This is a genomic window from Neorhizobium sp. PAMB6630, assembly GCF_058242775.1.
In genome coordinates this window covers 725,178-838,574 of the sequence record NZ_CM177836.1, presented here as the reverse complement: position 1 = coordinate 838,574, position 113,397 = coordinate 725,178, and the positions used below count along the sequence as shown (strand labels likewise).

General features: G+C 60.8%; 109 protein-coding genes (2 of these 109 running past the window's edge). 39 read left to right on the top strand and 70 right to left on the bottom strand.

Translation table 11 applies throughout. The annotated features are described in order from the left end of the window. Positions 1-422, bottom strand: the 5' end (the start) of a protein-coding gene (odc2, locus tag AC4CWF_RS03925) for an ornithine/lysine decarboxylase (RefSeq protein WP_491283837.1). The gene continues 712 nt to the left of window position 1, outside the view; the window shows 422 of its 1,134 coding nt (coding positions 1-422); its start codon is at positions 420-422; its stop codon lies beyond the left edge, outside the window. A gap of 528 nt (positions 423-950) precedes the next feature. On the opposite strand from odc2, the gene AC4CWF_RS03920 reads away from it, so the two are divergent. From AC4CWF_RS03920 to AC4CWF_RS03910, 3 genes are all read left to right on the top strand, one after another. After that, positions 951-1,844: a LysR family transcriptional regulator gene (locus AC4CWF_RS03920; RefSeq protein ID WP_491283836.1), complete on the top strand. Its 894-nt coding sequence runs from the start codon at positions 951-953 to the stop codon at positions 1,842-1,844. Between the two features lie 93 nt (positions 1,845-1,937). Beyond that, the gene (locus tag AC4CWF_RS03915; RefSeq protein WP_491283835.1) at positions 1,938-2,579 is read left to right on the top strand and encodes a DUF1007 family protein; all 642 of its coding nucleotides are present in this window, start codon (positions 1,938-1,940) and stop codon (positions 2,577-2,579) included. After that, positions 2,573-3,598, top strand: a complete 1,026-nt coding sequence (locus tag AC4CWF_RS03910; RefSeq protein WP_491283834.1) for a nickel/cobalt transporter — start codon at positions 2,573-2,575, stop codon at positions 3,596-3,598. The genes AC4CWF_RS03915 and AC4CWF_RS03910 overlap by 7 nt, the downstream gene beginning before the upstream one ends. Positions 3,599-3,607: 9 nt before the next feature. Here AC4CWF_RS03910 and AC4CWF_RS03905 read toward each other — a convergent pair whose 3' ends face one another. The 4 genes from AC4CWF_RS03905 to AC4CWF_RS03890 all read right to left on the bottom strand — a co-directional run bounded on the left by AC4CWF_RS03905 (position 3,608) and on the right by AC4CWF_RS03890 (position 6,016). Continuing rightward, the gene (locus AC4CWF_RS03905) at positions 3,608-3,817 is read right to left on the bottom strand and encodes a hypothetical protein (protein WP_491283833.1); all 210 of its coding nucleotides are present in this window, start codon (positions 3,815-3,817) and stop codon (positions 3,608-3,610) included. After that, positions 3,814-4,509, bottom strand: coding sequence for a GNAT family N-acetyltransferase (locus tag AC4CWF_RS03900; protein WP_491283832.1), 696 nt, complete (start codon positions 4,507-4,509; stop codon positions 3,814-3,816). Before AC4CWF_RS03900 ends, AC4CWF_RS03905 begins: the two co-directional genes overlap by 4 nt. 95 nt (positions 4,510-4,604) lie before the next feature. Beyond that, positions 4,605-5,303 (bottom strand): tellurite resistance TerB family protein, encoded by a 699-nt coding sequence (locus tag AC4CWF_RS03895; protein ID WP_491283831.1) that lies wholly within the window; start codon positions 5,301-5,303, stop codon positions 4,605-4,607. A gap of 47 nt (positions 5,304-5,350) precedes the next feature. Next, positions 5,351-6,016: a 2-dehydro-3-deoxy-phosphogluconate aldolase gene (locus AC4CWF_RS03890; protein ID WP_491283830.1), complete on the bottom strand. Its 666-nt coding sequence runs from the start codon at positions 6,014-6,016 to the stop codon at positions 5,351-5,353. A 170-nt stretch (positions 6,017-6,186) separates the two neighbouring features. Between AC4CWF_RS03890 and AC4CWF_RS03885 the strand changes: the two genes are divergently transcribed. From AC4CWF_RS03885 to trhO, 5 genes are all read left to right on the top strand, one after another. Continuing rightward, the gene (locus AC4CWF_RS03885; protein ID WP_491285194.1) at positions 6,187-6,684 is read left to right on the top strand and encodes a CYTH domain-containing protein; all 498 of its coding nucleotides are present in this window, start codon (positions 6,187-6,189) and stop codon (positions 6,682-6,684) included. Then, positions 6,659-7,576, top strand: a complete 918-nt coding sequence (locus AC4CWF_RS03880; RefSeq protein ID WP_491283829.1) for a CHAD domain-containing protein — start codon at positions 6,659-6,661, stop codon at positions 7,574-7,576. Before AC4CWF_RS03885 ends, AC4CWF_RS03880 begins: the two co-directional genes overlap by 26 nt. Positions 7,577-7,717: 141 nt before the next feature. Continuing rightward, the gene (locus AC4CWF_RS03875; RefSeq protein WP_491283828.1) at positions 7,718-8,587 is read left to right on the top strand and encodes a hypothetical protein; all 870 of its coding nucleotides are present in this window, start codon (positions 7,718-7,720) and stop codon (positions 8,585-8,587) included. An 82-nt stretch (positions 8,588-8,669) separates the two neighbouring features. Continuing rightward, positions 8,670-10,406, top strand: coding sequence for a methyl-accepting chemotaxis protein (locus AC4CWF_RS03870; protein ID WP_491283827.1), 1,737 nt, complete (start codon positions 8,670-8,672; stop codon positions 10,404-10,406). Between the two features lie 156 nt (positions 10,407-10,562). Continuing rightward, a complete protein-coding gene (gene trhO / locus AC4CWF_RS03865; RefSeq protein WP_491283826.1) occupies positions 10,563-11,507 on the top strand; it encodes an oxygen-dependent tRNA uridine(34) hydroxylase TrhO in 945 nt (314 codons plus the stop codon). Positions 11,508-11,531: 24 nt separating this feature from the next. Here the strand turns inward: trhO and AC4CWF_RS03860 are convergent, their stop codons facing one another. The 8 genes from AC4CWF_RS03860 to AC4CWF_RS03825 form a co-directional block, all read right to left on the bottom strand. Further along, complete coding sequence (locus AC4CWF_RS03860; RefSeq protein ID WP_491283825.1) at positions 11,532-13,736, bottom strand: putative bifunctional diguanylate cyclase/phosphodiesterase; 2,205 nt, start codon at positions 13,734-13,736, stop codon at positions 11,532-11,534. Positions 13,737-13,880: 144 nt separating this feature from the next. Then, positions 13,881-14,660 (bottom strand): MetQ/NlpA family ABC transporter substrate-binding protein, encoded by a 780-nt coding sequence (locus AC4CWF_RS03855; protein WP_491283824.1) that lies wholly within the window; start codon positions 14,658-14,660, stop codon positions 13,881-13,883. Between the two features lie 48 nt (positions 14,661-14,708). Continuing rightward, the gene (locus tag AC4CWF_RS03850; protein ID WP_491283823.1) at positions 14,709-15,377 is read right to left on the bottom strand and encodes a methionine ABC transporter permease; all 669 of its coding nucleotides are present in this window, start codon (positions 15,375-15,377) and stop codon (positions 14,709-14,711) included. Next, the gene (locus AC4CWF_RS03845; RefSeq protein WP_491285192.1) at positions 15,367-16,407 is read right to left on the bottom strand and encodes a methionine ABC transporter ATP-binding protein; all 1,041 of its coding nucleotides are present in this window, start codon (positions 16,405-16,407) and stop codon (positions 15,367-15,369) included. Before AC4CWF_RS03845 ends, AC4CWF_RS03850 begins: the two co-directional genes overlap by 11 nt. Positions 16,408-16,804: 397 nt before the next feature. Next, on the bottom strand, positions 16,805-17,437 hold the full coding sequence (locus tag AC4CWF_RS03840; RefSeq protein WP_491283822.1) for an NAD(P)H-dependent oxidoreductase: 633 nt from the start codon (positions 17,435-17,437) through the stop codon (positions 16,805-16,807). Between the two features lie 152 nt (positions 17,438-17,589). Continuing rightward, positions 17,590-18,342, bottom strand: coding sequence for an EAL domain-containing protein (locus AC4CWF_RS03835; RefSeq protein ID WP_491283821.1), 753 nt, complete (start codon positions 18,340-18,342; stop codon positions 17,590-17,592). Between the two features lie 67 nt (positions 18,343-18,409). Then, complete coding sequence (locus AC4CWF_RS03830) at positions 18,410-19,783, bottom strand: GH1 family beta-glucosidase (RefSeq protein ID WP_491283819.1); 1,374 nt, start codon at positions 19,781-19,783, stop codon at positions 18,410-18,412. A gap of 377 nt (positions 19,784-20,160) precedes the next feature. After that, entirely contained in the window at positions 20,161-21,348 is a 1,188-nt protein-coding gene (locus AC4CWF_RS03825; RefSeq protein ID WP_491283818.1) for a Gfo/Idh/MocA family protein, read from the bottom strand. A 194-nt stretch (positions 21,349-21,542) separates the two neighbouring features. On the opposite strand from AC4CWF_RS03825, the gene AC4CWF_RS03820 reads away from it, so the two are divergent. Then, entirely contained in the window at positions 21,543-22,178 is a 636-nt protein-coding gene (locus tag AC4CWF_RS03820; protein ID WP_491283817.1) for a CatB-related O-acetyltransferase, read from the top strand. Between the two features lie 251 nt (positions 22,179-22,429). On the opposite strand, the gene AC4CWF_RS03815 is transcribed toward AC4CWF_RS03820, so the two are convergent. The 4 genes from AC4CWF_RS03815 to AC4CWF_RS03800 form a co-directional block, all read right to left on the bottom strand. Further along, a complete protein-coding gene (locus AC4CWF_RS03815; protein WP_491283814.1) occupies positions 22,430-23,482 on the bottom strand; it encodes a sugar phosphate isomerase/epimerase family protein in 1,053 nt (350 codons plus the stop codon). 142 nt (positions 23,483-23,624) lie between these two features. Further along, the gene (locus tag AC4CWF_RS03810) at positions 23,625-24,569 is read right to left on the bottom strand and encodes a substrate-binding domain-containing protein (protein ID WP_491283813.1); all 945 of its coding nucleotides are present in this window, start codon (positions 24,567-24,569) and stop codon (positions 23,625-23,627) included. A 74-nt stretch (positions 24,570-24,643) separates the two neighbouring features. Continuing rightward, the gene (locus AC4CWF_RS03805; protein ID WP_491283811.1) at positions 24,644-25,654 is read right to left on the bottom strand and encodes an ABC transporter permease; all 1,011 of its coding nucleotides are present in this window, start codon (positions 25,652-25,654) and stop codon (positions 24,644-24,646) included. Between the two features lie 89 nt (positions 25,655-25,743). Further along, positions 25,744-27,270: a sugar ABC transporter ATP-binding protein gene (locus AC4CWF_RS03800; protein WP_491283809.1), complete on the bottom strand. Its 1,527-nt coding sequence runs from the start codon at positions 27,268-27,270 to the stop codon at positions 25,744-25,746. Positions 27,271-27,465: 195 nt separating this feature from the next. Here AC4CWF_RS03800 and AC4CWF_RS03795 point away from each other — a divergent pair, with 195 nt between their 5' ends. After that, a complete protein-coding gene (locus AC4CWF_RS03795) occupies positions 27,466-28,485 on the top strand; it encodes a LacI family DNA-binding transcriptional regulator (RefSeq protein WP_491285190.1) in 1,020 nt (339 codons plus the stop codon). 12 nt (positions 28,486-28,497) lie between these two features. Here AC4CWF_RS03795 and AC4CWF_RS03790 read toward each other — a convergent pair whose 3' ends face one another. Further along, positions 28,498-29,091 (bottom strand): TetR/AcrR family transcriptional regulator, encoded by a 594-nt coding sequence (locus tag AC4CWF_RS03790; RefSeq protein WP_491283808.1) that lies wholly within the window; start codon positions 29,089-29,091, stop codon positions 28,498-28,500. A gap of 141 nt (positions 29,092-29,232) precedes the next feature. On the opposite strand from AC4CWF_RS03790, the gene AC4CWF_RS03785 reads away from it, so the two are divergent. Then, on the top strand, positions 29,233-29,634 hold the full coding sequence (locus AC4CWF_RS03785; RefSeq protein ID WP_491283807.1) for a RidA family protein: 402 nt from the start codon (positions 29,233-29,235) through the stop codon (positions 29,632-29,634). A gap of 66 nt (positions 29,635-29,700) precedes the next feature. On the opposite strand, the gene xylA is transcribed toward AC4CWF_RS03785, so the two are convergent. The 5 genes from xylA to AC4CWF_RS03760 all read right to left on the bottom strand — a co-directional run bounded on the left by xylA (position 29,701) and on the right by AC4CWF_RS03760 (position 36,733). Beyond that, complete coding sequence (gene xylA, locus AC4CWF_RS03780) at positions 29,701-31,011, bottom strand: xylose isomerase (protein ID WP_491283806.1); 1,311 nt, start codon at positions 31,009-31,011, stop codon at positions 29,701-29,703. Positions 31,012-31,261: 250 nt separating this feature from the next. After that, positions 31,262-32,716: a xylulokinase gene (gene xylB / locus AC4CWF_RS03775; protein WP_491285188.1), complete on the bottom strand. Its 1,455-nt coding sequence runs from the start codon at positions 32,714-32,716 to the stop codon at positions 31,262-31,264. Between the two features lie 27 nt (positions 32,717-32,743). Further along, on the bottom strand, positions 32,744-33,769 hold the full coding sequence (locus AC4CWF_RS03770) for a LacI family DNA-binding transcriptional regulator (RefSeq protein WP_491283805.1): 1,026 nt from the start codon (positions 33,767-33,769) through the stop codon (positions 32,744-32,746). A 141-nt stretch (positions 33,770-33,910) separates the two neighbouring features. Continuing rightward, positions 33,911-35,488: a DHA2 family efflux MFS transporter permease subunit gene (locus AC4CWF_RS03765; protein WP_491283804.1), complete on the bottom strand. Its 1,578-nt coding sequence runs from the start codon at positions 35,486-35,488 to the stop codon at positions 33,911-33,913. Positions 35,489-35,518: 30 nt separating this feature from the next. Continuing rightward, a complete protein-coding gene (locus AC4CWF_RS03760; RefSeq protein ID WP_491283803.1) occupies positions 35,519-36,733 on the bottom strand; it encodes an HlyD family secretion protein in 1,215 nt (404 codons plus the stop codon). 136 nt (positions 36,734-36,869) lie between these two features. Here AC4CWF_RS03760 and AC4CWF_RS03755 point away from each other — a divergent pair, with 136 nt between their 5' ends. The 5 genes from AC4CWF_RS03755 (at position 36,870) to lysS (ending at position 43,592) form a co-directional block, all read left to right on the top strand. Further along, positions 36,870-37,553, top strand: a complete 684-nt coding sequence (locus AC4CWF_RS03755; protein WP_491283802.1) for a TetR/AcrR family transcriptional regulator — start codon at positions 36,870-36,872, stop codon at positions 37,551-37,553. Positions 37,554-37,769: 216 nt separating this feature from the next. Continuing rightward, complete coding sequence (locus AC4CWF_RS03750) at positions 37,770-38,534, top strand: TerC family protein (RefSeq protein ID WP_491283801.1); 765 nt, start codon at positions 37,770-37,772, stop codon at positions 38,532-38,534. 124 nt (positions 38,535-38,658) lie between these two features. Further along, the gene (locus tag AC4CWF_RS03745; RefSeq protein WP_491283800.1) at positions 38,659-40,431 is read left to right on the top strand and encodes an SLC13 family permease; all 1,773 of its coding nucleotides are present in this window, start codon (positions 38,659-38,661) and stop codon (positions 40,429-40,431) included. Between the two features lie 112 nt (positions 40,432-40,543). Further along, entirely contained in the window at positions 40,544-42,001 is a 1,458-nt protein-coding gene (gene gltX, locus AC4CWF_RS03740) for a glutamate--tRNA ligase (RefSeq protein WP_491283799.1), read from the top strand. A 94-nt stretch (positions 42,002-42,095) separates the two neighbouring features. Continuing rightward, on the top strand, positions 42,096-43,592 hold the full coding sequence (gene lysS / locus AC4CWF_RS03735; RefSeq protein WP_491283798.1) for a lysine--tRNA ligase: 1,497 nt from the start codon (positions 42,096-42,098) through the stop codon (positions 43,590-43,592). A gap of 77 nt (positions 43,593-43,669) precedes the next feature. Here the strand turns inward: lysS and AC4CWF_RS03730 are convergent, their stop codons facing one another. Then, complete coding sequence (locus AC4CWF_RS03730) at positions 43,670-44,860, bottom strand: hypothetical protein (RefSeq protein WP_491283797.1); 1,191 nt, start codon at positions 44,858-44,860, stop codon at positions 43,670-43,672. A gap of 271 nt (positions 44,861-45,131) precedes the next feature. Between AC4CWF_RS03730 and AC4CWF_RS03725 the strand changes: the two genes are divergently transcribed. Genes AC4CWF_RS03725 through AC4CWF_RS03710 form a run of 4 tightly spaced genes read left to right on the top strand, consistent with a single transcriptional unit; the run spans position 45,132 to position 48,595 of the window. Further along, on the top strand, positions 45,132-46,010 hold the full coding sequence (locus AC4CWF_RS03725) for a metal ABC transporter substrate-binding protein (protein WP_491285186.1): 879 nt from the start codon (positions 45,132-45,134) through the stop codon (positions 46,008-46,010). Continuing rightward, positions 46,007-46,915 carry a manganese/iron ABC transporter ATP-binding protein gene (locus tag AC4CWF_RS03720; RefSeq protein WP_491283796.1) on the top strand — a complete coding sequence of 303 codons (909 nt, stop codon included), beginning with the start codon at positions 46,007-46,009 and terminating at the stop codon, positions 46,913-46,915. Before AC4CWF_RS03725 ends, AC4CWF_RS03720 begins: the two co-directional genes overlap by 4 nt. Next, on the top strand, positions 46,896-47,756 hold the full coding sequence (locus AC4CWF_RS03715) for a metal ABC transporter permease (protein WP_491283795.1): 861 nt from the start codon (positions 46,896-46,898) through the stop codon (positions 47,754-47,756). The genes AC4CWF_RS03720 and AC4CWF_RS03715 overlap by 20 nt, the downstream gene beginning before the upstream one ends. After that, the gene (locus AC4CWF_RS03710; RefSeq protein ID WP_491283794.1) at positions 47,753-48,595 is read left to right on the top strand and encodes a metal ABC transporter permease; all 843 of its coding nucleotides are present in this window, start codon (positions 47,753-47,755) and stop codon (positions 48,593-48,595) included. Before AC4CWF_RS03715 ends, AC4CWF_RS03710 begins: the two co-directional genes overlap by 4 nt. A gap of 60 nt (positions 48,596-48,655) precedes the next feature. Here the strand turns inward: AC4CWF_RS03710 and tal are convergent, their stop codons facing one another. Continuing rightward, positions 48,656-49,615 (bottom strand): transaldolase, encoded by a 960-nt coding sequence (gene tal, locus AC4CWF_RS03705; protein WP_491283793.1) that lies wholly within the window; start codon positions 49,613-49,615, stop codon positions 48,656-48,658. Positions 49,616-49,793: 178 nt separating this feature from the next. On the opposite strand from tal, the gene AC4CWF_RS03700 reads away from it, so the two are divergent. After that, positions 49,794-50,774: a sugar-binding transcriptional regulator gene (locus AC4CWF_RS03700; RefSeq protein WP_491283792.1), complete on the top strand. Its 981-nt coding sequence runs from the start codon at positions 49,794-49,796 to the stop codon at positions 50,772-50,774. Between the two features lies 1 nt (position 50,775). Here AC4CWF_RS03700 and AC4CWF_RS03695 read toward each other — a convergent pair whose 3' ends face one another. From AC4CWF_RS03695 to AC4CWF_RS03680, 4 genes are all read right to left on the bottom strand, one after another. Further along, the gene (locus AC4CWF_RS03695; RefSeq protein ID WP_491283791.1) at positions 50,776-51,144 is read right to left on the bottom strand and encodes a type II toxin-antitoxin system RelE/ParE family toxin; all 369 of its coding nucleotides are present in this window, start codon (positions 51,142-51,144) and stop codon (positions 50,776-50,778) included. Beyond that, positions 51,137-51,442: a type II toxin-antitoxin system ParD family antitoxin gene (locus AC4CWF_RS03690; RefSeq protein WP_491283790.1), complete on the bottom strand. Its 306-nt coding sequence runs from the start codon at positions 51,440-51,442 to the stop codon at positions 51,137-51,139. The genes AC4CWF_RS03695 and AC4CWF_RS03690 overlap by 8 nt, the downstream gene beginning before the upstream one ends. A gap of 64 nt (positions 51,443-51,506) precedes the next feature. Continuing rightward, positions 51,507-52,385 carry a methylated-DNA--[protein]-cysteine S-methyltransferase gene (locus AC4CWF_RS03685; protein ID WP_491283789.1) on the bottom strand — a complete coding sequence of 293 codons (879 nt, stop codon included), beginning with the start codon at positions 52,383-52,385 and terminating at the stop codon, positions 51,507-51,509. A gap of 91 nt (positions 52,386-52,476) precedes the next feature. Further along, positions 52,477-52,986 carry a DUF2244 domain-containing protein gene (locus AC4CWF_RS03680; protein ID WP_491283788.1) on the bottom strand — a complete coding sequence of 170 codons (510 nt, stop codon included), beginning with the start codon at positions 52,984-52,986 and terminating at the stop codon, positions 52,477-52,479. Positions 52,987-53,032: 46 nt separating this feature from the next. Between AC4CWF_RS03680 and nth the strand changes: the two genes are divergently transcribed. Further along, positions 53,033-53,785: an endonuclease III gene (nth, locus tag AC4CWF_RS03675; protein WP_491283787.1), complete on the top strand. Its 753-nt coding sequence runs from the start codon at positions 53,033-53,035 to the stop codon at positions 53,783-53,785. Here the strand turns inward: nth and AC4CWF_RS03670 are convergent. From AC4CWF_RS03670 to AC4CWF_RS03615, 12 genes are all read right to left on the bottom strand, one after another. Next, positions 53,738-54,484, bottom strand: a complete 747-nt coding sequence (locus AC4CWF_RS03670) for a sulfate transporter family protein (protein WP_491283786.1) — start codon at positions 54,482-54,484, stop codon at positions 53,738-53,740. The two genes, nth and AC4CWF_RS03670, sit on opposite strands and share 48 nt — an antisense overlap. Positions 54,485-54,548: 64 nt before the next feature. Continuing rightward, the gene (locus AC4CWF_RS03665) at positions 54,549-56,129 is read right to left on the bottom strand and encodes an FGGY-family carbohydrate kinase (protein ID WP_491283785.1); all 1,581 of its coding nucleotides are present in this window, start codon (positions 56,127-56,129) and stop codon (positions 54,549-54,551) included. Between the two features lie 74 nt (positions 56,130-56,203). Beyond that, positions 56,204-56,890, bottom strand: a complete 687-nt coding sequence (locus tag AC4CWF_RS03660) for an HAD family hydrolase (RefSeq protein WP_491283784.1) — start codon at positions 56,888-56,890, stop codon at positions 56,204-56,206. Between the two features lie 9 nt (positions 56,891-56,899). Then, a complete protein-coding gene (locus AC4CWF_RS03655) occupies positions 56,900-58,381 on the bottom strand; it encodes a mannitol dehydrogenase family protein (RefSeq protein WP_491283783.1) in 1,482 nt (493 codons plus the stop codon). 62 nt (positions 58,382-58,443) lie between these two features. Continuing rightward, complete coding sequence (locus AC4CWF_RS03650) at positions 58,444-59,220, bottom strand: L-iditol 2-dehydrogenase (protein WP_491283782.1); 777 nt, start codon at positions 59,218-59,220, stop codon at positions 58,444-58,446. Beyond that, entirely contained in the window at positions 59,217-60,215 is a 999-nt protein-coding gene (locus AC4CWF_RS03645; protein ID WP_491283781.1) for an ABC transporter ATP-binding protein, read from the bottom strand. The genes AC4CWF_RS03650 and AC4CWF_RS03645 overlap by 4 nt, the downstream gene beginning before the upstream one ends. A gap of 28 nt (positions 60,216-60,243) precedes the next feature. Beyond that, on the bottom strand, positions 60,244-61,074 hold the full coding sequence (locus AC4CWF_RS03640; protein ID WP_491283780.1) for a carbohydrate ABC transporter permease: 831 nt from the start codon (positions 61,072-61,074) through the stop codon (positions 60,244-60,246). A gap of 3 nt (positions 61,075-61,077) precedes the next feature. Beyond that, positions 61,078-61,950 (bottom strand): carbohydrate ABC transporter permease, encoded by an 873-nt coding sequence (locus AC4CWF_RS03635; RefSeq protein WP_491283779.1) that lies wholly within the window; start codon positions 61,948-61,950, stop codon positions 61,078-61,080. A 254-nt stretch (positions 61,951-62,204) separates the two neighbouring features. After that, positions 62,205-63,521, bottom strand: coding sequence for an ABC transporter substrate-binding protein (locus AC4CWF_RS03630; RefSeq protein ID WP_491283778.1), 1,317 nt, complete (start codon positions 63,519-63,521; stop codon positions 62,205-62,207). A 145-nt stretch (positions 63,522-63,666) separates the two neighbouring features. Beyond that, the gene (locus tag AC4CWF_RS03625) at positions 63,667-64,620 is read right to left on the bottom strand and encodes a sugar-binding transcriptional regulator (protein ID WP_491283777.1); all 954 of its coding nucleotides are present in this window, start codon (positions 64,618-64,620) and stop codon (positions 63,667-63,669) included. A gap of 152 nt (positions 64,621-64,772) precedes the next feature. Then, entirely contained in the window at positions 64,773-66,620 is a 1,848-nt protein-coding gene (locus AC4CWF_RS03620) for an ABC transporter ATP-binding protein (RefSeq protein WP_491283776.1), read from the bottom strand. A 27-nt stretch (positions 66,621-66,647) separates the two neighbouring features. Continuing rightward, positions 66,648-67,811 carry a M20 aminoacylase family protein gene (locus AC4CWF_RS03615; RefSeq protein ID WP_491283775.1) on the bottom strand — a complete coding sequence of 388 codons (1,164 nt, stop codon included), beginning with the start codon at positions 67,809-67,811 and terminating at the stop codon, positions 66,648-66,650. Between the two features lie 312 nt (positions 67,812-68,123). On the opposite strand from AC4CWF_RS03615, the gene AC4CWF_RS03610 reads away from it, so the two are divergent. The 3 genes from AC4CWF_RS03610 to AC4CWF_RS03600 all read left to right on the top strand — a co-directional run bounded on the left by AC4CWF_RS03610 (position 68,124) and on the right by AC4CWF_RS03600 (position 71,819). Continuing rightward, positions 68,124-69,824 carry a peptide ABC transporter substrate-binding protein gene (locus tag AC4CWF_RS03610; RefSeq protein ID WP_491283774.1) on the top strand — a complete coding sequence of 567 codons (1,701 nt, stop codon included), beginning with the start codon at positions 68,124-68,126 and terminating at the stop codon, positions 69,822-69,824. Positions 69,825-69,895: 71 nt separating this feature from the next. After that, on the top strand, positions 69,896-70,906 hold the full coding sequence (locus AC4CWF_RS03605) for an ABC transporter permease (RefSeq protein ID WP_491283773.1): 1,011 nt from the start codon (positions 69,896-69,898) through the stop codon (positions 70,904-70,906). Positions 70,907-70,955: 49 nt separating this feature from the next. After that, positions 70,956-71,819 (top strand): ABC transporter permease, encoded by an 864-nt coding sequence (locus AC4CWF_RS03600; protein ID WP_491285184.1) that lies wholly within the window; start codon positions 70,956-70,958, stop codon positions 71,817-71,819. A 330-nt stretch (positions 71,820-72,149) separates the two neighbouring features. On the opposite strand, the gene AC4CWF_RS03595 is transcribed toward AC4CWF_RS03600, so the two are convergent. Together AC4CWF_RS03595 and AC4CWF_RS03590 are read right to left on the bottom strand one after the other, a co-directional pair. Beyond that, positions 72,150-73,160 carry a sensor histidine kinase gene (locus AC4CWF_RS03595; protein ID WP_491283772.1) on the bottom strand — a complete coding sequence of 337 codons (1,011 nt, stop codon included), beginning with the start codon at positions 73,158-73,160 and terminating at the stop codon, positions 72,150-72,152. A 351-nt stretch (positions 73,161-73,511) separates the two neighbouring features. After that, positions 73,512-74,306, bottom strand: a complete 795-nt coding sequence (locus tag AC4CWF_RS03590) for a response regulator (RefSeq protein WP_491283771.1) — start codon at positions 74,304-74,306, stop codon at positions 73,512-73,514. Positions 74,307-74,471: 165 nt separating this feature from the next. Between AC4CWF_RS03590 and AC4CWF_RS03585 the strand changes: the two genes are divergently transcribed. Then, complete coding sequence (locus AC4CWF_RS03585; RefSeq protein ID WP_491285182.1) at positions 74,472-74,654, top strand: NepR family anti-sigma factor; 183 nt, start codon at positions 74,472-74,474, stop codon at positions 74,652-74,654. Next, positions 74,651-75,217: an RNA polymerase sigma factor gene (locus AC4CWF_RS03580; RefSeq protein WP_491283770.1), complete on the top strand. Its 567-nt coding sequence runs from the start codon at positions 74,651-74,653 to the stop codon at positions 75,215-75,217. Before AC4CWF_RS03585 ends, AC4CWF_RS03580 begins: the two co-directional genes overlap by 4 nt. Here the strand turns inward: AC4CWF_RS03580 and AC4CWF_RS03575 are convergent. Then, complete coding sequence (locus AC4CWF_RS03575; RefSeq protein WP_491283769.1) at positions 75,197-75,577, bottom strand: hypothetical protein; 381 nt, start codon at positions 75,575-75,577, stop codon at positions 75,197-75,199. The genes AC4CWF_RS03580 and AC4CWF_RS03575 overlap by 21 nt on opposite strands. 131 nt (positions 75,578-75,708) lie before the next feature. On the opposite strand from AC4CWF_RS03575, the gene AC4CWF_RS03570 reads away from it, so the two are divergent. After that, a complete protein-coding gene (locus AC4CWF_RS03570) occupies positions 75,709-76,467 on the top strand; it encodes a Crp/Fnr family transcriptional regulator (protein WP_491283768.1) in 759 nt (252 codons plus the stop codon). A gap of 50 nt (positions 76,468-76,517) precedes the next feature. Here AC4CWF_RS03570 and AC4CWF_RS03565 read toward each other — a convergent pair whose 3' ends face one another. The 16 genes from AC4CWF_RS03565 to AC4CWF_RS03490 form a co-directional block, all read right to left on the bottom strand. Further along, positions 76,518-77,030 (bottom strand): Dps family protein, encoded by a 513-nt coding sequence (locus tag AC4CWF_RS03565; protein WP_491283767.1) that lies wholly within the window; start codon positions 77,028-77,030, stop codon positions 76,518-76,520. A 51-nt stretch (positions 77,031-77,081) separates the two neighbouring features. Then, positions 77,082-77,528, bottom strand: coding sequence for a hypothetical protein (locus AC4CWF_RS03560; protein ID WP_491283766.1), 447 nt, complete (start codon positions 77,526-77,528; stop codon positions 77,082-77,084). Positions 77,529-77,530: 2 nt separating this feature from the next. Further along, positions 77,531-77,857, bottom strand: a complete 327-nt coding sequence (locus tag AC4CWF_RS03555) for an ElaB/YgaM/YqjD family protein (protein WP_491283765.1) — start codon at positions 77,855-77,857, stop codon at positions 77,531-77,533. 273 nt (positions 77,858-78,130) lie between these two features. Beyond that, positions 78,131-79,525 (bottom strand): amidase, encoded by a 1,395-nt coding sequence (locus AC4CWF_RS03550; RefSeq protein WP_491283763.1) that lies wholly within the window; start codon positions 79,523-79,525, stop codon positions 78,131-78,133. A gap of 21 nt (positions 79,526-79,546) precedes the next feature. Continuing rightward, positions 79,547-80,365: an ABC transporter permease gene (locus tag AC4CWF_RS03545; protein WP_491283762.1), complete on the bottom strand. Its 819-nt coding sequence runs from the start codon at positions 80,363-80,365 to the stop codon at positions 79,547-79,549. Then, positions 80,365-81,318, bottom strand: a complete 954-nt coding sequence (locus AC4CWF_RS03540; RefSeq protein WP_491283761.1) for an ABC transporter permease — start codon at positions 81,316-81,318, stop codon at positions 80,365-80,367. The genes AC4CWF_RS03545 and AC4CWF_RS03540 overlap by 1 nt, the downstream gene beginning before the upstream one ends. A 168-nt stretch (positions 81,319-81,486) precedes the next feature. Beyond that, complete coding sequence (locus tag AC4CWF_RS03535) at positions 81,487-83,019, bottom strand: ABC transporter substrate-binding protein (RefSeq protein WP_491283760.1); 1,533 nt, start codon at positions 83,017-83,019, stop codon at positions 81,487-81,489. Between the two features lie 137 nt (positions 83,020-83,156). Beyond that, the gene (locus AC4CWF_RS03530; protein WP_491283759.1) at positions 83,157-84,089 is read right to left on the bottom strand and encodes a LysR family transcriptional regulator; all 933 of its coding nucleotides are present in this window, start codon (positions 84,087-84,089) and stop codon (positions 83,157-83,159) included. 34 nt (positions 84,090-84,123) lie between these two features. Next, positions 84,124-84,876 (bottom strand): ABC transporter ATP-binding protein, encoded by a 753-nt coding sequence (locus tag AC4CWF_RS03525; RefSeq protein ID WP_491283758.1) that lies wholly within the window; start codon positions 84,874-84,876, stop codon positions 84,124-84,126. Then, complete coding sequence (locus tag AC4CWF_RS03520; protein WP_491283757.1) at positions 84,873-85,706, bottom strand: ABC transporter ATP-binding protein; 834 nt, start codon at positions 85,704-85,706, stop codon at positions 84,873-84,875. Before AC4CWF_RS03520 ends, AC4CWF_RS03525 begins: the two co-directional genes overlap by 4 nt. Next, positions 85,703-86,635, bottom strand: coding sequence for an ABC transporter permease (locus tag AC4CWF_RS03515; RefSeq protein WP_491283756.1), 933 nt, complete (start codon positions 86,633-86,635; stop codon positions 85,703-85,705). The genes AC4CWF_RS03520 and AC4CWF_RS03515 overlap by 4 nt, the downstream gene beginning before the upstream one ends. Next, the gene (locus AC4CWF_RS03510) at positions 86,632-87,696 is read right to left on the bottom strand and encodes an ABC transporter permease (protein WP_491283755.1); all 1,065 of its coding nucleotides are present in this window, start codon (positions 87,694-87,696) and stop codon (positions 86,632-86,634) included. The genes AC4CWF_RS03515 and AC4CWF_RS03510 overlap by 4 nt, the downstream gene beginning before the upstream one ends. Positions 87,697-87,717: 21 nt before the next feature. Further along, the gene (locus AC4CWF_RS03505; protein WP_491285180.1) at positions 87,718-89,343 is read right to left on the bottom strand and encodes an ABC transporter substrate-binding protein; all 1,626 of its coding nucleotides are present in this window, start codon (positions 89,341-89,343) and stop codon (positions 87,718-87,720) included. A gap of 54 nt (positions 89,344-89,397) precedes the next feature. Then, on the bottom strand, positions 89,398-90,453 hold the full coding sequence (locus tag AC4CWF_RS03500; protein ID WP_491283754.1) for a dipeptidase: 1,056 nt from the start codon (positions 90,451-90,453) through the stop codon (positions 89,398-89,400). A 112-nt stretch (positions 90,454-90,565) separates the two neighbouring features. Further along, the gene (locus AC4CWF_RS03495) at positions 90,566-91,240 is read right to left on the bottom strand and encodes a phosphoribosyltransferase (protein ID WP_491283753.1); all 675 of its coding nucleotides are present in this window, start codon (positions 91,238-91,240) and stop codon (positions 90,566-90,568) included. Positions 91,241-91,253: 13 nt separating this feature from the next. Next, complete coding sequence (locus tag AC4CWF_RS03490; RefSeq protein ID WP_491283752.1) at positions 91,254-92,171, bottom strand: LysR family transcriptional regulator; 918 nt, start codon at positions 92,169-92,171, stop codon at positions 91,254-91,256. A gap of 99 nt (positions 92,172-92,270) precedes the next feature. On the opposite strand from AC4CWF_RS03490, the gene AC4CWF_RS03485 reads away from it, so the two are divergent. The 3 genes from AC4CWF_RS03485 to AC4CWF_RS03475 all read left to right on the top strand — a co-directional run bounded on the left by AC4CWF_RS03485 (position 92,271) and on the right by AC4CWF_RS03475 (position 96,333). Beyond that, positions 92,271-93,458, top strand: a complete 1,188-nt coding sequence (locus AC4CWF_RS03485; RefSeq protein WP_491283751.1) for an acyl-CoA dehydrogenase — start codon at positions 92,271-92,273, stop codon at positions 93,456-93,458. A gap of 208 nt (positions 93,459-93,666) precedes the next feature. Next, on the top strand, positions 93,667-95,103 hold the full coding sequence (locus tag AC4CWF_RS03480) for an NAD-dependent succinate-semialdehyde dehydrogenase (RefSeq protein WP_491283750.1): 1,437 nt from the start codon (positions 93,667-93,669) through the stop codon (positions 95,101-95,103). 123 nt (positions 95,104-95,226) lie between these two features. Further along, the gene (locus tag AC4CWF_RS03475; protein ID WP_491283749.1) at positions 95,227-96,333 is read left to right on the top strand and encodes a DNA alkylation repair protein; all 1,107 of its coding nucleotides are present in this window, start codon (positions 95,227-95,229) and stop codon (positions 96,331-96,333) included. A gap of 3 nt (positions 96,334-96,336) precedes the next feature. On the opposite strand, the gene AC4CWF_RS03470 is transcribed toward AC4CWF_RS03475, so the two are convergent. From AC4CWF_RS03470 to AC4CWF_RS03440, 7 genes are all read right to left on the bottom strand, one after another. Continuing rightward, complete coding sequence (locus tag AC4CWF_RS03470) at positions 96,337-97,359, bottom strand: sulfate/molybdate ABC transporter ATP-binding protein (RefSeq protein ID WP_491283748.1); 1,023 nt, start codon at positions 97,357-97,359, stop codon at positions 96,337-96,339. After that, positions 97,356-98,237, bottom strand: a complete 882-nt coding sequence (cysW, locus tag AC4CWF_RS03465; protein ID WP_491283747.1) for a sulfate ABC transporter permease subunit CysW — start codon at positions 98,235-98,237, stop codon at positions 97,356-97,358. Before cysW ends, AC4CWF_RS03470 begins: the two co-directional genes overlap by 4 nt. A 4-nt stretch (positions 98,238-98,241) precedes the next feature. Next, positions 98,242-99,063 carry a sulfate ABC transporter permease subunit CysT gene (cysT, locus tag AC4CWF_RS03460; RefSeq protein ID WP_491283746.1) on the bottom strand — a complete coding sequence of 274 codons (822 nt, stop codon included), beginning with the start codon at positions 99,061-99,063 and terminating at the stop codon, positions 98,242-98,244. 99 nt (positions 99,064-99,162) lie between these two features. Next, positions 99,163-100,149 carry a thiosulfate ABC transporter substrate-binding protein CysP gene (gene cysP, locus AC4CWF_RS03455; RefSeq protein WP_491283745.1) on the bottom strand — a complete coding sequence of 329 codons (987 nt, stop codon included), beginning with the start codon at positions 100,147-100,149 and terminating at the stop codon, positions 99,163-99,165. Positions 100,150-100,361: 212 nt separating this feature from the next. Then, on the bottom strand, positions 100,362-103,511 hold the full coding sequence (locus tag AC4CWF_RS03450; protein ID WP_491283744.1) for an efflux RND transporter permease subunit: 3,150 nt from the start codon (positions 103,509-103,511) through the stop codon (positions 100,362-100,364). A 28-nt stretch (positions 103,512-103,539) separates the two neighbouring features. Next, the gene (locus AC4CWF_RS03445; RefSeq protein ID WP_491283743.1) at positions 103,540-104,673 is read right to left on the bottom strand and encodes an efflux RND transporter periplasmic adaptor subunit; all 1,134 of its coding nucleotides are present in this window, start codon (positions 104,671-104,673) and stop codon (positions 103,540-103,542) included. 59 nt (positions 104,674-104,732) lie between these two features. Beyond that, the gene (locus tag AC4CWF_RS03440; RefSeq protein WP_491283742.1) at positions 104,733-105,338 is read right to left on the bottom strand and encodes a TetR/AcrR family transcriptional regulator; all 606 of its coding nucleotides are present in this window, start codon (positions 105,336-105,338) and stop codon (positions 104,733-104,735) included. 161 nt (positions 105,339-105,499) lie between these two features. Between AC4CWF_RS03440 and AC4CWF_RS03435 the strand changes: the two genes are divergently transcribed. Beyond that, positions 105,500-107,056, top strand: a complete 1,557-nt coding sequence (locus tag AC4CWF_RS03435; protein WP_491283741.1) for a PAS domain-containing sensor histidine kinase — start codon at positions 105,500-105,502, stop codon at positions 107,054-107,056. A 53-nt stretch (positions 107,057-107,109) separates the two neighbouring features. Continuing rightward, positions 107,110-107,385 carry a BON domain-containing protein gene (locus AC4CWF_RS03430; RefSeq protein WP_491283740.1) on the top strand — a complete coding sequence of 92 codons (276 nt, stop codon included), beginning with the start codon at positions 107,110-107,112 and terminating at the stop codon, positions 107,383-107,385. Positions 107,386-107,462: 77 nt separating this feature from the next. Here AC4CWF_RS03430 and AC4CWF_RS03425 read toward each other — a convergent pair whose 3' ends face one another. Both AC4CWF_RS03425 and AC4CWF_RS03420 read right to left on the bottom strand, forming a co-directional pair. Beyond that, positions 107,463-109,808, bottom strand: coding sequence for a glucose/quinate/shikimate family membrane-bound PQQ-dependent dehydrogenase (locus AC4CWF_RS03425; protein ID WP_491283739.1), 2,346 nt, complete (start codon positions 109,806-109,808; stop codon positions 107,463-107,465). Between the two features lie 145 nt (positions 109,809-109,953). Continuing rightward, entirely contained in the window at positions 109,954-110,454 is a 501-nt protein-coding gene (locus tag AC4CWF_RS03420) for a sigma-70 family RNA polymerase sigma factor (protein WP_491283738.1), read from the bottom strand. 187 nt (positions 110,455-110,641) lie between these two features. Here AC4CWF_RS03420 and AC4CWF_RS03415 point away from each other — a divergent pair, with 187 nt between their 5' ends. Then, entirely contained in the window at positions 110,642-111,016 is a 375-nt protein-coding gene (locus AC4CWF_RS03415) for a hypothetical protein (protein WP_491283737.1), read from the top strand. A 185-nt stretch (positions 111,017-111,201) separates the two neighbouring features. Further along, the gene (locus AC4CWF_RS03410) at positions 111,202-111,378 is read left to right on the top strand and encodes a hypothetical protein (RefSeq protein WP_491283736.1); all 177 of its coding nucleotides are present in this window, start codon (positions 111,202-111,204) and stop codon (positions 111,376-111,378) included. 28 nt (positions 111,379-111,406) lie between these two features. Here the strand turns inward: AC4CWF_RS03410 and AC4CWF_RS03405 are convergent, their stop codons facing one another. Further along, positions 111,407-111,739 (bottom strand): hypothetical protein, encoded by a 333-nt coding sequence (locus tag AC4CWF_RS03405; RefSeq protein WP_491283735.1) that lies wholly within the window; start codon positions 111,737-111,739, stop codon positions 111,407-111,409. A gap of 125 nt (positions 111,740-111,864) precedes the next feature. Between AC4CWF_RS03405 and AC4CWF_RS03400 the strand changes: the two genes are divergently transcribed. The 4 genes from AC4CWF_RS03400 to AC4CWF_RS03385 all read left to right on the top strand — a co-directional run. Beyond that, positions 111,865-112,452 (top strand): cysteine hydrolase family protein, encoded by a 588-nt coding sequence (locus AC4CWF_RS03400; protein ID WP_491283733.1) that lies wholly within the window; start codon positions 111,865-111,867, stop codon positions 112,450-112,452. 106 nt (positions 112,453-112,558) lie between these two features. Then, positions 112,559-112,783, top strand: a complete 225-nt coding sequence (locus AC4CWF_RS03395; RefSeq protein WP_491283732.1) for a hypothetical protein — start codon at positions 112,559-112,561, stop codon at positions 112,781-112,783. Continuing rightward, entirely contained in the window at positions 112,780-112,947 is a 168-nt protein-coding gene (locus tag AC4CWF_RS03390; RefSeq protein WP_491283731.1) for a hypothetical protein, read from the top strand. The genes AC4CWF_RS03395 and AC4CWF_RS03390 overlap by 4 nt, the downstream gene beginning before the upstream one ends. A gap of 105 nt (positions 112,948-113,052) precedes the next feature. After that, a protein-coding gene (locus AC4CWF_RS03385; RefSeq protein ID WP_491283730.1) for a YciE/YciF ferroxidase family protein crosses the window boundary here: on the top strand, positions 113,053-113,397 show its 5' portion. Its footprint extends 153 nt past the window's final position; the window shows 345 of its 498 coding nt (coding positions 1-345); the start codon lies at positions 113,053-113,055; its stop codon lies beyond the right edge, outside the window.

The following is a 113,397-nucleotide window of genomic DNA, read 5'->3' as shown; positions in this document are numbered from 1 at the left end:
GCGCCTTCGCCATCGGTGAGAACGCGGCAGAACACACGGGCGCCGGGGGCTGCACGGGCAACCTTTTCGACTTCTTCGTGGCTGTCGACGGCAAACAGGCCAACGCCCAGCTCGAAGGCGCGCGCTACATCGCGTTCCTTCTTGATGGTGTTGCCGAACGAGATACGGTCAGCCGTGGCACCGGCGGCAAGCGCCATCTGGATTTCGGCAACCGAAGCGCAGTCGAAGCTCGAGCCCATGGAAGCGAGCAGCTTCAGGATTTCCGGTTCCGGGTTTGCCTTGACGGCGTAATAGATGGCGCTGTCCGGCAGGGCATGACGGAAGGCTTTGAAATTGTCGCGCACGACATCGAGGTCAACGACAAGGCAAGGGCCTTCCGGACGTTCGGTGCGCAGGAAGTCGCGGATGCGAGCAGTGGTCATGGTCAATCCCTTCCAGGTCTCAAGGCTCCGGCTTGCGAACCGGAGGACAAAGGACGAATGAACATGCGCCGGGAACCAGTCGGTGGAGACACCGATTCCCTGACACGCTCAAACGCGCGGTAAGTGGAACAACGCTCTGCCAAGAACGATGATCCGGCTTTGTCTGCCATGGATTGGAGGGAGAACCCTACCGCACTTCCGGCAATGATGGTGTGCCTCTTCAGTAACCCCGGCTGTTGGAAAGCCGGGAGAGAACAAAAAGGCCCGCACCGTCGTTGCTTCAGATGTCCTCGCATTTCCCGGATGGCCGGAATAGCGACTGGAGGGGTTAATTCCAGGTACCTTACCGATGACCTCACCAAATAGAGGGTCGGCGGACACCCACGGGCACGTGCGACTTTGGGCTGACCGGGAGATAAGAACATTCGCCTTCATAATCAAGAGATTTTTTTGGCTGCCTCGCAAATTTCACATTGCAGGACGAAAGCTCGAACTCCACCTAGAAGGTCAGGAAAAAAGGATGATGGTGTGGATACTCTGACGCGCATGCGCGCATTCATCGATGTGGTGGAAGCCGAAGGGTTTTCCGCCGCCGCCCGTCGCACCGGACGCTCGAAAGCGCTGCTTTCCAAATATGTGCGCGAACTGGAAGACGATCTGGGCGCGCTGCTCTTGAACCGCACGACACGGCAGTTTTCGCTGACGGAAGCGGGCCATACCTATTTCCGCACCGCCGCCGATATCCTGAAGGAGATCGACAATCTCGCCGACCTCGTGCGCGAGAACAATGCCGACCTGAAGGGGCGCCTGCGAATCTCGGTGCCGCGCACCTTCATGGATGCCGATGTCGGCCAGTCGCTCATCGATTTTGCCACCGAACATCCGGATGTCTCGCTCGATATCGTCGCAGAAGACCGATTCGTCGACCTCATCGAAGAAAGTTTTGATCTGGCCATCCGAATCACCAAGCTCGAGGATTCGGGCATGATTGCCCGCAAGCTCTCTGATTTTCGCGTGTATGCCTGCGCGACGGCCGCTTATGTGGCGCAGTACGGTCCCTTCGCCCACCCGCAGGATCTTGCCGGCAAACCCGTCATCATCGATACGAACCTGCGCTCGCACAACAGCATTCGCTTCCAGGCGCCTGATGGCGCTTTCTTTTCGGTTCCCATCGCGGGCTCCATCGAGGTCAACAGCCCGCAGGGCACGGTCAGAGCCGCCCGCGCCGGGCTTGGCGTTGCCATGGTGCCGGATTTCATTGCGCTGCCTTACCTGAAGTCGGGCGAACTGGTCTCGCTGTTTGATGACTATATCCCGACCGATCGCGGCATCTATGCGGTCTACCCGCACCGCCGTTACCTGCCGGCAAAGGTCAGGAGTTTCGTCGATTTTCTCTCCGCGTGGTTCCGTCAGCAGAGTTAAGGGCTTCGTGATCTCATCCCCGATTGACGCTAGCCGAAATTCCGTCCCATTTGCACGACACACCGCAGCAACAACGCGCGACGGGATCTGGTCATGTTTTTCAAAAAGTGGCTTTCTGCCACTCTCTTTCTTCTGGCGCCGTTTCCGGCCTTCGCGCATCCGCACATCTTTGTCGATGCGCGGCTGGAAGTGTTGGCCGCCGATGACGGCACCATTGCCGAGTTGCGCAATGTCTGGCGCTTCGACGAATTGTTTTCCTCCAGCGTGCTTCTCGACTTCGACAAGAACACCGACCTGAAGCTCGACGAGCATGAACTGGCCGATCTCGGCGAAGTCATGCGCACCTCGCTCAAGGATTTTCACTATTTCACCACGATCACGCAGAACGGCAAGACGATCCCGATTGCCCAGCCGGATGTGATCCATGTGAGCTACAAGGACGGGCAGGTGTTGGTGTTCTTTGCAGTGAAGCCAACGGAGCCGGTCCACCTCAAGGGCCGCATGACATTCGGCATCTACGATCCCTCGCTTTATACCGCCATCGATTTTCCCTCGGATGCTGATCTGGTGCCGGAAGGCAAGGCCTTTGCCGCCTGCAAGCACCAGGTCGTCAGGCCTGATCCGGACGAGGTGATCGCGCAGAACAAGACCAGCCTGACGGATGCCTTCTTCAACGACCCCACAGGCACCGACATGACCAAACTGTTTGCAACGCGCCTGGAGGTGACATGCTGAGACGCAGCCTTCCCCTTGCCCTTCTGATGACACTCGGGGCCTTTGCGCTTGCCCATGCGCAATCCCCGCTCGGCGTCGGCTCGGCGGAACCTTCGTTCAGCACCGGCGGATTTCTCGGCCCCTTCTTCGGTTTCATCAACGCCTACCAGCAGAGTTTTTATCGGGCGCTGACCGGCGCGCTCAAGGCGATGCGGGAAGATCCGTGGGCGGTGAAGGGGCTGGTGACCCTGTCCTTTGCCTATGGTGTCTTTCATGCCGCCGGTCCCGGCCACGGCAAGGCGGTCATCTCCTCCTACATGATCGCCAACGAGACTGCGCTGAAGCGCGGCATTGCCATTTCGCTCATCTCGGCGCTGTTGCAGGGGATCGTTGCCATCGGGCTTGTCGCTGCGGCCTATATCGTTCTGCGCGGCACCGGCATCACCATGACGCGCGCCACGCAGGCGATGGAGGTGGCAAGTTTCGCCATGATCGCCCTGTTCGGCGGCTGGCTTCTGGCCCGCAAGCTTTATGCGCTTCGCCCGCACCGCTCTTCCCTGCCGATCTTTGCCAGCGCCAGTCCCGCCTCGGGTCCGACGGGCCTTTCGTTTCGCGCAACCGAAGTGGGCCATGATCACGACCAGCTTGCCGCCGGTGACTACTGCATGGATTGCGGGCAGATGCACCTTCCCGACCCGCAGGCCATCGGCGGGCGCGATTTCAGCCTGCATGAGGCCTGGTCGGCCATCGTTGCCGTTGGCCTTCGCCCCTGTTCCGGCGCCATCCTGGTGATGAGCTTTTCGATCCTCAACGGGCTTTATCTCGGGGGCGCGCTGTCGGTGCTGTTCATGTCGCTGGGCACCGCGATCACCGTATCATTGCTGGCGCTGATGGCGGTCTCGGCCAAGGATCTGGCCGTGCGTTTTGCCGGAAAGGGATCACGCACCGCCGGTCGCATCACCAATGGCATCGAGATCGTCGGGGCGCTGTTCATCCTGCTGATGGGGCTGTCGCTGCTGGGGGCAGCCCTTCAGGCGTAACTCGAAGCGTCAGCGATTGCCGCGGCGCTGATGGCGGGCGCGCAGCCAGAAGATCAGGAAAAACGACAGGACGGCGAGAACGCCAAAACCTGCCGCCAGCCACGGCGAAAACTGCGCCAGCCACAAGACGATGCTGGGCATGACAAGAAACAGCAGTGTGAAGCCGAAAAAGATGATGGCGGCCGCAATGGCCGGTGAGCGTGTCTTGCCGCCGCTCACGCTGCCACCGCCTGAAGCCCGGCGCGAATATCTTCCAGCCGTTCTTTCTGGTGGCCGTGATCGTCAAAATTCTCCGGCTGCAGCCATGTCTCGAAGGCCTTGGCGATGAGCGGCCATTCACCGTCGATCATCGAAAACCAGGCGGTATCGCGGTTGGCGCCCTTGGACACCATGTGCTGGCGAAACACGCCTTCGAAGGTAAAGCCGTAACGCGTTGCGGTCTTCTTGCTCGGCTCGTTTTCGTTGTGGCACTTCCACTCGTAACGACGGTAACCGAGATCCTCGAACACGTGGCGGGCCATCAGGTAATGCGCTTCGGTGGAGAGCGGCGAGCGCTTCATGGCAGCACCATGCGCCACCGAGCCCACCTCGATCACGCCATTGGCGGGGTCCGGCCGCATATAACTTGCCATGCCCACAACCTCGCCATCCTCCTTGTCGCGAAAGACAAGCGTGATGAGGTTGCCGGCCTTGTTCATGCCCTCCAGCCAATCGGCAAATTCTTCCGGCGCGCTGTAGAGCTTGTTGGGGAAATAATGGATGAGGTCGTTCAGCCCCTCATCGCCACCCAGTGCCTCCCACAGCGTCTGAATATGCACCGCCCGTTCATAGGGCTCGGCAATGACATAATGGCCCTCGAGCCGCACCGGCCGAGGCGCCGGGCAACCACTGAAATTCTTGAGATCACGCATGAAACATCCCCTCACCTGCCAAGAGAATTAAGCGAGGGCGCGCCCAAACGCAATCGCTGCTTTGCCGTCGGACACGGCAAAACACCGACACCGGATCAGAGCGAAACCTTCGCCGAGGAGACGGTCGCCTCGATATGATCGATCAGCGGATCGGGCAGTTTCAGCCGGCCGGCGAGAAGATCGAGATAACCGCGTTCGGCGCGGGTATCGGGGTCGATGGCAAGCCTGGAGGCCGTGTAAATCTCCACCCGCTGCTCTTCCGTGCGACCGGCAGCCACAAGCGCATCGAGATCGATCGGATCGGCCAGTTCCTTGGCGATGAAGGCTTCGGCTTCTGCCCCCAGATCCACGGCATGCACCTTTTCCATGATGCGCTGGCGCTCGTTAGCATCGATATGGCCATCGGCCTTTGCCGCGGCAATCATCGCGCGCAACAGGGTCAGCGCAAAATCATTGCTGAGGCTTGGCGAATGGAGGCTGAAGGGCGAATCGACCGGCGGCTCGATAACCGGCGCATCTGGCTTGACGCCTTCAGGCGCCTTGCCGGACTGGTAGTTGCGATAGGCGAGATAACCAAGGCCTGCAATGGCGGCCACGCCGCCAACGGCTGCGACATTGCCGGCAAGCTTGCGGCCGGTCTTGGTGCCGAGAAGGGCTGCCGCCAGCGCGCCGGCCTTCATCGGGTTGTTGCGCGCAAGGTCTGTGACCTGGCCTGCCTTCCCCTGCAAGGTTCCCGAAAGACCGGGAACCTTGGATCCGAGGAACTGGTCCAGAAGCTTCTTGGCGTCGAACATAAACAAACTCTCCCTGTTGTGTTACAGGGAGAGATAGGACGCCAAAGTCATTTTACAAACGATAGAGGGGGTAATGAGCCCTTGAGGGCAGAGGCTTCCGATGCCAATGCCGTGATGCCGGCCCAATCGCCGGCAGCCACCAGCTCCTTCGGCGCAACCCAGGAGCCGCCGACGCAGACAACATTGGGCAGCGACAGGTAATCGCGGGCGTTCTTCAGCGAAATGCCGCCGGTCGGGCAAAAGACAGTGCCGGCGAGCGGGGAGGACAGCGCCTTGAGATAGGCGGCACCGCCGGCCTGTTCGGCGGGGAAAAATTTGAGGACGTCATACCCAGCTTCGCGCAGCGTCATCACTTCGCTGGCGGTGGCAGCACCCGGCAGAAGCGGCACGTCGGAATCCTTGGCCGCCGACAGCACGCCCGGTGCCACGCCCGGGCTCACGATGAAGGTGGAGCCCGCCTTGACGGCCGCATCGAAATCACGCGCGTTGAGAATGGTGCCGGCACCGACATGGGCGCCTTCGACTTCCGCAGCAACGGCCTTCACCGCATCCAGGGCTGCCGGGGTGCGCATGGTGATCTCGATCGCCTTCAAGCCGCCGGCAACCAGCGCGCGGGCCAGATGCACGGCAGAGGCCGCATCATCGACGATCAGAACCGGCACGACCGGTTGCAGCTTCAGGATGGCAAGCAGGGCTTGGCTCTTGGCGTTCATGAGGAACCTCCCGGACAGGACGGATTGAAACGATTGAAACTCCACGCTGAGATAGCGCGGGGCAAAGGCAGTGTCGAGAAAAAACGGACCACTGCCAGGCATTCGGCTCTGGTCGCCGCCAAGCCTTTGCAATAGTTTGTATCAGGTTCGTGATGAAAACGGGAATGAGCATGGCCAAGGAAATCGAACGCAAGTTTCTCGTTTCAAGCGAGGCGTGGCGCGACATTGCAAGCCTCGGCGCATCCTACATGCAGGCCTATGTGGCCGTTGGTGAAGACCGCAATGTCCGGGTGCGGCTGATCGATGGTGAAAGCGCACGCCTCACCATCAAGATCGGCCACGGCATGTTGTCTCGCAACGAATATGAATACGCCATTCCGGTCGAGGATGCCGAGGAACTGGTGCGCGCCGCCATCGGCACCGTCATCGAAAAGACCCGCTATCTTGTGCCGCACGCCGGCTTCACCTGGGAAGTGGACGTGTTCACAGGCTTCTACAGCGGCCTTGTTGTGGCCGAGGTGGAACTGGAGAGCGAGGCGGAAAGCCCGCCGCTGCCGCCCTGGATCGGCCGCGAAGTGACCAGCGACCGCCGTTATTCCAACATGGTCCTGGCGACCGAAGACCTGGCTGGGGAGTTGGTGCATGGCATTTCGCATTCGGCCCTCTGAACCTTTTGCCGCTGAATTTTGCCGCATTGCCGAAAGCCAGTTGCGGCGTGCCATCGAGGTATTGCGCGAACGCCCCGAAGGAGAGCATCAGGCGATCCATGCGGCGCGCAAACGCTTCAAGCGCCTGCGCGCCCTCTACCGGCTGGTTGAACCGGATGCGAAGGAGTTCCGGCGCACGGAAAACGCCCGTATCCGTACCGTAGCGCAAAGCCTGTCCGGTGCGCGCGACGCAACAGCCCTTGTCGAAACCGTCGACTATCTGGCCGGCCTTGCCGTATCCGCCGAAGAGCTTACAGCGCTCGGCTTTGCTTCCCGCGCGCTGATTGAACGACGCGACCGGATCGCCTCGACACAAGGCGACCTTGCAGACACGATCGAGACAGCGATCGCCGCCTGTGAAGATGCATTGGAAGCGCTTCACGGGCTGAACCTGCCGCGCGGCAATGCACGCACGGCACGACGTGTCGTCAAGGCCTTTCGCAAACAGGGTCTGAAGGCGGCTGCAGCACTTTCCACCTGCAATGAAGACCATTCGGCCGAAGCTTTTCATGACCTGCGCAAATGCGGGCAGACCAGTTGGATGTTCCTGACGCTGTTTTCCGATCTCTGGCCATCCGCCATGGCTGCCCAGAAGCGCGAGACAAAACAATTGGTCGACCTGCTCGGCCATGAGCATGATCTGAGCGTGCTGACGCAGACGATCAACGAGAGCCCGGACCTGTTTGGTGACAGCGATACACTGGCGCTTCTGATCGGCGCCATCATCACACGCCAGCAGGCGATCCGCGCCGAAGCGCTGTCCCTTGCAGCGGTCGTCTTTCCAGACCAGCCCAGGCGCGAAGCCCGCATCATCGGCAGGCTTTGGCTGGAAGCGGCGGACGCGCTGTCGTGAGCGTCATCCGCCAGAACCATCTGTGCCTTTGACAGGCCGCCCTTTCGCAGCGCTGCGACTGCAAATCTTGCAGTCCGGCTTTCAGGTCTTGTTAAACCGAAAAGCGGAGTCTTCCTCACAATCTGCAGGGGAGATTGAGTGGTGTTACAGCGGACATTTCTGCGCGCTCTGGTTTTGGCAACGAGCTTTCTGGCATGCGTTGCACACAGTGCCGAACAGCACGAGATCTATTATAATTCGGCGGGCAACAAGGAAAACACGCTGGGTTTCCAGGTTCTTCAACTCGCCATTGAAAAATCCGGAAAACCGTATGTGCTGAAGCCATCACCGGCCGGCTACAGTTCCAATGCCGGCATGGTGGACGCCATCGCCAATGGCGCGCAGATCGACATTGCCTGGGTCAATGCATCAAAGGCGGTTTCGGCAAAGCTTCTTTCGGTTCCCTTCCCTGTCGACAGGGGGCTTGGCGGTTATCGCCTGTTCCTCATCGATGCAGCCCGCCAGGATGAATTTGCACGCGTTCAGAACCTCCAGGCGCTCAAGGCTTTCATAGCCCTGCAGGGCACCGGCTGGGCCGATGTGGATGTGCTGCGCAAGGCAGGTCTCACCGTGCGCACCGGCCCGCAGAAAAACCTCTACCGCATGACCATCGGAAAGCGCGGCGACTATTTTCCGCGCGGCGTCAACGAGGCTCTCAGCGAACAGATCAAGCAGGCACCCGATGCGCCCGGCCTTGCCGTGGAGAAGACGCTGGTTCTGCAATATCCGTCCGCTTCGATCTTTTATGTGTCGAAATCCAAGCCTGACCTGCGCGACGATCTCATGCGCGGTTTGCAGGCGGCATGGCAGGACGGCTCCTTCGAGGAGGTCTTCCTTTCCTATCCCGATATCCGGCTTGCGCTGGACAAGGGCAACCTGAAGACACGCAAGATCATCAAGGTCGATAACCCCAACCTGCCGGACGACATCCTCGCGATGGACGCACAATACTGGTTCGACCCGCAGGAGTGACGGGGCCGCACCGCGCGCCGACTGCCTTCCGGATGCCCTGTCCAAACATCGCCGTTCTCCCTTATTTTTAAGGAATTTGATCATGTTCAAGAGCAAGTCCATTCGCATGCAGGTGATGTTGCCATCGCTTGCGCTTATTCTGTCGGGCTGCGTGGCGCTCAGCCTTTATTCTGGCTGGTCACAGGCTGAAACCGCGCATGACATGTTCGACCGGAAGGTGAAACTCACCGCCTCCATGACGGCAGCGGGAGCCAGCATGGCCATGTGGCAATTCGACAAGAGCCTTGCCCAGGCGACCTTCGACCCCGTGACCACCGATCCCGATTTCCGCGCCGCTCTTGTGCTCGATGCCACTGGCAAGGCGTTTTTCTCTTCCGGTGAGGCCGATGCGGTGGCAGCCGGCCTTCGCTCGACATCGGGCGAGACACGCGACAACGAGGCAGACCTGCGTTTCTCCGTCGTGCCCTTGCGCCATGCCGAAGAAGGCAAGGACATGGGTATCGGCACCATGGTTCTGGTGTTTGACGCCCAGTCGATCATGCGCAACACGTGGAGTTCGCTGCTCGGGCTTGCAGCCATTGCCGGCCTGACGCTTCTGGCCTCGGCACTTGCGCTGATGGCCCTGCTGCGTTCGATCACCAGGCCGCTGATTTCGCTGGCGCAGGTGATGAACAAGCTGTCCTCCGGCGCGCTGGATACGCAGGTGCCGAACCAGAACCGTGTCGATGAAATCGGCGAAATGTCACGCGCCGTCCAGTATTTCAAGGACAGCGTGCATCAGGCCCAGACGCTGCGGCGCGACGCCGATACCAGCCGGGATCTGCTGGAACAGCAGCGCGCCGCGCAGGAAGAGGCCGACAACCTGCGCCTCAATGGCATGATGAAGGCGACGAACGGGCTGGCGGACGGCCTGCGTGCGCTTTCGCTCGGGGATCTGACGGTGCAGATCGAAGACCGGTTCGCCCCTGATTACGAGGAACTGCGCACCAATTTCAATGATGCCGTCAGCCAGTTGCGCAAGACGCTTTCGGTTGTCGTGACGGCTGCGATGAACATCGATGCCGGAACCCGCGACATTGCCGACAACACCAACGATCTGTCACGCCGCACGGAGCAGCAGGCGGCATCGCTGGAGGAAACGGCCGCAGCACTGGATGAAATCACCACCAATGTCTCCTCCTCCCTGCATCTGACGGAAGAGGCACGCCGGGTGGCAACCGAGGCCAATCACAGCGCCGTCAAGTCCGGCCAGGTGGTTGCCCAGGCAGTGGAGGCCATGAGCCGGATCGAGGCAAGCGCCTCACAGATCTCCTCCATCATCAGCGTGATCGACGAGATCGCCTTCCAGACGAACCTGCTTGCGCTGAACGCCGGCGTCGAGGCCGCACGCGCCGGAGAAGCTGGAAAGGGCTTTGCCGTGGTGGCGCAGGAAGTGCGGGAACTGGCGCAGCGTTCGGCAAATGCCGCCCGCGAAATCAAGATGCTGATCCAGAACTCGACAAGCGAAGTGGAAGCCGGCGTCAAGCTCGTCTCCAATACCGGCTCGGCTCTCACCGGCATCGGCCAGTTGATCGTGACGATCAACGAACATGTCGGTGCCATCGCAACCTCTGCCCGCGAACAGTCAACCGGCCTTGCCGAGATCAATACCGCCGTCAACCACATGGACCAGAGCACGCAGAAGAACGCGGCCATGGTGGAGGAAACCTCGGCGGCCTCCGCAGCACTTGCCGCAGAATCGGCACGGTTGCGTGACCTGATGGTGCAGTTCACGCTCGAACACCAAGCGATGCGGCCACGATCTTCGCGCGCCGCCTGATCTCCTGCCGTCCGATGGCACACCGAACGGCCCCTTGCGCCCGCGGCAGGGGCCGTTGCCGTGTCGAGGCATCTGCGGATTGACAAAAGGCAAAGTGCGGCGCGGGCGCTAAAATCCATTGCGTCCGGCCGCCAGAGGCAGTATTTCGCGGACATCATGACCGATATTCAAGCCACCGCCGCCGGCACCGTTTCCGGCTCTTTCCTTGTTGCCGCGCTCTATCATTTTGCGCGGTTCGAGCGCTGCGAGGCGCTGCGCGCACCGCTTCAGGCGCTGTGTGAGGAAAACGGCGTGAAGGGCACACTGCTTGTGGCCCAAGAGGGCATCAACGGCACGATTGCCGGCACCGATGACGGCATTGCGCGCGTGCTTTCCTACCTGCGATCGCTGCCCGAGTTCGCAAACCTCGAGCACAAGGAAAGCCGCGCCTCCAAGATGCCGTTTCTGCGCATGAAGGTGCGGCTGAAAAAAGAGATCGTCACCATGGGCGTCGAGGATATCGACCCCAACAAGATCGTCGGCACCTATGTGGAGCCGAAGGACTGGAACGACCTCATCTCCGATCCGGAAACGATCCTCATCGATACCCGCAACGATTACGAAACGGCCATCGGCATTTTTAAGGGCGCGGTCGATCCCCAGACGAAAACATTTCGCGAGTTTCCCGACTGGGTGAAGAACAATACCGGCCTGCACAACAAGCCGAAGATCGCCATGTACTGCACCGGCGGCATCCGCTGCGAGAAGGCGACCGCCTTCATGAAGGAGCAGGGTTTTGACGAGGTCTACCACCTGAAGGGCGGCATTCTCAAATATCTCGAAACCGTGCCGGAAGAAGAAAGCCTTTGGGAAGGTGCCTGTTTCGTGTTCGACGAGCGGGTGTCGGTAACGCACGGGCTGAAGGAAGGCGACCACAAACTCTGCCATGCCTGCCGCGAGCCGATCACGCCGGATGTGCGCCTATCGCCGAAATTCGAGGAAGGTGTTTCCTGCCCGCATTGTTATGACACGCGCACCGAAGCCGATCGGGACCGTTATCGCCAGCGGCAATTGCAGATCGAGCTTGCCCGCAAGCGCGGCGCAAAACATCTCGGCAGCTGAGGCTCATCCCGCAACGTCGAGAGTTCAGGCCAGGCCCGAAAGCCTGAACAGCGGTTCTTCACGCTGGCGAAGCCTAGCGATCTCGGCAATCGGCATTGGCTTTCCAAACAGAAAACCCTGCAACTGGTCGCAGCCGGCAATGCGCAGCGCCACGGCCTGCGCATTGGTTTCCACCCCCTCTGCCGTCACCGGAATATCGAGCGAGCGGGCAAGCGCGACCGTTGCCTGCAGCATATCCACCGCACGCCCGCCCAGATCGGCAGCGGCCACCAGCGAGCGGTCGATCTTCATCCGGTCAAAGCCGAACTGGCGCAGATAACCGACGCTGGAGAAGCCGGCGCCAAAATCATCGAGTGCGATATGCACGCCGGTCTTCTTCAGCCGGTTGAGGGTATCGCGGGCGCGGGCCGGGTTCTGGATGAAATAGGTTTCCGTCATTTCCAGCGTAATGCGGGCCGGATCCATCTCGGTTTCCTGAAAAACCAGCGCCACCCGCTCGGCAAAGGCGGGATCGCGGAACTGGCCCGGCGAAACATTGACGGCAAGCGTCAGTTCCGGCCAGTCGCACAGGGCCTCGCAGGCGGTACGCAAGACGCAGAGGCCCAACTGGTCGATCAGACCTGTGCTTTCGGCAATCGGAATAAACACGTCCGGCGGCACCGGCCCATGACCTTGGCGTGTCCAGCGCGCCAAAGCCTCGACGCCGGAAAGGCGCATATGCTGGGCATCAACGACCGGCTGGAAGGCGACGGAAATTTCCTCGCGCTCGATGGCCTGCCGCAGATCCAGCTCCAGCCGGTTGCGCTCTTCACGTTCGGCGTCCATCGCCGGATCATAGGCAGACCAGCGGCCGCGCCCTTCTTCCTTGGCGCGGTACATGGCCATGTCGGCCCGCCGCAGAACTTCCTCACCAGCCACAGCGCCAAGCGGCGAACAGGCAATGCCGATGCTGCAGCCGATGACGGCAATGCGATCGCCCATGGTGAGCGGCTCGCCGAGAAATTCCATGACGCGCTCGGCAAGCGCTGCCGCGTCCGCCTCGGCATTCTTGCTGAGGAAACCGATGGCAAACTCATCGCCGCCAAGCCTTGCCAATACGGCCCCCTCACCCACCAGCACGGCAAGGCCCGCAGAGACGGCGCGGATCAATTGGTCGCCGGTGGCGTGACCATAGGCGTCGTTGACCTCCTTGAAACCATCAAGGTCGAGATAAAGCAAGGCGACATCGAGGCCTGACCTTTGCGCTGTGCCCACCAGTTCGGAAAGATCGGCAAACAGGCCGGTGCGGTTGGGAAGGCCGCTCAGCCGGTCCGTCAGCGACAGCTTGATCGCCGCTTCCTCGTCGGCTGAAAGCCGCGCCAGCGCCTGGCTGCCGCTGACGAAAAGCAGCACAAAATAGATCGCCACCATGGCAACGGCGCACCAGACGAGCGGCCGCACCTGCGCAAGGCTGATATTGCCCGGCGAACGCGGCTCCCAGCACAGCGACGCGATCGGCCTGCCTGCGGGCGACAGGATATCGACCCGGTGCGACTTCTGCTCCAGCGGTTGTTCGATGCGAAGGCCCGGCAGCACATAAGCGCTGGCCAGCCGATCGACAGTCACCTCCGTCAGATGGCGCATGAAGATGACGTAACGCCCTTCGCCCTGTGGCGCCACCAGCTGGCCGGATTTCGTCCGGATGAGGGCGACGCCGAAAGCCGCCGCCCCACGGGACGTGCGTGTAAAGCTGGTTTCTTCGGGAAGTACGCCTTCGCGAACGGAGCGGATCTTGTCGAGCAGAGACCAGACTTCCGGCGTGATATAGTCTTCGAGGCTGCCGGTGACCGGCTCTCCTTCGGAATAACCGAGCACGATACGGCCGGTGTGATCGACGATGATTGCCACGTCGAACAGCTCGTTGTTGTCAGTCATGGCGCCGAAATTGCGCTTTGCCCAGACAAGGCCGGAGGAGCGGTAGACGTGATCGGCCGCATCGTCCCAGGCGGCGTAATCATGCAGGGTGGCGGCAAGCTGTCGCTGGAATGTCTGCAGCGCGCCGCTCACGGATTCGCGCGAGCGTTCCTCGTCCAGCTGGTTGGCGTAATGGCCGACACGGTCGAGGGCGGTAAATACCATCCCTGTTACCGCTATCACCACCGCTGCAAAAATAAGCAGCATTGAGCGCACCGCGGAGCGGCGGTCGACCTTGGCAGCGGAGTGTTTCAACGTAATCGGCACAAACCGCATTCGTCAGCCCTGGCACTTATGCGAACAATGCCGATCATGTATTCGCTTTTGCTTAATACCAGATGCCGGCCGCATGCCAAATGCAAAATAGCTCCTTCCCGGCAAAGGGAAAGAGCTATCTCCCTAAACTTTGATGTCTGTGTCTTACCAGGCGGCGAGGACGGCGCCCTTGAACTGGGTGGCAACGAACTGCTTCACCGGCGCGCTGTGATAGGATTCGACCAGCGTCTTCACCCAGGCGGCATCCTTGTTCTTCGCCTGCACGGCGATGACGTTGATGTAAGGGGCCTTTTCGCCTTCGCGGGCAATCGGATCCTTGGCCGGGTCAAGCCCCGCTTCCAGTGCATAATTGGTGTTGATGACAGAGGCATCGACATCATCGAGCGCACGCGGCAGCTGGGCGGCATCCAGTTCGGCAAAGGTGATGTTCTTCGGATTTTCGACCACATCGGCCGGCGAGACCTTGAGGCCCGCGCCATCGCGGATCTTGATCAGGCCCTTGTCGGCAAGAATCAGAAGCGCGCGGCCACCATTGGTCGGATCGTTTGGAATGGCAACCGAGGCGCCGTCCTTCAGCTCGTCGAGGCTTTTCACCTTCTTGGAATAGATGCCCATCGGGAAGTTGACCGTCTGGCCGACGCTGACGAGATCAAAACCGCGATCCTTCACCTGGTTGTCGAGATAAGGCTGGTGCTGGAAGGAATTGGCCTGCAGGTCGCCATCGGCCAGTGCCTGATTGGGAACGACATAATCGGAAAACTCGAGGATCTCGAGGTCCAGCCCCTTTTCGGCGGCGACCTTCTTGACCTCTTCCATGATCTGCGCGTGCGGACCGGGGGTGACGCCGATCTTGATGGTTTCGGCGAGCGCCGAGCCGGCGGAAATGAGGGCGGCAAGGGAGGCCGCGAGAATGAGCGTCTTCATGGTGTTCTCCTTGGGACGAGTTGAAAGTCTTGGTCTTGTTATGGAAAATCAGGTCTGGCGGTTGCGCTTGTCGAAACGGCGCGCCAGCGCGTCGCCAGCGCTCTGCACGGCCTGGACGAGAAGGATCAGCACCACCACCACGGCTGCCATCACCTCCGGCATGAAGCGTTGATAGCCATAGCGGATGCCGAGATCGCCCAGCCCGCCGCCACCGACGGCGCCGACCATGGCCGAATAACCGATAAGGCTGACCAGCGTCAGGGTGAGCGCAAGCGTGATGCCGGGACGGGCTTCGGCGATCAGAACCTTGGTGACGATCTGCCAGCGGCTTGCACCCATGGCACGGGCTGCCTCGATCAGGCCCCGGTCCACCTCACGGATGGCCGCTTCGATGAGGCGGGCGACAAAGGGAATGGTGGCCAGCGTCAGCGGCACGATGGCGGCACTGGTGCCGATCGAGGTGCCGGCAACCAGCCGGGTAAAGGGAATGATCGCCACGACCAGAATGATGAAGGGCGTCGAGCGCGTCGCATTAACGATGAGGCCAACGATGCGGTTGACCATGGGGGCGGCAAACAGTTCGCCCCTGCCGCTATTGGCCAGGAAGACGCCGATCGGAAGCCCGACCAGCGTGCCGATGAGGCCAGCGACGGCAACCATGTGAACCGTCTGGACGAGCGCCTTCCAGAGAAGGGCAAGAAGCATGTCAGGCGCCATAACCTAAAACCTCCGTCGAAAGGCCCGTCTGGGCATAAAAGGCTTCGGCGCGCGAAAGCACCGCGGGATCGGCGCTATAGGAGACGACCAGCGACCCATAAGGTTCGCCGGCAATCTCATCGATCGTGCCGGTGATGATGTTGACCTCGGCGCCAAGCTCGCTCATCAGGCGCGCGATCAGCGGCTGTTCGGCCGTTGCGCCGAAGAAGGTGAGGCGCGTGTAGATCCGGTCACCAGTGCCACCGTCCGCCTTCAATCTCCGAGTGATGGCATCGGGAAGTTTTGTGCCGGGAAGGCCCGACAAAAGCGCCCGCGTTGTCTCGTGGCGTGGCCGGGTGAACACATCGAAGGTGCGCCCGCTCTCGACGATCAGCCCCTTGTCGATGACGGCCACTTCGGACGCAATGGATTTGACCACCTCCATCTCATGGGTGATCAACAGAACCGTCAGGCCAAGATCGCGGTTGATGGTCTTCAGGAGATCAAGGATTGACTGGGTGGTTTCCGGATCGAGCGCCGACGTTGCCTCATCCGACAAAAGCAGCTTCGGCTCTGTTGCCAGCGCGCGCGCAATGCCGACGCGCTGCTTCTGGCCGCCCGACAGTTCCGCCGGATAACGGCCCGCCTTGTCGGAGAGGCCGACGAGATCGATGAGCGGCGCCACGCGGGCCCTGATCGCTGCGCGCGACAGGCCGGCGATTTCAAGCGGCAGCGCGATATTGCCGTAAACGGTGCGCGACGACAGCAGGTTGAAGTGCTGAAAAATCATGCCGACCTGACGGCGAAGCCCGCGCAGCTTCGTCTCGTCAAGCCCGCCGACATCAACACCATCGACCAGCACACTGCCGGATGTCGGGATTTCCAACCCGTTGACCAGCCGGATCAGCGTCGATTTTCCCGCCCCCGAGCGGCCGATTATGCCGGTGATGGCACCTTTCGGCACTTCAAGATCGACGCCGGCGAGAGCGATAAACTCCCCGTTGCTGCCGCGATCGGCAAAACGCTTGGTGACGCCCCGGAAGGACACCATGGGACTTGCGGCGACAGGCGGGGCGATCTCGGCGCCGGAGGGTAAAACGGCGCGCCCGGGCGCCGGCGGATTTGAAACAGTGTGCATGCAAAACTCTTGGGGAGATGAGGCTTTCCGCAGAAAGGCAAGGCGCTCCAGCGCATCGGGATGGGGGCGTCAGCCGGCTTTAAAGCCGGCAACACATTCGACGCATCAGACGTCGCTCCAACATCCCTGAACCTCTTTCGAAAACGCACTTTGATGGGGTGGTCTGCCTGTGGTGCAAACCGTGAGACAGCTTATGACATCCGGCGCTGGAGAATCCGAGGGATGCTTTTTCCCGAAAGGCGCAACGGAGAGAATATAAATGCGCGCCTGGTGCATTGGCGCCGCGAATTTCTCCGCGGCGCCACCGGTTTCACTTCACGTAGGAAACGAACTCGTCCGTTGGGCGGCGGACCTTCTTCAGGTTGACCAGCCAGTCGCCATCGGCCTGGCGATAGCCGAGCGGCAGGAGGGTGACCGAGCGCAGGCCACGCGCGCGAAGGCCGAGGATTTCATCGACCTTGGCAGGTTCAAAACCTTCCATGGGCGTGGCGTCGACGCCTTCAAAGGCAGCCTGGGCCGTGGCAAGCCCGAAGGCGATATAGGCCTGGCGCGCGGCATGCTCAAAATTGACCTCCGCATCGCGCGGCGGATAGGTGTCGAGCAGCATCTTGCGGTAGTTTTCCCAACCTTCGTTGGTGACGTTGCGCTCCTTGTTGACAAGGTCGAACATCGTGTTGATGCGCTCGGCGGTGTAATTGTCCCAGGCGGCAAACACGAGCAGATGCGAACCATCGGTAATCTGCGCCTGGTTCCAGGCGACCGCCTGGATTTTTGCACGCACATCCGGATTGGTGACGACGATGACTTCGAACGGTTGCAGGCCGCTGGAAGTCGGCGCCAGACGCGCGGCTTCGACAATACGCGCCACCTTGTCTTCGGAGACCGCCTTGGAGGGGTCCATTTTCTTTGCGGCGTAACGCCAGTTGAGCTTTTCGAGCAGCATGAAGCGGGCTTTCCTTGAAATGTATCGGCCCCTGCGGGAGGACATGGGGGCCAAGGCCTAGATAAAGACGCCAATGTTCCACGCAAGGGGGGCCGCTTTTGAAAACCACCCGGAGCCGGTCAAAAGGGGGAGGCAAAGAGGGCGAGGCGGCGTCAGACCGCCGGGACGGCTGGCATGACGAAACGTTCGAAGGCGGGCTTTGCCAGAAGATAACCCTGCACGAGTTCAACCCCCATATCGCGCAGGACAGACAGTTCGCCGACTGTTTCCACGCCTTCGCAAACCGGTGTTATGCCGAAATCGGCAAGCATCGCCAGCGTGTGGCGCACCACGGTGCGCTTGGCCGGTTCCCGGTCAATGGCGCGGATCAGATCCATGTCCAGCTTGACGATATCCGGCTGGAAACGCGCCAGGAGATTGAGACCCGAATGGCCGGCGCCGAAATCATCGATTGCCGTCATAAAGCCGATCGAGCGATAGGTGGTGAGGATGGCCAGGAGATGATCGGTATCGACGCGTTCGCTTTCGGTGAATTCGAAGATGATCCGATCCGGCGGAAAGCCGACACGCTCGGCCGTTTCCAGCGTCAGCCGGATGCAGGCGCGCGGCTCATAGACGGCATTCGGCATGAAATTGATCGACAGCCTCTGCGGCGATGATGTTTGCGGCGACAGGCGGGCGGCAAGCTCCAGTGCGCGCACCCGGCACTGCTGGTCAAACGCATAACGGTTGGTATCGGTAACGGCAGACAGAACATGGCCCGCCCCTTCCCCGGCGGGGCCGCGCACAAGGGCTTCCTGCGCAAACACCTTGCCGGTCTTCAGATCAAGGATCGGTTGGAAGGCCATGGAAAACGGCTGGTCAAACGCTTTGCCATCCCTGCACGCCACACATCCTGTCGCCATTATCGCTCTCCCTGCTGTCGCTGGCGAAACGAGGGCACATGCGCGAAGTTCCAGCCGCCCTCACCCGTTATGGCAACTTATGGTTACCTTTCGGGAAATGTTCGGCCAGATCGCGGTACCACTTGCCGCTTTTCTTCACGGTGCGCACCTGCGTCTCGTAATCCACATGCACGAGGCCGAAGCGCATGCGATATCCTTCCGCCCACTCGAAATTATCCATGAGGCTCCAGGCAAAATAGCCTTTTAGCGGAAAACCGTCGCGCACAAGATCGGCAGCGGCCGACAGATGTGCCGCATAATAATCCAGCCGCGGCTGGTCATCCACCTCGCCATCCACCACGCCCATATTATAGGCGGCGCCGTTTTCGGTGATGTACATGTCGGGCAGATCGTAGCGGTGATAGAGATCCGCCACCATGTCGGTCATCGCAGACGGAAAGATCTCCCAGCCGATATCGGTTTTTTCCTCGTTGACGAAAGGGGCCGGCACGGTTGCCGGAAATTCGGCGCCAACAGTTGCATCATCGGCCACGCGCATCGGCGTATAATAGTTGAGGCCCCACCAATCGAGCTTCTGGTTGATGACGGCCAGATCGCCATCCTCGATCACAGGCATCTTCTCACCGAGTGCTGCCACAAGGCTTTCGGGATAATGGCCCTTGAAGACCGGATCGAAAAAGGCGCCGTTGTGGAAATCGAAGGCGCGCGCGGCGGCTGCCGTATCGGCCGCACTGTCTGAACCGGCAACAACCGAATGGGCGTTGAGCACAAGGCCGACAGGCACGGTGGGGCTGACATGGCGGATCGCCTCGACGGCCAGGCCATGGGCGAGATTGGTGTAATGCAGCGCGTGAAGTGCCGCTTCCATATTCTTTTCGCCCGGCGCATGCACGCCGTAGAGGTGGCTCAGCCACACGGAGCACCAGGGTTCGTTGAAGGTTGCGACCGCATCCAGCCGATCACCGAGCCGCGCCATCACCACCTTGGCATAACGCTGGAAGGCATAAGATGTGGCGCGCGCCGTCCAGCCGCCATCGCCCATCAGCGCCAGCGGCAGGTCCCAGTGATAAAGCGTTGCATAAGTCTTGATGCCGCGCGCCTTGCAGCCATCAACCAGCCGGTCGTAAAAATCGAGGCCCGGCTCGTTGATGCGCCCGACACCCTCAGGAATGACCCGCGGCCAGGCGATGGAAAACCGGTAGGCCTCGACACCCATCTCCTTGATGAGATCGAGATCCTCATCCAGCCGGTTGTAATGATCGCAGGCGATATCACCATTATCGCGGTTGAACACCCGGCCCGGCATGTTGGAAAAGGCATCCCAGATGCACGGCTTGCGGCCATCGGCCTTGGTCGCGCCTTCAATCTGGTAGGCAGCGGTTGCCACGCCGAACAGGAAATCTCCGGGAAACCGGGCGGCCAGCGTTTTTGCATCGATCATGCAGATTTCCCTTCACATTTCAGGCGACAGGCGCTGGAGCGCGCCCTTGAAACTCCCGCTGAGGTTTAGACCAATCGCATTTGCGCGGGAAGACAGGGTGATATTAAAAACTGCAACGTTGCAGTTTTCATTCACAATTCCCTGCCGGGAGACGTCATTCCCTCATCCTCATCCTTTACCGGTAAAGGACAGGGAGAGGGAACAGGATAGACGACCCGCTTATAGGTATATTTCCCCACGCAATCGTCTCGCTCCTCAACCGTCGCCGTGGCCCACGACACAGTCCCCTCGCCCCGCTGAGCGGTGAAAGGGTCAGGGTGAGGGGCAGACCTCAATGATCTGCCCGACGCACGATTGAGATCACGCGAACACCCGCCTTACACCTTCACCCAGCCGCCATTCTTTTTGCCGCTCTCGATGCAGGCCGTGACGAAGGCGACGCCTTTTACCCCGTCATCCACCGTTGGATACACAACAGCCGGATCAACGACCGCACCGGATCGAGCCGCCTGGATGGCGACGGCGGCCTCCGAATAGATCGTTGCAAAGGCTTCGAGATAACCTTCCGGATGGCCGCTCGGGATGCGGGTGACGCGGGCGGCAGATGAACCGGCACCTGCACCGCCGCGGGTGATCAACTGCTTGGGTTCGCCCAGCCGCGTGAACCAGAGATAGTTCGGATCGGCCTGCGTCCACTCGATGCCGGCTCTGGTGCCATAGATGCGCACCTTCAGGCCGTTCTCGTTGCCGGTTGCCACCTGGCTGCACCACAGCAGGCCTTTTGCAGGCATTGCGCCTCCCTTGGCTTTGAAACGCAGCATCACATGGGCATTGTCATCCAGCCGGCGTCCCTCGACAAAGGTGTGAACGTCGGCGGCCAGTTCATCCAGCTCCAGCCCGGAGATGAAGCAGCCGAGATTATAGGCATGCGTGCCGATATCGCCGGTGGAGCCGCCAACGCCCGATTGCGCGGGGTCGGTGCGCCAGACGGCCTGTTTGGCGCCGGTCTGTTCCACCGGTTCGGCCAGCCAATCCTGCGGATATTCCATCTGCACCAGACGGATATCACCGAGTTCGCCGCTTGCAACCAGTTCGCGCGCGTGGCGCACCATGGGATAACCGGTATAATTGTGGGTGAGGATGAAGAGGGCGCTCGCCTTGTCCGCCACCGCCTTCAGCGCCTTCGCGTCCTCCAGATTGGAGGTGAGCGGCTTGTCGCAGATGACGTGGATGCCGCGTTCCAGAAACGCCTTGGCAGCTGCAAAATGCACGTGGTTCGGCGTGACGATGGAGACCGCCTCGATGCCGTCTTCACGGGCCGCTTCCTTCTCAGCCATCTCCTCGAACGAGCCGTAGCAACGCTCTGGATCAAGCCCGAGATCACGGCCCGAGGCGAGCGATTTTTCCGGCGTGGACGAGAGCGCGCCCGCCACCAGATCATAATGATCGTCCAGCCGCGCTGCCATGCGATGCACGGCGCCAATGAAAGCCCCCTGGCCGCCGCCGACCATGCCGAGACGGATTTTTGCCGCACGTTGTTCGGATTTGCTGGCTTCGATGGTCATGATTTTTCTCCTCCATGGATTTTTTTAAAAGCCTAAAGTAGCCTTCGGGCCCGATCTCGGTTAGTCTTGCAGCCTGCAGAAGGAATAACGGCAATGAACACCGCGACCCGCCTCCGCTGAGGCTCCTGAACCGCTCCATCGCGCGCTGGCAACAGTCTGCGGCGCGCTGAAAACCTCAGGACAAAAGGTCTGTCATGCCCCTTCTGAACGCGGATGCCGTGCATCCAATCACGCTTCCCGACGGCACCATCTATAAAGATACCGTCCACCTTAAACATGCGGTCACCCATCCCCGGATGGAGATCGGCGACTTCAGCTATTTCACCCATTCGGGAACGGTTGAGGAAACGGCGGGCATTCTTGCGCCTTACCTCTTCCCCACCAGCCGGGAAAAACTGGTCATCGGGCGATACGCCCAGATCGCCCGCGGCAGCTACTTCATCAGCGCCGATGCAAACCATCCCATGGGTGGCGTCACGACCTATCCGTTTCGCATCTTCAGGCCGGAAACTTTTGGTTATGCCGACCTGCCGTATCGCGATACCATCGTCGGGCACGATGTCTGGATCTGCCACAATGCCACGATCATGTCCGGCGTCACCATCGGTCATGGTGCGATCGTGGCGGCGGAATCGGTCGTCACGCGCGATGTGCCAGCATATGCCATCGTCGGCGGAAACCCGGCACGGCTGATCCGCATGCGTTATCCCGACGATGTTGTTGCCCGATTGCTCCAGATCGCCTGGTGGGATTGGCCGCTGGACAAGGTCGAAGCCAATCTGCCGCTTCTGGAACGGGGCGACATCGATGCGCTGGAGGCCGTGTGCTGACATGCGTCAGGCACCCGTAAGGACACGGTGCGCTCTTGCGATAGGCGCTCGCGGTCTGCCTGCCTTAATGGTCATGGGTGTCCTCCTTGTTCCGATCAGACGGCCCCTCATCCGGCTGCGTCCTGCGGACCCTTCTCCCCGTCAGGACGGGGAGAAGGGATATGCCGCGCCGTCTCCTGCCTGCATCGACATGGCCGATGTTGCCTGCCCCTCGCCCCACCTGGGGGAAGGGGGGCAACCTTCAGGTCGGATCAAAGCCCCAGCATGCGCCGGTTGGCGGCGTCATCGGTGCCGCCGGAGGCGAAATCGTCAAAAGCTTTTTCGGTGACCTTGATGATGTGCGCCTTGACGAATTCGGCGCCTTCGCGGGCACCGTCCTCGGAGTTCTTGAGCGCGCATTCCCATTCGACCACGGCCCAGCCGTCGAAATCATTCGCCGTCAGCTTGGAAAACACCGCGCCAAAATCCACCTGCCCGTCACCGAGCGAACGGAAACGACCGGCACGGCCAACCCAGCCCTGGTAACCGCCATAAACGCCCTGCCGACCCGTCGGGTTGAACTCGGCATCCTTGACGTGGAACATCTTGATGCGGTCTTTGTAGATGTCGATATTGTCGAGGTAATCCAGGCATTGCAGGACGTAATGCGAGGGATCGTAGAGCATGTTGGCGCGGACATGGTTGCCGACGCGCTCCAGAAACATCTCGAAACTCACGCCGTCATGCAGGTCTTCGCCGGGATGGATCTCGTAGCAGACGTCGACGCCCTGCTCGTCGGCGAAATCGAGGATGGGTTTCCAGCGGCGGGCCAGTTCATCGAAGGCGGTTTCGACAAGACCTGCCGGGCGCTGCGGCCACGGATAGATGTAGGGCCAGGCGAGCGCGCCGGAAAAGGTGGCATGCGCCTTGATGCCGAGATGATGCGAAGCCTTCAGCGCCATCTTCACTTGCTCGACTGCCCATTCCTGCCGTGCCCTAGGATTGCCGCGCACTTCCGGCGCTGCAAAACCGTCAAACGCCTCGTCATAGGCCGGATGCACGGCAACAAGCTGGCCCTGCAGATGGGTCGAAAGCTCGGTGATCTCGATGCCATTTTCACGCGCGACACCGGCGAACTCGTCGCAATAATCCTTGGAGTCCGATGCCTTTTTGAGGTCGATCAGCTGGCCGGCCCAGGTCGGCACCTGCACGCCGGCATAACCCTTGTCGGCGGCCCATTTCGTGATCGCATCCCAGGAATTGAACGGTGCGGCATCGCCCGCGAACTGGCCGAGAAAGATGGCGGGGCCCTTGATCGTCTTCATGAATTCTCCTCCCTAGAGTCTTCCTGCAACGTTTCCGTAAACGATTACAGGAGATGGAATTTCGAAACAACCGCAATGTGAAGGCGGCAAACATCTGCCCGGGAAAAACCCGGGCAGCGCAGTCAGCGGAAAGGTTTTTGGATCAGAACGGCGAGTCGGGGAAATAATAGTTCTTCGCGTTGTCCTTGGTGATCAGGGTCGCATCCAGCGTATAGGTGCCATGAACGGGAACCTGGTCGTAGATGGCAGCCGCCGTCAGTTCCATGGCGGTGCCTACCATCGACGGCGGATAGAGCACGTCGACCGGGATCATCTTGTCGCCGTCCATGACCTTCTTGATCATGTCCTTGGAGCCGGCACCGCCGACGACATATTTGATATCGGTGCGCTTGGCCTGTTCGATGGCCTGCAGCACGCCGACAGCCATGTCGTCATCCTGACACCAGACCACGTCGATCTTCGGGTATTTGGTCAGGTAATCCTGCATGACCTTGAAGGCATCGTCGCGGTTCCAGTTGCCGAACTGGCGGTCGAGCACCTTGACCTTGGAGCCGGCAATGCCCTTGTCGAAACCGTCCTGACGCTGCTGGTCGATCGGGATCGGCAAACCGCGAATGATGACGACCTGCGCTTCCGGGGTGTTGGCCTTGATATATTCGCCCGCCACTTGGCCGAGCGCCGGGTTGTTGCCGGCGACATAGAGATCGCGCACCGAGGTATCGTTGACGGACGGGGCGCGGTCGACGATGGAGACGAACGTGCCCTTGCCCTTCACTTCCTTGATGGCATTGACCAGCGGATCCGGATCGGTCGGCAGGATGACGAGCGCATCAATGCCCTGGATTTCCAGGTCCTGCAGGGCGTTTGCCTGCGTTGCCGGATCGGGCGAGGTCTTGACGACGACCTTGAGGCCCGGATGTTCCTTCATCAGCAGTGCTGCCACGCGGTTGGCATGGTAGACGACGCCGGCCGTCCAGCCGTGGTCGGCGGCCGGAATGGAGACGCCGATGGTTTTGGTATCCGCCGCATGCGCGGCTCCGAATACCGTCGACATGGCCAAGGCCAGTCCCAAAATTCTCTTCTTCATTGCCTGTTCTCCTCCCATTGTGTTCAGGATCTTTGCCGTGTTGAAAGACCGGGCGATCCCGAAGGCCCGGTCGTTTACGTCTTGCGCGCCAGCGAACGCTGCACGAGCATCGCGATGATGATGATCGTGCCCTGGATGGCGCCGATCAGGTATTCCGAGATGAAATTCGACAGAAGCATGATGTTGCCGACAAGCTCGAGAATGAAGGCGCCGCAGATGGTGCCCCAGACGCGGCCCGCGCCGCCCTTCAGCGCCGTGCCACCGACGACCACTGCCGTGATCGCCTGCAGCTCCCACAACATGCCCGTGGTCGCCGACGTGGAGCCGAGGCGCGGCACGTAAAGCAGCACGGCAATGGCGACGCAGAGCCCCTGGATGATGAAGGCCATCGTGCGCACCCGGTCGACCGCAATGCCGGAATAACGCGCGACATCCCGGCTAGACCCCACGGCCGTCACGTGGCGGCCATAACGCGTACGGTAAAGGATGAAGGCGGCAATGGCGGTGACGATGAGGATGACGAGGATCGGCACCGGAAGCCCCAGCACCGAGCCGAAGTAGGCTGGCCGATACAGCGCCTGCTGCTCGGCCGAGCGCAGCGTGATGGCACCGCCTTGGCTCAGCCAGGTAGTCAAGCCGCGATAGATGCCCATGGTGCCAAGCGTTGCGATGAACGGTTCGATACGGCCGAGTGTGGTGATGAGGCCGTTCACCAGCCCGCAAAGCGAGCCGATGACGAGCGTCAGCACCATGGCGGCGAGCAGCATCAGCCCCGGATCGGCAATCACGCCGGAATTCATGAACAGGATCATGATGCTCGCGACGAACGCCACCATGGAGCCGACGGAGAGATCGAGATCGCCTGAGGAGATGACGAAGGTGGCGCCGACCGCGATGATGGCGATGAAGGCCGAGCGTGTCGCGACATTGGACAGGTTGTTCAGCCCGATGAAATTCGGGTTGACCATGGCGCCGACGATAAGCAGCAGAAACAGCGCTGCAAACGGGGCCACGGCCCGAAGATCGATATCGCGCCAGGTTCTGGCCCGGCGAGGGCTTGCATCCGCTTGGGTGTCGCTCGTCATGTGTTCCCTGGCTCCCCGACAGATCCCGCATCCGGCGGTCTGCCTTTCGTCGTCTTGTTCTTTCCCGCCCTTTGGACAGGCTTATTGTCTCAGCTTGCCAGCTGCCGCCGAAGGCCGGCCGCATAACGCATGATCTGCTGCTCGGAGATTTCCTCACCCTCGAGCATGCCGACGATCCGCCCCTCGCGCATGACCGCAACGCGGGTACAAAGGCCGATCACCTCGGGCATTTCCGAGGACACCACGATGATCGAGCGGCCCTCGCGGGCGAGCGCTGCAATGAAATGATAGATCTGCTGCTTGGTGCCGACATCGATGCCGCGCGTCGGCTCATCGATGATGATGATGTTGGGCTCAATTTCCATGATCTTGGCGAGCAACAGCTTCTGCTGGTTGCCGCCGGACATGCGCCCTGCCCGCACATGGTCGTCGCGCACACGGATATCAAAACGCCGCTTCGCCCGCAGCATCGCCTTCGCTTCGCTTTTCGGATCGAGGTAACCGTGGCGCAGGTGCTGGTCGATGGCCTGAAGCGTGAGGTTAACGGTCATGCCCTCGCCTAGCAGCAGACCGCGCCCCTTGCGGTCCTTCGTCATATAGGCGAGACCTTCGGCGTTTGCCGCGCGAAAATCGCCCGGCACGAGACGCTTGCCGCGGATCGACACCTCACCCGAGGCGCGCTGGCGAAGACCGGCGACGGCCTCCATGAGTTCGGTGCGACCGGAGCCGATGAGGCCGGAAAAGCCTAAAACCTCGCCCTTGCGCAGGTCAAAAGACGCGTCGCGCACATAACCGGTGGACACGCCCTTGACCGAGAGCACCACCTCTTCATCGACATCAGGCTCGTGTTTTGCCGGATAAAGGCTCGACAGCTCGCGCCCGACCATGAGCTGGGCAATCGCCTCTCCATCCAGCGCCGTGGTCGGCGCGGTCTTGACCCATTGGCCATCGCGCAGCACGGTGACGCGGTCGGTCAGTTCCATCACCTCGTCCAGCTTGTGGGAGACGAAAACGAAGCTCGTGCCCTTTTCGCGCAGCTTGCGCACCTCACGAAACAGGATTGCCGTTTCATCGCGTGACAACACGGCCGTCGGCTCATCCATGAAGATAATGCGGGCATCGCGGCTGATCGCCTTGGCGATTTCCACCATCTGCTTGTCGGCAACAGCAAGCGATCCGATCAGCGCATTTTCATCGATATGCGAGCCCAGTTCGTCCAGCACCCGGCGCGTTTGCCGGCGCATGAAACGACGATCCAGAATGCCGAAACGGGTGACTTCGCGGCCGAGATAGAGGCTTTCCGCTACCGTCAGATGTTCGGCGAGATTAAATTCCTGGTGAATGATGACGATGCCGAGGCTTTCGGCCGCCCCGTTGCGCGGCAACACCACCGGCTCACCATCGAGAAGGATACGACCCGAGGTCGGCTGTTCGAAGCCGGAGAGGATCTTGACGAGCGTGGATTTACCGGCGCCGTTTTCGCCCATCAGCGCATGGATTTCGCCCGGCGCCACGTCGAAATCGACGCTGAACAGCACCTGCACCTCGCCAAAAGATTTGGAGATACGCTCCCCCACGAGCACGGGTAACCGCGCCTCGTCCCTGCCCGCTATCATGCAAACTCTCCCCGGCAGCTCCTCAACCGCCGTATTCTGTGTAAACCTTTACACACCCAATGTAAAGGTTTACATTACGCGAAATCAGGGGATTATCAACCGTGTCAGGCTTCCTCTCGCCTGTTTGCACCGCTAACGTCTCCGGCTATCCGGGCGTCCAAGGCCGGATACCTCCAGCAGATGGTCGCCCAAGCCTTGTCCAGTTCCGCGCCAGCCACAATCGAAGATGTTGCACGCCTCGCCGAGGTGTCGATTGCGACGGTCAGCCGCGCCATCCACATGCCGGACAAGGTGGCGAAATCCACCCGCCAGCGCGTCAACCAGGCCATTGCGATCACCGGCTATACCACCAATGCCATGGCGCGTTCGCTGCGCATGGGCCGCTCCAACATGATTCTGGTGCTGGCGCCCGATATCGGCGACCCGAACTTTTCCTCGATCCTGATCGGGCTGGAAAACGAGGCACGCGCCCATGGTTATGGCGTGCTGATCGGCCACACACAAAACGATCCCGAGCGCGGGTTGGAATACCTGAAATTTCTAAGCTCCAGCCAGGCGGCGGGCATGGTGCTGTTTACCGGCCATCAGCCGTTCGGCCATCAGGTGATGACGGAACGGCTGCCGCCTTCCGTTGCCGTGTTCGAACCGGTGTTCGGCAGCGCCACGCCCTATGTGGGCGTGGACGATCAGGCGGGCGGGCGAAAGGCGGCGGAACACCTTCTCTCCTCCGGCCATCGCCGCATTGCCTTCATCGGCGACAGCCGGACGCGACTTGGCCACCAGCGCCGCCGTCGGGGATATGATCTGGCCATGGATGCCGCGCGCATTCCACCCGACCAGCGCATGGTGCTGGATGGCGACGGCACGATTGAAAGCGGTCGCCTTGCCGTCGAACAACTGTTCATGCGCGATACGCTGCCGACGGCCTTCTGCTGCGTCAACGATGCAACAGCTCTTGGCGTTCTCAGCGGGCTATCGGCACGCGGCTATGATCTGCCGCGAGATTTTTCCGTCATCGGTTTCGATGATGTGCCGCAGGCAACCTATGTGAAGCCGGCGCTCACCACCATTCGCCAGCCGCGCTCGGCCATCGGCAAACAGGCCATGGCGCTTCTGCTCGAAAATCTGGGCCGGACGGCCCCGGAGCACCGCGAAATCCTCATTCTGCCGGATCTCATCGTGCGCGGATCGGTGACGGAACCGGGACGACGTTAAGCTTGAGGGTTTTCAGCGCGGCTTGACCAAAAGCCCCTCGGCCAAAGCATGAAACGCCGCGATGGCCTTGGGCAGAACCGTCTGCGGATCATCGCTCGCCGCCACCCACAGCGCAGCATTCAGCGCTGCACCACCGACAAGCCTTGCTGCCGCTTCCGCATCGAGCGGTTTGCAGATCCCATCGGCAACAAGATGCTCGATCGCCCGCTGCGTTGCCTTCAGGCAATCACTCTGGCTCGGCCACTGCGAGGGATCGCCGAGCACGGCGGGGCCATCGAGCAGGACGATCCGCTGCACTTCCTGATCAAGCGCCATCTCGATATAGGCGCGCCCCTCGGCCAGCAACGCATCCCACTCATTGCTTTGGAGGGCACCGATGGCTTGGGCGCGAGCGGCCATGTCCGAATCGATCTGGTGGACGACAGCGGCCAGCAGCCCCCGCTTGTCGCCAAAATTGTGGTAGAGAGCGCCGCGCGTCAGGCCCACCTCGGCCGTCAGGTCGTCCATCGAGGCGGCCACATACCCTTTCTCGGCGAAGGCCTTTCGCGCTGCCGCGATAAGCTTCGCCCGGTTTTCCTCCATTGTCTCCGCACGTCGTCTGGCCATCGCAATCCCACTCAGATACGCGGCGTATATAGTTTGACATACCCACCGTATTCGAATTAAACATACGCAGCGTATATCAGATGCCGCATCGATTTTGAAGTGCGGCAACGCCTCATGCACACCAGACAGGAGAAGTGACAGATGACACAGCGCCAGGCAATTTTTCCGGAAGGCCGCCATGCACTCTACGAGAAGCACGGCTATTCGGCAGCCGTTCCCGCGGGCGGGCTCCTGTTCGTCTCCGGACAGGTCGGCAGCAGGACCGACGGTTCCCCCGTGCCGGATCTGGCCGGCCAGATCACCCAGGCCTTCGAGAACCTGAAGGCAACGCTTGCCGCCGCCGGCTGCACCTTCGACGACATCATCGACGTGACGACCTTCCACACCGATCCGCAAAATCAGCTGGAGACCCTCATGGCCGTCAAGCAACAGTTTCTCGGTACGCCGCCCTACCCCACCTGGACGGCGGTCGGCGTCACATGGCTTGCCGGTTTCGATTTCGAGATCAAGGTGATCGCCCGCATGCCCTCCGCCAGCGCCTGATTGGCGGATACGAAAAAGCCGGGGCACCTTGGCGCCCCGGCTCAGCTTCAGACATGAAACGCTGGATCAGACGTAACGGTTGACGACGTTTTCCAAAAACTCCTGCTGGCCGGATTTCGGCTGCGGGTTGATATCCTTGGCTTCGACATGCGCCGCGATCTCATCGAGCGACAGCTCGCCGCGCAGCATCTTCTGGCTTTCGCTGGAAGCCCAACCGGCATAACGCGTGTCGAGCGGCCCCGAGAGCGCCTTGTCCTCGATCATCTTCGCCGCCGCCTTCAGGCCGCGTGCGCAGCAATCCATGCCGCCGATATGGCCGATCAGCAGATCTGCCGGATCGATGGACTGACGACGCAGCTTGGCATCGAAGTTGGTGCCACCAGAGGTGAAGCCGCCGCCGGCCAGAACCTGGTAATAGGCCAGCGCCATTTCCGGCACGTTGTTGGGGAACTGGTCGGTATCCCAGCCGGACTGGTAATCGTTGCGGTTCATGTCGATGGAACCGAAGATGCCAAGCGCATTGGCAAGCGCCAGTTCGTGCTCGAACGTGTGGCCGGCGAGGATCGCGTGGCCCTGCTCGATGTTCACCTTCACCTCGTTTTCAAGGCCGTACTTCTTGAGGAAGCCGTAAACGGTGGCAACGTCATAGTCATACTGGTGCTTGGAAGGCTCCTGCGGCTTCGGCTCGATGAGGATGGCGCCCTTGAAGCCGATCTTGTGCTTGTATTCCACAACGAGGTTGAGGAAGCGGCCCATCTGGTCCAGTTCCTTCTTGAGATCCGTGTTGAGGAGCGTTTCATAGCCTTCGCGGCCGCCCCACAGCACATAGTTCTCGCCGCCGAGGCGCTGGGTCGCATCCATGCAGGTTTTGACCGTTGCGGCAGCAAAGGCAAAGACTTCAGGATCCGGATTGGTCGCAGCACCCGACATGTAGCGGCGATGCGAGAACATGTTCGCCGTGCCCCACAGAAGCTTCACGCCCGTTTCGGCCTGCTTCTTTTCGAAGTGGTCGACGATTTCGTTGAGGTTCTTGGTGTTTTCGGCAAAATTGCTGCCTTCCGGGCGCACGTCGGCATCGTGAAAGCAGTAATAGGGCGCGCCGAGCAGCTGGAAGAATTCAAAGGCCACATCTGCCTTCAGCTTCGCCGCATCCATCGTGTCCTTGAACCACGGACGCTCGAACGTGTTGCCGCCGAAGGGATCGGTGCCCGGCCACACGAACGTGTGCCAGTAGGCTACGGCAAAACGCAGATGATCTTCCATGCGCTTGCCCAGCACGATTTCGTCCGGCTGGTAATGACGGAAGGCCAGCGGATTGGTGCTGTCTGGACCTTCATACTGGATTTTGGCGATATCGCCGAAAAAGCCTGTCGACATGGGTGGTTCCTCCTTGGTGGTGGGTCATTGAATGGTCAAAAGCGTTGCGGGTGAGGCCCCCTCACCCTGCCCTCTCCCCGCGGGGGAGAGGGGAAGTCGGTGCGTGCCGCTTGCCCCTTCTCCTCGTAAGGAGAGGGAAGTTGGCGCAAGCGGATTATTCCTTCTCCGGGTGGGGAGAGGGGAAGTCAGCGCGTGCCGCTTATCCCTTCTCCCCTCGGGGAGAAGGTGCCGGCAGGCGGATGAGGGGGGCTCAGCCGCCAAGCGACCGGATCGCAGGATAAAGCGCCCGGTAACGCCCGTAAGCCGCATCATAGGCGCCCGTCAGCGTCGACACCGGCTCCACCGTCTCGGCCGTAACAGGTGCGGTGCAGACGGAAAGAGGATCGGCACCGGTCGCAGCAATCAGCCCAAGGCGCGCGGCACCGAAAGCGGCACCGAAATCGCCGTCGGCTGGAATATCGACGGGAACGTTGAGTGCCGTTGCAATCGAGGCCAGCCAGTAGCGCGAGCGCGAACCGCCGCCGATCGCCGTGACGCGGTCGATGCGGGTGCCGGCGGATTTCAAGGCTTCGAGGCTGTCACGGATGGCGAAGGTCACGCCTTCCATCACCGCCTGGGTGAGTGCTGCACGGTCTGTCTCATGGCCAAGGCCGATGAAGGCGCCGCGGATCTTTGCGTCATTGTGCGGCGTGCGTTCGCCCGAGAGATAGGGCAGGAAGGTGACGCCGGTCGGGGCATGCAGCGTGTCGCCCACTTCGGCGGCCAGTTCGCCGGCGGTCTTAGCCGTCACTTTTGCGTGCCAGTTCAGCGCATCGGTGGCCGACAGGATGACGCCCATCTGATGCCAGGTGTTGGGCAGCGCGTGGCAGAATGCATGCACCGCGCTTTCGGGCTTTGGCAGATAGGAGCCATTTGCGGCAAACAGCACGCCGGATGTGCCAAGCGATACGAAGGCATGACCTTCCGCCACCGTTCCCATGCCGCAGGCAGAGGCGGCATTATCGCCAGCGCCACCGGCAATCACCACGCTCTGCGTCATGCCCCAGGATGCGGCAAGCTCGGGGCGGAGACGACCGGCCTCGGCCGTGCCTTCCACCAGCGCCGGCATCTGCGCCCGCGTCAAGTCCGTGGCCTCCAGAAGCTCATCGGACCAGGCGCGCTTGCCCGTATCGAGCCAGGACGTGCCGGCCGAATCCGACATTTCGGAAATATGCTCACCCGACAGCCAGAGGCGCAGAAAATCCTTCGGCAGCAGCACCTTTGCCACCTTGGCAAAAATCTCCGGCTCGTTGTTTTTGACCCAAACGAGTTTCGGGGCGGTAAAGCCGGGGAATACGATATTGCCGGTCAAGGCGCGAAAACGCGGATCGGCATCGAGGCTTGCGGCTTCCGCAAACGAGCGGGTGTCGTTCCACAGGATGCAGGGACGCAGAACCTTGTCGTCCGCATCGATCAGCGTTGCGCCATGCATGTGGCCGGAAAGGCCGATGCCGCGAACGGCTGCCAGCGCTTCGCCATGGGTGGCCTTCAGGCCTGCAACGGCTTCTTCCGTTGCACGGATCCAGTCGGCCGGGTTCTGCTCCGACCAGCCTGGATGGGGCCGCGAGACATCGATGGCAGCCGTGGCCGAGCCGATGACGCGCTGGTCCGCATCAATCAACATGGCTTTAACGCCGGACGTGCCGAGATCGAGACCGAGATACATGGTGTCTGTCCTCCTCATGCCTGCCGCTCAGGGCAGGTTGTCTTTCAGAAAAATGTCGATGCGGATGCGCTCCTGCGCCTCCACCACCGTTGAACCATCCGCTGCTGCCTTCAGAACCCGGATGGCGCTGCGCACCTCGTGGCCGGCATCCTGGTTCAGCACCGCGTCGATCAGATCAGCCACAAGTGCCATGCGTGTGACATCGGTGAGTTCGTGCAGGATAACGACGGGCCGCGTTGGCGCAGGTAGCCGCTCGATGGCGCGGATCAGGCCGCGATTGCCCGCGCCAAAACTGTAGATGCCGCAGAGATCGCCATGGGTGGTGAGCGCTTCTTCAACCAGCCGTTCGGCGGTCGCGGGATCATCGCGCCCTTCGACCGGGGCGAGGATCGCGCGCTCGGGAAACCGCTCAGCCATGACGGCGGAAAAACCCTGCAGACGTTCGCGGTGGTCGCGCACCATCAGCGAGCCCGCAAGCGGCAGAACCGGCCCTGCCCGACCGGACAGGAACCGGCCGGTCAGCATGCCGGCGGTGCGCCCGGCGGCGATATTGTCGATGCCGGCATAATGTGTGCGGGCCGTGCCGCCCAAATCGGAGACGAGCGTGACGACTGCAATTCCCGCCGCGAGCAGGCTTTCGGCGGCCGCGCGCACTTCGGCTGCATCGATCGCGACAAAGGCGACGCCATCCGGCATACCCGCTTGCGCGTCTTCGAGAGCCGCCACCAGCGCGCCCGTATCGAAAGCGGGAACATCGACAATGCGGATTGCCATACGCTCGCCCGATGCGCGCCGCGCCGCCTGCTCCACTTCGGCGCGAAGGCCGATCATGAAGGAGTTGTCATTGGCCGGCAGGATGAAGGTGAACGTATAGACCCGGCCCTTGGCAAGATTGGCGGCGGCCACATCGCGCACGAAACCAAGGGCCGTTACCGCTTCTTCCACGCGCAGCCGCGTCACCTCGCGCACGCCTGCTCTTCCGTTCAACACACGGTCGACGGTGGCAAGGCTGACGCCTGCATGGGCTGCGATATCGTGAACCGTGGGCTTCATGTTTCCTCCGCGAGAACACATAACGCCAGATTTGAGGTACGTAAATCAAAATTTCGGGAACGACCGCAGCCATAAGCGAGAAAGGCCGCCGCATAAGCGGCGACCCTTCGTCGGCGGTGGATCTCTTGAAAGGTTGAAAGCCTAGTGGCCGGCGCCGGGTGGCGGAGCAGCCTTCGGTTTGGAAATCATCATGACAAGCAGGATGAGGCTGGCAAACAAGCCGGTCAGCCCCATGAACACATCGATGAAGGACATGACCGTTGCCTGCTGTGTGACGATACCGGAGAGCTTGGAAAGGGCCGCGCTTGAGCCATCGATGCCATAGGCGTTGAAATTGGCACCAACGCTGTCCAGCCATTCGAGAGCTGCCGGGTTTCCGTAATTCACATGCTCGGACAGCCGTGCATAATGTTCGTCCGAGCGCTGGGTCAGCATGGTGTTGATCACGGCAAGGCCCACGGCACCGCCGAGGTTTCGCGTCAGGTTATAAAGACCAGAGGCATTCTGGATGCGCTGCGGCGGCAGGGTGCCGAGCGCGACGTTGTTGATGGGCACCATGCACAACATCAGCGAACAACCGCGCAGGATCTGCGGCACCAGCAATTCGTAAAAATCCCAGTCGGCTGTCAGGCCGGTCATCAGATAGGTGCCGCAGGCAAAACCGAAGAAGCCGATCGCCATCATCGCACGCGGGTCCATCTTGGTGGACAGCATGCCGGCAATCGGCGCCGTCATGAACATCGCAAGGCCGGACACGAACATGGTCTCGCCGATCATCAGCGCATCGTAACCGCGAATACGCGCCAGATAGAGCGGGTAGATATAGGTCAGGCCATAAAGCCCAACGCCCATGACGAAGGAAAACAGCGAGCCGAAGGCGAAATTCCGATTGGTGAAGGCTTTGAGATCCACCACCGGGAAATCCACCTTGAAGGCACGCCAGAAGAACACCACCGCGCCGATGACCATGGCGACGGTGCCGAGCACGATATGCTCGTCGCTGAACCAGTCCTTGCTGTTGCCCTCTTCCAGCACGTATTCGAGCGAGCCAAGGAAGACGGCCATGGAAAGAAGCCCCCACCAGTCGAACCGCTTCATCAGGGAATGGTTGGGCTTGTCGAAATCGATGAAGGTCCAGGCCATCAGCGTGACGATGATGCCCGGCACGATATTGACGAGAAACAGCCAGTGCCAGGAAAACGCGTTGCTGAGATAACCGCCCACCGTCGGCCCGATGGTGGGGGCAAGCGTGGCGATGAGACCGATGATCGGGGAGACCACGGCGCGCTTGGAGGGCGGGAATATGGTGAAGGCGGCTGCAAACACCGACGGGATCATGCCACCGCCGATAAAACCCTGGATGGCGCGGTAGATGATCATCTGGTCGATGTTGGTGGCCGTGGCGCAGAGTGCGCTCGACATCGTAAAGCCCGCCGCACAGACGGTAAACAGCACCCGCGTCGAGAGGATGCGCGCAAGCGTGCCCGACAGCGGGATCATGATGACTTCCGCGATCAGGTAGGAGGTCTGCACCCAGGCGACCTCGTCTGAGCCTGCCGAAAGACCCGCCTGGATTTCCGACAGGGATGCCGAGACGATCTGGATATCGAGGATGGACATGAACATGCCGACCACCATGGCAAAGAAAGCGATCAGCTTTCTTTTATCCATGGGGGGATCGACAGGCATGGCGCCCGCAGTCGCTGTGGTGGCGGCCATGATGGTTCTCCTTTGCCCGAACCGAGGCTGTTACTTGGCGGCAGCGGTTGCAGACGGACCGGTGCGCATGTCGACATCGGCAACGACGCTCATGCCCGCGCGCAACCGGCGCTCGTTCAGCACATCCTGCGGTATGGCGATGCGGACCGGCACGCGCTGGACAACCTTGGTGAAATTGCCCGTGGCATTTTCAGGCGGCAGCAGCGAGAAGACGGCACCCGAGGCAGGCGCGATGGATTCGACCGTCCCCTCGATGGTGTCCTCGTCGAACGCATCGACATGCACGCGAACCTTGGCGCCCGGCACGATATGGCCAAGCTGCGTTTCTTTGTAGTTGGCATCGATATAAAGCGCATCGAGCGGCACAAGCGAAGCCAGCCGTTTGCCGCTGGAAACGAGATCACCGGTCTGGACGGAGAGATTGCCGATCGTGCCGTCATAAGGCGCCTTCAGCACGGTAAAATCGAGGTCGCGCTTGGCCTGCTCGACAGCCAGTTCCTGCACGCGAACGGTGTTGACGGCTTCCGTTCGCTGGGCGCGCAGAAGATCGATATTGGCACTGGCCGAGGTGACGGCGGCATCGCCTGCGGCAAGGTTTGCCTGCGCCTGCTCCAGTGCAATCTGGGCATTGTCGAGATCGGCCGTGGTGCCGACAGACTTTGCGGCCAGTTCGGTCTGGCGCTTCAGGGTGATTTCAGCCCCGCGAAGAACCGCCTGAAGGGCACCCAGCTGCGCCTGCGACTGCTTCAGGCTCGCCTCGCCGACAGCGATCTGCGCATCCATGCGCGAAACGGCGAGATTGGCGCTTTCGACATTAGCCTGCGCCTGTTCCAGCGCGATGCGGTAGTCACCCTGATCGAGCGTGACAAGGGGATCGCCGGCCTTCACCGTCTGGTTCTCGACCACGTTGACCTTTTCAACATAACCGGACACTTTTGGCGAAATGACCGCGATATCGCCGGCGATATAGGCATCATCGGTCGAGACCAGGAAACGGCCGTCGGTCCACCAGTTATAGCCATACCAGCCGCCTGCACCAACAAGTGCCACCGCCAGGATCGGCAGGACAAGGCTCCGCCTCTTTTTCTTGGGCGCGTCGGCACCCGGGCTGCCATCCGGACCTGCGGGCTTGGCCGTTGCCGACTTTTCGCCAACAGGCGCTTCCTGGCGCAGTTCAGCCTTTTCGGCGCCCTCGGCGTCTGTGGAAACGACGCGCAGAGAGCCAGAGTTCGTGGATGCGTTCATGGGGAGCACCATTGATCAGGGAGAACGATCGGATCGAACCGATCGGTTCAATTGAGGTTGACATAGACAGTTCCATCCGACATATCAAGTGCAATCGAACCGCTCGGTTCGAAAAGGTTAACTTTCGGGATCACAAATGTCTGACGAGAGATCCGTCTCCTGCGATACGGCGGCGCAAGCCGGCCGGTTTGCTGCCGGGGAAGATCCGGTCAAGCGCGAGCAGATCCTCGACGGGGCAAAGCGCGTCTTCATGTCGGTGGGCTTCGACGCGGCCAGCATGAACGACATCACGCGCGAGGCCGGCGTCTCGAAAAGCACGATCTACGTCTACTTCGCCAACAAGGACGAACTGTTCGCCGCCATCATGGAGCGCGAGCGGATGCAGCTTGCACAATCCCTCTTGGATATCCTGTCCGGTGTCGAGGATGTGGAAGAAGGGCTGTTTCGCTATGGCGTCGGCTTTGCCCAGCAGGTCACCGCCGTTGGCACCGTGTCGGCGATGCGCACGATGATCGCCGTTGCCTCGCGCATGCCGCGGCTCTCCGGGCAGTTTTTCCAGGATGAGACGCTCAACGTGCGCACGGTGCTGGAACATTTCCTTGAACAGCAGGTGGCGCGGGGCACGCTGCGCGTCGATGACATTCCGCTTGCGGCCCGCCAATATATCGAGCTGTGTACGGGCACCTTCTTCAAGCTCTGTCTGTTCGGCGTTGCCCGCACGCCGCCATCGACGTCAGAGATCGAGCGCGTGGTGACAGGCGCCATGAAGCTGTTCATGGCGGGCTACGGCGTAAAAAAATCTGACCCGTCAATGCAATAAATCTGGCACAGGTTGCGTATACCGTTTGCGCAACGGAGGGAGTGCGTGCGTCTCGAACACAAAGAGACGCCGTAAGCCACCAAATTCATTGATCATTTTTTTACACCGCAGAAGCCAGATAGCTAAAATTTATCCCGCTGCTGAAGCTTGATTCGTCGGACATCCCGTCTACATTTCGAACGCCAGCACTCCTGCGGCGCCAAGGGGCACCACCACATGCAAAACCTGATGATACTCGTCCAGGATCCGGCCGCCTGGGTCGCACTCGTCACCCTGGTGGTGATGGAGATCGTGCTCGGCATCGACAACCTGATCTTCATCTCCATCCTCACCAACAAGCTGCCGCCCGAAAATCGTGAAAAGGCCCGCAAGATCGGCATCGGTCTTGCGCTTGTCATGCGCCTCGGGCTGCTCGGCACCGTGGCCTGGATCGTCCAGCTGACCACGCCGGTTTTTGAAGTGTTCGGCCAGGGCTTTTCGTGGAAGGACATCATCCTCATCGCCGGCGGCTTGTTCCTTGTCTGGAAGGCAACCAAGGAAATCCACCACAGCGTCGATCCGGAAGACCACAAGGAAGACATGGTCGGCGGTCAGGTGGCAACCAGTTTTGCCGCAGCTATCGGTCAGATCCTGCTTCTCGACCTCGTCTTTTCCATCGACAGCATCATCACCGCTGTCGGCATGACGCCGCATGTGCCGATCATGGTCATTGCCGTGGTCGCCGCCGTCACAGTGATGCTGGTGGCGGCCACGCCGCTTGCCAACTTCATCGAGAAAAACCCCACCATCGTCATGCTGGCGCTGGCCTTCCTGCTGATGATCGGCACGACGCTGATTGCCGAAGGCATGGGCTTCCATGTGCCGAAGGGTTATGTCTATGCCGCGATGGCGTTTTCGGCGCTTGTGGAGGTGTTGAACATGTTCTCGCGCAATGCCCGCAAGCGCAAACACGGTGACATCAAGCACGATACGGTACACTGACGCCGAAGATCTGACGACAAGGCTCTCGCCGGGCTTGGAACTTTTATCGCGCCGCTGTATTTGAGGTGGCACCCAAAGTTCCTATCCCGGCGGCAGCCCTTCGCCGCCCCTCCCCCGGAGCGGCATGACCACGCAACAGATCCTCGCCTTCTCCGTAATCGGCGCCATGATGGCGGTGTTTATCTGGGATCGCTTTCGCTACGACGTTGTTGCCTGCACGGCACTGGTGGTGGCGGTCATTCTCGGCGTGGTGCCGGCAAACCAGGCCTTTTCCGGTTTTTCCGATGATATCGTCATCATCGTCGGCAGCGCACTTGTCGTCAGCGCCGGCGTTGCCCGCTCGGGCGTTGTGGAAATCGCCATCAAGAAGTTTTTTCCGAACCTCAGTTCGGTGCGCGCACAGATCGCGCTTTTGATGATCGTCGTGGCGATCCTGTCGGCCTTCATAAAGAATATCGGCGCGCTGGCGATCATGATCCCCGTCGCCTTCCAGTTTTCGCGCCGGGCCGGCGTTTCTCCCTCGCGTTACCTGATGCCGATGGCGTTTTCCGCATTGCTCGGCGGGCTGATGACGCAGATCGGCACCTCGCCGAATATCGTCGTGTCGCGCTTGCGCGGCGAAATGACCGGCACGCCCTTCACCATGTTCGATTTCACCCCCGTCGGCGGGTTGCTGACACTGGTCGGCGTCACCTTCCTCTTGTTTTTCTACTGGCTGGTGCCGGAACGTACCAAGCAGAACAATTCCATCGAGGACGCCGTCGAAATCTCCAATTACGCTTCGGAGGCCGTCGTCACCGGCCAGTCGACGGTGATGGGCAGGCCACTGGGCGATCTTTTGAAGCTCGGCGACAATGAAGTGGTGGCAACCGCGGTGCTGCGCGGCTCAGCCCGCATGTCGCCCTTCCCGGATCTCATCCTGCGCGAGGATGATTCCATCCTGCTGGAGGGCCGGTCCTCTGCGCTGGAACGGGCGATTTCCCGGGCCAAACTACAGCTTTCCGGAAAAGTGCTGCGCGAAAGCGGCCAGCCGCTGCAGGATCTCGTCTCGATCGAATGCGTGATTTCACGGCAATCGGCATTGGCGGGGCTTTCGGCGCGCGAGCTTGCGCTTTCTTATACGCGCGGCGTCAATCTTCTGGCCGTCAGCCGGCGTGGTGAACGGGTGCGCGACCGCCTGCGTGACCTTGTGCTGCGCGAAGGGGACGTGATCGTGCTGCAGGGCGGGCGAAAGACGCTGCCGACTGTGCTGCAGGATCTGGCGCTTCTGCCGCTGGCGCAGCAGGAAATCATGCTTGGCACGCAACGGCGCGCCCTGATCCCGCTTGCCATCCTGGCGCTTGCCATGATCACCACGGCGCTCGGTTATGCGCCGGTTGCCGTTGCCTTCTTTGCCGCCGCACTCGGCATGGCCGTTTTCCGGGCGGTGCCGATCAGCGATATCTACAAGGCCGTCGATGGCCCGATCCTGGTGATGCTCGGGGCGCTGATCCCGGTGTCGGATTCGCTGCGAACGTCCGGCGGCAGCGAGTTGATTGCCGGCTGGCTTGGAACGGTCGCCCACAGCCTGCCGCCCTGGGGGGCGCTCACCCTCATCCTCGTCACCGCCATGGCCGTGACGCCCTTCCTCAACAATGCCGCGACCGTGCTGGTGATGGGCCCGATTGCCGTTTCCTTCGCAACGACGCTGCACTTTCGGCCGGAAGCCTTTCTGATGGCGGTTGCCATTGGCGCCGGATCGGATTTCCTCACCCCGGTCGGCCATCAGTGCAACACATTGGTGATGGGACCGGGCGGCTACAAATTCTCGGATTACCCGCGCCTTGGCCTGCCGCTGTCGCTGCTGATCGTGCTGGTCAGCGTACCCGCGCTGATGTGGTTCTGGCCGGTGAACTGACGGACTGCCGCATAAATCTTGACGCTTCCCGCAGAATATGCGCTAAGGCCTGCCAATCCCGAAAACAAAAATCGCGCCCTTCCGGGCGCTTTTCCAGTTCGAGCAGGCACCCATGACCACTTCCGGCGTCCGCGTCCGTATCGCACCTTCCCCGACCGGCGAGCCGCATGTCGGCACGGTCTATATCGCGCTTTTCAACTATCTCTTCGCCAAGAAGATGGGCGGCGAGTTCATTTTGCGCATCGAGGACACCGATGCCTCGCGCTCGACGCCGGAATACGAGCAGAAAGTGCTCGCCGCGCTGCGCTGGGCAGGCCTTGAGTGGAGCGAAGGCCCCGATGTCGGCGGCCCCTACGGCCCCTATCGCCAGTCCGACCGCAAGGACATGTACTGGCCCTACGCGCAGGACCTTCTCGACAAGGGCCATGCGTTTCGCTGTTTCTGCACGCCCGAGCGGCTGGACAAGATGCGCGAAGACCAGCGCGCCGCCGGCAAGGCACCCGGCTACGATGGCCTCTGCCTGCGTTATTCCGCTGAAGAAGTCACCGCCAAGATGGATGCCGGCGAGGCCTCCGTCGTGCGCATGAAGATCCCGACCGAAGGCGCCTGCGAGTTCAACGACGGCGTTTACGGCGATGTGTCGATCCCGTGGAATTCCGTCGACATGCAGGTGCTGATCAAGGCCGACGGCATGCCGACCTATCACATGGCAAACGTCATCGACGACCATCTGATGAAGATCACCCATGTGGCGCGCGGCGAAGAGTGGCTGGCGTCTGTGCCGAAGCACATCCTGCTTTATCGCTATTTCGGCTGGGACGAGCCGAAGTTCATGCATCTCTCGCTGATGCGCAATGCCGACAAGTCGAAGCTTTCCAAGCGCAAGAACCCGACCTCGATCTCGTATTATTCGGCGCTCGGCTACCTGCCGGAAGCACTGATGAACTTCCTCGGCCTGTTCTTCGTGCAGATCGCCGAAGGCGAGGAACTGCTGACGATGGACGAGCTGACGGAAAAGTTCGATCCGGACAATCTTTCCAAGGCCGGCGCCATCTTCGACATCCAGAAGCTCGACTGGCTGAACGGCCGCTGGCTGCGCGAAAAGCTGTCGCCGGAAGAGTTCATTGCCCGCACCTTCGAATGGGCCTCTGAAAACCAGCGCCTGACGGAAGGCCTGAAGCTGTCGCAGAGCCGCATTTCCAAGCTCGGCGAACTGCCGCAGCTCGCCGGCTTCCTGCTCGCAAACGACGTTGGCCTGACGCCCGCCTCGTTTGCCGGGCTGAAGACCACGCCTGCCGACACGCTTGAGATCATCAACACCGTGCAGGCCGATTTCGAAAAGATGCCGGAATGGTCGGTGGAGAGCATCGACCAGGAACTGCGCACCATTGCCGACAAGCTCGGCAAAAAGCTGCGCGTGGTGACACCGCCGCTGTTTGTTGCCATGTCCGGTTCGTCGCGCTCGCTGCCGCTGTTTGACTCGATGGCGCTGCTCGGCCGCTCGGTCGTGCGCCAGCGGCTCAAAATTGCCGCAACCGTGGTGGCATCCATGGTGGGTGCAGAGAAGTAAATAACTGTTCCATATGGGATCTTGAATACCCCCTCCGCCCTGCCGGGCAGAGGGGGTAACCCGAAACGAAGTTGGCCCTAAAAGGCGAAAACCGATGACCGAACAGAAGACCGAAACCGCCCTCTCCTCCGACGCCACGCAAGTGCGCCGCCAGAAACTGGCGCTGCTGCGCGAAAAGGTGGGCGACGTTTATCCGGCGCATTTCCACCGCACGCTGACCAATGCGGAACTGGCGGAAAAATACGAGAGCCTTGAGGCTGACGTCGAGACCGGCGATATCGTGACCGTTGCCGGCCGCGTTTATTCCTCGCGCAATTCCGGCATGTTCATGGATCTGCGCGATGCCTCGGGCAAGGTCCAGATCTTTTCTCACAAAGACACCACGCCGGAAGCGGCCCGCGAGATGCTGGCCCTCATCGACATCGGCGATATCATCGGCGTCACCGGCGTCGTGCGTCGCACCAAGCGCGGCGAACTGACGATCAACGCCCACGAAATCACCATGCTGACGAAGTCGCTGCTGCCGATGCCGGAAAAGTGGAACGGCATTGCTGACGTCGAAATTCGCTACCGCAAGCGCCACCTCGACATCCTGAGCAATGACGAGAGCAAGCTGCGTTTCCAGCAGCGCTCGAAGATCGTCTCCGGCTTCCGCCGCTTCCTGGAAAACGAAGGTTTTCTGGAAGTCGAAACACCGATGCTGCAGACCGTCTATGGCGGCGCGACAGCCGATCCGTTCAAGACCTTCCACAACACGCTGAAGATGGACATGTACCTGCGCATTGCGCCGGAACTGTTCTTGAAGCGCACGCTGGTCTCCGGCCTTTCCGACAAGGTGTTCGAGATCAACCGCAACTTCCGCAACGAAGGCGTCTCCACACGGCACAATCCAGAATTCACCATGATGGAGTGCTACTGGGCCTATGCCGATTACGAGGACATGATGGGGCTGGTCGAACGTCTGTTCGAAACGCTGGCACTGTCGATCCACGGCACGACGGATGTGGAATTTGCCGACAAGACTTTGTCCTTCAAGGGTCCGTTCAAGCGCGTGCCCATGCCGGATGCTGTCAAGGAAGTAACCGGCATCGATTTCCTTGCCATGAAGACCGACGAGGAAGCCCGCACGGCTGCCAAGGCTGCCGGTTTTGCGGTTGAAAAGGACTGGACCTGGGGTGAGTGCCTTGCGTTCATCTTTGAGGAAAAGGTCGAGGGCACGCTGATCCAGCCGAGCCATGTCACGCATTTTCCAAAAGACATTTCGCCCTTTGCCAAGGAAGTGCCGGGCGAGCCGCGGCTTGTCGAACGTTTCGAGACCTATTGCAACGCCTGGGAAGTGGGCAATGCGTTTTCCGAACTGAACGACCCGGAAGAACAGCGCAAGCGCATGGTCGAGCAGCTGGAACAGGCCCATGCCCGCGGCGAAAAGGACAAGCAGCTCGACGACGAGTTTCTGGATGCCATCGACCAGGGCATGCCACCCGCCGGCGGCCTCGGCATCGGCGTCGACCGGCTGATCATGCTACTCACCAACTCGCCCTCGATCCGTGACATCATCCTCTTCCCGGCCCGCCGCAACAAGGTGGACTGAAATGCCGACAGGCAAAGACAATCAGACAGACGGCCCGCTTCGCGCGGGCCGTTTCTGTTTGGTGCGTGTCGAAAAAATCAGTGGGAGACGGTGGCGGCCTTCACCGGCGACGGCGCTTGCGGCGCGGCAGGCTCCGATTTCGGCGCGGAACCCTTATCGTCCGTCGGGGCGGCAACCTTCATGGGGTCAATGCCATCATGCGCCGACGCAGCGGCATGGGATTGCGGCGGTTCGCTGGCGGCCGGAGCTGGCGGCACCTGTTCGACAACGGTTTTCGGGGCATCCGCGCCAAACACCATCGCCTTCATGCGAGAAAACAGGCCGGGTTCGGTGGCAACGGCCGTGTGCTCGAGGCTTGGCTGGGTGCTGGGCTCTGAATGCGCGGCGGCATCCGCCGTGTCAGTAGGCTTGTCCGTTGCGCCATGCGCATCTACCGGCGCCTTGGCGTCAGCTGTCTCCTCAGACTTGCCAAACACCATGGTCTTCAGCGAACTGATCAGGCCGCCGCTTTCAGGTTCTGGCGCGGCTTCTCCACCATGGCCGCCTGCCGCAGCAGGTGGAGCGCCATGCTCATCGGTCTTTTCGCCGTGGCCGGCATCGGCGCCTGCCTCTGCACCATGCGTCGGCGGGGCTGCTTCATGGCCACCGCCATGGGCATCCTTGCCCTTTGGCGCGCCATGGCCATCGCCCTTGGCATCGCTTTCAGACACCGGCGAGACGCAATCAGCGCTATCGGTGAGGCTTGCCGCCAGCTTTTCGATATCCTCCAGCGGCGGATCGATGCGCAATCCGAAATATTCGCCGTTCGGCGCAACAGGACCATCATAATAGAAGGCGGAGTAAACGGGATCGGAGGCATCCGCCTCTTTCGAGGGCTCCGGAATATAGACCACCTGCGCACCGATGGCACGCCCGCGCATGCCCGCCCGCTGCGTCGGCCCGGATTTATCGAGGATACTCACCTGCACGAGATCGGCCTTTTCAGCCGCCTGCACGGATTTTGCCACACGCAGCGCAGTTTTGAGCCGCGCCGAACCATCACCCGGTTCCGTGACGACATATTTGCGCACCCAGTAGCGGTGGTCGCGCTTGATCTTCACCAGCTGCACCGTGGTGCATTCCAGCCCGTTGATTTCCAGATAGGAGGGGCCGAGGAGCTTGTCGGCGCCGATATAAAGCGCCAGCGCACCGCTGCCGCCGCCGAAAAGCACGACGCCACCGAGAACCAGCACGAGGGTGCGTGACAGCCGTATCTTTACGCCCTTCACGCCCGCAACTCCGGCATGCACAACTCCACTCAACGCAAAACTAAGGCCAACAGGGCCGAGCCGCCATCTTTATCCATGAGCATTGAAGAATGCTTTAACTGACGATGGCTTTCGGGTGATCCCTCCTGCACCGTCCCGGCACAACGACATCGCGTTAAATCAGGCTTCACGAAGTTGCGAATGATTTGCAATAGCATTGACATGTGGAAAAGCGAGGCTAAGTTAGATTGCAAATGAGTTGCATTAGAGGATGAATTCCGTGCTACTGCGCATGCTCGCTGCCGGTCTTGCGACCGTTCTTAGCCTATCGCCGGCTGTTTCGAACGCCGCGGAAAAGCCCAAGGTGGTTACCACCTTCACCATTATCGCCGACATGGCGAAGAACGTGGCCGGCGATGCCGCCGACGTCGAAAGTATTACCAAACCCGGTGCGGAGATTCACAACTACCAGCCGACGCCGCGCGACATCCTGCGCGCCCGCAATGCGAACCTGGTTTTGCGCAACGGGCTGAACCTCGAACAGTGGTTTGAAAAATTCCTCGTGAACCTCGGCGATGTCCCCAGTGTCACGGTGTCTGACGGGGTGGTGCCCATGGCGATCGCTGGCGGCGCCTATCAGGGCCGCCCCAACCCGCACGCTTGGATGTCGCCGGAAAACGCGCTGATCTATGTGGAAAACATCCGCAAGGCGCTGGCTGAAATCGATCCGCCCCATGCCGATCTCTACGCCGCCAACGCCAAGGCCTATTCTGACAAGATCCGCGCCGCCGTTCAGCCCATTCGCGATACGCTTAACGCCCTTCCGCAAAACCAGCGCGTTCTGGTGACAAGCGAAGGCGCCTTCTCCTATCTCGCCCGCGATTTCGGCCTGAAGGAGCTTTATCTCTGGCCGGTCAACTCCGATAGCCAGGGCACACCGCAGCAGGTGAAAACCGTGATCGATGCCATGCGGGCCGAGAAGGTTGGGGTGATCTTTTCAGAAAGCACCGTCTCACCCGATCCGGCAAAACAGGTGGCGCGGGAAACGGGGGCAAAATACGGTGGCGTGCTTTATGTCGACAGTCTCAGTGATCCGGATGGTCCCGTTCCCACCTATCTCGATCTTCTGAAGGTAACGACGGGCACGATTGCGAAGGGTCTTTCGCAATGATGATGGGAAAAGTGAAGCAGCAGCCTTTGGGCATCCGGGTCGATGACGTCACCGTCTCTTACCGCAACGGGCACACCGCGCTCCGGCACGCAAGCTTCACGGTTCCCAAGGGCACCATCACAGCCCTTGTCGGCGTCAACGGCGCCGGCAAGTCCACCCTCTTTAAGGCCATCATGGGTTTCGTGCCGCTATCGGGCGGCACCGTCGAAATCCTCGGCATGAGTGCCGCCCAGGCGCTCAAGAAAAACCTCATCGCCTATGTGCCACAGTCGGAAGAGGTGGACTGGAATTTTCCGGTTCTGGTCGAAGACGTGGTGATGATGGGCCGCTACGGCCACATGAATTTCCTGCGCATTCCCACCCGCCGCGATCATGACATGGTGAGTGAGGCGCTTCAGCGCGTCAACATGGTGGAGTTTCGCAAACGCCAGATCGGCGAACTCTCCGGCGGCCAGCGCAAGCGGGTGTTTCTTGCTCGCGCACTTGCCCAGGAAGGCCAGGTGATCCTGCTCGATGAGCCGTTTACCGGCGTCGATGTCGGCACCGAAGAACAGATCATCACGCTGCTGAAATCCCTGCGCGACGAAGGCCGCGTCATGCTGGTCTCCACCCACAATCTCGGCAGCGTGCCTGACTTCTGCGACCGCACCGTTTTCGTGAAGGGCACCGTGACCGCCTATGGCAAGACGGAAGACACGTTCAACGAGGAAAACCTCGAAAAGGCGTTTGGTGGCGTGCTGCGCCACTTCGTTCTCGGCGGCCGCGACCTGCATGATGACGAGGATGCCCGCCATGTGCGCGTCATCACCGACGACGAGCGCCCTTATGTGACCTATGGCAATGGTACCCGCAAGACGGCGATCCAGAAGCCGAAGGAGGCGGTGGATGCTCCAGACGCTTCTTGAGCCCTTCACCTATGGCTATATGCTGAACGCCATCTGGGTGAGCGCTCTGGTCGGCGGTGTCTGCGGTTTTCTCTCCGCCTATCTGATGCTGAAAGGCTGGTCGCTGATCGGCGATGCGCTGTCGCATGCCATCGTTCCCGGCGTTGCCGGCGCCTACATGCTGGGCCTGCCCTTTGCGCTCGGCGCCTTCCTCTCCGGCGGCCTTGCGGCCATTGCCATGCTTTTCCTCAACCAGCGCACCAAGCTGAAGGAAGATGCGATCATCGGGCTGATCTTTACTGCCTTTTTCGGCCTTGGCCTGTTCATGGTGTCGCTATCGCCAACCTCGGTCAACATCCAGACCATTGTACTCGGCAATATCCTTGCCATCACGCCGCAAGATACGGTGCAGCTGGTGCTGATCGGCGGCATCAGCCTCGTCATCCTGCTGTTGAAGTGGAAGGACCTGATGGTGGCCTTCTTCGATGAAAACCATGCGCGCACCATTGGCCTGCGCCCGGACTTTTTGAAGGCGCTGTTCTTCACGCTGCTGGCCGCCTCCACGGTTGCCGCCCTGCAAACCGTCGGCGCCTTCCTGGTCGTTGCCATGGTGGTGACGCCGGGTGCGACCGCCTACCTGATCACTGACCGATTCCAGCGCCTGATCGTGCTGGCGGCCGGCATCGGTGCCGTGACCAGCTTCGTCGGGGCTTATGCCAGCTATTTCCTCAACGGCGCGACCGGCGGCATCATCGTGGTGCTGCAGACGCTGATTTTCCTGACAGCCTTCGTTTTTGCCCCGAAGCACGGCCTGATCGCTGCCCGCCGCCGTCGCGCTCATGCACTTGAGGAGCCAGCATGAGCGAGACAATGCAGCTGGCCATCCTGCCGTTCCAACTGCCCTTCATGCAGAACGCCTTCATCGTGACCATGATGATTGCCGTGCCGATGGCGATGCTTTCCTGCTTTCTGGTGCTGAAGGGCTGGTCGCTGATGGGCGATGCCGTCTCCCATGCCGTGCTGCCGGGTGTGGTCATTGCCTATATGCTATCGCTGCCGCTGTCGCTCGGCGCCTTTGTGGCAGGCCTCGTTTGCGCGCTCGCAACCGGTTATCTCAAGGATAACAGCCGCATCAAGGAGGATACGGTTCTCGGCATCGTGTTTTCCGGCATGTTCGGCCTTGGCCTCGTGATGTTCGTTGCCGTCCAGAGCGACGTGCATCTCGACCATATCCTGTTTGGCGACATGCTGGGTATCGCACCTTCCGATCTCCTCGAGACGGGCCTGATTGCGCTTGCCTGCGTGATCTTTCTCGGCGTGTTGCGCAAGGATCTTCTGGTGCATGCCTTCGATCCCCAGCATGCGCAGGCCATCGGCCTTCCGGTAAAACTGTTGCATTACGGGTTGCTGACGGTGCTGTCGCTCACCGTCGTCGGCGCGCTGACAGCCGTCGGCATCATCCTCTCGGTGGCAATCCTCGTCGCCCCCGGCGCCATCGCCTTCCTGCTGACGCGCCGTTTCCACACGATGATGCTGGTGGCGGTGGCCATCGCGCTGACCTCATCCTTCCTCGGCATCTATTTGAGCTTCTTCATCGACAGCGCCCCCGCCCCGACCATCGTGCTGCTGATGAGCGCTGCGTTCATCGCCGCCTTCATCCGCACCTCGATCCGCGCCCGGCGGGCTGTGGCGACCTCCTGACCACAATGAAAAACGGCCCGCCAGAGGCGAGCCGTTTTCGATGGATTGAGGTGGGTGCGGTCAGGCCGCAGCCAGTTCCTTCTTCACCATGGTGCGCAGGCCGATCAGGTCCTTGGCAAACGAGCGGATGCCTTCAGACAGCTTTTCAGTTGCCATCGCATCCTCGTTCAGCATCCAGCGGAACTTCTTCTCGTCGATCGGGAAGAAGGCATCTTCCGTGATGTTGTCGGGAGACAGCTTGCGCTCCAGCGTGCCCTCGGCCTTGTCCAGTTCATCCAGCAGCGCCGGGCTGATGGTCAGGCGGTCGCAGCCGGCCAGCGCTTCGATTTCGCCGGCATTGCGGAAGGAAGCGCCCATGACGATGGTCTCGATGCCGTTCGCCTTGTAGTAATTGTAGATCTGGCGCACGGAAACGACGCCCGGATCGGTTTCCGACGTGTAGTCTTCACCGGTGGACTTCTTGTACCAGTCAAGAATGCGCCCGACGAAGGGCGAGATGAGGAAGGCCTTTGCGTCTGCGCAGGCAATCGCCTGGGCCTTCGAGAAGAGCAGCGTCAGGTTGCAGTCGATGCCTTCCGTCTGCAGCACTTCGGCGGCCTTGATGCCTTCCCAGGTGGAGGCAAGCTTGATCAGGATGCGGTCACGCTCGATGCCGCGCTCCTTATAGGCGGCGATGATGCCATGCGCCTTCTTGATCGAGGCTTCCGTATCGAAAGAGAGATCGGCATCGACTTCGGTCGAGACGCGGCCGGGAACGAGCTTGGAGAGCGCCGCACCAACGGAAATCGCCAGACGGTCGGACACAGCGGAAATCACCGCATCCTCATTGCCGCCCTGCTTTTTGCCCCAGGATACGGCTTCCTTCACGTCGTCGGCAAACATCGGCGTGCCGAGCGCCTTCAGCACGATGGTCGGGTTGGTGGTGCAATCCACCGGCTTCAGGCGCGCCACGGCCTCGATATCGCCGGTGTCGGCGACGACCGTGGTCATGGAACGGAGTTGTTCGAGCTTGGACGCCATCCGAAATATCCTTGAAAGTTGGATCGAAAAACGAGGGAGAAAATCCATCTCCCGTTATCCTTAGTATCTGCGGTCACACGCCTGAAAGTCAAGACATTTGCCTAGTGTATTTGACATTTGTTTCACGCCGCCTGATAGTGAAACCTCCCTTAGGGCAGAATAAGGATGCCGGATCGCCGTGGCGAAACTCAGACGCGACACGCATATTGCCTATTCGGAAGCCGCGTCGCTCCGCTTGCGCGCTGCCTGGCTCTATTACAACCAGGGCCTGACGCAGAAGGATGTGGCGGAAAAGCTTGGCGTCAGCCGCTCCACCGTCATCCGGTTGCTGGATGAGGCGCTGAAACGTTCGGAAGTGCAGATCTGGATCAGCGAGGGCATCGATGACTGTGTCGACCTCGCGGTAAAACTGGAAAAGGCCTATGGGCTGGATGAGGCCGTGGTGGTGCCCTCCCCTGAGAGCACGGAGGCGGGTGCGATTGCAAAGGCCGTTGGCCTGGCGCTTGGCCAGTTCCTGACGGAAGTCGTCACCGACAACCTCACCATCGGCGTCGGCTGGGGCCGCACGATGACGGCATCGCTCTCGGGCTTTCGTCCGCCGAGGCGCGAAAACTGCAAGGTCGTCTCGCTGCTCGGCGGCATCGTTGCCGTCCACCAGACGAACCCGATCGATTATACCTGGCGGCTGGCAAGCCAGCTCGGCGCCGAATGCTACATGTTTCTGGCGCCGCTTCTGGTCGATTCGGTTGCCACCAAACGGGCGCTGATCGAGGAATGCGGGTTAAAGACGCTCTATGATCTCGCCGAAAACCTCGACCTCGCCATCGTCTCCTGCGGCGATATCGGCCCGCACTCCACCTCACTGTCGGAAGGTTTCATCAGCCATGCAGCGCTCGAGGAACTGGTGGCGGCCGGCTGCGTCTGCGACACCATGTTCAACTTCCTTGATGCGGACGGCCGCACCATCGACCACCCGATCAACGAACGGGTGATGTCGGTCGATCTCGATACGCTGAAGAAGGCGAAACACATCGTGCTGTCATCAGGCGGCGCGCACCGGGCCCTCGCCATCCGCGCCACCATCCGCCGCATCGGCTGCAACACGCTGATCACGGATGAGGCGGCAGCGCGGGAGCTTTTGAGGTTGGCGGAGGGGTGAGCTATTCGTCGCCGAATGCGCTTGGCACATGCCTGCTCAGATCCATCGCATCATGGAGCAAGCGCCCTACCCCGATGATCGATGGCCGCACCTGGCGAAAAAGTATCAGATGGCGGGGCCTGCGAACAATGCCCGATGGAAGCCGTGCGCGCTCACGACTATGGCGAAGATGATAACTTCGAACATCAGGGGCAATGTCCGGCCTCAGAAGCGTGCCGTTACGATGAAAATCTGCGGCCAGATCGCCAAGGGCCGTCACGATCAACCATTGGTAGCGCAGGCTGGCTTCGTTGCCGAAATCCTCATGGGTCTGCGCGAGGATATCGACAATATCGGCTTCCGCCGCCGCCGACAGGCGGATGTCAGTCATGTCCCTTTGCACCTGACCGCCGACCTCGCTCCAACGCCGTCTGCCCGAGCCGTGCCACATGGTCTGCCAATCCGGCCGCTGGCACCTCACTGAAACGACCTTCGTCAAGATCCGCAAAGCCGATGTTTGCCGCATCCCTGAGCGCCTGCAGCTTGGCCGCCTCCAACTCCTCCCGCTGCTCCACAAGCCGCAGCCCTTCCCGCAACACTTCGCTTGCGTTCTGGTAGCGGCCTGACTTGACCAGGCGTTCGATCATATCCTGATGATGGTCTGTCAACACAACGTTGCGGGTGGGCATGGCGACATCTCCCTGCGCTGCGTTATGCTAGCGCACCTTGGCATAAACTGCCAGCGCCTGCCCCTCACGCCTTGCCCGCTTCCCAGCCCAGAATGGCCCGCTTGCGGGTGAGACCCCAGTGATAGCCGGTCAACGCGCCGCTTTTACCGAGCGCCCGATGACAAGGCACAACGAAGGAAATCGGATTGCGGCCGATGGCAGCGCCCACCGCACGGCTGGCGGTCGGCTGGCCGATGTCGCGGGCAACATCGGAATAGGTGACGGCCTTGCCGAAGGGGATTTTCAACAGGCTCTGCCAGACGCGGACCTGAAAATCCGAGCCGATGAGGACGACGCGCAGCGGTTCTTCGGCACACCAGCGGCCGGGCTCGAAGGCACGGGCGATGTAGGGCGCGGTGGCTGCCAGATCCTCGACATAGGCGGCATTCGGCCAGCGTTTTGCCATATCCTCGAAACAGGCATCGCGCCCGCCCTCGTCATCGGCAAAGGCAAGGCCGGCAAGCCCACGATCGGTGGCCATCACCAGCGCCAGACCGAAAGGCGACGGATGAAAACCGTAGGAGATCGTGATGCCGCCGCCTTTCGCCTTCCATTCGCCGGGGCTCATCGCCTCATGGGTGACGAAGAGATCATGCAGCCGGCCCGGACCGGAGAGGCCAACCTCATAGGAGGTTTCCAGCAGCGGCAATTGCTCATGGCCCAGCAGCCGCTTGGCGTGATCCAGCGTTACCGCCTGCAAAAAGGCTTTTGGCGACAGGCCCGCCCAGCGGGTGAACACCTTTTGCAACTGCGTCGGCGAACGGTTGAGTTCGGCGGCAATCCTCTCCAGCGAGGGCTGGTCGCGGTAATCGAGCGTGATGAGTTCGATCACCTGCTTGACCACGGCGTAATCCTCACCCTCTGGCGTGATGTCGGTGGCGGGTGCGGGTGAAAAGGCGTTCATCGGAAAGGTCCTCATTTCGAGGATGAATTCAGCATGGTCAGGCGGAAGACGCCACCCGATTCTTGCGCAAAGCCAGCTTTGTTGCTCGCCCTCAGATCCGCTGCTTGACCGTTGCCAGTGCCCCGCGAAAAGCCTTGGCAAAACTTTCCCGGTCATCCGGATTGAGGAAGGAGCCGACATCGGTCAGGCGGCCCTCGCCGGACACATGCATGGAGGTGATGCCATATTCCTGATGACGGCGCACGCGAAAGCGGGTCCAGAACGGATTGAACCGATGCTCCACCATGCGTCCGGCCGGCGAAAATTTGCGGATGAAGACATTGGTGCGCGACACGGTGACTTCCTCACGGGCGCGGCCGGCGCGGTAGTTCAGCCAGAAGGCGCCGTAAAGCAGCAGGAAATCCAGACCGAAGAACAGGCCGATGGGCCAGGCGCCGGTTGCCATGAAAAACAGCCCGTGCAGCAGGCAAAAGCCGCCGCTGATGGCGAGTAATACGCGAAAACCCTTTCGCCCGAGCGAGCGATAAGGCGTCAACTCCGCTGCAAAAACCGGGTTATCGTCCAGCCTGTCCACGTTGCCTTCCCTCGCGTGCCTTGTCATAGAAGCTATGATGGCAATTTCGAAGTGACAATCCCATAGGCAAACCTTGCAAAAGTCAAATGGCGCGGCGAGAAGCCGCAGGCATGCCCGCACCGCCTACAGCAAGGCGGAAATCGAAGAAATCTTCCGCCGCCTCAGCATCCAGCGGCCGGAGCCGAAGGGCGAACTGGAGCATGTGAACCCGTTCACCCTCGTCGTTGCCGTGGCGCTCTCAGCGCAGGCGACCGATATCGGCGTCAACCGCGCCACGAGAAAGCTGTTTGAGATTGCCGATACCCCGGAAAAGATGCTGGCGCTCGGTGAAGAGGGCGTGACGCAGCACATCAAGACGATCGGGCTTTACCGCAACAAGGCCAAGAACGTCATTGCGCTCTCTCGCATGCTGATCGAGGAGTTTGGCAGCGAGGTGCCCAAGACCCGCGAAGAGCTGATGCGGCTGCCAGGCGTCGGGCGAAAGACCGCCAATGTGGTGATGTCGATGGCGTTCGGCATTCCAACGCTTGCGGTCGATACGCATGTCTTCCGGTTGGCGAACCGCATGAAGCTCGCTCCCGGCACCACGCCGGATGCGGTGGAGGAAAACCTGCTGCGCGTGATTCCAAAGGCGTATCTCTTCCACGCGCATCACTGGCTGATCCTGCACGGACGTTATACCTGCAAGGCGCGAAGGCCGGAATGCGAGGCCTGCGTGGTCGCCGATCTCTGTCGTTATCCGGCCAAGACCAATGACGTGCCGGCGCCGCTTGCAGAACTACCCACGCAGATGCTGAGCGCGGACGCCCTCCGCGACGGCGAATGAGGGATCGCGCACGCTCAAGGCCTTGTGCAGATGTACCATCAGGCCGGCGGCAAACAGCGGCGTCAAGAGGTTGAGGATCGGGATTGCCAGGAAACCGGCGATCAGCAGGCCGGCCAGAAACACCGTGCCCTGGTGCTTGCGGCGAAACGCCTTGGCCTGATGCGACGGGCGAAAGCGCATGGCGGCAAATTCGAAGAATTCGCGCCCCAGCAGATAGCCGTTCACGAGGAAGAAGGCGATAAGATTGATGCCGGGCAGGAAAAGCAGAAACAGCGCGATGATGTTGCCGAGAATGACGACGCCGAGAAACTGCACGGATTCGATCATGGCCCGGCCAAGCGGCATTTCCGTGCCGGCGGGATCATCAGGATAATCGCGTTTTTCCACGACTTCGGCGACATCATCGAGAAACAGGCCGGCAATCAGCGCCGTCACTGGGGCGATCAGCAGCGCAAGGCCAAGCGCCAGCCCGATGCCGGCAAGAATAGCGAAGATGAAGGTGAGCCAGCCCGCCCAATCCGGTACGCTCGGCAGAAGATCGGCGACATAAGGCCAGATATAACCGATGAACACGCCGCGCAGCGCAAACCATAGGCCCATCAGAACGAGGATCGTCAGCCCCAGCACTTTCCAGAAGGCCGAGCGCGTTTCAGGCGCAAAGAGGTTCAAGAGGGACAATCGGGCGGACTGTAGGATCATGCAGGCGGTCTCCGTTCTTGCCCCAATGTAGGTGCCCCGCACAACAGGAACAATAAGGAGCGGATCAGGTGATCGCTTCAAGCTCGGCGCGATGGCGATACATGGCGAGGAACCGGCGGTAATCCCGGTCATAGGCGGCGCGCACCGCCTCGTCCGGTTGGCGGATTTCGCCTCCCCGGTCCATGGCGAGCCCCGCTTCGGCAAGATCTGCATAAAAACCGCAGGCAACCGCTGCCGCCATCGCCGTGCCGGATAAAACCGCATCGGGCGCCGCCGGCACCCGGACGGGATGGCCGGTGATATCGGCGTAAAGTTCCACCAGAAGCGGGTTCTGCACATGGCCGCCCGCGACATGGAGCATGTCGAAACCGTAACCGAACGCGGCCATGGTTTCGAGGATGTGGCGGATGGCGAGCACCAGCGCCACACAGGTTCGCCAGTAAAGCCGGCAAAGCCCATCGAAGGACGCATCGAGCGTCAGGCCGCTGATGACGCCGGTGGCGCGCGGATCTGCAAGCGGCGAACGGTTGCCGTGGAAATCCGGCAGGATGAAGATCCCCTCCCCGAGGCAATGGCCTTCGATGGCACGCAGCTCGGCAATGCGATCAATGATGCGCTGGTGCAGAGCCGCCGTTGGTTCACCACCGGCCGCATGCATGCGCACCATATGATCGAGAAGCGCGCCTGTGGCCGATTGGCTGCCCTCGATGAGCCAGTGACTGGATAACAGCGCCTCAAAATACGGCCCCCAGAGGCTATGTCCCGGCAGCGGCTGGCGCGACAGCGCAACCAGGCAGCTCGACGTGCCGCCGATCAACGCAAGATTGCGTGGCAGATCCGCCCGGCCGGCAACAGCCCCCAGAGCACCGAGCGCACCGGCATAAGCGTCGATCTGGCCAGCGGCCACAATACAATGCTCATCAAGGCCCAGGTCTGCGGAAGCCGAGGCGGACAGCGTGCCAACCGCGGCCCCAACCGCCAGTGTTTCCTGCGGCAGCGCGCCTTTTTCGAGGAGGTCTGCAAGACCTGCGGTGGCCAAAAAATCGGCATTCCAGCCGCTTTGTTCATGCGACAGGTAATTCCACTTGGCCGTCAGCGTGGAGCGCGAACGGGCGCACGATCCGGTGGCGCGCCAGGTGAGAAAATCGGCGAGATCGAAAAAATATCCGGCCCGCTGCCAGCTCTCAGGCAGATGCGTCTTCAGCCACATCAGCTTGGGGATCTGCATTTCCGGCGACAGCGAGCCACCTGAATATTCCAGAACCGGATGGTGCGTGGCGCTCAGCCGTTCGGCCTCGCAGACGGCGCGATGATCGAGCCAGACGATGGTATCGAACCGGTCTTCGCCGCTGTTGGAGACGGTCAGCGGCGCGCCGTCGCGGTCGCGCACCACCAGCGAACAGGTGGCATCGAAGCCGATGGCGGCAATGTCGGTGGCGGCAAGACCCGCTTCAGCAATGGCCGCGCGCACCGCATGGCATACGGCCTGCCAGATGTTTTCCGAATCGTGCTCTGCAAAAATCTCGCCGTCGCGCCGCATCAGGATCGGATGCCGCGCCTTGGCAAGAAGCCTGCCGTCGCGGTCGAAAATGCCGGCCCGCGCGCTGGTCGTTCCCACATCGACCGCCACCAGGTGCGCACGCATCAGGTCATATTCCCCATCTTCCCCGGAACGCTAACGTCTTGCAGATATGGCGCTCAAGGCGCGCCGGCCGGCTTCTACCGGTTGCAACCTTCAATATAGTGTTGAACAAGGTGGATCAAATCGGACATGGCGTCAAACTCGACATCGGGTGCCAATGCCTTGATGTCTGCCCGATAGTCCTCCCGGTCCGCATGCGATCCGCCGGTGAAGGCAAAAACCGCCATTCCCGCCCTTTGTGCCGCCAGAATGCCGGCGGGACTGTCTTCGATCACCACGCAGTTTTCCGGGGCCACGCCCATCTGCTCTGCCGCGTAGAGGAAAAGATCCGGTGCCGGCTTGCCGTTCTTCACCATGGTGGCGCTGAATATATGCGGCTCGAAGAAATCGACAAGGCCGGTCAGCCCCAGCGACAGGCGGATACGTTCCGGCTGGCTGGAAGAGGCCACGCAGAACCGCCAGTCCAGCGTCTGAAGCACTGCGGCAATACCGGCGATGGGTTGCAATTCCTGCTCGAACCGGGCGTAGAGATCCGCCCGCATCCGGTCCAGAAAGGCCTGGTCGGCCTCGACGCCAAACGTCTCGTCCAGCACGGAGACTATGGTGGCGAGGCTTCGCCCGAGAAACCGCCGGTAGGCTTCCGCCTCATCCAGTTCGCCGCCATGCGCCTTCACCGTATCCACGAGAACACGGATCGACAGCGGCTCGCTATCCACCAGCACCCCATCACAGTCGAAGATTATCAGCGGCGCCCGTTCCATCATGAAAGCACTCTAGCTCACCAGCTGGCCGTCGAGATAGAGCTGAAGCGTGGCAGCGGTGCCTTTTGTCCACAATGTCTGAAGCGCATGGGCAAAACGGTCGCGGAAATGGTCAGAGCCCGAAACCGCGCCGAAGATTTCGTCAAACGCAAGGAAGGCCATTGGATCGGTTTTGGCGGCAAGTGCTGCGGCCTGCAGCTTTTCGGCACTCGCATCATTAAAGACAATCGTCTTGCCACTATCGGACGTGCCCGCAAAATAACGGCACCAGAGGGCCGAAACCAGCGACAGGCCGACGATATCATCGCCACGCTGCAAACGGTCAACGGTGGAGGGCAGGATGAATTTCGGCTGGCGGTTGGAGCCATCCTGCGCAAGCCGCGGAATGGTGTCGCCGATCTTCGGATTGAGGAACCGCCGCTCGATCAGGTCGTAATAGGCGTCCAGGCCCGTATCCGGCACCGGCGGCACGATGGGGATGATTTCCTCTTTTTCGAGCTTGGCGAGGAACGCGCGGATCAGCGGATGCTCCATCGCCTCGTGGACGAAATGGATATCGAGAAGCGCTGCCGGATAAGCAATCGCCGCATGGCCACCGTTGAGGATGCGGATCTTCATCAGCTCATAGGGCGCCACGTCCTCAACGAACTGAACGCCGACCTTTTCCAGCGCCGGACGGCCGGCGGGGAAATGATCCTCCATCACCCACTGCTTGAACTCTTCGCAGAACACCGGCCAGTTGTCGTCGATGTTGAAGGTATCCCGCAGAAAGTCGATCTCACGGGCGCCGGTTGCCGGCGTGATGCGGTCCACCATGGAATTCGGAAAAGCGACATTGTCATGGATCCAGGCGGCAAAATCTGGATCCGACAGTTTTGCCAGCCCGCAGACGGTGTTTGCCGTGACATGGCCATTGCCGGGAATGTTGTCGCAGGACATCACGGTGAAGGGCGAAAGACCCTTGTCGCGGCGCGCCTTCAGCCCGGCGATGATGAGGCCGAAGACGGTGCTCGGCGCGTCAGGGTTTTCCGCATCGGCGACGATGGCCGGATGCGCCGGATTGAAGTCGCCATTGGCATCGATGAAATATCCGCCCTCGGTAATGGTCATCGAGACGATGCGGATTTTTGGGTCGGTGAGCGCTTCAATGATGGCCGCGCGGTCGCCGACCGGCAGGATATCGATCATCGGGGCGGTGACGCGGGCGGCCGTGCGGTTGTTGTCCTGCTCCACCACCGTGGTCAGGAAATCCTGTGCGGCGAGCTTTTGACGCATCGCCTGATCGGAGGGCAGCACACCGGCGCCGACGATGGCCCAGTCGTGATCCTGCCCCTCATTAAACAGGTCATCCAGGTAAACCGCCTGATGCGCCCGGTGAAAATTGCCGACGCCGAAATGCAGGATGCCGGCGGAGAGAGCCGCCCGGTCATAGGCGGGGACGGCAGCGGTTGCCGCCGCATCGGAAAGGGTAGAAAGCGAGAGTTTGACAGTCATGGCGCGGTCCTCGAAGGGTCCCATATTGTAAGGTCAGAGTGCGGACGCCCGGTTGCGGGCGATCAGCTCATCCAGTTGCCGCCGTCGACATTGTAGGTCTGGGCAACGATGTAATCGGCGTCCGACGAGGCAAGAAACACGGCCATGCCGGTCAAATCCTCGGCGCGGCCCATGCGCCCGAAGGGCACAGCCGCACCCACCTGACGTTTCTTTTCGCCGGGTGGCAGGTTTTCGTGGCGGGCAAACAGCGCATCGACGCCGTCCCAATGCTCGCCATCCACAACACCCGGCGCAATCGCGTTGACGTTGATGCCGTGGCGGATGAGATCGAGCCCTGCCGATTGCGTCAGCGAAATCATCGCAGCCTTGGTGGCGCAGTAGACGGCCACCAGCGCTTCGCCGCGCCGCCCCGCCTGGCTTGCCATGTTGATGATCTTGCCACCCTTGCCCTTGGCGATCATCGATTTCGCCACTGCCTGCAGCATGAAGAGGGAGCCTTCGACATTGATCGAAAACAGTTTTTGATAGCTTTCGCGGGTAATCTCCACGATAGGGGCAAGATCAAACAGCGCGGCATTGTTGATGAGGATGTCGACGCCGCCTGCTTTTTCCTCGACGGCCCTGACGGCTGAATCGATGGAGGCCTGCTGTGTCACGTCGAGTTCCACGGCATAGGCATTTGCGCCGATCTCGGCAGCTGTGGCGCGTGCCCGTTCCAGATTGATATCGGCAATGGCAACGGTTGCACCTTCGCGGACATAGGCTTCCGCAAACGCCCGGCCGATGCCACGGGCCGAGCCGGTGATGATGGCGGATTTGCCGTGAAGTCTTCCGCTCATAGGGCAAGTCCTTTCTCGTCGAAGCGATAGAGCCGGTTCTGGTCCGGCGTCATGTAAACCCGGTCGCCGTGGCGGCAGGCGAAATCGCCATCGGCGCGCGCCGTCACCGTGCCGATGCCATCGACATCGATATGCATAAAAGTGTCGGAGCCCAGATGTTCGGCGATGGTGACCGTGCCGGTCCAGCTGCCGCTGTCATGCGACAGGGCCATGTGCTCCGGCCGGATTCCCACGGTTTTGGCGCCATTCGCTTGCGCGTAGGCACCTTCGATGAGGTTCATCTTCGGCGAACCGATGAAGCCTGCAACGAAGAGATTGGCCGGCTTGCGATAGAGATCGAGCGGCGAGCCGACCTGCTCGATCCGGCCCTTGTTGAGGACCACGATCTTGTCGGCCATGGTCATGGCTTCCACCTGATCGTGGGTGACGTAGATCATCGTCGTCTGCAATTGCTGGTGCAGCTCGCTGATTTCCAGCCGCATGTTGACGCGCAGTGCCGCATCGAGATTGGACAGCGGCTCATCGAACAGGAACGCCTTCGGCTGGCGCACAATGGCGCGGCCGATGGCCACACGCTGGCGCTGGCCGCCGGAGAGCTGGCGCGGCTTGCGCTCCAGATAATCGGTAAGGTTCAGCACCGTGGCGGCATCGGCCACCTTGCGGTCGATCTCGGCCTTGTCCATGCCCGCCATTTTCAACGGAAAGGCGATGTTGGAGCGCACGCTCATATGCGGATAAAGCGCATAGGACTGGAAGACCATGGCAAGGCCGCGCCGTGCCGGCGGTGCATCGGTTGCCGGCTTGCCGTCGATGACGATCTCGCCGCCGGAGACATCCTCGAGACCCGCGATCAGGCGCAGCAGCGTGGACTTGCCGCAGCCGGAGGGGCCGACGAAGACGACGAATTCGCCATCTTCGATATCGAGGTCGATCGACGGGATGACTTTTGCTTCACCGAAGATCTTGGAGACATTGCGGAGGGTGATACTGCCCATCGTCTTTATTCCTTGTTGACCGCGCCGCCTACTTGACCGCACCGAAGGTGAGGCCGCGAACGAGTTGTTTCTGGCTGAACCAGCCCATGATGAGGATCGGCGCAATCGCCATGGTCGATGCCGCCGAAAGCTTGGCGTAGAACAGGCCTTCCGGGCTCGAATAGGAGGCGATGAAGGCCGTGAGCGGTGCGGCTTTCGAGGCGCTGAGGTTCAGCGTCCAGAAGGCTTCGTTCCAGGAGAGGATGATGTTGAGCAGAAGCGTCGAGGCAATGCCGGGGATCGCCATCGGCGTCAGCACATAGATGATCTCCTTGATGAGCGACGCGCCATCCATGCGCGCCGCCTCCAGGATCTCGCCGGGAATTTCCTTGAAATAGGTGTAGAGCATCCACACGATGATCGGCAGGTTGATCAGCGTCAGCACGATGACAAGGCCGGTGCGGGTATCGAGCAGGCCGCCATCGCGGAAGATCAGGTAGATCGGGATCAGCGCGCCGACCGGCGGCATCATCTTCGTGGACAGCATCCACATCAGCACATCCTTGGTGCGCTTGGTCGGCGAAAAGGCCATGGCCCAGGCGGCCGGAATTGCGATGAGGAGACCGAGGAAGGTGGAGCCGAGCGACACCACGACCGAGTTCATGAAGTGCAGGAAATAATCCGAGCGCTCCTGAACCTGCGCATAATTTTCCGTCGTCCAGTGAAAGAACAGAAACGACGGCGGCGAGGCCACGGCTTCCGCTTCCGTCTTGAAGCTGGTGAGGACGGTCCAGAGGATGGGGAAGAAGATGAGGATGCCGAGCGTCCAGGCAATGGCGCTCATCACCAGTTTGCGGCGGGTGGAAACCTTGCGTGCCATGGATCAGGCCTCCAGATTCTTGCCGATAAGGCGCACGAGGAAGATGGCAACGATATTGGCGAGGATGACGGCGACGATACCGCCTGCCGATGCTCCACCGATATCGAACTGCAGGAGTGCCTGCGCATAAACGAGGTAGGTGAGATTGGTGCTGGCCGTGCCTGGTCCGCCATTGGTGGTGACGAGGATTTCGGCAAACACCGAGAGCAGGAAGATCGTCTCGATCAGGATGACAACGGTAATGGCGCGCGCCATGTGCGGCAGCACGATATAGATGAAGCGGGATACGGCCCCTGCCCCATCCATTTCGGCGGCATCCTTCTGTTCCTCATCGAGAGACTGAAGCGCCGTCAGCATGATCAGCGTCGCAAACGGCAGCCACTGCCAGGCCACAATGATGATGATCGACAGAAGCGGGATGGACGCCAGAAAATCGATCGGCGCAAAACCGAGGCTGCGGGCAATCCAGGCGAACAACCCGTTCACCGGGTTCATGAACATGTTCTTCCAGACCAGCGCCGATACCGTCGGCATGACGAAGAACGGCGCAATCACCAGAATGCGCACGATGCCCTGACCAAAGATCGGCTGATCGAGCAGAAGCGCAAAGGCGATGCCGCCGACAATGGTGATGGCAAGCACACCGCCGACCAAGAGAAGCGTGTTGGTGAGCGCCGCGAAGAAAGCCGGATCGGTGAGGAAATACTGGTAGTTGAGGAAGCCCGTATATTCCTCCATTCCCGGCATCAGAAGATTGTAGCGCAGGAAGGAGAAATAGATCGTCATGCCGAGCGGCACGGCCATCCAGGCGAAAAGCAGGATGACCGATGGCGCCATCATCAGCCGTGCTGCGGAATGGGTGTGGGTCGTGGCCATCTGGATTGCCTTTTGGTCGCGCTGCGTGAAAGGTTGGAGGCCGCCCATCATCCGGCTCTCGCCACCTTCACCCCAGAAGCGGAGAGAAGCAGCAATTGCCCGTCGGTTCGACGGCAAAGGATCAGTGAGGCTCTGCACGAAAATTCGCATGCCTGAGGATCATGCCCGGAGGATGCGGTGATCTCGTCCCCTCTCCCCGCATGCGGGGAGAGGGTTAGGGTGAGGGGCTGTTGCTCCGAAAAGCCTTGGGAGGCTTATTTCTTCGGATAACCGGCCTTGGCCATTTCACGGCTGGTCAACTGCTGGGCACCCTGAAGGGCCTGATCCACCGTCATCTGGCCGGCAAGAGCTGCCGAGAACTGCTGGCCGACGGCCGTGCCGATGCCCTGGAATTCCGGGATCGCCACGAACTGGCCACCCGTATAGGGAACCGGCTTCACGGTCGGCTTTGCCGTGTTGGCAGCCGTCATCGCCTTCTCAGTCATCGCAGCAAACGGTGCGGCCTTCTGGTATTCCGGGTTGGTGTAGAGCGAGGTGCGCGTGCCCGGGGGAACGTTTGCCCAGCCATCCTTGGATGCCACCAGTTCCGTATAGGCCTTGTCAGTCGCCCAGGAGATGAACTTCTGTGCCGCTTCCGCCTTCTTGGTGCCGGCGGGAACGCCGAGGTTCCAGGCCCAGAGCCAGTTGCCGTGGTTGGTCAGTTCACCCGAAGTCGGGAAAAGCGCATAACCCACCTTGTCGGCAACCTTGGATTCCTTCGGGTTCGACACGAAGGAAGCAGCAACCGTTGCGTCAATCCACATGCCGCACTTGCCGGTCTGGAACAGAGCGAGGTTTTCGTTAAAGCCGTTGGAGGAAGCGCCGGGAGGGCCGGCATCCTTCATCAGGTTGACATAGAAGGACAGCGCCTGCTTCCATTCGGGCTGGTCGAACTGCGCCTTCCAGCTTTCATCGAACCAGCGGCCGCCGAAGGAATTGGCAAGCGCCGTGATGAAGGCCATGTTTTCACCCCAGCCGGCCTTGCCGCGCAGGCAGATGCCGTAGGTTTCCGTGCCCTTGTCGGTGATCTTGCGGGCCGCATCGGCAATGAAATCCCACTTCGGGTTTTCCGGCATTTTCAGGCCGGCCTTATCGAAGAGGTCCTTGCGGTACATGATCATGGCGCTTTCGCCATAAAACGGTGCCGCATAAAGCTTGCCATCGACGGAGACAGCATCCTTGATCGCCGGCAGAAGGTCTGCCTGATCATATTTGGCGCCGAGATTGTCGAGCGGCAGCAGCCAGCCCTGCTTGGCCCAGATCGGAACCTCATAGGTGCCGATCGTCATGATGTCGTACTGGCCGCTCTTGGTCGCGATATCGGTGGTCACGCGCTGGCGCAGAACGTTTTCTTCCAGCGTTACCCATTCCAGATCGATGCCGGGGTTCTTTGCCTTGAAGTCATCCGTCAGCTTCTGCATGCGGATCATATCGCCGTTGTTGACGGTGGCGATGGTCAGGGTTTCGGCCGAGGCAAGGCCGGAAAATGCCAGCGCGGAAACGGCGCCGAGCAGAATTGTCTTCAATGTCATATCTTCCTCCCAGAAGAATATTGCGAGCATTCGCTTTGCTCATGGGCAATTACTCATTTTACTCCAACAAATGTCAAGCATGATTCATCGCTGCGATGCAGCGCGAAGCGCTCATGCCTTTGATTTTCCAGTGAATAAATTTTGCTCAGAGAGAGAGCATATGCCCGGCAGTCGCCTCGTCGGTGATCAGACCATTGATCAACCGGCCCTTCAGGGCCGCAGCAAGGGCGTTTTCCTTGCGTTTTCCAAGCGCCACGCCAATCACCGTTCCACTCTCGCGCGGCGGGATGGGCACACTTGCGACGCGATCATTGATCGGATCATCCAGCAGGTGCCCGGCCTGATCGAACATCCAGCCGCAGATCTCGCCGGACGCACCCGATGCCATGAGGTCCGCCATTTCGTCAGGTGCCAGAAAGCCATCGACACAGAGCGGCGCATCGATACCCAGTTCGCCGATGCCGACGAAAGTCACATTGGCCATGGCCCCGAGCTTCAGCGTGGATTGCACGATCGGCTGGAGATGCAGGAGGTCGCGCTCATCGGCAGACGAGCACAGAACCGGCAGCGGCATCGGGAAATGCCTGGCCTTGATGGCATCGGCCATGGAAAAGATGACGTTGTAATAGGCTGCAGACCCATCCGGCCCGATATTGCCGGTGAGCGAGACGATGCGGTGCTGTGGGCATTCCATCGGCGGCAACTGGTCGACGGCGGCCTTCAGCGTGCGCCCGGTGCCGATGGCAAGCACGATGGGTTCGGGGTTTTTCAGCCAGCGCTCGATTTCGACAGCGGCAGCCTCCGCGATCCCGACGGTGGACGAGGTTCCTGCCGGATCGGACGGCACCACCTCGACGTAAGAGAGATCGAATTTTGCCTTCAAGGCGGCAGACAGTTCAAGGCAGGCGGCAATCGGATGATCGACCCGAACCTTGATCAGCCGTTCCGCAACAGCCAGCGACACGAGGCGTTGCGCCGACTGGCGCGAGATACCCATGGCCGCGGCAATCTCATCCTGCGTGCGGCCGGCGACATAATAGAGCCATCCGGCGCGCGCCGCATCGTCCAGCCTGCCTTGCGTGTCCGACCGTCTCGCCATCTGGTAACCCTTGCAAACAACCCCGCCTCAGTTGCTGGCATGATTGTGCCGGCCCTGTCAAATGGGCAGTATGCCCGCGCCCTGACAGGCGCGGACGTGCAAACTACCGCCAAGGCCCAAGCCGTGTGGCCCGGCTTCTACTGTGCCGTAGCCTATTCCACCTGCACCAGATGCCCCTCCGACACCTGCCGATATTCGCGCACCGGCGGCACGTAACCGGCGGCGCGAACCGGGCTCTTGATCTCGTCCGTCGACAAGTTGCGCTTGATCCTGCGGCGGGCCGGATCCGGCACCGGCACGGCGGCCATCAGCTTTTTCGTATAGGGATGCTGCGGATTGTCGAAAACGGCGGCGCGTGGGCCGATTTCAACGATCTCGCCGAGATACATCACCGCGACCCGATGGCTGACGCGCTCGACCACCGCCATATCATGGGAAATGAACAGGTAGGCGAGGTTGAGGCTCTGCTGCAGATCGAGAAGCAGGTTGCACACCTGCGCCTTGATCGACACATCGAGCGCAGATACCGCCTCGTCGGCCACGATCACCTTCGGATCGAGCATCAGCGAGCGGGCAATGGCGATGCGCTGACGCTGGCCACCGGAAAACTCATGCGGATAACGCCGCATCATGTCCGGCGACAGACCGACCTTTTTGAGGAGATCGGCCGCCTTGTCGCGTGCATCGAATTTTGAGCCGAGATTGTGCTCGATGAACGGCTCCATGACCGCAGACCCGACGCTCATGCGCGGATTGAGGCTGGCGAAGGGATCCTGAAAAACCATCTGCACGGAGCGGCGCATGGTGCGCAGCGTCGTGCGGTCGAGGTTCATCACATTATAGCCGTCGAGCGTCACCTGCCCGCTTGTCGGTTCCACAAGGCGGGTGACGGAGCGGCCGGTGGTCGATTTTCCACAGCCGGATTCGCCGACCAGCGACAGGGTTTCGCCCTCGTAGAGATCAAAGGACACCTTCTCCACGGCATGGACCGCGCCGGTCTGGCGCCCGAAAATGCCCGAGCGGATGGCAAAACGCGTCGTCAGGTCCTTCACTTCGAGGATCGGTGTCTTGCCCTTGGCGACCGTATCGGTGACGTCGATGAGCGGCATGGCATCGCCGGACTGGATATCGATAATCGGGAACCGCGCCGGCAGCGTACGATCCTGCATCGAGCCGAGGCGCGGCACAGCTGCCAGAAGCGCGCGGGTGTAAGGATGCCGGCCGCGATGGAAAATGTCGTCAGTGGCGCCGGTTTCCACCGTATCGCCGCGGAACATCACGATGGTGCGGTCGGCAATCTCGGCCACAACGCCCATGTCATGGGTGATGAAGAGAACCGCCATGCCCTCCTCTTCCTGCAGATCCTTGATGAGATCGAGGATCTGGCCCTGGATGGTGACGTCGAGCGCCGTCGTCGGCTCATCGGCAATCAGCAGTTTCGGACGCGAGGCGAGCGCCATGGCAATCATCACGCGCTGGCGCATGCCGCCGGAAAACTGGTGCGGATATTCGTCAAAACGCCCCTTGGCGTTGGGGATGCGCACCTTGTCGAGCAGACGCAGCACTTCCGTCTTTGCATCGGCAAAGGAAATGTTCTGGTGCACGGTCAGCGCTTCGGCGATCTGCTTGCCGATCGGGAAAATCGGGTTGAGCGATGTCATCGGCTCCTGAAAAATCATCGAGATGTCATTGCCGCGAACCTTGCGCATCTCCTCTTCCGGCAGCGACAGAAGATCGCGGCCGCCGAGCATGACCTTGCCCTCGATCTTGCTGGACGATTTTGGCAAAAGCCGCATCAGGGAGAGCGAGGTGACGCTCTTGCCCGAGCCGGATTCGCCGACGATTGCCACCGTCTCGCGCGGGGCGATGGAAAAGCTCATATCTCGCACCACCGAACGCCAGTGGCCGTTGACCCGGAAGGACGTGGTGAGATTTTCGACGGAGAGAACGGGTGTTACCGTTCCGCCGGCGCCTGCTGAAAATGTGTCTGACAGAAGCACGGAATTCCCCTTAATCTGGCTGACGGATCAGGCCGCAAGCGCCGTTTCGGCAAGCGTGACCCAGTAGCTGATGCCATAGGGGATCGCCTCGTCATTGAAGTCATAGGCCGGGTGGTGCAGGTTTGCCGTTTCGCCGACGCCGAGGAAGATGAAGGCACCCGGGCGCGCTTCCAGCATGTAGGAAAAATCTTCCGCGCCCATTTTCGGCGCCGCATTGGTTTCCACCCGCTTTTCGCCAGACACGTTTGCAGCGATTGAGGCTGCAAAATCCGTCTGGTCGGGATGATTGACGGTCACCGGATAACCACGGTGATAGGTGACTTCGGCCACCGCACCATGAGCAAGGGCGGTGCCCTCTGCCACTTCGACGAGGCGCTTTGCAGCAAACTCGCGCACGTCAGGATCGAGCGTACGCACCGTGCCGGTGAGCTTCACTTCCATCGGAATGACATTATAGGCATCGCCGCCATGGGTCGTGGTCACGGAGACGACAACCGATTTCAGCGGATCGACCCCGCGCGAGGCAATCGACTGCAACGCGATGATGATGTACGCCGACGTCAGCACCGGATCGACGGACACATGCGGCTGGGCGGCATGGCTGCCCTTGCCCTTCACCACGATATCGAAGGAATCAGCGGCGGCCATCAGCCCGCCCTTGCGCAGTGAAAAATCGCCGAGCGGCAGGCCGGGAGAGTTGTGCATGCCATAGACCTCCTTGATGGCAAACTTCTCCATCATGCCGTCCTCGACCATCGCAAGGCCGCCAGCGCCACCTTCTTCGGCCGGCTGGAAGATGACAGCGACCGAGCCTGCGAAACGGCGGGTCTCGCAGAGATACTGGGCCGCTCCGAGCAGCATGGCGGTGTGGCCGTCATGGCCGCAGGAGTGGGCCTTGCCGGGGGTCTTCGAGGCCCAGGCGACGCCGGTATCTTCGAGGATCGGCAGGGCATCCATATCGGCGCGCATGCCAATGACCGGGCCATCTCCCAGCGTTCCCTTGATGAGGCCGACCACGCCGGTGCGGCCGATGCCGGTCTCCACCACATCGCAGCCGAAGGCCTTCAGTTTTTGCGCAACAAACGAGGAGGTGTGGATGACATCATACAAAAGCTCCGGGTTTTCATGCAGATGACGTCTCCACCCGGCGACTTCGTCCTGCATTTCGGCAGCGCGATTGAGAACTGGCATTGATGCAACCTCGTTTGTCTTTTAAGCTGTTTCCCTCAGATGGCGGGGATATTGCGACGTCCTTCGCGCATTTTGCAAGCTTCAATTTTCGTCCTTGAACGTAAAATAGGCTTGTGCTTAGATAGCTTAAATTTTGGTCACAGCCCTCTGCACGAGCCGGAAAGGCCGGCAGCGGGATACCGTCACGCAAGGAGACGAGGAAAGCAATTCACGCCCGGCTGGGAGGAAACAGCGGGGCAGGAATAGGTCTGAAACGACCAGGGCCGAGGCGCGGCCAAGACATCTCAAAAATATATCTTCAAGGGGAAAAGAATGAAGAGCTTGAAAATCCTGCTGGCCGGCACCGTGGCCGCACTGGCGCTTGGCGGCGCAGCGCAGGCGCGGGGAACCGATGGCGACCTGAAAATCCTGTTCTGGCAGGCGGTCTCCACCCTCAACCCGTATCTCTCCGGCGGCACAAAAGAAGTCTACAGCTCTTCCATGGTCATCGAACCGCTGGCGCGTTACGACGAAACCGGAACGCTGGTGCCATGGCTGGTGAGCGAAATCCCGACGGTTGCCAATGGCGGCGTCGCCTCCGACATGAAGAGCATCACCTGGAAGATCAAGCCGGGCGTCAAGTGGTCGGACGGCAGCGCGTTTACGGCTGACGACGTCGTCTTCACCTGGCAGTATTGCACCGCACCCGATGGCGGTTGCGCCCAGAAGGCCCAGTATGAAGGCATCACGAAGGTCGAAGCCGTCGATCCGCAGACGGTCAAAGTGTCCTTCGCCGAGCCGAAATATTACCCCTACGGTGCTTTTGTCGGCGCCCAGTCTCCTGTTATCCAGAAGGCGCAGTTCAAGGATTGCGTCGGCGCCAAGGCTCCCGGCTGCACGTCCGCCAATTTCGGCCCGATCGGCACTGGTCCCTTCGTCGTCAAGGAATTCAAGCCGAACGACGTGATCACCTTTACCGCCAACCCGAATTTTCGGGATGCGGCAAAGCCGGCCTTTGCCTCCGTCACCCTGAAGGGCGGCGGCGATGCGGCCTCGGCGGCGCGTGCGGTTCTCGAAACCGGCGAATTCGACTATGGCTGGAACATGCAGGTCGAGCCGGAAGTGCTCGAAACCATGATGAAGGCCGGCAAGGGCACGCTCGTCACGGCGTTCGGTACGCAGGTCGAGCGTATCAACCTCAACTGGACGAACCCCGATCCGGCGCTTGGTGACAAGCGTTCGACCGTCGAAGGCGGCAAACATCCGTCGCTGTCGGATCCGGCCGTGCGCAAGGCACTGTCGATGGCAATCGACCGCGACATCATCAACGAAGCCGGGTATGGCGCAGCCGGCAAGCCCACCTGCAACATCGTGCCTGCTCCGGATATCTACATTTCGACGGCCAATGACTGGTGCCTGAAGCAGGACATCGAAGGCGCCAACAAGTTGCTCGACGATGCCGGCTGGAAAAAGGGTGGCGATGGCATCCGCGCCAAGGATGGCGTCAAGCTGTCCTACCTCTACCAGACCTCGACCAACTCGGTTCGCCAGGGCACCCAGGCTCTCGTCAAGGATTGGTGGCAGCAGATCGGCGTGGCCAGCGAGTTGCGCAACATCTCGGCCTCCGTCTTCTTCGGCGGTGACCCGGCAAGCCCTGACACGTTCCAGAAGTTTTATGCCGACGTGGAAATGTACACCAACAACTTCGATGGCACGGACCCGGAAAAATACCTGACCGAGTGGCTGTGCAACAAGATCCCGGCCCCGGCCAACGGCTGGCAGGGCCAGAACATGCCGCGTTACTGCAACCCGGCCTATGACAAGATCGTCGCCGAACTGTCCAAGACGGCCGACCTGAAGCAGCGTGCCGAGCTGGCCAAGAAGGCCAATGACATGCTGACGGCCGAAGGCGCCCACATTCCCCTCATTCACCGCGGCCAGATTTCGGCAACGGCCGTGACGCTTCAGGGCGTCAAGATGAATGCCTGGGATTCCGAACTGTGGAACGTCGCAGACTGGTCCCGCAAGAAGTAACACACTGAACGCCGGTTCCGCTCTCTGCGGAGCCGGCATTTGCTTCTCCGCGGACGTCTGGAGACCAATGAATGTTTACCTACACGATCCGGCGACTGATGTTTGCCGTACCGACGCTGCTTGTCATAAGTTTCGTCATCTTCGCGCTGCTCGATCTGGCGCCGAACGACCCGCTCGGCGACCTGCCGCTGACCATTCCGCCGGAAGTGCGCGAACAGATCCGGGCCGCCATGGGCCTCGATCAGCCGTTCCTGATCCGCTATCTGAAATGGCTGCAGCAATTCTTCGTCAATGAACCGCTCAACATTCTCGAACAGATGACCGGCTGGCAATTCGGCGATGGTAACCGCATGCGCGTGCTCTCCTGGGCCACCCGCAGCCCCGTGGTGGACCTCATTGTCCAGCGCATGCCCCAGACGCTCTGGGTTGTCGGCCTGGCCTATGTGTTTGGCATCCTGCTTGCCATTCCCGTCGGCGTCATCTCCGCCTACCGGCAATATTCGATCTTCGATCAGGTTGGCACCTTCGTCACCATGGTCGGTTATTCGGTTCCGACCTTCTTCACCGGCGTGCTGCTGATCGTGATCTTTTCGTCCTGGCTGCAGTGGTTTCCGTCGATCTACGACACCAATCTCGTCGTCAACGACTGGTCGAGCCTGATTGCGCAGATGCGGCAGATGTTCCTGCCGGTTCTTGTGCTGTCGCTCTATAACGCCTCGCAGATCACCCGGTTCGTGCGTGCCTCCATGCTGGACAATCTCAGCCAGGATTATGTGCGCACGGCGCGTGCCAAGGGTGTCAAGGAAAAGGCCGTGCTTCTGGTGCATGTGCTGCGCAACAGCCTGATCCCTGTCGTCACCGTCATTGCGCTTGGCGTGCCCACCATCTTTTCCGGCGCCATCATCACCGAGCAGATCTTTCGCGTGAACGGGCTTGGACAATTGCTCATCACCGCCGTGCAGGGCGCCGATATTCCGCTGGTGCAGACGCTGACCTTCATCTTTGCCGTCCTCATCGTTTTGTTCAACCTGATTGCCGATGTGCTCTACGGCATCCTTGATCCGAGGATCCGCTATGACTGACACAGCCGCCGCAATTCTCGCCGATACCCGCGCCGCCAATGAGACGCCGATGGCGCTGTTCCGGCGGAAATTTGCCGCTCACAAGGGCGGCGTTGCCGGCCTCATCGTGTTCATCGCCATCCTGCTCATCGTTTATGTCGGGCCGTTCATCCACACGATCGACCCCAACAAGATCGATATCCGCGCCAAGAACCAGGGGCCATCGCTGCTGCATCCGTTCGGCACCGACAATCTGGGGCACGACATGCTGGCGCAGGTGATGGCCGGCGGCCAGATCTCGCTTGCCGTCGGCATGACCGCCATGCTGCTGTCGCTGCTGCTCGGCACACTGGTCGGCGTGCTCTCCGGCTATTTCCGCCGGCTGGACGGGCCTCTGATGCGGCTGACCGACCTCTTTCTGGCGCTGCCGCTCCTGCCGCTCCTGCTGGTGATCATCCTGCTGTTTCGCGATACGCTGCGCACAGCCTTCGGCCCGGAAACCGGCATCTTCATCCTGATCGTCTTCGTCATCGGCATTACGAGCTGGATGCACACTGCCCGCATCGTGCGCGGCGATGTGCTGGCGGTGAAAAGCCAGGAATTCATCCTGGCGGCCAAAAGCAGCGGCATGCGGGAATATCGCATCGTGCTCCGGCACATCCTGCCGAATGTCCTGTCGTCGATCATGGTGTCGGCAACGCTTGGCATTGCCTCCGCCATCATCACCGAATCGGCGCTGTCTTTCCTCGGGCTCGGCTTTCCCTCCGACTTCCCCACCTGGGGGCGCCTGTTGTTTGACGGCACGAATTTTCTGCAGATCACGCCCTCGCGTGTCATGTGGCCGGGACTTGCGATCTCGCTGACGGTGTTGAGCATCAACTATGTCGGCGATGCCGTGCGCGACGCGCTTGATCCCCGCACCGTCACCAACTGAGACCATACAAACCACTTGGTAAGGCGCCCTCTCGGGGGCGCCTTTTCCATGGCGTAAGGTCGCCGCATCGGGGTTCGAAAAAAATAATGATTTTTTTGAGAAACTGCGGAACCAAGAAGCGGGCCGCTCGTTCTTAGTACATCTGGAAGCGCCCCCGTCCCCCGCCCTTCAAAGCTTCCAGGTGCCTCTTCATCCCCCTCGAAGAGACCAACGGTCTCGATTTCTCCGGAAATCGAGACCGTTTTTTTATGCCAAATTTTCCAATAATTTTCGGGAAAATTAGGAGAGCATCAGCGCAACATGGGCCGCCTAAAGCGGCCGCGCAAAAAATTATTCGGACGCGTGTTCCAACGGGAAGACCAGGCTGTAGCTGATACGCTCAGGCGTGATCACGTAATGGGCCTTGCCATTGACGGACGCCGGCACAACACGTTCCAGCACAGTGCTGCCGAAATGCGCCTTGAGGTTTTCCTCTTCACGCGGATCGGTGCGGTTCGCCATCGGGGCAAGCCCCTCGTCCCAGCGCACTTCCAGCGAATCCTGACCGTTTGCCTGAACACGATTGCAGCTGATGCCGATGGCGCGGCCGCTCTTGACGAGTGAACCATGACTGACGGCGTTGACGATCAGTTCGTGAAGGGCAAGCCCCAGATGCAGCGAGGCATTGGGCGACAAAAGAACGTCGTCGCCGCTCACCTTCACCTGCTGCTGGTTTTCCGGCAGGTACTTGTCCGTCTGCTGGCGCACCAGTTCAAAGAAATAGGCGCCGCGCCAGCTGGAATCGGTGATCAGATCCTGCGACTGCGACAGCGAATAAAGCCGGCCGCGGAACTTGTTGAGAAACATGTCGAGCGAGACGGAATATCGCGCCGTTTGCAGGGCAATGCTCTGGATGATCGCCAAAAGGTTCTTCGAGCGGTGGCTGACCTCGCGCAGAAGCGCACGCAGCAGCCGCTCGCGATGGCGCTCCTCCGATCGGTCGACGATGGTGGTGACAAGATGAAGGCCGCCTGCCGACAATGCGACAGCCTGGACCCGAAACTCGTAGATCTCATCGGAATTGACGGAAATCTCCAGATGTTTCTTCACGCCCGCTTCGGTAATGCCATCCTTCAGCATTCTGAGCTTTTCAGCGATATCGTCACCGAAAAGACTTCTGTCGCTCGGGGATTCGGTCAAACCGGCGGTCCATACGGACGGGAGGTTGGTCACAAACAGGTAATTGCGATCGAGATCCTGGATGATCACGCTGGCACCCAGATCGACAAGGGCAGGCATGAAGAACTCACGCAGCTTGTCGTCACTTTCACCAGCCTGTTGCCATGTCAGCTGATGCGACAACAATTCTACTCCGCCCTTTCCTATTGGCCTTAAAAACATGCAGGTTGCAAACGCCGCAACCCGGCCAATGAAACGCCTTTATAGGCCCTAAGCCAGGGAGGGACAACCCAACCGGCCATGAATAAACCACAATGAAGACAGGTGCCGATGCCCTTATCGGCACGCGTCATCTTAAAACCGCGCCAGATGCGCAACGGCCGTAACTGTCTTCTTTTCTTGATGGGAAGCACTCGACACCATGATGACAGAGCGACTTCCGATGATTGTTAGCTGCGACTGAACGCATCGCTCTAACGAATGTTCCCGAAAAACCGTCATGCCATCATGGGCGTCGAAATGTTTTGACACAGATCAGGCCGCAGCCTTCACCGTATCGTTGAAGAACAGCGCCTGGCTGATCAGCGCCTTGACCATATCAGGGTTGAAAGGCTTGGTGACCAGGAAAGCCGGTTCCGGACGTTCGCCGGTCAGAAGACGTTCCGGGAAGGCGGTGATGAAGATCACCGGCACGCTGGAGGATTTCAGGATTTCGTTCACCGCATCGATGCCCGAACTTCCGTCGGCGAGCTGAATATCGGCCAGAACCATCTTGGGCTGCGATGTCTGGAAGAGAGCAACCGCTTCCTTGTGCGTGCGGGCAATGCCGGTGACGCGATGGCCGAGATCCTGCACCATCTGCTCGATGTCGAGCGCGATCAACGGCTCGTCCTCGATGATCATGATGTCCGTTGCGACCTGGCGGGAAATCTCGCGCGAGGCTTCATCGAGCAGGCGCGTGGCCTCTTCGACTTCCGCGCCCAGAATTTCTGCCGTTTCCTCGATGGTAAAACCTTCCACCGAAATCAGCAGGAAGGCATGGCGTGCCTGCGAGGGCAAATTGGCAAGATTGGCCACGGCCCGCTGCTCCCAGGCAAAGGGAGACTCGATCGGACGGATCTCGATCGACGTGGAACCAAAAATGGCGACAAAGAGTTTGTAAAGCGAAACGCGGTCCTTGGACGTTTCCGGAAAAATGGAAACATCTGCAATCAATGCCTCCAAGACCGCAGCAACATATGCGTCCCCCGAGGTCTGCGATCCTGTGACTGCGCGGGCGTAGCGGCGCAGGTAAGGAAGGTGGGACGCAACGCGTGAGGTAAGTGACATTCAGAATCTCCCCTGATGCCCAGCGGGCAATTAACGTGGTATCAACGGATGCGGCAAAAAAAAGTTCCAAACACGCGGAACTTTTTTTCGAGCTACGCATTTAACGGAACGATATCGCAACAGGCGCCTGTGATGAGTGACGACGAGACCAGAAACAAAGATAAGATGACAACAGCACAATCGAACAACTTCCGGCCGGGCGCAATGCAGCCGAACGCGTCGATATCCCGAAAATTGCGGGAATTCTACGACGCTGTGCAAGAGGAAGGCATTCCGGATCGGTTTCTGGAACTTCTCGAGCGTCTGGACGAGGCGGAAAAAAACGCCAAGGCGGTAAAATCAAAATGACCACCAAGGACGAGGACGTCGATCGCGCCTTCAAGCGCGACCTATTGGCATCTTTGCCCAATCTGCGCGCCTTCGCCGTGTCCCTGACAGGACGCCACGATAAGGCGGACGATCTGGTGCAGGACACGATCATGAAGGCCTGGGCAAACCAGGGCAGCTTCACGGCGGGCACGAACATGCGCGCGTGGCTTTTTACCATCCTGCGCAATGAATTCTACAGCCAGATGCGCAAGCGCGGCCGCGAAGTGCAAGATACCGACGGGTTGTTCAGCGAGCGGTTTTCCGTTCACCCGGAACAATATGGCCGTCTCGATCTGCAGGATTTCCGCAAGGCGCTCGACACGCTTCCTGACGATCAGCGCGAGGCCATCATTCTGGTCGGTGCTGCCGGCTTTGCCTATGAGGAAGCCGCGACGATCTGCGGATGTGCCGTCGGCACGATCAAGAGCCGCGTCTCCCGCGCCCGCTCAAGACTGCAGGAAATTCTCGGTGTTTCCGGCGAAAGCGATTTCGGCCCGGATCCAGGCGATGCGGCAATTACCTCACGCGCCTTCGGCAGCTGATCTGCGCACGGCGTCACGAGCGCCGGCGGCATCGCTCACGCTTTCCACAAGCTCCTGATCATCAAATGGACGTTTAATCACGCGGATGCCGGGAAAAGCCGGCATCCCGCGCTGATGCATGCGATCGATCGATGAGAATACCACACCAACGCCAGATGCCTGCAGACGCCGGATGGCGTCTTCCACTGCTGGCGACAACAGGGATGTGTTCAGGAAAAGAACGTCGAACCGGCGGCTTTCCAGGGATTGCGGGATCTCGCGAGGGACAGCGATATCCACCATACACCCCAGTCGTTCGGTCAAGACCTGTTCAGCCTCGAGAGCCACGAGATATTCGACATCGATAACGAGGACATGCACACGGTGTTTCCCGGTTGATGACGTGAGCAATGCCGTAGACCACTCCCATCGCAGGGGGTCATTTAAAAAAGACACATGCTGTGTCGCATTCTTGGGTTAGAATGGTTCAATCTTTCGCCTCCGGTCCGTTCATGGCTCAAATGAAACCATTCAGTCCTCCCCGCATCCCCTGCAACCTCTGCCCACTGCGGCGCCGCGACACCTTTCGCGATTTCACGCAGGATGAACTGAGCTTCGTCTCCAGCTTCAAGATCGGCGAACTGGCCGCCGATCCAGGCGCCACGATCATCGTCGAGGGTGAGATGCATCCGCAGCTTTATACGGTGATGGCCGGCTGGGGGTTTCGCTACAAGATCCTGGAGGATGGCCGCAGGCAGATCCTCAATTACATCCTGCCCGGCGATCTCGTCGGCCTGCAGGGCAACCTGATGCGCGAAATGCTGCATTCCGTGGAAGCCCTGACGCGGATGACGCTGTGCATCTTCGAACGCGATCGGCTGACCTCGCTGTTTCGCCAGCATCCGTCGCTCGGTTACGACCTGACGTGGATCGCCTCGCGCGAGGAATCCATGCTGGACGAGCACCTCTTGAGCATCGGGCGGCGCACGGCGCTGGAACGGGCGGCTTATCTTCTCGCATTCCTCGACCACCGCGCCCACGTGACCGGCATCTTCAACGAGGAAGGCCCAAAAATCCTGCCGCTCACTCAGCAGCACGTGGCCGATACGCTCGGCCTGTCGCTGGTTCACACCAACAAGACGCTGCGCCGCCTTTCAGACGCCCATGTGCTGCGCTGGCTCGATCGCGGCTCGGAAGTGCTGGAGCGCGAAAAACTGTTCGACATTGCCGGCTGGCGGCCAACCGAAGAAGGCCAGCGCCCCTTTATCTGAGGAGCGCTGGCCCGAGGAAACAAACCGTATCCAGTGCCCGTTGAGGCTGACTATTCCGACACGATGGCGCGCAGCATCCACAGCGCCTTTTCATGGAAGGCCAGGCGATCGGTCAGCATGTCTGCCGTCACCACGTCACCGGCTTCATCCGCGTCTTCGGCCGCCTTGCGCATGGCTTTGACCGCGGTTTCATGGTCGGAAATCAGGTCCTCGACCATGGCAAGCGCCGTCAGCTTGCCGACATCGCCGGATTTTGGGGCAAAATCGGCCGCTTCGCCGAGGGTTGCCGGGGCCAGATGACCAAGGGCGCGGATGCGCTCGGCAATGATGTCGACGGCGGCAAACAGCTTTCCGTAATGCTCCTCGGTGAGTTCATGCAATGGCTTGAACAGCGGGCCGACAACGTTCCAGTGGTAGATGTGGCTCTTGATCGTCAGCCGATAGGTGGCCGCAAGGATCTGCGACAGGCTTTCGGCGATGGAATCCCGGTAGGCCTTTTCGAGACCGATATTGATGTTCTCGTCGTGGGACTTGTGTTTCAGGACAGCGGATGCAGTCGCCATGGGACGTCTCCTTCTTCGGGAAGTATCAAGCGTGTGGAAGGGCAGCCGGCATTACGGGTCCGGCTGCGCAGGGTCGTCAGGGTTGCCACCCATTGCGCGCATCGCAAAGAGCGTGATGCCACCCAGGATAGTTGCAGCCGCGAGCGGTCGCGATTTCATGAGGATCGGCAATGCCGAGAGCGCGGCCGTGATCATCAGCGCACGGTTGCTGGACGCCTGTTCCCGCCTTCGCCTTTCCTCGGCCTTGTTCTTGAGGAGAACCACGGAAAACACGATCAGCGCAAAAGCGAGCGCCAGAACGGCAACGATGCCGAGCGCTGCGGCAATACTCATCATGGTCGCAAGATAGACGGCAAAGGCTGCAACCGCGGCCCCATAGGCCGTCAGCACGAACAGAGCCGCGATGACATAAAGAACCGTGTTGCGTCGAAGCCGGCTGACGGTGGCGCTGACGTCCATCGACACCAGCGACATCAGGAGAGGCGCAAGACCGCCCATGATCAGCGGCGCGACAGGAGCGCGAACAGGAAGCCGACACCGGCGGCAATGGCAACCGACTGCAACGGCTTGGTGCGGATCTGGCGTTCAAGATCGCGTTCCATCGACATCGCCTGGGCCTTTGCCGCATCCATCATCTGGGCGGAAGCATCCATTGCATCATGCGAAGCGCGCTTGGCGCGGCCCTTCAGATCTTCCGCCTTGTTGGAGCCGGCAGCGGCCACTGTGCGGGCAAGCGCTGCAATATCTTCGCGCAGCTGCTGAAGCTGCAATTCAATATCGGCCTGCGAGCCGGTGCGCGGAAATTCATTCGGCGAATTCATGGACATTCGGTTCTCCTTGAAACGTGACGACACGCCCGACCCACATCAACATCGTGCGAGACAAGCTCCTGACTGCGTTACAGACAGCCTTCCCGCATTGTTCACAAATGCCCGGCGCTGCAATGGTTCGCCCGTCAACGACGATGCCGTCGTTTTGTTCCAAAGGATGTCGGTGCGCCGGTTGAACCTCGATGAACACAGGCTGGAAGGCTTCTTCCGTTCTAAAGACGCGCACGCGAAGAAGCCTTGAGCGAGATCAACCGCGGCCGTGAGGAAGCGTCAGCGCTGTGGCGGTTCCGGCCAGCGCGGCATGCCGCCCGACAGGGTTTCGAACAGTTTTGACAGTTTCAGCACGAACTGATCGGCGTAACGCGGCCCGACAATCTGCAGACCGATCGGCATGCCCGAACGCGAAAAACCGCAATTGATCGAGGAGGCCGGCTGTTCCGACATGTTCCACGGCACGGTAAAGGCGATGTGCTCGAAGGGGGCGGCGGGATCATTGGTGGGGGACGCCCATTCGGCGGGATAGGAGACGATGGGATTGGTCGGCGAAATCACCGCATCGACCGTGGTGAACAGCTTTCCGCAGGTTTTTCGCATCTCGATGGTCTGGTTAAAGCCGCGCACGGCATCGACGCCAGAGACATCGGCGCCCCCCTTTGCCCAGTCGTGGATATAGGGCAGAATGGTTTCGCGACGCGCTTGCGGCATCGCCTCGATATCGCCCCAGAACCGGGAGCGCCAGAAATTGTCGAGACCATCCAGCATGGCACGGGTGATGACCGGACCGACGGGCACGATTTCAGCACCGGCCTGTTCGAAAATCCGTGCGGCCGCCACCACCGCGTCGCGGACCTCCTCTTCGAGGGCAAGACCGGTTCCGGCATCCAGCATCAGCCCGATCTTCAGGCCACGCACATCCATATCGAGGTCCAGCCAATCGAAATCATTGGGCGGCAGCGACGTGCCATCGCGCCAGTCGGGCCGCGACAGCGTTGCCATCGAAAAGGCGGCGTCTTCCACCGTTCGCGTCATCGGTCCGGCGCAGCGCCCGACATAATAGGGATCGACCGGAATGCGCCCCTGGCTGGGCTTGAAGCCAAAAATGCCGGTCCAGCCGGCCGGAAGCCGCACGGAGCCGCCGATATCGGTGCCGACATGCAAGGGGCCGAAGCCGGCGGCGGCGGCCGCAGACGCCCCGGCGCTCGATCCGCCGGGATTTTGGCTGAGATCCCAGGGGTTGCGGCTGAGTTTATGGAAGCTCGACAGGCCCGACGACAACATGCCGTAATCGGGGCATGTGGTCTTGGCAAAGAACACCGCGCCATCTTCCCGGCAGCGGGCGGCAATTGGCGCATCGGAAAGCGCCGGAACCAGTTCGACGGCTTTCGTGCCGAGCGGCACCGGATCGCCCTTCGTTGCAATCAGTTCCTTCAGCGTCAGCGGAATGCCATCGAGGAGGCCGAGCGTTTCGCCCTTCATCCAGCGCTCGCCCGAGGTTTTGGCCTGGGCGCGGGCGCTTTCGGGGTCATAGAGGTAAAGGGCGCAGATATGTGGCTCGAAGGCGGCCACGCGCTCTTCCACCGCCTGCCAGTATTCCAGCGGCGACAGGTTTTTTTCGGCAAAGAGGGTCCGGACCTGCCGGATGGTCAGTGTCAGCAATTCATTCATGGTGATGTCTTCGATCTGAAATCAGGATTGGTCACGAGGGTCTAAAAGGTCACGCAGGCCATCGCCCAGCATGTTGAGGCCGAGCACCGCGAGCGCGATGGCCATGCCCGGCATCAGCGCCATCCACGGCGCCTGGCCAAGATAGGTCTGCGCATCAGACAGCATACGCCCCCAGGTGGGCGTCGGCGGCGGCATGCCGAGCCCGAGGAAACTGAGACCGGCTTCGGTGAGGATGGCAAGGCCGAGCTGGATCGTCACCTGCACAATGATCTGGTTGGAAATATTGGGCAGGATATGGGTGATGGTAATCTTTGCCCGGTTGCGGCCCATGCCGATGGCCGCCGTCACGTAATCCCGGGTCCAGATCTGGTTGGCCGCCCCGAGCGTCACACGGGCGAAGACCGGCACCATGAAGACGGCAATGGCGATGATCGCGGTAAAACGCCCCGACCCCATGAAAGCGCCGAGCATCATCGCAGACAGGATGGGTGGCACGGCAAAGATGATATCGCAGCCGCGCATGACCAGAGTTTCGGTAAAACCGCGCACAGCCGCCACAACCACGCCGACCAGCGTTCCGAGCGTTGCCCCGATGGCAACGGCGAGCAGCGAGGTGGACAGCGAATTCCACGCGCCAACCATCAGCATCGAGGCGATATCCCGGCCGAAATGATCGGTGCCAAGGAAGCCGACATCGAGCGGCGGCTTCAGCTTATGGATGATCTGCATTTTTGTCGGCGGCAGCGGCGTCCAGACCAGCGAGAGAAGTGCCACGGCAAAGAGGAAAGTGGTGATGACGAGGCCCGAAAGCAGGATCGGGCGGCGTAGCAGATACCGCATCAGCGCACTCCCGCCCGAAGCCTCGGATCGATCGCGAGATAGGCGAGATCCACGAGGAAATTCATGATGATGACGAGGCCGGAAAAGAACAGGATGACGTTCTGCATGACGATGATATCGCGCTGTGTCAGCGCCTGATAGGCAAGCCGCCCGAGCCCCGGCAGGTTGAAGACGTTTTCCACCAGCACCGCGCCGGCAATCAGGAAGGTGAATTGCAGCCCGAGAATGGTGACGACCGGCACCAGCGCATTGGGCACGGCATGCACCCAGAGCGCCGTCTTTTCCGAAAGCCCCTTGGAGCGGGCGGTGCGGACGAAATCCTCGTTCATCACCTCCAGCACGGCGGTGCGGGTGACGCGGGTGAGAACACCCGCCTGCGGCAGCGCCAGCGCCACCGCCGGCAGGATCAGCGCCTTCAGCGCCGGCCAGACACCGGCATCCCAGCCCGGAAATCCGCCCGCCGGCATCCAGCCGAGCGTTACCGAAAACAGCATCACCAGCAGCAGGCCAACCCAGAAGCCGGGCACCGCGATAAACACCTGCGACAGCACGCTTGCGCCATAATCGACAAGGCTGTTGCGCCGCCCGGCCGAGATGACGCCGAGCGGAATGGCAATCGCCATGGAAAGCGCGACCGCCAGCAGCGACAGCGGCACGGTGACCGCCAGCCGCTCGGCGATGAGGCCGGCCACCGGCACACTATAGGTATAGGACGTGCCGAGATCGCCCCGGAAGGCCGCCGCAATCCAGGTAAGATAACGAAGCGCCAGCGGCTGATCGAGCCCCAGCTGGCGCTGAAGTGCCGCCAGCGTCTCTGGCGTTGCCGACGTGCCAAGCATGACGGAGGCGGGATCACCCGGCAGAAGATCCATGATGACGAAGATCAGCACGGACACGATCAGGAGCGTCAGCAAAAGCCCGGCAAACCGCCGCGCGACCAGCAACAGGATCATCGCATTTCTCCGCAGCGGGGCTTTTGCCCGCACGGCTGAAATCCGTGCGCAAAAATCCCCTTCCCTTCCGCGTGGTGGCAGAAGGGCCAAGCACCTGAACTGATCATAATCGTCTCGTGGATGAGGAAAAGGTCCCGGCGGGTTGGCAGGCGCCGGGACCGGCGTGCATCACTGCGTCCAGGAGACGTTGGTCAGCACGTTGGAGGGGATCGGCTCGTGTTCCCAGAGACCGGTGAGGTTCTTGTTCCACACGCCAAGCTTCGGCATCACGAAAAGATAAAGCGCCGGCACGTCGTCCGCGAGGATTTTTTGCGCATCGCCATAGAGCTTTTCCTGTGCTGCCGGATCGGTGGTTTCCTCCACCTTCTTCAGCACGTCGTTGAAAGCAGGGTTCTTGTAGTTGAAGTAATAGGGATCACGCGCATAGATATCGATGTCCATGGGTTCGGCATGGGCAACGATGGTCATGTCGTAGTTGGAGCCCTTGAACACATCCGCCACCCATTTCGCCGGAAATTCGGTGGTTTCGATGTTAAGCGTCACGCCAATTTCGGCAAACATCGCCTGCAGCATCTGCGAGGAGCGCTGCGCATAGGCCATCTGCGGTGCCTTGATGGTGAAGGTGAGCCCGTTGGCATAACCGGCTTCGGCCAGCAGCGCCTTTGCCTTTTCCGGATCGTAGGGATGCGTGCCGGTGAGGTCCACGTAGCCGCGGTCGTTCGGCGTATAATGGCTTCCGATGGGCGTGCCGAAACCCGACCAAGCGCCTTCCACGAGCGTCTTGCGATCCACCGCCATCATCAGCGCCTGTCGCACGCGCTTGTCATCGAACGGCTTTTTGGCACTGTTCATGCCGGCCACGACCTTCAGCTCAGTATTGCCGATGACGGTCGCGAGCTTGCTGTCGGCCTTCAGGTCTTCGATCAGTTCGGGGGCTGCAAATTCCGGGATGGCGTCGATATCGCCGGATTTCAGGGCTGCGGCCTGCGCCTGCGCATCGGCGACAAAGCGGAAAACGACCTTTTCCAGCTTCACCTTCACCGACTTGTCCCAATAGTCCGGGTTGGCGGCAAGCTCCACGCGGTCGCCCTTCGTCCAGCTGACGAATTTGAACGGGCCGGTTCCGATGGGGTTGGTCTTGGCATCTGCAGCGTTTTTCGGCGCCACCATGACGGAGGCCGGCCAGCCGAGCCAGTAGAGAAGGCTGCTGTTGCGCGCCTTCAGCTTCAGGACCAGCGTCGTGGCATCCGGCGTCTCAATCGTATCGATCGCCTGGAAGAAACGCTTCTGGCCGTTGGTGCTCTCGGGGCCGCGCGCTCGGTCGAGCGTGAATTTCGCCACGGAGGAATCGAACACTTCGCCGTCGTGGAAGGTCACGCCGCTGCGCAGCTTGAACGTATAGGTGAGGCCATCCTCGGAAATCGTCCAGCTCTCGGCCAACTGCGGCTTGATCTCGCCCTTTTCGTTGATGGTGACGAGGCCTTCGAAGACGTTCTGCCAGGTGACCTGACCCACGGCGACCGGGGCTGCAACCGTCGGATCGAGGCCCGGCGGCTCGACAGACATGCCAAGCGTCAGCGTGGTTTTCGTCGCCGCCTCGGCCGTGCCGTGGAGGCCGGCAGCGAGGCTTCCCGCCAGTGCCAGCCCCAGCACGGCGCGGCGCGAAAGCGCTGTCGATGCACGAAGGAATGTGCTTCCCATTCTCGAACTTCCCCTTGTTCTCGCTCTGCCCTTGGCTTTGCGTAAAGCCCGAGGGGAACGTGGTTATGCGAAGAGAGTGGCACTTCGCAGGCGCACACACAATTAGCATTTTTGTGTGCCCTGTGTAGCGGAAATCGCTACACCAATTTCTTCGCCCGCGCGGAGGGTTTCGGCCGGTCGGCGCCGCGCATGAAGGCTTCGATGAAATCGACGAGCTTGGAGGCTGCAAAGGACAATTGGCGATCCGGCGCCACGCAAAGATCGATCGATGTGCGCACGCCCTTGCCGGCAGAAATGGGGATCGCGGCCAGCTGGCCGGAGCGAATTTCGCGATGCACGGCAAGGGCCGGCAGAAGCGTCACCGCCGCCTCGCGCAGCACAAGCTCCTTCAGCATTTCGAGCGACCCGGTCACGAAAACCGGATCGAGGTCCACGCCGATCTTCAAGAACTGTTCCTCGAAAGCCTGTCGTGCGCCAAAGCTCTTGTCCGGCAGCGCCAGCGGCAGAGCGGCGATGTCGCGCAGCGAAATCTCCGGCTGCAATGCTACCGGATGATTGGCCGACGTGATGAGGTCATAGGTGATTTCGGAACGTAGCCTGACCTTTACGCCCGACAGTTTTGGCGCAAAGAGGGTCACCACCAGATCGGCCTCGGCAGAGGCCAGCGCATCGAGCGCCTGTCTGGCGCTGGTGATCGCCACTTCGAACCGCAGTTTTGGAAAGCGCAGACTGAATTCGGCCAGCACCGGCGCAATGAGATTGGCAACCGTTGCGCCATTGGCGAAGATGGTGACCTTGCCGCGCTGCAGGCCCTTCAGGTCATCGATCAGCTGGTGAACATGTTCCAGCTCCCGCAGCGTTCGCCCGGCGCGCGCCGCCAGAAGTTCGCCTGCTGCCGTCAGCTTGATGCCGCGATTGGAGCGCTCCACAAGTGCTGTGCCGAAATAATGCTCGAGGTTCTCGATCTGCCGGCTGACGGCGGTTGCCGCAACATTCAGGTTTTCGGCGGCCGCGCGCATCGAATTGGTGCGCACAAGCTCGTCGAAATACATGAGGGCACGAAGCTGCATCGCTTAATCCTATGGCGCCATCGCCAGAACGGGATCAGTCCCGGCGAAATCCTTCGCTCGCCACCAGCAGCGCTCGGGTATAATCCTCTGAAAATTCACGCTTTTCCAGTGCTTCGACGGACACGGTTTCCACCACCTCGCCCTTGCGCATCACCGTCAGGCGTTCGCACATGTGGCTGATGACGCCGAGATCATGGCTGACCATGACGAAGGTGAGACCGCGATCTCTACGTGCCTGTTCCAGAAGGTTGAGGATTTCCGCCTGGATGGAGGCATCGAGCGCCGAGGTCGGCTCATCGAGCAACAGGATTTTCGGCTCCAGGATCAGCGCGCGGGCAATCGCGATGCGCTGGCGCTGTCCCCCGGACAACTGGTGCGAATAACGGAAGCGGAAACCGCTGCCGAGGCCCACTTCATCCAGTGCGCGGGCAATGCGGACATCGACATCGGTAAAGCCGTGAATGGCGAGCGGTTCCAGCAGCAGCCGGTCCACCGTCTGGCGCGGATGCAGCGAGCCGTAAGGATCCTGAAACACCATCTGCACGGTGCGGTAAAATTCCTTCGTCCGCTTCTGTCCCTTGTAGCTCTGGCCGGCCACCGTCAGGCTGCCGCTTTCAAAGCTGTTCAAGCCGGCCACGGCGCGCAGGAGTGTGGATTTTCCAGACCCGGATTCGCCGACAATGCCGAAGGATTCTCCCTCGCGGACATCGATACTGACACCGTCGAGCGCCAGGAAATCGTCAAAGGCCACCACCATGTTGCGGACGGAAAGGGCTGACGCGCTCATAACGCCCACTCCGGCTTGCGTTCCAGAACGGGAAGCGGATGGCGATGCGTTCCAATCGTGGGCAGGCAATTCAACAGACCTTGTGTATAGGGGTGTTTTGCTTCCGCCAGATTGGCCGATGGCAGTTCCTCCACCACACGGCCCGCATACATGACGATGACGCGGTCGCAGAAGGACGAGACCAGCCGCAGATCGTGGCTGATGAAGATGAGGCCCATGCCGCGCTCGGAGACGAGCTTGTCGAGAATGGCGAGCACTTCGAGCTGCACCGTCACGTCGAGCGCAGAGGTCGGTTCGTCGGCAATCAGAAGTTCGGGGCCGCAGACCAGCATCATGGCGATCATCACCCGCTGGCCCATGCCGCCGGAAACTTCATGCGGATAAAGCTCGAAGACGCGCTCGGGATCGTTGATCTGCACCGCTTCCAGCATGGCAAGCGCACGCGCTTTGCCTTCATTGAACGACACCCGTTCATGGGTGCGCAGGGTCTCGATGATCTGGCGCCCGATGGTCATGACCGGGTTCAGCGAATATTTCGGATCCTGCAGGATCATCGCAACCCGCTTGCCGCGCAGGCTGCGACGCTGCTTGGCGGACGCAGAGAGAAGATCGATGCCATCGAAGGACAGCGTCTTTGCGCTGATCTTTGCGTGGCCGGGCGTCAGCCCCATGATGGCGCGGCCGGTCTGCGACTTTCCGGAACCGGACTCACCGACAATGCCCAGTCGTTCCTTGCCAAGCGTGAAGGAGACGCCGCGCACGGCATCCACCTGCCCCGTGCGGGTGGGGAAGGAGACGCGCAGATCATCGACCGTCAGAAGCGGGTTCATTGGCCGGCCTCCTTCGGATCGAGCGCATCGCGCAGGCCATCGCCGAGCAGGTTGAAGCCGAGGCTGACGATGAGGATGGCAAAACCGGGCATCGCCGCCACCCACCATTGATCGAGAATGAAACGGCGACCGGAGGCAATCATCGCGCCCCATTCGGGAAGCGGCGGCTGCGCGCCGAGGCCCAGAAACCCAAGGCCCGCCGCCGTAAGAATAATGCCGGCCATATCGAGCGTGACGCGCACGATGAGCGAGGACGTGCAGAGCGGGATGACGTGGCGCAGCACGATGCGAAACGGCGAGGCGCCCATCAGCTGCACGGCCGCGATGAATTCCGAATTGCGGAAGGTGAGCGTTTCTGCCCGGGCAATGCGCGCATACGGCGGCCAGGAGGTGACGGCAATCGCGAGAATGGCGTTTTCAATGCCGGGACCAAGGGCTGCCACAAGCGCCAGCGCCAGCACGAGCTTCGGAAACGCCAGAAAAATGTCGGTGATGCGCATCAGCACCGCATCGATCCAGCCGCCAGCATAACCGGCAACCGTGCCGACGATGAGGCCGATCGGGGCGGCAATGATGGCGACCAGTACCACGACCAGCAACGTGAGGCGCGAGCCGTGGATGAGGCGCGAGAGAATGTCGCGCCCCTGATCGTCGGTGCCGAGGATATACCCATCAGCGCCCGGCGGCAGCAGGCGGGCATTGCGCAGGTCACCGATAACAGGATTATACGGCGAAATCAGATCTGCCAGACCGGCAATGACGATGAGCGCGAGGATGATCATCAGGCCGAGCAGCGCCAGCCGGTTTTCCGAAAACCGCCGCCAGATCACATAGGCGCGGCCAAGCTTTGCCTGACGGCGCGAGGTGGGCCGGTCCGAGAGCAGCCATTCGCGGCTATAGGGTTTCAAGGTGGTCTCCGGCATGCTCATCGTCTGCGCGTCCTCGGATCAAGCGTCCGGTATAGAAGATCGGACAGAAGATTGATGGTGATGAAGACCGCACCAATGACGATGGTGCCGCCGAGCACAGCATTGATATCGGCGTTCTGCAGCGAATTGGTGATGTAGAGCCCGATGCCCGGCCAGGCAAAGATCGTCTCCGTCAGCACCGACCCCTCCAGCAGGCCAGCATAGGAAAGTGCAATCACCGTCAGCAGCGGCACGGCGGCGTTGCGTAGCGCGTGGAACCAGATGATGCGGGTTTCAGACAGACCCTTGGCGCGGGCGGCAACGATATATTCCTGCGCCAGTTCGTTCAGCATGAAGGAGCGTGTCATGCGGCTGATATAGGCAAGCGAAAAATATCCGAGCAGCGAGGCCGGCAGGATGATGTGGCGGAAGAGATCCCACAGCACATCCCATTGCCGCTGGATGATCGCATCCAGCAGGAAAAGGCCGGTAATCGGCGTGAACGTGTATTCGTAGACGACATCGATGCGGCCGGGATAAGCGACCCAGTTGAGCTTGGCGTAAAAGAACAGCAGCGCCAGAAGCGCCAGCCAGAACACCGGTACGGAATAACCGATAAGGCCGATGACGCGCACGATCTGGTCCACCAGACTGCCCCGGCGCACGGCCGCGAGCACGCCGAGCGGAATGCCGAAGACGGCGCCGATCAGCGTGCCGAGCGTCGCAAGCTCCAGCGTTGCCGGAAAGACCCGGCGGATATCCTCCATGACCGGATTAGAGGAGAGGACGGAAATGCCGAAATCGCCTGATAGCACCTGCTTCAGATACAGCAGGAACTGATGCCAGAGCGGCAGGTTGAGGCCCAGCTGCTCGCGCACCCGCTCCACCACATGGGCCGGCGCGCGATCGCCAACGATGGCAAGCGCCGGATCGATGGGGATCACGCGGCCGATGAAAAAGGTCACGGCGAGAAGGCCGAGGAATGTCGTCACGACAGTGACGGCAAAGCGCAGCAGGCCCCAGGCCGGGCTTGCGGTGCGGCGACGTGGCCGCACCGCACCCGTTGTTTCAGGAAGCGTCAAGGGATCAGACCTTTCCGCGGATCACTTCGAGATCGTGTAGACGAAGTTGGTATCGAAGCTCGGACCCAGCTTGAAGTCCTTCAGCTTGGCCGAATAACCGGCGACTTCCACCTGCTGGAAGATGACAACGAAGGGGCTGGTTTCCAGAACTTCCTTCTGCAGGTCCTGATAGATCGCCGCGCGCTTGGCGGAATCCTTTTCCAGAAGCGCCGACTGCGACTTCTTCGTCAGTTCCGGAACATCCCAGGCATTGCGCCAGGCGAGCGTCTTGGTCTTGCCCTGGTCGGAATTGTCATAGTTGCTGGTGAAGGTTTCCGCGTTCGAGTTCGGGTCGAAATAGTCCGAACCCCACTGGCCGATATAGATATCATGCGTGCGGGCACGGAACTTCGTCAGCGTCTGCTTGCCATCGCCGGGGATGATTTCCAGCTTGATGCCGGCCTGCCCGAGCGTCTGCTGCACGGCTTCGGCAATGCCCGTCACCGGCTGCGTGTTGCGCACGTCCATGGTGACGGTGAAGCCGTCCTTCAGGCCAGCCTTCGCCAGCAGTTCCTTGGCTTTTGCCACATCCAGCTTGTAGGGGTTTTCGCTGGAGGCGCCGAGTTGTCCCTCCGGCAGGAAGGACTGGTGGATCTTGCCGATACCCTTGATCAGGGTTTCGCCGATGGCATCGTAATCGACCAGATACTTGAAGGCCTCGCGCACTTCCGGCTTGGCCAGATTGGCGTTCTTCTGGTTGAGGCTGAAATAATAGAGCGTGCCCTTCGGCGCGGAAATCGTGGCGAGATCCTTCTTGCCCGAGATGGCAGCAAGGTCGTTCGGCTCGAGGTTGCGGGCGATATCGATATCGCCATTTTCCAGCGCCAGACGCTGGCCCGAGCTTTCTTTCATGTGACGATAGATGACGCGCTTGATCTTGGCCTTTTCGCCGAAGAAGTTCGGATTGGCTTCCAGCACGACGGCTTCGTTGGCGCGCCAGGTGACGATCTTGTAGGCGCCGGAACCGGCATAACCGGTCTTCAGGAATTCGTTGCCGAAATCATTGTCATATTTGTATTCGGCCGTCGGCGTCACCGGCTTTGCCTTGGAGACGACGAACTGCTTGTCGACGACGGAGGCGACCGTTGCGGTCAGCACGTTCAACACGAAGCTCGGCGCATAGGGCTTGTCGACGGTGAACGCGAAGGTGAGGTCATCGACGGCCTTCGCCTTGTCGGTGATGTTGTCGCCGGTGAGACCGAACTGCGTCAGCAGGAAAGCCGGCGACTTGTCGAGCTTGACGGCGCGCTCGAAGGAATAGGCCACATCGGCTGCGGTGATCGGGTTTCCGGAGGCAAACTTCAGGCCCGGCTTCATCTTGAACGTATAGGTCAGGCCATCATCGGAAATCGTCCAGCTGTCGGCGAGTTCGCCGATGACCTTGGACGTGTCCTTGGGATCGAGCATGACGAGCTTGCTATAGGTGTTGGCGGTGACTTCGGCTGCCGAAAGCTCGAACGCCTCGCCCGGATCGAGCGTGATGATGTCGTCGATGGCAAAGCCCTCGACCAGCGTGTCGGCCGGCGTTGCGGCAAAGGCCTGCGGCGCCGACAGAACGGCAAGCGAAAGGAGCGCGCTGGTTGCCAGAAGGCGAAGGTTGCGGTGCATGACAGTCATGATGGTCCCCTGTTTTTATAGGTTTTTAAACACGTCAGAAAGCGTTCAGTCGGCCTCGTGCCAGGCGGTTGCCAGAACCCGCAGCCAGTTTTCGCGGCACAGTTTTTGAAGATCCTCGGAAGCGTAGCCCGCAGCTTTCAGGGCCGCAACCAGTTTCTGGTTGCCGCTGGCATCACGGATATCAGCGGGAACGGTGGCGCCATCGAAGTCGGAACCCAGCCCGACGCAATCGATGCCCATGCGCTCCACCATATAATCAATGTGGCGCACCATCAGGTCGAGGCTGGTATTGGCGTCATCGCGCGCATCGGGCCGCAGCATGGTGACGGCGTAGTTGAGGCCGACAATGCCGTTGCGCTCGCGGATCGCATCCATCTGCCGGTCGGTGAGGTTGCGGGCCACCGCCGTCAGCGCATGGACGTTGGAGTGGCTGGCGACCAGCGGCTGGGTGGATGTGTTTGCGACATCCCAGAACCCTTTTTCAGTGATGTGGGCAAGGTCAATGAGGATGCCGAGGCGGTCGCAGGCTTTCACCAGTTCAAACCCGAGATCGGTCAGGCCGGGCCCCGTATCCGGCGACAACGGATAAGCAAAGGGCACGCCGTGGCCAAAGGCATTGTGGCGGCTCCAGACAGGCCCGAGCGAACGCAGGCCTGCTGCATGAAAGACCTCAAGCACAGACAGATCGTGATCGATTGCCTCGCAGCCTTCCATATGGATGACAGCGGCAAACTGTCCTTCGCCAATGGCCTCGCGGATGTCCGACACGGAGCGGCAGATGCGCCAGGCGCCCGCTTCGTGCAGCTTCAGCGCAATGGCAAATTTTTCGAGCGCAATATCCAGCGACGCGGCGCGTTCCAGCGGAGCGGCCAGCGGCGTGTAATAGTGCCCGTTGACGTCGGGCTCCTTGAGGATGAGGTCGCCGGAGGGAATGTAGATGGCGCAGAGCCCGCCGACCAGACCGCCGGCGCGGGCGCGCGGCCCATCGATATGGCCCTCGCGTGTTCCCTTGACGAATTCCGCCACCGGATCGGCGCCATTGCGCTTGTTGCGCCACAGCCGCAGGAGAACATCATTGTGGCCGTCGAACACAGGTTCCATTACAGAATTCCGAATTGTCATACAAAAGCACTCGATCAGATGTTGATCCTAGGCCTATCTACAAACTGTCGGCAAGGAGGAAAGTGCCGCAACGCACAACTACTGCCGGCGATTACTGCCAGCGCCCGTCCGCAAGTTTCGTCAGCATCGGCGTTTTGAGCACACCCTGCACCAGCGGCCGCCACGCGGGCCCAGAGGCATCAAGCGTGGCATGCCACCGTTCAGACTGCAGCATGGCGGCGCCTATGGCGATGGGTGCAACGCCCACCGCCTGCATGAGGCCAAGGCCCGCGACAATCGAACTGCCGCTCGAAATCACGTCATCGACCAGGACAACGCGCCTGCCTTCCATCAGCGGCAGCATGCGCGGATCGACATAAAGGCGCTTCACCTGCTCGGGCGTGGTGATGGAAGAGAGCGGCACGGAAAGACCTTCCTCGTACCAGAATTTTCGCGAGGTCCCGAGCGGTACATAACGTGTGTGACCAAGATGGCGGGCAAGGGCTGCGGCAAGCGTCAGCCCCAGCGTTGGAAGCCCCACGACCACATCCGGCTTCAGCGGCGCGATGCGGTTTGCAAGATCTTCGGCGAGCGCCTCCACCACGGCAAAACTGGCCTGGTTGATGATGAGGGAGGCCAGCGCATGGCGACCATCCGGCAGCGGCCGGATCGGCAGGCGAAGCTGGCGACCATCGGCAAAGCCTGCGGGATAGAAGGTCTCGAACGGGCATTCGTCAGGAAAACCTGGCCGCGGATGAACCTCCTGCCAGAACTCGTGGGGCTGCATCAAAAACTCCGCATCAGGCATAATAGGGCTCATCGCGCCAACGGCCGACCTCCTCGATCAGCCACGCCCGAAACAGCTTGACCGGACGGAACTCGACGCGGGTGATGGGGGCAACGACATAATAGGAACTGGGGCTGCGCACCTGTTGCGGCAGTGCCTGCACCAGATCTCCCGCCGCAAGTTCGGATTCGATGAGAAACAGCGGCATCAGCGCCACGCCAAGGCCAGCGCTACAGGCCTGCGCCACGCTTGAAAACTGTTCAAACCTCATGCCGGGCGCCGGCGTGCCTGATACGGCAAGGCTTTCGAAAAAATGCGTCCAGGCGCCGGGGCGCGACGCCATGTGGAGAAGCGGCAGCGGCAGGAGATCGGCCGGCTGCGAAATCGGATGTTTTGCGAGGAAGGCGGGACTACATACGGGCGCCACCATCTCGTCCATCAGGAAGGTGCAATCGGCGCCCGGCCAATTGGGCTGGCCGATGTGGATCGCGACATCCAGCCCGTCCTGCTCAAAATCGAACATGCCGATGCGGGTGGCAAAGTTGAGCGTGATTTCCGGATGGGCGGCAACAAAACGGGGAATGCGCGGCAAAAGCCAGCGCGTGCCGAAGGTCGGCAACATCGCAAGGTTCAGCGTATCGCCATGCCGTTTGGTCATGGCCTGCAGCGAAGCGGCACGGATCTGCGAGAGCGCACCGCCGATGGCGCGGGCATAGGCGCGGCCGGCTTCCGTCAGCGCCACGCCCCGGCTGGAGCGATCGAACAGCAGGATGCCGAGCTGGTCCTCAAGGCCGGAAATCTGGCGGCTTATCGCCCCTTGCGTCAGTGAAAGCTCATCGGCGGCATTGGAAAAGCTGCCGAGCCGCGCGACGGATTCGAAGGCGGCAAGAGCGCTGGTGGAGGGTAAAAGCTTGCGGCTGACATTGGACATACCGCATTCCTATAGCTCATGTCATCGTGAGTAAACGGCGCTGGACGCTAAGGCTTGCATGGCCGATAACTCCCCCACAGTTTGAAAGTGGAGGTTCCATTGAGCGACCGTGCAGCATTTTCCTGGGAAGATCCCTTTCTTCTCGATGAGCAGTTGAGCGAAGACGAGCGGATGATCCGCGATGCGGCCGCCGCCTTCGGCAAGGCCGAGCTTCTGCCACGCATCCAGGAAGCCTATTTGTCCGAAACCACCGAGCCGGAACTTTTTCGGCTGATGGGCAAGGCCGGGCTCTTGGGCGTCACCCTGCCGGAAGAATATGGCGCGGCCAATGCCGGTTATGTCGCTTACGGCCTCGTTGCCCGCGAAGTGGAGCGCATCGACAGCGGTTACCGCTCGATGATGAGCGTGCAGTCCTCCCTCGTTATCTACCCGATCTTTGCCTACGGCTCGGACGAGCAGAAAAAGAAGTATCTGCCGGGCCTCGTGTCTGGCGAACTCATCGGCTGTTTCGGCCTCACCGAGCCGGATGCGGGCTCCGATCCCGGCGGCATGAAGACGCGCGCCGAAAAGATCGAGGGCGGCTACCGGTTGCGCGGCTCCAAGATGTGGATCTCCAACGCGCCGATCGCCGATGTCTTCGTCGTCTGGGCAAAGTCGGAAGCGCACAATAACGAGATCCGCGGCTTCGTGCTGGAAAAGGGCATGAAGGGGCTTTCGGCGCCAAAAATCGGCGGCAAGCTGTCGCTGCGCGCCTCGATCACCGGCGAAATCGTCATGGATAGCGTCGAAGTGGGTGAAGACGCGCTTCTGCCCAACGTATCCGGCCTGAAAGGCCCGTTCGGCTGCCTCAACCGTGCCCGCTACGGCATTTCCTGGGGCGTGATGGGGGCTGCCGAAGATTGCTGGCTGCGCGCGCGCCAATATGGCCTCGACCGCAAGCAGTTCGGCAAGCCGCTGGCCGGCACGCAGCTTTACCAGAAGAAGCTTGCCGACATGCAGACCGAGATCGCGCTTGGCCTGCAGGGCTCGCTTCGCGTCGGCCGCCTGATGGATGAACACAAGATGGCGCCGGAAATGATTTCGATCATGAAGCGCAACAATTGCGGCAAGGCGCTCGATATCGCCCGCCAGGCCCGCGACATGCACGGCGGCAACGGCATCCAGATCGAATATCATGTGATGCGCCACGCGCAGAACCTCGAAACCGTCAACACCTACGAGGGCACGCATGATGTGCATGCGCTCATCCTCGGGCGTGCGCAGACCGGCATCCAGGCGTTTTTCTGATCCGTTCAGAGAGCGCCGCACACAGTTAAAAAGGACCGGGAGAGGCATCTCCCGGTCCTTTTTATTAGTCATACTTTTCGCCTCTACCGTTGAATGTCGCGCCTTTTTGTCCTAATTGAGGGGCGAACCTTCCAGAACAGGCGGCGCTCCTCCCACGCCCTGCCTCCCACACCATCCGTTTTAAAAGACTAAGAATTGAGGCCTCTCCATGCATAGCTATCCTGACGTAAAGCTTTTCATCAACGGCGAATGGCGCGATGCCATCAGCGGCAAGACCATTGCCGTGGAAGACCCTGCAACGCAGGAAATCATCGGCAAGATTGCTCATGCCGAAAAGGCCGATCTCGACCTCGCGCTTGACGCTGCCGACAAGGGTTTCAAGATCTGGCGTGACACGTCCGCCTTCGAACGCTCCAAGATGATGCGCAAGGCTGCCGACATTCTGCGCGAGCGCATCGATTACATCGCCTGGCTGATGACGCGCGAACAGGGCAAGCCGCTTGGCCAGTCCAAGGCCGAAATCATCAATGCCGCCGACACGATCGACTGGTTTGCCGAAGAAGCCCGCCGCACCTATGGCCAGATCATCCCCGCCCGCTTCGGCGGCGTGTCGAACATGGCCGTGAAATTTCCGATCGGCCCGGTTGCTGCATTCACCCCTTGGAACTTCCCGATCAACCAGATCGTGCGCAAGCTGTCCGCCGCTGTTGCCACCGGCTGCTCCATCATCATCAAGGCGCCTGAGGAAACCCCGGCATCGCCGGCCGAACTCATCCGCGCCTTTGCCGATGCCGGCGTTCCCGCAGGCGTCGTCAACCTCGTTTATGGCGTTCCCGCCGAAATCTCGGAATACCTCATTCCGCATCCGGTCATCCGCAAGATCTCGTTCACCGGCTCCACGCCGGTTGGCAAACATCTGGCAGCGCTTGCCGGCAAGCACATGAAGCGTGCAACGATGGAACTCGGCGGCCATGCGCCTGTTGTCGTCTTCGACGATGCCGATCTGGCAAAGGCCATCGAAGTGTCGGCGTCGGCCAAGTTCCGCAACGCCGGCCAGGTCTGCGTGGCCCCGACGCGCTTCCTCATCCAGGAAGGCGTGGCCGACCAGTTCATCGACGGCATCGTGAAATATGCCGAGGGCCTGAAGGTCGGCAACGGCCTCGAGGGTGATGTGACCATGGGTCCGCTCGCCAACGAACGCCGCATTCCCGCGATGGAAGACATGATCAACGACGCCGTGTCGAAGGGCGCCATCCTGAAGACCGGCGGCAAGCGCATCGGCAACAAGGGCCATTTCTTCGAGCCGACGGTTCTCGTCGACGTGCCGACGACGGCCAAGATGATGAACGAAGAGCCCTTTGGCCCGATCGCCATCGTCAACCGCTTCTCGAGGATCGATGATGCCATGGCGGAAGCCAACCGCCTGCCCTTCGGCTTGGCGTCCTACGCCTTCACCGGCTCGGTCAAGACCGCCCATGCGCTCGGCCGCCAGATGGAAGCCGGCATGCTCACCATCAACCACAACGGCTTTGCCATTCCGGAAGTGCCCTTCGGCGGAATCAAGGATTCCGGCTACGGCACGGAAGGCGGCTCGGAAGCCGTGGAAGCCTACATGGAAACCCGCTTCGTCAGCCAGATGAGCTGATACGCTCCCCGGATTATTGTGAACACGAAACCGGCCGACCCATGTCGGCCGGTTTTTTCATATCCTCTTGCCGGAAATCCTTGAACAGGCTACGAAACAAAACATGAACAGGGAGGTAGCAAGATGGTCGAAGGCGAAACGGATTCACCTCCCCTGCTGAAGGAGATTTTCAACCGTGATCGCCTTGCGCATTTCGCGCGCGAAACACGTGCCGTTTATGAAGGCTTTGACGAGACCCGGTTTATCGAACTGGCGTCCGACAATCTCGCCGACCTCTCGATCATGCAGAGATTGCGGCAGATCGCAAACAGTTTCCATGCGGTCCTGCCCGGCGGTTATCTCGAAAATTTGGCGATCCTGAAGGCACTTGCGCCGCGCATCAATCACGGCTTTGCGTCGATCACGCTGCCGGAATATGTGGCGTTGCATGGGCTGCAACATCCCGAGATATCCCTGGACGCTCTGCGTTTTTTTACGCGTTTCGGTTCCTCGGAATTTGCCGTCCGGCCTTTCCTGCAGCAGGATATGGCGGGCACACTTGCCGTCATGCAGCGCTGGGCCACGGACGAAAACGAACATGTGCGCCGGCTGGCAAGTGAGGGATGCCGCCCGCGTCTGCCGTGGTCCTTCCAGTTGAAAGACCTGATCGCCAACCCTGATCCCGTCTGGCCGATCCTTGACACCTTGCGTGCCGATCCAACCCTTTATGTGCGCAAATCCGTGGCAAACCACCTGAACGACATCACCAAGGACCATCCCGATTGGGTGCTGGACAAGGTGGCCGCATGGCCGTCGGGCAATCCGCAGACGGTATGGATCATCCGGCAGGCGTTGCGGACCCTCGTCAAGAAAGGCAATCCGCGCGCCCTGGCCCAATTGGGCGCCGGGCAAGCGGCGGAGATCGAAATCGTCAGGTTTACCGCCACCCCAGAAAAGGTCAGCCTCGGAAGCGCGGTCGAAATCGCGGCGGATATCGTTTCCTCAAGCACGCGGGAGCAGAGATTGGTGGTGGATTACGTCGTCCACTATGTGAAAAAATCAGGCGGTACCTCTGCCAAGGTTTTCAAATGGAAAGAACTGGCGCTGAAACCGGATGCCCCAATGTCGCTGTCCATCCGGCGCGCCATGCGCGACTTCACGACCCGCACGCACTACGCCGGCACACACCGGGTAGACCTGATGGTAAACGGCGCCGTTCTCGCCACGGCGCAGTTCGACCTGGTGTTTTGACGGTCAGGAGGCCGCAAACACCTTTGCCCGCCGCAGCGTCACAAAACCCGCCTCGCCCGTCGCAACAGCCTGTTCCGGCTCCACATCGAATTCCAGCGTCTCGCCGGTCGAGGCCGTGGCGATGACCCGGCGCTCGCCCGGACGGTCCAGCACGCGGTCCACCTTTGCCGCAACGCCCGGACCGCTGGTCGACCAGTCGAGATCGCGCGGGCGGGCGAAAATTTCGGCGGGGCCATCGGCGATACCGGGGGCATCCACCTCAGCATCACCGACATGGGCGATCCCTGCCCTCACCGTGCCAGCCAGCCGGTTGGCGTCGCCTAAAAATTTCATGACGAACGCATCTTTCGGATCGCGGCAGACCTGCTGCGGCGTGCCCTGCTGAACGATCTTGCCTTCTCTCAGGATCACGACACGGTCGGCGAGATCCAGTGCCTCTTCCTGATCGTGGGTGACGAAAATGGTCGTGATGCCAAGCTCCTGATGGATTTCGCGCAGCCAGCGGCGCAGGTCGTGGCGCACATTGGCGTCCAGCGCGCCAAAAGGTTCATCGAGCAGCAGCACCTTCGGATCGACCGCAAGCGCGCGGGCGAGCGCCACGCGCTGCCGCTGGCCGCCGGAGATCTGGCCGGGGAAACGGTCGCCGAGGCCTTCGAGCCGCACGAGGCGCAGAAGATCGGCGACGCGGGCGGCGATCTCCGACTTGTCGCGTTTCACCTTCGACACTTTCATGCCGAAGCCGATGTTTTCGGCCACCGTCATATGCGGGAAAAGCGCGTAATGCTGGAAAACGAAGCCGACGCCGCGGTCGCGCACGGGAATATCCGTCGCATCCTGATCGCCAAAATAGATGTGGCCCTCATCGGGGTATTCGAGGCCGGCGACCATGCGCAGGATGGTTGTCTTGCCGGAGCCGGATGGCCCGAGCAGCGCGACAAGCTCGCCGCTTTCGATTTCCAGCGAAACGCCATGGACGGCGCGAAAGGTCTCGAATGTCTTGATGACGGTGTCGAGGCGGATTTTCATGGGCGTGTTTCCGGCGTGGCGAGAATGGCGGCAGGCTTGACGCGGCGGCCGGCGCCCCGGCCTTCCAGCGCCACCTTGGCGATGATGGTAAAGACGGCAATGACCGCAAGGATCGAGGCCGAGGCAAAGGCGCCGGCGGCCTGATAATCATGGTAGAGCAGTTCGATATGCAGCGGCAGCGTGTTGGTCTGGCCGCGAATATTGCCCGACACGATGGAGACCGCACCGAACTCGCCCATCACACGGGCGTTGCAGAGCACGACGCCATAAAGCATCGCCCATTTGACGTTGGGCAGTGTGACGGAGAAGAAGGTGCGCCAGCCGGATGCGCCAAGCGAAGTGGCGGCCTCCTCCAGATCCCGCCCCTGCGCCTGCATCAACGGGATCAGTTCGCGCGCCACGAAAGGTGCGGTCACGAACATCGAGGCAAGAACGATGCCCGGCAGCGCAAACAGGATTTTGACGTCATAGGCATCGAGCAGCGGGCCAAAAATGCCCTGCAGGCCATAAACGAAGAGATAGGCGACACCGGCAACGATGGGCGAGACGGAAAACGGAATTTCCGTCACGACGAGCAGCAGCCGCTTGCCGCGAAAGTCAAACTTGGTGATGGCCCAGGCGGCGGCCACGCCAAAAATGGTGTTGAGCGGCACGGCAATCAGCGCGGTGATGACAGTCAGCAGGATGGCATGGCGCGTATCGGAATTGGTGAGCGTCGCGACATAGACCTTCCAGCCCTGGCGAAACGCTTCGACGCCAATGACAATGAGCGGCGCAAGGATGAGCAGCGCGCCGAGCAAGAGCACGATGCCGATCAGCAGGCGGCGAAAGAGCGGATTGTCGCCGACGCGCGGCGGTTTTCTGCGCAGTGTGCTCATCCGGTTATCCTTTTACCGTGTAGCGCAGCGCGCGGGCCTGCAGCCAGTTGGTGACGGCAAGCATCACGAAGGCCGTCAGCAACAGCACCGAGGCGATGGCAGCGGCCGCCTGATAATCATATTCCTCCAGGCGGATGAAGATCAGCAGTGCGGTGATTTCCGTCGACATCGGCTGGTTGCCGGCGATGAAGATGATGGCGCCGAATTCTCCGAGCGACCGTGCGAAAGAGAGCGAGGTGCCGGCGAGGAGCGCGGGCGCCAGAAGCGGCAGGATGACGGTGCGAAAGATCGTCCAGTCCGAACCGCCGAGCGACTGCGCCGCCTCTTCCAGCGCCGGATCGAGGTCTTCCAGCACCGGCTGGACGGTGCGCACGATAAACGGCAGGCTGGTGAAACACATGGCAATCATGATGCCGAGAGGCGTGTAGGCAACCTTGATGCCGAAATCCGAGAGAACCGACCCGAACCAGCCATTGGCGGAAAAGAGCGCCGTCAACGAAATGCCAGCCACTGCCGTCGGCAGCGCAAACGGCAGGTCGACCATCGCATCGATGAGCCGGCGACCGGGAAACCGGTAACGCGTCAGCACCCAGGCGAGCGCCAGGCCAAAGAACAGGTTGAAGACGGTGGCGGCAAGGGCGGCCAATGCCGTGACGCGGTAGCTGGCAATGGAGCGCGGCGACGAGACGATCGTCCAGTATTCGGCAAACCCGAGGCTGGACGCCTTGAAGATCAGCGCTGCCAGCGGCAGAACCACGATCAGGCCGACATAAAACAGGGTAATGCCGAGCGACAGATGCAGTCCGGGCAGGACATTGCGTCTCACGATGTTCTTCTTTCGTGGATCATGGTCTTTCCTTATCGTCATGGCAAAGCCCGGCGGAATAGATCCCGCCGGGCTTTGCATCGATTGCCGATGATGGCGTTAACGGCTGCCGTAGAGCTTGTCGAGCGTGCCGCCGGAGGCAAACTGTTCCTTCTGGATCTTGTCCCAGCCGCCGAAGACATCATTGACATTGACGAGGCGGATGGCCGGGAACTGGTCCTTGAACTCGGCAGATACTTTTTCATTGTGAACGCGGTGGCCAAACTCAGCCGCAACCCGCTGGCCTTCCTCGCTGTAGAGGAAATCGAGATAGGTCTTGGCCAGCTGTTCCGTGCCGTGCTTCTTGGCCACCTTGTCGACCACGGCGACCGGGAATTCGGCCAGCAGGCTGACGGAGGGAATGACACCTTCGACCTTGTCGGCACCGTATTGCTTGGCAATGCCGCGCGTTTCCGCCTCGAACGTGATCAGCACATCGCCGGTTTCACGCTCCACGAACGTGGTGGTGGCAGCACGGCCTCCGGTGTCGAACACAGGCACGTTGTCAAAGATCTTCTTCACGAAGGCTTCCACCTTTTCCTCGTCGCCGCCAAAGGCTTCCTTCGCATAGGCGGTGGCGGCGAGATACGTGTAGCGGGCATTGCCTGACGTCTTCGGATTGGGGAAGATCACCTTCACATCGTCGCGGGCAAGGTCGTTCCAGTCCTTGATATTCTTCGGATTTCCGGCGCGCACCAGAAAGGACGGGAAGGAATAGAAGGGCGAGGCGTTGTTCGGAAAATCCTTCTGCCAGTCCGCAGAGACAAACCCCTGCTTCACCAAGAAATCGATGTCGGTGATCTGGTTGAAGGTGACCACGTCGGCTTCCAGACCTTCGACGATGGCGCGCGCCTGCTTGGAGGTGCCGGCATGGGACTGGTCGATGATGATGCCCGGATGGCTTTTGATGAAAGCCTCGTTTTCGGCGGCGAACACTTCACGGGCGACATCGTAGGAAGCGTTGAGAAGCTTGTTCGGGCCATCGGCAAAGGCAGGTGCTGCAAAAAGTGCCGCAAGCGCTGTGCCAAGAATAAGGAGGCGGTTCATGGAAATCTCCGGTCAACTGCGATTGAGCGGAACTTACGGTCTGGGCTGTTGGAACGCGAGAAACCGCTCACCTGCGGGTGCCGACCGTTCGGGAATTTTCCACTCAATCGGAGGTCGAACGGCGATAGTCATTCCAATGGCCCTTGCTCCCTCTTGAAAGGAGGCCGAAGGGGTGGCGGGAAGCAGCAGGGGTACCGCTTCCCGCCTGTCGCTCATTCCGCGGCGGTGGGAAGAGTGAGCGACGATGGGTCCGTACGGCGATCGTCATTTTCGCCGGAGGATTGTTTGGATTTCGGCTCGCGGCCGAAGAACAGCGCATAGGCGGCCGGCAGAACCAGAATGGTCAGCACCGTGCCGACAAGAATGCCGCCCATCATGGCATAGGCGAGCGGCCCCCAGAACAGGCCGCGCGAGATGGGGATGAGCGCCAGAACCGCAACCAACGCCGTCAGCATGATCGGGCGGAAACGCCGTACGGCCGCACCAACGATGGCCTCCGCTCTTGCCATCCCCGACGCGATATCCTGGTCGATCTGGTCGACAAGGATGATCGAGTTGCGGATGATGATGCCAAGCAGCGCGATCACGCCGAGGATCGCCACGAAGCCGAAGGGTGCCCCGGTGATGAGCAGCGCGGCCGATGCCCCGATGATGGCCAGCGGACCGGTCGCCAACACCAGCATGGATTTGCCAAAATGCTGCAGCTGGATCATCAAAAGCGCGACGATGACGAACAGCATCACGGGCGCCTTGGCGGCAATCGACATCTGGCTTTCCGCCGCATCTTCGGCGCCGCCCTGGATCTCGACCTTGTAACCTGCCGGAAGCGCGCTGCGCAGATCGGCCATGCCGGCATACATCTTCAGCGCGAGATCATTGGGTTCCACGCCATCCGGCACGGTTGCCTTGACGGAGACCGCCGGCAGGCGGTCACGGCGCCATTCGATACCGTTTTCCTGCACAGGTTCCACGCGAGCCACCTGAGAGAGCGGCACGAAGCCGCCACTGTCCGTCGGAATATAGACCGAATCCACCGCCGTCAGCAGGTTGCGGGTCGCATCCGGTTCGCGAACGACGATGGAGACGGTTTCCTCGCCATCACGGAACTGGTCGAGCGAGGCGCCGCTCATCGTGGCATAAAGCATCTGGCGTACACGCTGGGAGGTAACGCCAAGCGCCCGGGCGCGATCCTGATCGATGACCAGTTTCATGGCGGTGACCGGTTCCAGCCAGTCGTCATGCACAGTGCCGAGGAGCGGGTTCTGATGGAAACGTTCCTTCACCTCATCGGCAATGCGGCGCACTTCGGCACGATCGGGACCGGTCACGCGCATCTGTACCGCCCAGCCAACCGGCGGACCGAGGAAGAGGCGATCCACCTTGCCGCGCACCGTCGGGAAATCGTCGGCAAGGATTTTGCGCAGCTTGACGATCATCCGCTCGCGCTCTTCAAGCCCGTTCGACATGATGAGAAGCTGGGCAAAATTCGGATTGCGCAGCTGCTGGTCGAGCGGCAGGAAGAAACGCGGCGCGCCTTCACCGATGAAGGTGGCGACGAACTTCTTGTCCGGATCGTCCATGATCTTTGCTTCGAGCGCCTTGGCCTGGCGTTCGACTTCCGCGATCGCAGTGCCCTCCGGCAACCACATGTCGACCAGGATTTCCGGGCGCGAGGACTGCGGGAAGAAGCTCTGCGGAATGAACTTGAAGCTGTAGAGCGAACCGGCAAACACCATCAGCGTCATCAGAATGACGAGGAAACGGTGTTTCACCGCCCAGCCGACGGTCGCGCGCAAGCCGCGATAGAAGCGCGTGTCATAGCTGTCGTGATGGGTGCCGGCATGGGCCCGTTGCTTCAGGATCATGTAACCCAGCCAGGGCGTGAAATAGACCGCCACGAACCAGGAGGTGACCAACGCGATGCCGACGACGAAAAACAGCGAGCGCACGTATTCGCCGGCCGTCGAGGCGGCAAAGCCGACCGGGATGAAGCCGGCCGTGGTGATCAGCGTGCCCGTCAGCATCGGGAATGCGGTGGAGGAATAGGCAAACGTGGCGGCGTCGAGCTTTTCGAGCCCCTCCTCCAGCTTGCGCTCCATCAGTTCCACCACGATCATCGCATCATCGACCAGAAGGCCAAGCGCGATGATCAGCGCGCCAAGCGAGATGCGCTGCAGCTCGATGCCAAGCTCGTACATGATGGCAAGGGTTGCGGCGAGCACCAGCGGAATGGAGATGGCAATGACGATGCCCGAACGCCAGCCGATGGACAGCAGCGATACGACAAGCACGATGACCAGCGCTTCGAGCAGGGCCTGCGAAAACTCGCCGACGGCCTCATGCACCACTTCCGGCTGGTTGGAGATCTGCTCCACGGCCACGCCGACCGGCAGTGCGTCTTCGAAGCGCTTGTAGGTTTCCTCGACCCACTGGCCGACATCGGTCACCTTGTAACCGTTCTGCATGACCACGCCCACTTCCACGGCATCCTTGCCATTGAAGCGGAATTTGCGATCATAGGGCTCGATCAGCCCCTTGCTGACGGTCGCGATATCGCCGAGGCGAAACACCTGGTTACCGCTTTTGATGCGCAGTTCGCGGATGTCCTCAGGTGTGCGCACGCCGCCTTCGACCGAAATGCGCACCGAGCGGGTTGCCGTCTGGACGGTGCCGGCGGGATCGACAGTGTTCTGGCCGGCCAGCGCATTCTGGATATCGGTAAAGGTAAGATTGCGTTCGGCAAGCGTCTTCGACGACACGTCGATATAGATCTTCTCGTCCTGCGCCCCGAGGATCGAGACTTTTTCGACGCCCTTGGTGGCCAGCAGCATGTCGCGGGCTTCGGTGGCAAAGGTCTTCAGCTCGGGATAGCTGTAGCCTTCTCCGGTCAGCGCATGCAGCGTGATATAGGTATCGCCGAATTCGTCGTTGAAATAGGGGCCGAGAAGCCCGCTCGGCAGATCCTGCTCGATATCGCCGATCTTCTTGCGCACCTGATAAAAGGCATCCGCCACCTGGGCCGAGCTGGTGTCACCCTTGATCTGCAGCGTGGTGATCGAGGTGCCGGCGCGCGTATAGGATTTCACCCAGTCGAGATGCGGGGTTTCCTGCAGCTTGCGCTCGATCTTGTTGACCACCTGATCCTGCATTTCCTCAATGGAAGCGCCCGGCCAGACGGCCTGCACCACCATGACGCGGAAGGTGAAATCCGGATCTTCCTTCTGGCCCATGTTCATGATGGCAAGGCCACCGATAACGATGATGATGCCGAACAGGAAACGGCCGATGCTTGGATGGGCAATTGCCCATCTTGACAGGTTGAACGGCTGTTTGCCGGATGTGTCTTTGCGGGAGGATGTCATGGCTGTTTTCCTGGCCTCAACCGCGGGTTCAAGAACGGGCCGGAGGCGTGGTCTGAGCCTCGCCTGCGGTTTCGGGCGCCTGCTGATAAAGGCGGATCTTCATGTCCTCGCGCATGAACTGCGTGCCGGCAGCCACCACGACATCACCCTCGGCAATACCCTCGGTCACGCGCACACCGTCATCGGAGAAACCGCCAACGGTGATCGGGCGCATATGGACCGTGCCCGTGGTCTGGTCGAAAACCCAGACGACGGGCTTGCCATCCTGTTTGGCAAGCGCCGGGAGCGGCAGAACATAGGCGGGGGTGGCACCATCGGTGTTTGCTTTCACCGTTGCGGTCATACCAAGGCGCACCTGCGGATCATCCGGCAGGCTGACGCGCACGGCAAAGGTGCGGGACTGGCTGCTGGCGCTGCCGGCGATTTCGCGCACCTTGCCATCGAGCGTCAGGCCGCTTGTGGACCAGAAGGTGACCTTCACCCCCTTGCCCGGGGAAAATTGCGCGATATCGACTTCGGGAACGGCAATTTCGACTTCCTTTGCACCATCGGCTGCAACGGTGACAACGGAAGAGCCGGCAGCAACCACCTGGCCCGCTTCCGCGTTGACGGCGGTCACAATGCCATCGACACCGGCCTTGAGGCTGGCATAGGCCACCTTGTTGCGCGCCTGTTCGAGTGCCGAGACGGCGGCATCGCGCGCGGCAACAGCCTGATCCTGCGACAGCTGGCTCTGCTCGAGCGAAGATTGCGAGGTGACGTTCTTTTCCTGCAGGATCTCGGCGCGGCGTAGCGCAAGCCGGGTGATATCCACCTGTTTCTGGGCAGACGCCAGTTCGGCCTCCGCCTGGCGCACGGACAATTCGTAATCGACGGGGTCGAGGCGTGCGAGCAGGTCGTCGGACTTTACCCGTTGACCGACATCGACCAGGCGCTCGGTGATCTTGCCGTCCACCCGGAAGCCGAGTGCGATTTCACGGCGCGCCTTGACGGCGCCGGAATATTGCAGAAGGCGCCCCTCGTCGGGGGCTGCCACCGTGACGACCTTGACCGGCCGCACATCCGGCGCACTCGCCTGTTTTTCCTCGCTGCAACCCACAAGCGCTGCAAGCGAAACAGCCAGCGCGATTTTGGTCCATGACATCGTCTTTAGCGCCAACATTGACGGCTCCTACCGAAATACGAAGAGGGATCGCTGCGGATCCACTGCCTTTTTAGGTTTTATCTGAGGGCGCGCAGGATGAAGGCCGCCAGATCCGCCGGCTCGGCCACTTCATCCTGTGCCATTTTCTTCGAGACTATTTGCGGATGACAGAGAGCCGTTGCGGCCTGCATGAAGCATTCGGCCGACAACAGACTGTCCTGCGCACGGAATTCGCCGGCCGCAATGCCATCCTCGATGATCGAGCGGATCAGGTCGCGCAGACGCGTAATATGTTCCTGGATCACCTGCCATTGCTGCTCCATGGCGACCAGCACCATTTCATGCACCTTTTCCTCGTCCAGCATGGTCTCGACCGTGACGCGATGCTGAAGAAGAAGGTGATTTGTCAGCCGTTCCGCCGCAGACGCACTTGCGCGCGCATTGGCGGACAGGACGGCATACTGATGCTCCAGCATGCGCCGGGCTATCGCCTGGTGGATCTCTGCCTTCGAAGAAAAGAACCGGTAGATATTGGCCGGCGACATGGACAGTTCGCGCGCCACATCCGCAACATTCGTCTTGGCATAGCCGTAATGCATGAACAGGCGCTCGGCCGTATCAAGGATTCGCTGGACGTTGTCCTTGCGTGTGGTGTCCTGGGTCGGAGCGGGTTGATCGTTCATGAAAGCTTTCAGATAACGACTGACGAATTTACATTTTCGTCAGTCGTATCATTTCTCTCTGTTTTGTCAATCTGAATGTTCAGGCCCACAATTTTTCGGAACCATTTCAGACGCCAGCCGTTATCTGCGGTCGCATAACCCATGCGAGAATGAGGGGTGCAATGGCCGATGGCCTCCAAGGGCAGCTGGAGACGCGGGATCACTACCGGCTGCTGATCAATTCCATTAGCGATTATGCCATCTACATGATCGACCCCGAGGGTTATGTGGCGAGCTGGAACCCCGGAGCGCAGAGGGTGAAGGGTTATGCCGCGTCCGAAATCATCGGCGCGCATTTTTCACGCTTCTATACCGAGGAGGATCTGGCTGCCGGCGAACCGGCACGGGGGCTGGCGATTGCCCGCGGCACCGGCCGCTTCGAAAAGGAAGGCTGGCGCATCCGCAAGGATGGCAGCCGCTTCTGGGCGAATGTTGTCATCGACGCCATCCGAAACGACACCGGCACGCTTCTCGGCTTTGCCAAGATCACCCGCGACATCAGCGAAAAGCGCGACACGCAGCTGGCACTGGCCAAGGCGCGTGAAGACCTGTTCCAGGCACAGAAGCTGGAAGCCATCGGCCAGCTGACCGGCGGCATTGCGCATGATTTCAACAATTTGCTGATGGCAGTACTCGGTAGCCTGCAGATCCTGCAAAAACGTATGCCCGATGATCCGCAGCTGATGCCGCTTGTGACCAATGCCATTCGCGGCGCCGAGCGAGGTGCCGCGCTGACGCAGCGGCTGCTGGCCTTTTCGCGCCGCCAGGAACTCGACGTGCGCGCCGTCGATGTGGAGGAGTTGATCCACGGCATGCTGGAACTGGTGCGCCGCTCGCTGGACGCCAATACGGTGATCGACGTGGCCTGCGAGCCGGGCCTGCCGCGCATTCTGACCGATGCCAATCAGTTCGAGACGGCGCTGATCAACCTTGTCGTCAATGCGCGCGATGCCATGCCGTCGGGCGGCACGATCCGTATATCGGCAGCCAACAGAGAGGTCCCGAAACCGCGGGGCCTGTTGGCAGCCGGTACCCATGTCGCCATTTCGGTCAGCGATACCGGCGAAGGCATGGATGAAGAGACACGGGCGCGCGCAACGAGCCCGTTCTTCACCACCAAGGGAATAGGCAAAGGCACCGGACTTGGTCTATCAATGGTGCAAGGCCTGACGGAACAATCCGGCGGGCAATTGCTGCTGGAAAGCGAAAAGGGTCTCGGCACCACCGTTACGATGCTGCTGCCTGCGGTCGTCGCAGAGGATGCCGTACACCTGTTGCCGAAGGAAGAGGTGACCCCCATGAACGACATGCCCCATCTCCACCGCGCGCTGACCATTCTGGCCGTCGATGACGATGCGCTGGTTCTCATGAACACGACGCTGATGCTGGAAGACCTCGGCCATACGGTGATCGAGGCCTATAATGGCGAAGAAGCGCTGAAGGTTCTGGAATCCGGCCAGGTGGTGGATATGGTGATCACCGACCATTCGATGCCGAAGATGACGGGGGCCGAGCTTGCTCACCGCATTCGTGCAACGCGGCCGCAGCTACCGATCGTGCTGGCAACCGGTTATGCGGAATTGCCCTCCGGTGAAACCATCCAGCTGCCCCGCCTGCCAAAACCGTTTTCCCAGCAGCAGCTGAAGGCCTCCATCGTCTCTGCACTGCAGGCAGGCTGAACCAACATCGTCCTGAAGCGTTGAAGCAGACCGCAACCTCAGGAGGATGCCCCATGGTTTTCAAACCACAGACCTTTCATGAACAGGAGCCGACGGTGGAACGCGAGGTTCCGCCGCAAGCCGTGCTTGAGACAGACGTTGCAGCAGCGCTTGCGGGAGCCGGCGGACTTGATGCGACGGATGTGACCGTTGTCGTCAAGGGATCGCAGGCAAATCTTGCCGGAACGGTGCTGCGCCCGCAAGAGGTCGCCCGCGCCGAGGAAGTTGCCCTCTCCGTGCCGGGCATCCGATCGGTCGTCAACAGCATCACTGCGCAGCAACCCCTCTGATATCCTCTTTTTGAACGACAAAAGCCCGGCGCGTGAGGTTCACGCGCCGGGCTTTCTATTTTGTCCGAACCTGACGCTTAGCGCGGAAGCGCGTAGGCGATGACATAGTCACCCGGCTTGGTGCCGACCGAGCCGTGACCGCCGGCCACCATCACCACGAACTGACGGCCATCTTCCACCGAATAGGTCATCGGGGTGGACTGGCCACCGGCCGGAAGCCGTGCCTCCCACAGCTGCTCGCCATTGGTGAGGTTGTAGGCGCGCAGGTAGTTGTCGACGGCAGCCCCGAGGAAGGCGACGCCACCCTTGGTGATCATCGGGCCGCCGATGCCGGGAACGCCAAGCTTGAAGGGCAGCGGCAGTGGCGTCATGTCGTAGACGGTGCCGTTCTTCAGCTTGTAGGCGATATCACCGGTGCGCAGGTTCGTGCCGGAGACGTAACCCCATGGCGGTGCCTGGCAGGGGATCTGCAGCGGGCCGAGGAAGGGTCCCATGCGCACGGCATAAGGTGCGCCTTCATTACGGTTCAGCCCCTGTTCGGACCCCTTCTCGTCAGACCCCTTCGGCGGGACTTCCGAGCGCGGAACGAGCTGCGAGGTGAAGGCAAGGTAGGTCGGCATGCCGAACATGACCATGCGCTCCGGATCGACAGCAACCGAGCCCCAGTTGAACGTACCGAAATTGCCGGGATAAACGATCGAGCCCTGCAGCGACGGCGGCGTGTACTGGCCCTCGTATTTCAGCTGCTTCAGACGGATACGGCACACCATCTGGTCGAACATGGTGACGCCCCACATGTCGCGGCCTTCCAGCGGACGCGGGCGGAAGTTGAGCGCCGAGATCGGCTGCGTCGGCGATGTGCGGTCTTCAGGGATCGCACCGCCGGGGGCCGGCTGTTCGGCGACATCGATGATCGGCTCGCCGGTACGACGGTCGAGCACATAGATGTCGCCCTGCTTGGTCGGGCCGATGAGGGCTGGAACCTGCGTTCCGTCAGCCTTGGTCAGGTCCATCAGCACCGGCTGGGCCGGCACGTCCATGTCCCAGAGGTCATGATGCACGGTCTGGCGCACCCAGCGATCGGCACCGGTGTTGATATCGAGTGCGACGATGGAGGAGGAGTATTTCTCGACGCTTTCCGAGCGGTTCATGCCGAGCTGGTCGGGCACCTGATTGCCGAGCGGAATATAGACGAGCCCGAGAGCCTCGTCATAGCTGAAGACAGACCAGCTGTTGGGCGAGTTGGTCGTATAGCTCTGACCGTCCGGCAAAGGCGCCGTCTGCGTCGGGTTGCCCGAATCCCAGTTCCACACCAGGGCACCGGTCTTCACGTCGAAGGCTCGGATGACGCCGGACTGCGAATGGGTGGAGTAGTTGTCGTTGACGGCGCCACCGATGATGATCTTGCCGCCGACGATGACCGGAGGTGAGGTCGAATAATAATAGCCAGCCGGATTATATTGCATGCCGGCCTGCAGATGCAGCGTACCCTGGTCTGCAAAATCCGTGCACACTTCGCCATTCTTCGCATCGAGAGCGATGAGGCGGGCATCCGATGTCGGCAGGTAGACGCGCGTGGCGCAGGCAGCATCCGGCGCTGCGGCCGGATCCGCATAATAGGTCACGCCGCGGCACGTCTGGTGCTGGCGGTCGGGGTTGAGACCGGAATTGCTGTCATACTTCCACTGCTGCTTGCCTGTGGTCGCGTCGATGGCGATTGCCCAATTGTGCGGCGTGCAGACAAAAAGCGAGTTTCCAACCTTGAGCGGCGTCACCTGATAGGTGGTTTCACCCACATCCTGCGGAAGCTTGACGTCGCCCGTCTGGAAACGCCAGACTTCCTGCAGATTGGAAACGTTTTCGACATTCACCTGATCGAGCGGCGAATAACGCTGGCCATAAGGCGTGCGGCCATACTGGTGCCATTCGCCTGGCGGCACATCGCCCCCGAGGTTTGGCGCGGCAGCCACCTGCTCTTCCGGCAGATTTCCATGTGTGTCCGTCGTATCGATCACCATCGAAAGGACGGCAATAACGATTGCCAGCGTCACCGACGCGGCAAGCGGTCCCGCACTTGCGCCATAACGGAAGCCGGTTGTCGGGCTCCTGAAGCCAAGCGGCCTGCGGATCCACGGCATCAGCAACCAGATGCCGAGCACGATGATGACGCCGCCCCGCGGCCCAAGCTGCCACCAGTCGAAGCCAACCTCCCACAGCGACCAGCCGAGCGACCCGAGAATGATCAGCGAATAAAGCCAGAGTGCTGCCGCGCGGCGCAGAAACAGCAGGATGGCGGTGAGGAGAAAAGCAATGCCGGTGATGAGGTAATAGGCGCTTCCGCCCAGCATCAAAAGCTGGGCGCCACCGGCCGCCAAAGCAATCCCGATCAAAGAGAACAGGACCGCTGTGATCGTAACGGACATATCGAAAATCCCAAAAAAATCGTGTGCAGGGAGTACGGCGCAAGGCCGTAACCGCCCGGACAACTGCACACGAACGAAAAGGTTCCAGGTTTTGCCCGAAACTTGCCATAATGGGATTTGCGCAGCCGCCGGCTGAACGGGACGGTCAGTCCTCGCCCAACTCCTGCAGGATCTGGTGACGGGCGCGGTTGAGGCGGCTTTTGACCGTTCCGATCGCGCAGTCACAGATTTCTGCGGCCGATTCATAACTTTCGCCAAGGATGGCCACGAGCGTCAGGACCTCACGGTAATGCGGAGGAAGCTTTGCCAGCGCCTTTTGCACCTCGCGAGCCCTTGCCTGGATTTCCTGCGTCGCCTCCATCGGCGTATCGCCAGACACGCATTCCTCCAGCCCCGGCGCTTCGCGGCCGAGCACCTTGGCGCGGGTATAGAATGTGTTGCGCATGATCGTGAAGAGCCAGGACTTCAACTTGGTTCCCGGCTCGAACTTGTCGAGGTTCCCCAAGGCCTTCATCAGGGTTTCCTGCACCAGATCATCCGCATCGGACGAATTGCGGCAAAAGGTGCGGGCAAACGCGCGGAGAGCGGGGATGAGTCTGACAATGTCTGCGCGGGCAGGATCGCGACTCAACTGTGATTCGGACACCGTTGCAAACCTCTCCAGTATCGGTGGTGGGATCGAGGTGGCAAACGTCGGTTACGTCTATTTGGTTCCGCTTGAATATGACGATCTGCAGTTGTCCTCCCAGGGGGTGCGATCCGCCGCGTTGCGGAACAAACTCAGGACAGTTTTCGTTCTTTGCCCAACAAACGAAACCGGAAAGGGTTACATCATGAGCATCGTTGGCACGCAGGTGATTGCAGAAGGTGGCGGCAAGGCCGGTTATACCGTCGAATTCGTCGAAGAGGACGGCAATGTGGTATCCGTCAGCCTGCGCTCGAACACATCCGAGCTGACGCGCGGCAATGCCATTGTAAAGGCAAAGGAATTTCTCGGCCGTATTGTCTCGCAGGGCGAACTGCCGGATGAGATGGTGGAGGCGGCACCGGCAAAGGAAGCAGCCCGCCCTGGCACGCAGCGGCCGCTGGAATCTGATCGCCACAACGGGCAGGACATCGAAAAGCAGCTGAATGAAGGGCTTGAAGACAGCTTTCCGGCAAGCGATCCGGTCTCGGCCACCATCACCTCGATCCCCGGCCGCAGCTGAATAAAAAACTGATCGATAAGTCACGCCCGGCTGCAGATCGTGCAGCCGGGTGTTGCTTTGCGTGCCGTGCCCATTGACAAGCGGGACCTTTCCGCGCTTTCCAGTAGTTTAGAAGGTGCTGCCGTAAGACGGGAACGTGCGCAGCAGCCGAGTGGGACAGGCAAAGGCTCCGCCGAGAGGTCGGGATGACGAGAAATTCGGGTAAGATGGCCGGCGGAAAAACAGTTCTGGGAACCAAAGTCAGCGACAAGGTTGCCGATCTCCTCGTCGAGATCGAAAAGGAACCTGTGCCGGACCGGCTGCTTGATCTGGCGCGTCAGCTGCAAAAGGCCCTGAACGACAAGCTTGACGCCCAGGACTGATCGACACCTTATCTGCGGGCGCGCCTTTTCAGTCGACCTGGACAGGCAGGATGGTGTCGACACGCACAATGCCGTCGACAACTTCACGCGGACCCTCGGGCGAAAACCGCCCCGACAGATCCTCGATCACCGTATAAAGCTTCTCATTGCGAAATGCGCTTGCCATGTTCGTTGAATTTCCTTCAGCCGGGCTCGCATCGATTTCCGTAAAATCAAGCTCTGCATCCGTTGCCACCAGCCGGGCATCGCCGGCGGTCAGTGCGCGCACCACCACTTCCCCCTGCGGCGGACGTCCCATCCATTGTGGATCATCAAGCGGGGCGCTTGGCACCAGTCGATAGATTTTCATCGCCTGCGACATGGGAATTCCTCCTTGGTTTTCTAACCCACAAAACGTCTTCGCCTTTCCTTCGTTCCGGCCCTCTGCGGCCGGAACTTTGGCAGCGCGGTGCGGTTGCGGCAGTCGCATGCCCAAGACAGGAGGACATGATGCAAGATCGCGGCAACTGTTATCATCTGTGTGTCGACATGCAGCGGCTGTTTGCAGAAGATACGCCCTGGCATATCGAATGGATGGAAAAGGTGCGCGAGCCGGTAGCACGGCTTGCGCAGGCCCACCCCGAGCGCACGATCTTTACCCGCTTCGTGCCGCCGCACACACCAAACGAGGCCAGTGGTCAATGGCGAGCCTATTTCGACAAATGGTCTAACATGACTCGCAATGCGCTTGGCGAGGAACTGATCGACATCCTACCGGAACTGAAGGTGCTGGTGCCGCCAGCGGTGGTGTTCGACAAGCCGATCTATTCGCCTTGGCTCGATGGACGGCTGAACCATTACCTCTGCGACAAGAAGGCAACCACACTGGTTATTTCCGGCGGAGAAACCGATGTCTGCGTACTGGCAGCGGTGCTGGGTGCAGTCGATCTCGGTTACCGCGTTGTGCTGGTAAAGGATGCGATCTGCAGTACGTCGGACCGCACCCACAACGATTCCCTGGAACTCTATGCCTCGCGCTTTTCAGTACAGCTCAACCTGATGACGACGGACGAGATTCTGGCCTGGTGGCGATGAACTATCGCCGGCAGGCCGGCATACAGCCGCAAACCGGAACAAACCTTTTTGCTGCCGGTTGTTCTCCATGAGCAAGGTGTCACACCATGAAACGGAGGAGACTGCGATGCGCCATGAACCGACAAGCTCCGGCAAACCCGGCGAAATTTCTCAAAAACCCCGCTGGGAGGGCCCGGCTGAAACGCGCCCGAGCGGCTACGAACAGGGCGAGGCCAATATCTTTGCCGACGACCCGGTGGCCGACAAAAAACGCAATGCCGATGATTATCCTGAAGACGACCTCGCCGACGAGGAACGCGCCAAGCAGGAGATGGAGGCCAAACGCAAATGATCGACAATCTTTGGTTCTTTGCCGTCGCACTTGGCCCGGTCCTTCTCGGGGCAGCCATTGTCTATGCCATGATGCGCCGCCGCAGGCTGAACCGCGTCGAGGAAATACGCCAGGACAATGCCGTGCGCGATCTCTACGAGAAGCCGGTTTCACGCGCGGAATAACCAGCAAGGCAGCGGGAACATTGTCGGCATCGACGGGTTAGAACAGTGCGCCTTCCAGCGCCACGCTATTTTCCCCTTACAAAACCCGATGAGGAGACACCCATCATGGCAACGAAGACCCTTGAGGATCTGTTTTACGAGACCCTGAAAGACATTTATTATGCCGAGCGCAAGATTTCCAAGGCGCTGCCGAAAATGGCCCGCGGCGCCCAGGATGCCAAGCTGAAGCAGGCTTTCCTGACGCACAAGGATGAAACCGACGGTCAGATCGAACGCCTTCAGCAGGTCTTTGAACTGATTGGCAAGCGCGCGCGCGGCAAGACCTGCGCCGCCATCGAAGGCATTATCGAAGAAGGCGAGGAAATCCTTGAAGAATTCAAGGGGACGCCGGCACTGGACGCTGGTCTTCTGGCGGCCGCACAGGCAGTCGAGCACTATGAGATCAGCCGC

Excerpts from the sequence above, each read along its gene's own strand:
- AC4CWF_RS03910 (WP_491283834.1), top strand. The coding sequence starts at position 2,573 with ATGCTGAGACGCAGCCTTCCCCTTGCCCTTCTGATGACACTCGGGGCC.
- AC4CWF_RS03450 (WP_491283744.1), bottom strand. The coding sequence starts at position 103,511 with ATGACATCCTCCCGCAAAGACACATCCGGCAAACAGCCGTTCAACCTG.
- AC4CWF_RS03750 (WP_491283801.1), top strand. The coding sequence starts at position 37,770 with ATGCAAAACCTGATGATACTCGTCCAGGATCCGGCCGCCTGGGTCGCA.
- AC4CWF_RS03660 (WP_491283784.1), bottom strand. The coding sequence starts at position 56,890 with ATGATGGAACGGGCGCCGCTGATAATCTTCGACTGTGATGGGGTGCTG.
- AC4CWF_RS03505 (WP_491285180.1), bottom strand. The coding sequence starts at position 89,343 with ATGCACCGCAACCTTCGCCTTCTGGCAACCAGCGCGCTCCTTTCGCTT.
- AC4CWF_RS03805 (WP_491283811.1), bottom strand. The coding sequence starts at position 25,654 with ATGACGAGCGACACCCAAGCGGATGCAAGCCCTCGCCGGGCCAGAACC.
- AC4CWF_RS03760 (WP_491283803.1), bottom strand. The coding sequence starts at position 36,733 with ATGAACGCATCCACGAACTCTGGCTCTCTGCGCGTCGTTTCCACAGAC.
- AC4CWF_RS03765 (WP_491283804.1), bottom strand. The coding sequence starts at position 35,488 with ATGGCCGCCACCACAGCGACTGCGGGCGCCATGCCTGTCGATCCCCCC.
- AC4CWF_RS03500 (WP_491283754.1), bottom strand. The coding sequence starts at position 90,453 with ATGGAACCTGTGTTCGACGGCCACAATGATGTTCTCCTGCGGCTGTGG.
- AC4CWF_RS03825 (WP_491283818.1), bottom strand. The coding sequence starts at position 21,348 with ATGACCATCGAAGCCAGCAAATCCGAACAACGTGCGGCAAAAATCCGT.
- AC4CWF_RS03830 (WP_491283819.1), bottom strand. The coding sequence starts at position 19,783 with ATGATCGATGCAAAAACGCTGGCCGCCCGGTTTCCCGGAGATTTCCTG.
- AC4CWF_RS03685 (WP_491283789.1), bottom strand. The coding sequence starts at position 52,385 with ATGAACGCCTTTTCACCCGCACCCGCCACCGACATCACGCCAGAGGGT.
- AC4CWF_RS03900 (WP_491283832.1), bottom strand. The coding sequence starts at position 4,509 with ATGCGTGATCTCAAGAATTTCAGTGGTTGCCCGGCGCCTCGGCCGGTG.
- tal (WP_491283793.1), bottom strand. The coding sequence starts at position 49,615 with ATGGCGTCCAAGCTCGAACAACTCCGTTCCATGACCACGGTCGTCGCC.
- AC4CWF_RS03635 (WP_491283779.1), bottom strand. The coding sequence starts at position 61,950 with ATGGCCACGACCCACACCCATTCCGCAGCACGGCTGATGATGGCGCCA.
- AC4CWF_RS03810 (WP_491283813.1), bottom strand. The coding sequence starts at position 24,569 with ATGAAGAAGAGAATTTTGGGACTGGCCTTGGCCATGTCGACGGTATTC.
- AC4CWF_RS03395 (WP_491283732.1), top strand. The coding sequence starts at position 112,559 with ATGCGCCATGAACCGACAAGCTCCGGCAAACCCGGCGAAATTTCTCAA.
- trhO (WP_491283826.1), top strand. The coding sequence starts at position 10,563 with ATGACCGATATTCAAGCCACCGCCGCCGGCACCGTTTCCGGCTCTTTC.
- cysP (WP_491283745.1), bottom strand. The coding sequence starts at position 100,149 with ATGAACCGCCTCCTTATTCTTGGCACAGCGCTTGCGGCACTTTTTGCA.
- AC4CWF_RS03600 (WP_491285184.1), top strand. The coding sequence starts at position 70,956 with ATGGCGCTGTTCCGGCGGAAATTTGCCGCTCACAAGGGCGGCGTTGCC.
- AC4CWF_RS03570 (WP_491283768.1), top strand. The coding sequence starts at position 75,709 with ATGGCTCAAATGAAACCATTCAGTCCTCCCCGCATCCCCTGCAACCTC.
- AC4CWF_RS03640 (WP_491283780.1), bottom strand. The coding sequence starts at position 61,074 with ATGGCACGCAAGGTTTCCACCCGCCGCAAACTGGTGATGAGCGCCATT.
- AC4CWF_RS03535 (WP_491283760.1), bottom strand. The coding sequence starts at position 83,019 with ATGGGAAGCACATTCCTTCGTGCATCGACAGCGCTTTCGCGCCGCGCC.
- AC4CWF_RS03445 (WP_491283743.1), bottom strand. The coding sequence starts at position 104,673 with ATGTTGGCGCTAAAGACGATGTCATGGACCAAAATCGCGCTGGCTGTT.
- AC4CWF_RS03880 (WP_491283829.1), top strand. The coding sequence starts at position 6,659 with ATGGCATTTCGCATTCGGCCCTCTGAACCTTTTGCCGCTGAATTTTGC.
- AC4CWF_RS03790 (WP_491283808.1), bottom strand. The coding sequence starts at position 29,091 with ATGGCCAGACGACGTGCGGAGACAATGGAGGAAAACCGGGCGAAGCTT.
- AC4CWF_RS03560 (WP_491283766.1), bottom strand. The coding sequence starts at position 77,528 with ATGGGCGGTCTTGCGCCTCTCCTGATGTCGCTGGTGTCGATGGACGTC.
- AC4CWF_RS03425 (WP_491283739.1), bottom strand. The coding sequence starts at position 109,808 with ATGTCCGTTACGATCACAGCGGTCCTGTTCTCTTTGATCGGGATTGCT.
- AC4CWF_RS03580 (WP_491283770.1), top strand. The coding sequence starts at position 74,651 with ATGACCACCAAGGACGAGGACGTCGATCGCGCCTTCAAGCGCGACCTA.
- AC4CWF_RS03540 (WP_491283761.1), bottom strand. The coding sequence starts at position 81,318 with ATGATCCTGTTGCTGGTCGCGCGGCGGTTTGCCGGGCTTTTGCTGACG.
- cysW (WP_491283747.1), bottom strand. The coding sequence starts at position 98,237 with ATGAGCACACTGCGCAGAAAACCGCCGCGCGTCGGCGACAATCCGCTC.
- AC4CWF_RS03390 (WP_491283731.1), top strand. The coding sequence starts at position 112,780 with ATGATCGACAATCTTTGGTTCTTTGCCGTCGCACTTGGCCCGGTCCTT.
- AC4CWF_RS03870 (WP_491283827.1), top strand. The coding sequence starts at position 8,670 with ATGTTCAAGAGCAAGTCCATTCGCATGCAGGTGATGTTGCCATCGCTT.
- AC4CWF_RS03520 (WP_491283757.1), bottom strand. The coding sequence starts at position 85,706 with ATGAACCCGCTTCTGACGGTCGATGATCTGCGCGTCTCCTTCCCCACC.
- AC4CWF_RS03895 (WP_491283831.1), bottom strand. The coding sequence starts at position 5,303 with ATGTTCGACGCCAAGAAGCTTCTGGACCAGTTCCTCGGATCCAAGGTT.
- AC4CWF_RS03530 (WP_491283759.1), bottom strand. The coding sequence starts at position 84,089 with ATGCAGCTTCGTGCCCTCATGTATTTCGACGAGCTTGTGCGCACCAAT.
- AC4CWF_RS03690 (WP_491283790.1), bottom strand. The coding sequence starts at position 51,442 with ATGCCCACCCGCAACGTTGTGTTGACAGACCATCATCAGGATATGATC.
- AC4CWF_RS03915 (WP_491283835.1), top strand. The coding sequence starts at position 1,938 with ATGTTTTTCAAAAAGTGGCTTTCTGCCACTCTCTTTCTTCTGGCGCCG.
- AC4CWF_RS03715 (WP_491283795.1), top strand. The coding sequence starts at position 46,896 with ATGCTCCAGACGCTTCTTGAGCCCTTCACCTATGGCTATATGCTGAAC.
- AC4CWF_RS03590 (WP_491283771.1), bottom strand. The coding sequence starts at position 74,306 with ATGTCACTTACCTCACGCGTTGCGTCCCACCTTCCTTACCTGCGCCGC.
- xylB (WP_491285188.1), bottom strand. The coding sequence starts at position 32,716 with ATGTATCTCGGTCTCGATCTCGGCACGTCCGGCGTTAAAGCCATGTTG.
- AC4CWF_RS03545 (WP_491283762.1), bottom strand. The coding sequence starts at position 80,365 with ATGCGGTATCTGCTACGCCGCCCGATCCTGCTTTCGGGCCTCGTCATC.
- AC4CWF_RS03670 (WP_491283786.1), bottom strand. The coding sequence starts at position 54,484 with ATGATCCTACAGTCCGCCCGATTGTCCCTCTTGAACCTCTTTGCGCCT.
- AC4CWF_RS03475 (WP_491283749.1), top strand. The coding sequence starts at position 95,227 with ATGGTCGAAGGCGAAACGGATTCACCTCCCCTGCTGAAGGAGATTTTC.
- AC4CWF_RS03440 (WP_491283742.1), bottom strand. The coding sequence starts at position 105,338 with ATGAACGATCAACCCGCTCCGACCCAGGACACCACACGCAAGGACAAC.
- AC4CWF_RS03860 (WP_491283825.1), bottom strand. The coding sequence starts at position 13,736 with ATGCGGTTTGTGCCGATTACGTTGAAACACTCCGCTGCCAAGGTCGAC.
- AC4CWF_RS03680 (WP_491283788.1), bottom strand. The coding sequence starts at position 52,986 with ATGACAAGGCACGCGAGGGAAGGCAACGTGGACAGGCTGGACGATAAC.
- AC4CWF_RS03850 (WP_491283823.1), bottom strand. The coding sequence starts at position 15,377 with ATGGCGCCTGACATGCTTCTTGCCCTTCTCTGGAAGGCGCTCGTCCAG.
- lysS (WP_491283798.1), top strand. The coding sequence starts at position 42,096 with ATGACCGAACAGAAGACCGAAACCGCCCTCTCCTCCGACGCCACGCAA.
- AC4CWF_RS03415 (WP_491283737.1), top strand. The coding sequence starts at position 110,642 with ATGAGCATCGTTGGCACGCAGGTGATTGCAGAAGGTGGCGGCAAGGCC.
- AC4CWF_RS03630 (WP_491283778.1), bottom strand. The coding sequence starts at position 63,521 with ATGACATTGAAGACAATTCTGCTCGGCGCCGTTTCCGCGCTGGCATTT.
- AC4CWF_RS03755 (WP_491283802.1), top strand. The coding sequence starts at position 36,870 with ATGTCTGACGAGAGATCCGTCTCCTGCGATACGGCGGCGCAAGCCGGC.
- AC4CWF_RS03605 (WP_491283773.1), top strand. The coding sequence starts at position 69,896 with ATGTTTACCTACACGATCCGGCGACTGATGTTTGCCGTACCGACGCTG.
- AC4CWF_RS03435 (WP_491283741.1), top strand. The coding sequence starts at position 105,500 with ATGGCCGATGGCCTCCAAGGGCAGCTGGAGACGCGGGATCACTACCGG.
- AC4CWF_RS03665 (WP_491283785.1), bottom strand. The coding sequence starts at position 56,129 with ATGCGTGCGCACCTGGTGGCGGTCGATGTGGGAACGACCAGCGCGCGG.
- gltX (WP_491283799.1), top strand. The coding sequence starts at position 40,544 with ATGACCACTTCCGGCGTCCGCGTCCGTATCGCACCTTCCCCGACCGGC.
- AC4CWF_RS03800 (WP_491283809.1), bottom strand. The coding sequence starts at position 27,270 with ATGATAGCGGGCAGGGACGAGGCGCGGTTACCCGTGCTCGTGGGGGAG.
- AC4CWF_RS03565 (WP_491283767.1), bottom strand. The coding sequence starts at position 77,030 with ATGGCGACTGCATCCGCTGTCCTGAAACACAAGTCCCACGACGAGAAC.
- AC4CWF_RS03710 (WP_491283794.1), top strand. The coding sequence starts at position 47,753 with ATGAGCGAGACAATGCAGCTGGCCATCCTGCCGTTCCAACTGCCCTTC.
- AC4CWF_RS03495 (WP_491283753.1), bottom strand. The coding sequence starts at position 91,240 with ATGCAGCCCCACGAGTTCTGGCAGGAGGTTCATCCGCGGCCAGGTTTT.
- AC4CWF_RS03615 (WP_491283775.1), bottom strand. The coding sequence starts at position 67,811 with ATGCCAGTTCTCAATCGCGCTGCCGAAATGCAGGACGAAGTCGCCGGG.
- AC4CWF_RS03845 (WP_491285192.1), bottom strand. The coding sequence starts at position 16,407 with ATGGTGTCCTTCCGGGGCGTCACCAAGCGTTTTGCCGATCGCGGCAGC.
- AC4CWF_RS03410 (WP_491283736.1), top strand. The coding sequence starts at position 111,202 with ATGACGAGAAATTCGGGTAAGATGGCCGGCGGAAAAACAGTTCTGGGA.
- AC4CWF_RS03490 (WP_491283752.1), bottom strand. The coding sequence starts at position 92,171 with ATGTCCAATGTCAGCCGCAAGCTTTTACCCTCCACCAGCGCTCTTGCC.
- AC4CWF_RS03515 (WP_491283756.1), bottom strand. The coding sequence starts at position 86,635 with ATGAGCATGCCGGAGACCACCTTGAAACCCTATAGCCGCGAATGGCTG.
- AC4CWF_RS03555 (WP_491283765.1), bottom strand. The coding sequence starts at position 77,857 with ATGTCCATGAATTCGCCGAATGAATTTCCGCGCACCGGCTCGCAGGCC.
- AC4CWF_RS03655 (WP_491283783.1), bottom strand. The coding sequence starts at position 58,381 with ATGACTGTCAAACTCTCGCTTTCTACCCTTTCCGATGCGGCGGCAACC.
- AC4CWF_RS03855 (WP_491283824.1), bottom strand. The coding sequence starts at position 14,660 with ATGAAGACGCTCATTCTCGCGGCCTCCCTTGCCGCCCTCATTTCCGCC.
- AC4CWF_RS03625 (WP_491283777.1), bottom strand. The coding sequence starts at position 64,620 with ATGGCGAGACGGTCGGACACGCAAGGCAGGCTGGACGATGCGGCGCGC.
- AC4CWF_RS03890 (WP_491283830.1), bottom strand. The coding sequence starts at position 6,016 with ATGAACGCCAAGAGCCAAGCCCTGCTTGCCATCCTGAAGCTGCAACCG.
- AC4CWF_RS03610 (WP_491283774.1), top strand. The coding sequence starts at position 68,124 with ATGAAGAGCTTGAAAATCCTGCTGGCCGGCACCGTGGCCGCACTGGCG.
- AC4CWF_RS03840 (WP_491283822.1), bottom strand. The coding sequence starts at position 17,437 with ATGCTGCTCGAAAAGCTCAACTGGCGTTACGCCGCAAAGAAAATGGAC.
- AC4CWF_RS03720 (WP_491283796.1), top strand. The coding sequence starts at position 46,007 with ATGATGATGGGAAAAGTGAAGCAGCAGCCTTTGGGCATCCGGGTCGAT.
- AC4CWF_RS03695 (WP_491283791.1), bottom strand. The coding sequence starts at position 51,144 with ATGACTGACATCCGCCTGTCGGCGGCGGCGGAAGCCGATATTGTCGAT.
- AC4CWF_RS03815 (WP_491283814.1), bottom strand. The coding sequence starts at position 23,482 with ATGAAGACGATCAAGGGCCCCGCCATCTTTCTCGGCCAGTTCGCGGGC.
- AC4CWF_RS03745 (WP_491283800.1), top strand. The coding sequence starts at position 38,659 with ATGACCACGCAACAGATCCTCGCCTTCTCCGTAATCGGCGCCATGATG.
- AC4CWF_RS03725 (WP_491285186.1), top strand. The coding sequence starts at position 45,132 with ATGCTCGCTGCCGGTCTTGCGACCGTTCTTAGCCTATCGCCGGCTGTT.
- AC4CWF_RS03405 (WP_491283735.1), bottom strand. The coding sequence starts at position 111,739 with ATGTCGCAGGCGATGAAAATCTATCGACTGGTGCCAAGCGCCCCGCTT.
- AC4CWF_RS03480 (WP_491283750.1), top strand. The coding sequence starts at position 93,667 with ATGCATAGCTATCCTGACGTAAAGCTTTTCATCAACGGCGAATGGCGC.
- AC4CWF_RS03550 (WP_491283763.1), bottom strand. The coding sequence starts at position 79,525 with ATGAATGAATTGCTGACACTGACCATCCGGCAGGTCCGGACCCTCTTT.
- AC4CWF_RS03770 (WP_491283805.1), bottom strand. The coding sequence starts at position 33,769 with ATGAAGCCCACGGTTCACGATATCGCAGCCCATGCAGGCGTCAGCCTT.
- AC4CWF_RS03785 (WP_491283807.1), top strand. The coding sequence starts at position 29,233 with ATGACACAGCGCCAGGCAATTTTTCCGGAAGGCCGCCATGCACTCTAC.
- AC4CWF_RS03430 (WP_491283740.1), top strand. The coding sequence starts at position 107,110 with ATGGTTTTCAAACCACAGACCTTTCATGAACAGGAGCCGACGGTGGAA.
- AC4CWF_RS03835 (WP_491283821.1), bottom strand. The coding sequence starts at position 18,342 with ATGGCGACAGGATGTGTGGCGTGCAGGGATGGCAAAGCGTTTGACCAG.
- AC4CWF_RS03525 (WP_491283758.1), bottom strand. The coding sequence starts at position 84,876 with ATGAGCGCGTCAGCCCTTTCCGTCCGCAACATGGTGGTGGCCTTTGAC.
- xylA (WP_491283806.1), bottom strand. The coding sequence starts at position 31,011 with ATGTCGACAGGCTTTTTCGGCGATATCGCCAAAATCCAGTATGAAGGT.
- AC4CWF_RS03650 (WP_491283782.1), bottom strand. The coding sequence starts at position 59,220 with ATGAGCGGAAGACTTCACGGCAAATCCGCCATCATCACCGGCTCGGCC.
- AC4CWF_RS03645 (WP_491283781.1), bottom strand. The coding sequence starts at position 60,215 with ATGGGCAGTATCACCCTCCGCAATGTCTCCAAGATCTTCGGTGAAGCA.
- AC4CWF_RS03820 (WP_491283817.1), top strand. The coding sequence starts at position 21,543 with ATGCCCCTTCTGAACGCGGATGCCGTGCATCCAATCACGCTTCCCGAC.
- AC4CWF_RS03585 (WP_491285182.1), top strand. The coding sequence starts at position 74,472 with ATGACAACAGCACAATCGAACAACTTCCGGCCGGGCGCAATGCAGCCG.
- AC4CWF_RS03400 (WP_491283733.1), top strand. The coding sequence starts at position 111,865 with ATGATGCAAGATCGCGGCAACTGTTATCATCTGTGTGTCGACATGCAG.
- AC4CWF_RS03470 (WP_491283748.1), bottom strand. The coding sequence starts at position 97,359 with ATGAAAATCCGCCTCGACACCGTCATCAAGACATTCGAGACCTTTCGC.
- AC4CWF_RS03885 (WP_491285194.1), top strand. The coding sequence starts at position 6,187 with ATGGCCAAGGAAATCGAACGCAAGTTTCTCGTTTCAAGCGAGGCGTGG.